Origin of the sequence: Arthrobacter sp. YAF16 (assembly GCF_052113385.1) — a bacterium.
Lineage (GTDB): Bacteria > Actinomycetota > Actinomycetes > Actinomycetales > Micrococcaceae > Arthrobacter.
The window spans coordinates 1-111925 of the sequence record NZ_JBFRDC010000005.1; the positions used below are offsets into that span (position 1 = coordinate 1).

General features: G+C 68.3%; 111 protein-coding genes (1 of these 111 cut by a window edge). 53 read left to right on the forward strand and 58 right to left on the reverse strand.

All coding sequences use genetic code 11. From position 1 onward, the window contains the following. Positions 1 to 161: 161 nt before the first annotated feature. From AB4Y91_RS11320 to AB4Y91_RS11355, 8 genes are all read left to right on the forward strand, one after another. Positions 162 to 389 carry an ANTAR domain-containing protein gene (locus tag AB4Y91_RS11320; protein WP_441418577.1) on the forward strand — a complete coding sequence of 76 codons (228 nt, stop codon included), beginning with the start codon at positions 162 to 164 and terminating at the stop codon, positions 387 to 389. A 98-nt stretch (positions 390 to 487) separates the two neighbouring features. Further along, positions 488 to 745, forward strand: a complete 258-nt coding sequence (locus AB4Y91_RS11325; RefSeq protein ID WP_441418578.1) for a hypothetical protein — start codon at positions 488 to 490, stop codon at positions 743 to 745. Between the two features lie 177 nt (positions 746 to 922). After that, positions 923 to 1225, forward strand: a complete 303-nt coding sequence (locus tag AB4Y91_RS11330) for a DUF4193 domain-containing protein (protein WP_441418579.1) — start codon at positions 923 to 925, stop codon at positions 1223 to 1225. Positions 1226 to 1360: 135 nt separating this feature from the next. Continuing rightward, positions 1361 to 1801: an SRPBCC family protein gene (locus AB4Y91_RS11335; protein WP_441418580.1), complete on the forward strand. Its 441-nt coding sequence runs from the start codon at positions 1361 to 1363 to the stop codon at positions 1799 to 1801. A 163-nt stretch (positions 1802 to 1964) separates the two neighbouring features. Further along, a complete protein-coding gene (locus AB4Y91_RS11340; RefSeq protein WP_441418581.1) occupies positions 1965 to 2570 on the forward strand; it encodes a DUF1326 domain-containing protein in 606 nt (201 codons plus the stop codon). Next, positions 2570 to 3337, forward strand: a complete 768-nt coding sequence (locus tag AB4Y91_RS11345) for a DUF2182 domain-containing protein (RefSeq protein WP_441418582.1) — start codon at positions 2570 to 2572, stop codon at positions 3335 to 3337. The genes AB4Y91_RS11340 and AB4Y91_RS11345 overlap by 1 nt, the downstream gene beginning before the upstream one ends. 209 nt (positions 3338 to 3546) lie before the next feature. Continuing rightward, positions 3547 to 4125: a lytic transglycosylase domain-containing protein gene (locus AB4Y91_RS11350; RefSeq protein ID WP_441418583.1), complete on the forward strand. Its 579-nt coding sequence runs from the start codon at positions 3547 to 3549 to the stop codon at positions 4123 to 4125. A gap of 58 nt (positions 4126 to 4183) precedes the next feature. After that, complete coding sequence (locus AB4Y91_RS11355; protein WP_441418584.1) at positions 4184 to 4843, forward strand: dihydrofolate reductase family protein; 660 nt, start codon at positions 4184 to 4186, stop codon at positions 4841 to 4843. Positions 4844 to 4930: 87 nt separating this feature from the next. On the opposite strand, the gene AB4Y91_RS11360 is transcribed toward AB4Y91_RS11355, so the two are convergent. The 3 genes from AB4Y91_RS11360 to AB4Y91_RS11370 form a co-directional block, all read right to left on the reverse strand. Then, a complete protein-coding gene (locus tag AB4Y91_RS11360) occupies positions 4931 to 5458 on the reverse strand; it encodes a DUF427 domain-containing protein (RefSeq protein WP_441418585.1) in 528 nt (175 codons plus the stop codon). 111 nt (positions 5459 to 5569) lie between these two features. Continuing rightward, positions 5570 to 6283 (reverse strand): GAF and ANTAR domain-containing protein, encoded by a 714-nt coding sequence (locus tag AB4Y91_RS11365; protein WP_441418586.1) that lies wholly within the window; start codon positions 6281 to 6283, stop codon positions 5570 to 5572. Positions 6284 to 6310: 27 nt separating this feature from the next. Beyond that, positions 6311 to 7006: a GAF and ANTAR domain-containing protein gene (locus AB4Y91_RS11370; RefSeq protein ID WP_441418587.1), complete on the reverse strand. Its 696-nt coding sequence runs from the start codon at positions 7004 to 7006 to the stop codon at positions 6311 to 6313. 378 nt (positions 7007 to 7384) lie between these two features. Between AB4Y91_RS11370 and AB4Y91_RS11375 the strand changes: the two genes are divergently transcribed. Further along, the gene (locus AB4Y91_RS11375) at positions 7385 to 7888 is read left to right on the forward strand and encodes a hypothetical protein (RefSeq protein ID WP_441418588.1); all 504 of its coding nucleotides are present in this window, start codon (positions 7385 to 7387) and stop codon (positions 7886 to 7888) included. A gap of 111 nt (positions 7889 to 7999) precedes the next feature. Here AB4Y91_RS11375 and AB4Y91_RS11380 read toward each other — a convergent pair whose 3' ends face one another. Together AB4Y91_RS11380 and AB4Y91_RS11385 are read right to left on the reverse strand one after the other, a co-directional pair. Beyond that, positions 8000 to 9721 carry an ABC1 kinase family protein gene (locus AB4Y91_RS11380; protein ID WP_441418589.1) on the reverse strand — a complete coding sequence of 574 codons (1722 nt, stop codon included), beginning with the start codon at positions 9719 to 9721 and terminating at the stop codon, positions 8000 to 8002. Positions 9722 to 9726: 5 nt separating this feature from the next. Beyond that, the gene (locus AB4Y91_RS11385) at positions 9727 to 10269 is read right to left on the reverse strand and encodes a PadR family transcriptional regulator (protein ID WP_441418590.1); all 543 of its coding nucleotides are present in this window, start codon (positions 10267 to 10269) and stop codon (positions 9727 to 9729) included. A 120-nt stretch (positions 10270 to 10389) separates the two neighbouring features. Between AB4Y91_RS11385 and AB4Y91_RS11390 the strand changes: the two genes are divergently transcribed. From AB4Y91_RS11390 to AB4Y91_RS11400, 3 genes are all read left to right on the forward strand, one after another. After that, a complete protein-coding gene (locus tag AB4Y91_RS11390; protein WP_441418591.1) occupies positions 10390 to 11310 on the forward strand; it encodes a LysR family transcriptional regulator in 921 nt (306 codons plus the stop codon). Positions 11311 to 11465: 155 nt separating this feature from the next. Continuing rightward, positions 11466 to 11717 (forward strand): hypothetical protein, encoded by a 252-nt coding sequence (locus AB4Y91_RS11395; RefSeq protein ID WP_441418592.1) that lies wholly within the window; start codon positions 11466 to 11468, stop codon positions 11715 to 11717. Between the two features lie 33 nt (positions 11718 to 11750). Continuing rightward, entirely contained in the window at positions 11751 to 12653 is a 903-nt protein-coding gene (locus tag AB4Y91_RS11400) for an NAD(P)-dependent oxidoreductase (protein ID WP_441418593.1), read from the forward strand. A gap of 29 nt (positions 12654 to 12682) precedes the next feature. Here the strand turns inward: AB4Y91_RS11400 and AB4Y91_RS11405 are convergent, their stop codons facing one another. Further along, positions 12683 to 13459, reverse strand: a complete 777-nt coding sequence (locus AB4Y91_RS11405; protein WP_441418594.1) for an isocitrate lyase/PEP mutase family protein — start codon at positions 13457 to 13459, stop codon at positions 12683 to 12685. A gap of 215 nt (positions 13460 to 13674) precedes the next feature. Here AB4Y91_RS11405 and AB4Y91_RS11410 point away from each other — a divergent pair, with 215 nt between their 5' ends. Then, complete coding sequence (locus tag AB4Y91_RS11410; RefSeq protein WP_441418595.1) at positions 13675 to 14478, forward strand: chitosanase; 804 nt, start codon at positions 13675 to 13677, stop codon at positions 14476 to 14478. 7 nt (positions 14479 to 14485) lie between these two features. Here AB4Y91_RS11410 and AB4Y91_RS11415 read toward each other — a convergent pair whose 3' ends face one another. Continuing rightward, a complete protein-coding gene (locus AB4Y91_RS11415; protein ID WP_441418596.1) occupies positions 14486 to 14887 on the reverse strand; it encodes a nuclear transport factor 2 family protein in 402 nt (133 codons plus the stop codon). A 179-nt stretch (positions 14888 to 15066) separates the two neighbouring features. Here AB4Y91_RS11415 and AB4Y91_RS11420 point away from each other — a divergent pair, with 179 nt between their 5' ends. Beyond that, positions 15067 to 15273 carry a hypothetical protein gene (locus AB4Y91_RS11420; RefSeq protein ID WP_441418597.1) on the forward strand — a complete coding sequence of 69 codons (207 nt, stop codon included), beginning with the start codon at positions 15067 to 15069 and terminating at the stop codon, positions 15271 to 15273. 32 nt (positions 15274 to 15305) lie between these two features. Here AB4Y91_RS11420 and AB4Y91_RS11425 read toward each other — a convergent pair whose 3' ends face one another. From AB4Y91_RS11425 to arsB, 7 genes are all read right to left on the reverse strand, one after another. Further along, positions 15306 to 16415, reverse strand: coding sequence for a cytochrome P450 (locus tag AB4Y91_RS11425; protein WP_441418598.1), 1110 nt, complete (start codon positions 16413 to 16415; stop codon positions 15306 to 15308). Between the two features lie 197 nt (positions 16416 to 16612). Next, the gene (gene arfB / locus AB4Y91_RS11430; RefSeq protein ID WP_441418599.1) at positions 16613 to 17038 is read right to left on the reverse strand and encodes an alternative ribosome rescue aminoacyl-tRNA hydrolase ArfB; all 426 of its coding nucleotides are present in this window, start codon (positions 17036 to 17038) and stop codon (positions 16613 to 16615) included. Positions 17039 to 17150: 112 nt separating this feature from the next. Next, entirely contained in the window at positions 17151 to 17693 is a 543-nt protein-coding gene (locus AB4Y91_RS11435; RefSeq protein WP_441418600.1) for a DinB family protein, read from the reverse strand. A 129-nt stretch (positions 17694 to 17822) separates the two neighbouring features. Further along, positions 17823 to 19040, reverse strand: a complete 1218-nt coding sequence (locus tag AB4Y91_RS11440; protein ID WP_441418601.1) for an MFS transporter — start codon at positions 19038 to 19040, stop codon at positions 17823 to 17825. Positions 19041 to 19061: 21 nt separating this feature from the next. After that, complete coding sequence (locus AB4Y91_RS11445; RefSeq protein WP_441418602.1) at positions 19062 to 20444, reverse strand: FAD-dependent oxidoreductase; 1383 nt, start codon at positions 20442 to 20444, stop codon at positions 19062 to 19064. Positions 20445 to 20471: 27 nt separating this feature from the next. After that, positions 20472 to 20894, reverse strand: a complete 423-nt coding sequence (locus AB4Y91_RS11450) for an arsenate reductase ArsC (RefSeq protein WP_441418603.1) — start codon at positions 20892 to 20894, stop codon at positions 20472 to 20474. A 24-nt stretch (positions 20895 to 20918) separates the two neighbouring features. Further along, the gene (gene arsB / locus AB4Y91_RS11455) at positions 20919 to 22010 is read right to left on the reverse strand and encodes an ACR3 family arsenite efflux transporter (protein WP_441418746.1); all 1092 of its coding nucleotides are present in this window, start codon (positions 22008 to 22010) and stop codon (positions 20919 to 20921) included. A gap of 167 nt (positions 22011 to 22177) precedes the next feature. Between arsB and AB4Y91_RS11460 the strand changes: the two genes are divergently transcribed. The 3 genes from AB4Y91_RS11460 (at position 22178) to AB4Y91_RS11470 (ending at position 23359) form a co-directional block, all read left to right on the forward strand. After that, positions 22178 to 22528 (forward strand): ArsR/SmtB family transcription factor, encoded by a 351-nt coding sequence (locus tag AB4Y91_RS11460; RefSeq protein ID WP_441418604.1) that lies wholly within the window; start codon positions 22178 to 22180, stop codon positions 22526 to 22528. Positions 22529 to 22563: 35 nt separating this feature from the next. Then, positions 22564 to 23049: a GNAT family N-acetyltransferase gene (locus AB4Y91_RS11465; RefSeq protein WP_441418747.1), complete on the forward strand. Its 486-nt coding sequence runs from the start codon at positions 22564 to 22566 to the stop codon at positions 23047 to 23049. A gap of 76 nt (positions 23050 to 23125) precedes the next feature. Further along, positions 23126 to 23359 (forward strand): hypothetical protein, encoded by a 234-nt coding sequence (locus AB4Y91_RS11470; protein WP_441418605.1) that lies wholly within the window; start codon positions 23126 to 23128, stop codon positions 23357 to 23359. Positions 23360 to 23393: 34 nt separating this feature from the next. Here the strand turns inward: AB4Y91_RS11470 and arsA are convergent, their stop codons facing one another. From arsA to AB4Y91_RS11495, 5 genes are all read right to left on the reverse strand, one after another. Next, positions 23394 to 25157 carry an arsenical pump-driving ATPase gene (arsA, locus tag AB4Y91_RS11475; RefSeq protein WP_441418606.1) on the reverse strand — a complete coding sequence of 588 codons (1764 nt, stop codon included), beginning with the start codon at positions 25155 to 25157 and terminating at the stop codon, positions 23394 to 23396. A 203-nt stretch (positions 25158 to 25360) separates the two neighbouring features. Then, positions 25361 to 26923: a long-chain-fatty-acid--CoA ligase gene (locus tag AB4Y91_RS11480; protein WP_441418607.1), complete on the reverse strand. Its 1563-nt coding sequence runs from the start codon at positions 26921 to 26923 to the stop codon at positions 25361 to 25363. Positions 26924 to 26946: 23 nt separating this feature from the next. Continuing rightward, positions 26947 to 28143 (reverse strand): acetyl-CoA C-acetyltransferase, encoded by a 1197-nt coding sequence (locus tag AB4Y91_RS11485; RefSeq protein ID WP_441418608.1) that lies wholly within the window; start codon positions 28141 to 28143, stop codon positions 26947 to 26949. A 29-nt stretch (positions 28144 to 28172) separates the two neighbouring features. After that, positions 28173 to 29429 carry an acyl-CoA dehydrogenase family protein gene (locus AB4Y91_RS11490; protein ID WP_441418609.1) on the reverse strand — a complete coding sequence of 419 codons (1257 nt, stop codon included), beginning with the start codon at positions 29427 to 29429 and terminating at the stop codon, positions 28173 to 28175. Between the two features lie 130 nt (positions 29430 to 29559). Beyond that, the gene (locus tag AB4Y91_RS11495) at positions 29560 to 30264 is read right to left on the reverse strand and encodes a TetR/AcrR family transcriptional regulator (RefSeq protein WP_441418610.1); all 705 of its coding nucleotides are present in this window, start codon (positions 30262 to 30264) and stop codon (positions 29560 to 29562) included. 326 nt (positions 30265 to 30590) lie between these two features. Here AB4Y91_RS11495 and AB4Y91_RS11500 point away from each other — a divergent pair, with 326 nt between their 5' ends. From AB4Y91_RS11500 to AB4Y91_RS11545, 10 genes are all read left to right on the forward strand, one after another. Continuing rightward, positions 30591 to 31385 (forward strand): IclR family transcriptional regulator, encoded by a 795-nt coding sequence (locus tag AB4Y91_RS11500; protein ID WP_441418611.1) that lies wholly within the window; start codon positions 30591 to 30593, stop codon positions 31383 to 31385. A 328-nt stretch (positions 31386 to 31713) separates the two neighbouring features. Then, on the forward strand, positions 31714 to 32991 hold the full coding sequence (locus AB4Y91_RS11505; protein ID WP_441418612.1) for a cytochrome P450: 1278 nt from the start codon (positions 31714 to 31716) through the stop codon (positions 32989 to 32991). Positions 32992 to 32996: 5 nt separating this feature from the next. Then, positions 32997 to 34076 carry a PEP/pyruvate-binding domain-containing protein gene (locus tag AB4Y91_RS11510; RefSeq protein WP_441418613.1) on the forward strand — a complete coding sequence of 360 codons (1080 nt, stop codon included), beginning with the start codon at positions 32997 to 32999 and terminating at the stop codon, positions 34074 to 34076. A 70-nt stretch (positions 34077 to 34146) separates the two neighbouring features. Continuing rightward, a complete protein-coding gene (locus tag AB4Y91_RS11515; RefSeq protein ID WP_441418614.1) occupies positions 34147 to 36015 on the forward strand; it encodes a PEP-utilizing enzyme in 1869 nt (622 codons plus the stop codon). Positions 36016 to 36022: 7 nt separating this feature from the next. Then, positions 36023 to 36796: an SDR family NAD(P)-dependent oxidoreductase gene (locus AB4Y91_RS11520; RefSeq protein ID WP_441418615.1), complete on the forward strand. Its 774-nt coding sequence runs from the start codon at positions 36023 to 36025 to the stop codon at positions 36794 to 36796. Between the two features lie 46 nt (positions 36797 to 36842). Further along, positions 36843 to 37163, forward strand: a complete 321-nt coding sequence (locus AB4Y91_RS11525; protein ID WP_441418616.1) for a 2Fe-2S iron-sulfur cluster-binding protein — start codon at positions 36843 to 36845, stop codon at positions 37161 to 37163. A gap of 92 nt (positions 37164 to 37255) precedes the next feature. Further along, positions 37256 to 38518, forward strand: a complete 1263-nt coding sequence (locus AB4Y91_RS11530; protein WP_441418748.1) for an NAD(P)/FAD-dependent oxidoreductase — start codon at positions 37256 to 37258, stop codon at positions 38516 to 38518. Positions 38519 to 38551: 33 nt separating this feature from the next. Next, complete coding sequence (locus tag AB4Y91_RS11535) at positions 38552 to 39310, forward strand: HD domain-containing protein (protein ID WP_441418617.1); 759 nt, start codon at positions 38552 to 38554, stop codon at positions 39308 to 39310. Further along, positions 39307 to 40827, forward strand: coding sequence for an aldehyde dehydrogenase family protein (locus AB4Y91_RS11540; RefSeq protein WP_441418618.1), 1521 nt, complete (start codon positions 39307 to 39309; stop codon positions 40825 to 40827). Before AB4Y91_RS11535 ends, AB4Y91_RS11540 begins: the two co-directional genes overlap by 4 nt. A gap of 120 nt (positions 40828 to 40947) precedes the next feature. Beyond that, positions 40948 to 41457, forward strand: a complete 510-nt coding sequence (locus tag AB4Y91_RS11545) for a mycothiol transferase (RefSeq protein WP_441418619.1) — start codon at positions 40948 to 40950, stop codon at positions 41455 to 41457. Here the strand turns inward: AB4Y91_RS11545 and ggt are convergent. The 3 genes from ggt to AB4Y91_RS11560 all read right to left on the reverse strand — a co-directional run bounded on the left by ggt (position 41441) and on the right by AB4Y91_RS11560 (position 44844). Continuing rightward, positions 41441 to 43267: a gamma-glutamyltransferase gene (gene ggt / locus AB4Y91_RS11550; protein WP_441418620.1), complete on the reverse strand. Its 1827-nt coding sequence runs from the start codon at positions 43265 to 43267 to the stop codon at positions 41441 to 41443. The two genes, AB4Y91_RS11545 and ggt, sit on opposite strands and share 17 nt — an antisense overlap. A 109-nt stretch (positions 43268 to 43376) precedes the next feature. Further along, positions 43377 to 43850 (reverse strand): NUDIX domain-containing protein, encoded by a 474-nt coding sequence (locus AB4Y91_RS11555; RefSeq protein WP_441418621.1) that lies wholly within the window; start codon positions 43848 to 43850, stop codon positions 43377 to 43379. Positions 43851 to 43980: 130 nt separating this feature from the next. Continuing rightward, complete coding sequence (locus AB4Y91_RS11560) at positions 43981 to 44844, reverse strand: SDR family oxidoreductase (RefSeq protein WP_441418622.1); 864 nt, start codon at positions 44842 to 44844, stop codon at positions 43981 to 43983. A gap of 101 nt (positions 44845 to 44945) precedes the next feature. Between AB4Y91_RS11560 and AB4Y91_RS11565 the strand changes: the two genes are divergently transcribed. Then, the gene (locus AB4Y91_RS11565) at positions 44946 to 45317 is read left to right on the forward strand and encodes a winged helix-turn-helix transcriptional regulator (protein ID WP_441418623.1); all 372 of its coding nucleotides are present in this window, start codon (positions 44946 to 44948) and stop codon (positions 45315 to 45317) included. Between the two features lie 40 nt (positions 45318 to 45357). Then, positions 45358 to 45489 (forward strand): hypothetical protein, encoded by a 132-nt coding sequence (locus tag AB4Y91_RS11570; protein ID WP_441418624.1) that lies wholly within the window; start codon positions 45358 to 45360, stop codon positions 45487 to 45489. A 91-nt stretch (positions 45490 to 45580) separates the two neighbouring features. Here the strand turns inward: AB4Y91_RS11570 and AB4Y91_RS11575 are convergent, their stop codons facing one another. The 5 genes from AB4Y91_RS11575 to AB4Y91_RS11595 all read right to left on the reverse strand — a co-directional run bounded on the left by AB4Y91_RS11575 (position 45581) and on the right by AB4Y91_RS11595 (position 50214). Beyond that, a complete protein-coding gene (locus tag AB4Y91_RS11575) occupies positions 45581 to 46516 on the reverse strand; it encodes a hypothetical protein (RefSeq protein ID WP_441418625.1) in 936 nt (311 codons plus the stop codon). Positions 46517 to 46585: 69 nt separating this feature from the next. Next, positions 46586 to 47089: a GNAT family N-acetyltransferase gene (locus AB4Y91_RS11580; RefSeq protein ID WP_441418626.1), complete on the reverse strand. Its 504-nt coding sequence runs from the start codon at positions 47087 to 47089 to the stop codon at positions 46586 to 46588. A gap of 154 nt (positions 47090 to 47243) precedes the next feature. Then, complete coding sequence (locus tag AB4Y91_RS11585) at positions 47244 to 48344, reverse strand: class I SAM-dependent methyltransferase (RefSeq protein WP_441418627.1); 1101 nt, start codon at positions 48342 to 48344, stop codon at positions 47244 to 47246. A 230-nt stretch (positions 48345 to 48574) separates the two neighbouring features. Further along, positions 48575 to 49618, reverse strand: coding sequence for an NAD(P)-dependent alcohol dehydrogenase (locus AB4Y91_RS11590; RefSeq protein ID WP_175322614.1), 1044 nt, complete (start codon positions 49616 to 49618; stop codon positions 48575 to 48577). 329 nt (positions 49619 to 49947) lie between these two features. Continuing rightward, complete coding sequence (locus AB4Y91_RS11595; RefSeq protein WP_441418628.1) at positions 49948 to 50214, reverse strand: hypothetical protein; 267 nt, start codon at positions 50212 to 50214, stop codon at positions 49948 to 49950. 154 nt (positions 50215 to 50368) lie between these two features. On the opposite strand from AB4Y91_RS11595, the gene AB4Y91_RS11600 reads away from it, so the two are divergent. After that, entirely contained in the window at positions 50369 to 53053 is a 2685-nt protein-coding gene (locus AB4Y91_RS11600; RefSeq protein WP_441418629.1) for an ATP-dependent RNA helicase, read from the forward strand. Between the two features lie 27 nt (positions 53054 to 53080). On the opposite strand, the gene AB4Y91_RS11605 is transcribed toward AB4Y91_RS11600, so the two are convergent. The 5 genes from AB4Y91_RS11605 to AB4Y91_RS11625 all read right to left on the reverse strand — a co-directional run bounded on the left by AB4Y91_RS11605 (position 53081) and on the right by AB4Y91_RS11625 (position 55595). Next, positions 53081 to 53305, reverse strand: coding sequence for a VOC family protein (locus AB4Y91_RS11605; protein ID WP_441418630.1), 225 nt, complete (start codon positions 53303 to 53305; stop codon positions 53081 to 53083). Positions 53306 to 53346: 41 nt separating this feature from the next. Further along, positions 53347 to 53568: a hypothetical protein gene (locus tag AB4Y91_RS11610; protein ID WP_441418631.1), complete on the reverse strand. Its 222-nt coding sequence runs from the start codon at positions 53566 to 53568 to the stop codon at positions 53347 to 53349. A 65-nt stretch (positions 53569 to 53633) separates the two neighbouring features. Continuing rightward, positions 53634 to 54554: an amidohydrolase family protein gene (locus AB4Y91_RS11615; protein WP_441418632.1), complete on the reverse strand. Its 921-nt coding sequence runs from the start codon at positions 54552 to 54554 to the stop codon at positions 53634 to 53636. Between the two features lie 11 nt (positions 54555 to 54565). Further along, positions 54566 to 55258, reverse strand: a complete 693-nt coding sequence (locus tag AB4Y91_RS11620) for an alpha/beta hydrolase family protein (RefSeq protein WP_441418633.1) — start codon at positions 55256 to 55258, stop codon at positions 54566 to 54568. Beyond that, a complete protein-coding gene (locus AB4Y91_RS11625) occupies positions 55245 to 55595 on the reverse strand; it encodes a hypothetical protein (RefSeq protein ID WP_441418634.1) in 351 nt (116 codons plus the stop codon). The genes AB4Y91_RS11620 and AB4Y91_RS11625 overlap by 14 nt, the downstream gene beginning before the upstream one ends. A gap of 154 nt (positions 55596 to 55749) precedes the next feature. Here AB4Y91_RS11625 and AB4Y91_RS11630 point away from each other — a divergent pair, with 154 nt between their 5' ends. The 3 genes from AB4Y91_RS11630 to ligD are packed head-to-tail and all read left to right on the forward strand — an operon-like array spanning position 55750 to position 60651. Continuing rightward, positions 55750 to 57033 (forward strand): class I SAM-dependent methyltransferase, encoded by a 1284-nt coding sequence (locus AB4Y91_RS11630; protein ID WP_441418635.1) that lies wholly within the window; start codon positions 55750 to 55752, stop codon positions 57031 to 57033. Further along, positions 57033 to 59582, forward strand: a complete 2550-nt coding sequence (locus AB4Y91_RS11635) for a cation-translocating P-type ATPase (RefSeq protein ID WP_441418636.1) — start codon at positions 57033 to 57035, stop codon at positions 59580 to 59582. Before AB4Y91_RS11630 ends, AB4Y91_RS11635 begins: the two co-directional genes overlap by 1 nt. 46 nt (positions 59583 to 59628) lie before the next feature. After that, positions 59629 to 60651, forward strand: coding sequence for a non-homologous end-joining DNA ligase (gene ligD / locus AB4Y91_RS11640; protein WP_441418637.1), 1023 nt, complete (start codon positions 59629 to 59631; stop codon positions 60649 to 60651). A gap of 12 nt (positions 60652 to 60663) precedes the next feature. Here the strand turns inward: ligD and AB4Y91_RS11645 are convergent, their stop codons facing one another. Genes AB4Y91_RS11645 through AB4Y91_RS11660 form a run of 4 tightly spaced genes read right to left on the reverse strand, consistent with a single transcriptional unit; the run spans position 60664 to position 63395 of the window. After that, positions 60664 to 61689 carry an isopenicillin N synthase family dioxygenase gene (locus tag AB4Y91_RS11645; protein ID WP_441418638.1) on the reverse strand — a complete coding sequence of 342 codons (1026 nt, stop codon included), beginning with the start codon at positions 61687 to 61689 and terminating at the stop codon, positions 60664 to 60666. A gap of 23 nt (positions 61690 to 61712) precedes the next feature. After that, positions 61713 to 62462: a CDP-alcohol phosphatidyltransferase family protein gene (locus AB4Y91_RS11650; protein ID WP_441418639.1), complete on the reverse strand. Its 750-nt coding sequence runs from the start codon at positions 62460 to 62462 to the stop codon at positions 61713 to 61715. Between the two features lie 34 nt (positions 62463 to 62496). Continuing rightward, positions 62497 to 62973: a hypothetical protein gene (locus AB4Y91_RS11655; protein WP_441418640.1), complete on the reverse strand. Its 477-nt coding sequence runs from the start codon at positions 62971 to 62973 to the stop codon at positions 62497 to 62499. Further along, positions 62970 to 63395, reverse strand: a complete 426-nt coding sequence (locus AB4Y91_RS11660) for a cupredoxin domain-containing protein (RefSeq protein WP_441418641.1) — start codon at positions 63393 to 63395, stop codon at positions 62970 to 62972. The genes AB4Y91_RS11655 and AB4Y91_RS11660 overlap by 4 nt, the downstream gene beginning before the upstream one ends. Positions 63396 to 63888: 493 nt before the next feature. Here AB4Y91_RS11660 and AB4Y91_RS11665 point away from each other — a divergent pair, with 493 nt between their 5' ends. Then, a complete protein-coding gene (locus tag AB4Y91_RS11665; protein ID WP_441418642.1) occupies positions 63889 to 64746 on the forward strand; it encodes an AfsR/SARP family transcriptional regulator in 858 nt (285 codons plus the stop codon). 106 nt (positions 64747 to 64852) lie between these two features. Here AB4Y91_RS11665 and AB4Y91_RS11670 read toward each other — a convergent pair whose 3' ends face one another. The 4 genes from AB4Y91_RS11670 to AB4Y91_RS11685 form a co-directional block, all read right to left on the reverse strand. Then, entirely contained in the window at positions 64853 to 66142 is a 1290-nt protein-coding gene (locus AB4Y91_RS11670; protein ID WP_441418643.1) for a Y-family DNA polymerase, read from the reverse strand. 18 nt (positions 66143 to 66160) lie between these two features. Continuing rightward, positions 66161 to 66592 (reverse strand): LexA family protein, encoded by a 432-nt coding sequence (locus tag AB4Y91_RS11675; protein ID WP_441418644.1) that lies wholly within the window; start codon positions 66590 to 66592, stop codon positions 66161 to 66163. A gap of 125 nt (positions 66593 to 66717) precedes the next feature. Continuing rightward, on the reverse strand, positions 66718 to 67344 hold the full coding sequence (locus tag AB4Y91_RS11680) for a hypothetical protein (protein WP_441418645.1): 627 nt from the start codon (positions 67342 to 67344) through the stop codon (positions 66718 to 66720). Positions 67345 to 67458: 114 nt separating this feature from the next. Continuing rightward, positions 67459 to 68079: an L-threonylcarbamoyladenylate synthase gene (locus tag AB4Y91_RS11685; protein ID WP_441418646.1), complete on the reverse strand. Its 621-nt coding sequence runs from the start codon at positions 68077 to 68079 to the stop codon at positions 67459 to 67461. Positions 68080 to 68261: 182 nt separating this feature from the next. Here AB4Y91_RS11685 and AB4Y91_RS11690 point away from each other — a divergent pair, with 182 nt between their 5' ends. Together AB4Y91_RS11690 and AB4Y91_RS11695 are read left to right on the forward strand one after the other, a co-directional pair. Continuing rightward, positions 68262 to 69131, forward strand: a complete 870-nt coding sequence (locus AB4Y91_RS11690) for an SDR family NAD(P)-dependent oxidoreductase (protein ID WP_441418647.1) — start codon at positions 68262 to 68264, stop codon at positions 69129 to 69131. Next, positions 69128 to 69673: an NAD(P)H-dependent oxidoreductase gene (locus AB4Y91_RS11695; protein ID WP_441418648.1), complete on the forward strand. Its 546-nt coding sequence runs from the start codon at positions 69128 to 69130 to the stop codon at positions 69671 to 69673. Before AB4Y91_RS11690 ends, AB4Y91_RS11695 begins: the two co-directional genes overlap by 4 nt. Positions 69674 to 69719: 46 nt before the next feature. Here the strand turns inward: AB4Y91_RS11695 and AB4Y91_RS11700 are convergent, their stop codons facing one another. Genes AB4Y91_RS11700 through AB4Y91_RS11740 form a run of 9 tightly spaced genes read right to left on the reverse strand, consistent with a single transcriptional unit; the run spans position 69720 to position 79271 of the window. Beyond that, complete coding sequence (locus AB4Y91_RS11700) at positions 69720 to 70865, reverse strand: XdhC family protein (RefSeq protein ID WP_441418649.1); 1146 nt, start codon at positions 70863 to 70865, stop codon at positions 69720 to 69722. A 10-nt stretch (positions 70866 to 70875) separates the two neighbouring features. Further along, positions 70876 to 71622: an SRPBCC family protein gene (locus AB4Y91_RS11705; RefSeq protein WP_441418650.1), complete on the reverse strand. Its 747-nt coding sequence runs from the start codon at positions 71620 to 71622 to the stop codon at positions 70876 to 70878. Further along, positions 71622 to 72944: a vWA domain-containing protein gene (locus tag AB4Y91_RS11710; RefSeq protein ID WP_441418651.1), complete on the reverse strand. Its 1323-nt coding sequence runs from the start codon at positions 72942 to 72944 to the stop codon at positions 71622 to 71624. The genes AB4Y91_RS11705 and AB4Y91_RS11710 overlap by 1 nt, the downstream gene beginning before the upstream one ends. Beyond that, a complete protein-coding gene (locus tag AB4Y91_RS11715; RefSeq protein WP_441418652.1) occupies positions 72937 to 73860 on the reverse strand; it encodes an AAA family ATPase in 924 nt (307 codons plus the stop codon). Before AB4Y91_RS11715 ends, AB4Y91_RS11710 begins: the two co-directional genes overlap by 8 nt. Continuing rightward, positions 73857 to 74486 (reverse strand): nucleotidyltransferase family protein, encoded by a 630-nt coding sequence (locus tag AB4Y91_RS11720; RefSeq protein ID WP_441418653.1) that lies wholly within the window; start codon positions 74484 to 74486, stop codon positions 73857 to 73859. Before AB4Y91_RS11720 ends, AB4Y91_RS11715 begins: the two co-directional genes overlap by 4 nt. Then, the gene (locus tag AB4Y91_RS11725) at positions 74470 to 75408 is read right to left on the reverse strand and encodes an XdhC family protein (protein WP_441418654.1); all 939 of its coding nucleotides are present in this window, start codon (positions 75406 to 75408) and stop codon (positions 74470 to 74472) included. Before AB4Y91_RS11725 ends, AB4Y91_RS11720 begins: the two co-directional genes overlap by 17 nt. 1 nt (position 75409) lies before the next feature. After that, on the reverse strand, positions 75410 to 77803 hold the full coding sequence (locus tag AB4Y91_RS11730; protein ID WP_441418655.1) for an aerobic carbon-monoxide dehydrogenase large subunit: 2394 nt from the start codon (positions 77801 to 77803) through the stop codon (positions 75410 to 75412). After that, positions 77800 to 78363, reverse strand: a complete 564-nt coding sequence (locus AB4Y91_RS11735) for a (2Fe-2S)-binding protein (RefSeq protein WP_441418656.1) — start codon at positions 78361 to 78363, stop codon at positions 77800 to 77802. Before AB4Y91_RS11735 ends, AB4Y91_RS11730 begins: the two co-directional genes overlap by 4 nt. A gap of 5 nt (positions 78364 to 78368) precedes the next feature. Beyond that, positions 78369 to 79271, reverse strand: a complete 903-nt coding sequence (locus AB4Y91_RS11740; RefSeq protein WP_441418657.1) for an FAD binding domain-containing protein — start codon at positions 79269 to 79271, stop codon at positions 78369 to 78371. Positions 79272 to 79389: 118 nt separating this feature from the next. Here AB4Y91_RS11740 and AB4Y91_RS11745 point away from each other — a divergent pair, with 118 nt between their 5' ends. Together AB4Y91_RS11745 and AB4Y91_RS11750 are read left to right on the forward strand one after the other, a co-directional pair. After that, positions 79390 to 80370: a LysR family transcriptional regulator gene (locus tag AB4Y91_RS11745; protein ID WP_441418749.1), complete on the forward strand. Its 981-nt coding sequence runs from the start codon at positions 79390 to 79392 to the stop codon at positions 80368 to 80370. Between the two features lie 123 nt (positions 80371 to 80493). Continuing rightward, positions 80494 to 80811 carry a DUF6457 domain-containing protein gene (locus AB4Y91_RS11750; RefSeq protein ID WP_441418658.1) on the forward strand — a complete coding sequence of 106 codons (318 nt, stop codon included), beginning with the start codon at positions 80494 to 80496 and terminating at the stop codon, positions 80809 to 80811. Between the two features lie 84 nt (positions 80812 to 80895). On the opposite strand, the gene AB4Y91_RS11755 is transcribed toward AB4Y91_RS11750, so the two are convergent. Together AB4Y91_RS11755 and AB4Y91_RS11760 are read right to left on the reverse strand one after the other, a co-directional pair. Then, positions 80896 to 83253, reverse strand: coding sequence for an FdhF/YdeP family oxidoreductase (locus tag AB4Y91_RS11755; protein ID WP_441418659.1), 2358 nt, complete (start codon positions 83251 to 83253; stop codon positions 80896 to 80898). A gap of 326 nt (positions 83254 to 83579) precedes the next feature. Continuing rightward, the gene (locus AB4Y91_RS11760; protein WP_441418660.1) at positions 83580 to 85337 is read right to left on the reverse strand and encodes a long-chain-fatty-acid--CoA ligase; all 1758 of its coding nucleotides are present in this window, start codon (positions 85335 to 85337) and stop codon (positions 83580 to 83582) included. Positions 85338 to 85550: 213 nt separating this feature from the next. Here AB4Y91_RS11760 and AB4Y91_RS11765 point away from each other — a divergent pair, with 213 nt between their 5' ends. The 7 genes from AB4Y91_RS11765 (at position 85551) to AB4Y91_RS11795 (ending at position 92387) form a co-directional block, all read left to right on the forward strand. Then, positions 85551 to 86933 carry an MBL fold metallo-hydrolase gene (locus tag AB4Y91_RS11765; protein WP_441418661.1) on the forward strand — a complete coding sequence of 461 codons (1383 nt, stop codon included), beginning with the start codon at positions 85551 to 85553 and terminating at the stop codon, positions 86931 to 86933. Beyond that, positions 86930 to 88246, forward strand: coding sequence for an erythromycin esterase family protein (locus tag AB4Y91_RS11770; RefSeq protein WP_441418662.1), 1317 nt, complete (start codon positions 86930 to 86932; stop codon positions 88244 to 88246). The genes AB4Y91_RS11765 and AB4Y91_RS11770 overlap by 4 nt, the downstream gene beginning before the upstream one ends. Before the next feature lie 220 nt (positions 88247 to 88466). After that, complete coding sequence (locus AB4Y91_RS11775) at positions 88467 to 89336, forward strand: universal stress protein (RefSeq protein ID WP_441418663.1); 870 nt, start codon at positions 88467 to 88469, stop codon at positions 89334 to 89336. A gap of 84 nt (positions 89337 to 89420) precedes the next feature. Then, positions 89421 to 90104 (forward strand): hypothetical protein, encoded by a 684-nt coding sequence (locus AB4Y91_RS11780; protein ID WP_441418664.1) that lies wholly within the window; start codon positions 89421 to 89423, stop codon positions 90102 to 90104. A gap of 190 nt (positions 90105 to 90294) precedes the next feature. Further along, entirely contained in the window at positions 90295 to 91503 is a 1209-nt protein-coding gene (locus AB4Y91_RS11785; RefSeq protein ID WP_441418665.1) for an anion permease, read from the forward strand. Further along, a complete protein-coding gene (locus tag AB4Y91_RS11790) occupies positions 91503 to 91724 on the forward strand; it encodes a hypothetical protein (RefSeq protein WP_441418666.1) in 222 nt (73 codons plus the stop codon). Before AB4Y91_RS11785 ends, AB4Y91_RS11790 begins: the two co-directional genes overlap by 1 nt. Positions 91725 to 91838: 114 nt before the next feature. Beyond that, positions 91839 to 92387 (forward strand): dihydrofolate reductase family protein, encoded by a 549-nt coding sequence (locus AB4Y91_RS11795; RefSeq protein WP_441418667.1) that lies wholly within the window; start codon positions 91839 to 91841, stop codon positions 92385 to 92387. Positions 92388 to 92420: 33 nt separating this feature from the next. Here the strand turns inward: AB4Y91_RS11795 and AB4Y91_RS11800 are convergent, their stop codons facing one another. Beyond that, entirely contained in the window at positions 92421 to 92885 is a 465-nt protein-coding gene (locus AB4Y91_RS11800; RefSeq protein ID WP_441418668.1) for a hotdog fold thioesterase, read from the reverse strand. On the opposite strand from AB4Y91_RS11800, the gene polA reads away from it, so the two are divergent. The 3 genes from polA (at position 92884) to rpsA (ending at position 98829) form a co-directional block, all read left to right on the forward strand. Continuing rightward, positions 92884 to 95790 carry a DNA polymerase I gene (polA, locus tag AB4Y91_RS11805; RefSeq protein WP_441418669.1) on the forward strand — a complete coding sequence of 969 codons (2907 nt, stop codon included), beginning with the start codon at positions 92884 to 92886 and terminating at the stop codon, positions 95788 to 95790. The two genes, AB4Y91_RS11800 and polA, sit on opposite strands and share 2 nt — an antisense overlap. Before the next feature lie 65 nt (positions 95791 to 95855). Further along, entirely contained in the window at positions 95856 to 97142 is a 1287-nt protein-coding gene (locus AB4Y91_RS11810) for a GNAT family N-acetyltransferase (RefSeq protein ID WP_441418670.1), read from the forward strand. A 211-nt stretch (positions 97143 to 97353) separates the two neighbouring features. Further along, positions 97354 to 98829: a 30S ribosomal protein S1 gene (gene rpsA / locus AB4Y91_RS11815; RefSeq protein WP_175323298.1), complete on the forward strand. Its 1476-nt coding sequence runs from the start codon at positions 97354 to 97356 to the stop codon at positions 98827 to 98829. Positions 98830 to 99182: 353 nt separating this feature from the next. Here rpsA and AB4Y91_RS11820 read toward each other — a convergent pair whose 3' ends face one another. The 3 genes from AB4Y91_RS11820 to AB4Y91_RS11830 all read right to left on the reverse strand — a co-directional run bounded on the left by AB4Y91_RS11820 (position 99183) and on the right by AB4Y91_RS11830 (position 101146). Next, on the reverse strand, positions 99183 to 99620 hold the full coding sequence (locus AB4Y91_RS11820) for a DUF1810 domain-containing protein (protein WP_441418671.1): 438 nt from the start codon (positions 99618 to 99620) through the stop codon (positions 99183 to 99185). A gap of 304 nt (positions 99621 to 99924) precedes the next feature. Next, entirely contained in the window at positions 99925 to 100461 is a 537-nt protein-coding gene (locus AB4Y91_RS11825; RefSeq protein WP_441418672.1) for a GNAT family N-acetyltransferase, read from the reverse strand. Then, complete coding sequence (locus tag AB4Y91_RS11830; RefSeq protein WP_441418673.1) at positions 100445 to 101146, reverse strand: IMPACT family protein; 702 nt, start codon at positions 101144 to 101146, stop codon at positions 100445 to 100447. Before AB4Y91_RS11830 ends, AB4Y91_RS11825 begins: the two co-directional genes overlap by 17 nt. A 22-nt stretch (positions 101147 to 101168) precedes the next feature. On the opposite strand from AB4Y91_RS11830, the gene coaE reads away from it, so the two are divergent. The 4 genes from coaE to AB4Y91_RS11850 all read left to right on the forward strand — a co-directional run bounded on the left by coaE (position 101169) and on the right by AB4Y91_RS11850 (position 107135). Beyond that, entirely contained in the window at positions 101169 to 102386 is a 1218-nt protein-coding gene (coaE, locus tag AB4Y91_RS11835; protein WP_441418674.1) for a dephospho-CoA kinase, read from the forward strand. 64 nt (positions 102387 to 102450) lie between these two features. Further along, positions 102451 to 104532, forward strand: a complete 2082-nt coding sequence (uvrB, locus tag AB4Y91_RS11840) for an excinuclease ABC subunit UvrB (RefSeq protein WP_441418675.1) — start codon at positions 102451 to 102453, stop codon at positions 104530 to 104532. 179 nt (positions 104533 to 104711) lie between these two features. Then, on the forward strand, positions 104712 to 105740 hold the full coding sequence (locus AB4Y91_RS11845) for a TerC family protein (RefSeq protein WP_346958166.1): 1029 nt from the start codon (positions 104712 to 104714) through the stop codon (positions 105738 to 105740). A gap of 111 nt (positions 105741 to 105851) precedes the next feature. After that, positions 105852 to 107135: an MFS transporter gene (locus tag AB4Y91_RS11850; protein ID WP_441418750.1), complete on the forward strand. Its 1284-nt coding sequence runs from the start codon at positions 105852 to 105854 to the stop codon at positions 107133 to 107135. A 28-nt stretch (positions 107136 to 107163) separates the two neighbouring features. Here AB4Y91_RS11850 and AB4Y91_RS11855 read toward each other — a convergent pair whose 3' ends face one another. The 3 genes from AB4Y91_RS11855 to AB4Y91_RS11865 form a co-directional block, all read right to left on the reverse strand. Beyond that, on the reverse strand, positions 107164 to 108429 hold the full coding sequence (locus AB4Y91_RS11855) for an alpha/beta fold hydrolase (RefSeq protein ID WP_441418751.1): 1266 nt from the start codon (positions 108427 to 108429) through the stop codon (positions 107164 to 107166). 64 nt (positions 108430 to 108493) lie between these two features. After that, a complete protein-coding gene (locus tag AB4Y91_RS11860) occupies positions 108494 to 108994 on the reverse strand; it encodes a GNAT family N-acetyltransferase (RefSeq protein WP_441418676.1) in 501 nt (166 codons plus the stop codon). A 20-nt stretch (positions 108995 to 109014) separates the two neighbouring features. Continuing rightward, positions 109015 to 111561 (reverse strand): DEAD/DEAH box helicase, encoded by a 2547-nt coding sequence (locus AB4Y91_RS11865; RefSeq protein WP_441418677.1) that lies wholly within the window; start codon positions 111559 to 111561, stop codon positions 109015 to 109017. A 201-nt stretch (positions 111562 to 111762) separates the two neighbouring features. On the opposite strand from AB4Y91_RS11865, the gene AB4Y91_RS11870 reads away from it, so the two are divergent. Next, positions 111763 to 111925, forward strand: the 5' end (the start) of a protein-coding gene (locus AB4Y91_RS11870; protein WP_441418678.1) for a trans-aconitate 2-methyltransferase. The gene runs 617 nt beyond the window's last position; the window shows 163 of its 780 coding nt (coding positions 1-163); the start codon lies at positions 111763 to 111765; its stop codon lies beyond the right edge, outside the window.

Genomic DNA, 111925 nt, shown 5'->3' on the forward strand with positions numbered 1-111925 from the left:
CGGCATCTGCCGTTCCCCCGGGCGATACAGGAACCCTTAGCCAACCGGTGCGAAAACCGTCCCGCGAGCCCGAGACCCACAACAACGTTCCGTGAACCTGGGGCCACTTTCAATCGCCCCTCTGGGGCCAAAAATACTTGACACAATCAGTCCAAGGCGCAATGGCAACCCGAACGACCATAGCGACCGCGGCCGGTATCCTCATGGGCCGCCTCCGTATCAGTTCCGATGAGGCATTCAAACTCCTGATGACTTACAGCAATAACAGAAACGTCAAACTGGCCGGAGTGGCAGACCGACTGCTGGAACTGGGCGATGACAAAGCCGATGATCGGGCACTGGACAGCTACATCCACGAGATTCTCAACGGCCGCCTGTCCCGGGAGTGACAGCACACCAACAGTTGCGTGCCCTGACCCATCCGATCCCGTTCCCGGTTCCGAATCCCTCCTGAACAAGGAGCTACCCGGGGTTTCGAGGGACGGTCATGCACGAACATGCACAGCAGGAGCTGACAGCCAAGGTTATCCACGAACTGGCGATTGACCCCGTCCGGCTCTGGGTGCACTATCTGGGCGTCGGAGGCAACGACGCGCTGGACCTCGTGCTTGCCTATATCGAGGGGAGCGGAACTCTGCCGTCCAGGGAACGCGACATGCTCTCCTGCGCCGTGAATGACCTCACTGTGGAACCTCCGGGGCAACCCCGGGCGCCGTTTTCATACTCGGACACAGAGTCCGGTTGATCCCGGGCCCGGTCGGCAAAATGCTGGGTCACCCGAGTCGCATCAACCCCGTGACTCCGCCGCGGCCGCGTGAGTCAACGGCAACGACGTCGGCGTACCCCGAGGCGGGGAATTCCGCGGGCATGGTGTACGTTGCACATGCGTCAGACCAGCGCGCGAGAAAAGAGAATAGACAAAGTGGCAACCGATTACGACGAAGTACGTTCCGACGTCAAGGAATCCCAGGACCGCTCCTTGGAAGCGCTGAAGTCCGCCAATGCCCAGGATGCCCGCAGTGTCGTCCGGGAGTTGGATGAGTCAGACGCTCTGGATGATGCCATCACCCCCGGCGGGGAGTTCGTCGCCGAGGAACTCATCGTCGAAGTCATCCCCCAGGCTGAGGACGAGTTCACCTGTTACTCCTGTTTCCTGGTGCGGCATCGCTCCCAGCTTGCGCGCGAGAAGAACGGCCACTCGTACTGCGTCGAGTGTGAAGGGTAGGACAGCCAGGATCAGCACGGTCCTTCGTGGTTGGTATCGCGGGGTGACCGTGCTTCGCCCGGTGCGCCCCGCGGCCGCGGGGACCGACGCTGCAGGTGGTTGCGCTGCCAGGGCGCTTCGGTTCTACAATCGCGCATGGAGAATCTTCGATTCAGCGTCGAGGTCGCCGCTCCCGCGCAGCACGTCTGGAACGTCATGCTCGACCTCGACACCTACCGCGAATGGACGGGAGCCTTTCACGACGGATCGACCTATGAGGGCGGCTGGAACGAGGGCGACGAGATCCGCTTCGTCGGCCCGAACGACGACGGCACGGCGAGCGGTCTCATCGGTACCATCGTGGAGAATCGGCCCCACGAGTTCGTGTCGATCCGCTATATCGGCGATGTCCAGAACGACGTCGAAAGCCACGAAGGCCCCGCTGTCGGGCTGCACGAGAACTACTCGTTCAGCGAGACGGGCGGGGTGACAACTCTCGTCGTCGAACTCGAGGTGCCCGACGAGTGGGCCGACGACATGCGGGGCATGTGGTCGGAGGCGATCGGCTCGATCAAACGGCTGGCGGAGCGCGCCTAGGTCGACGAAATCCCGACCCGGTCAGGGATGGCGGCAGCCCCGACGGCAGCCTTCCAATGGGGCCCGGATGGGCCGCGCTGCAGGAGTCGCCGCGTTCCGTTGACACCGGTCCGGGCCGCGAGGAGACTTTCTTGTGGGGGTGCCTCTTCGAAAGGAGCCCCAAATGCCGTGGCATGTCGAGGGCACGTATTTTGAGAATTGCAACTGCGATATGGCCTGCCCCTGCACCACTTCGGGGCTGACCGCACCGGCGGACAACGAACGCTGCAATGTGGCACTGGCCTTCCACATCGAAACGGGCGACGTGAACGGCGTCGACGTCGGCGGCCTGACCGTCTGCGTCGTAGCCGATACTCCCGCCCTGATGAGTGAGGGCGGCTGGAAACTCGGAGTCCTGATGGATGCCGCCGCCTCGACCGAGCAGGCCGAAGCGCTCGGCGCAGTCTTCGGCGGCCAGCTCGGGGGACCGATGGCGGGCCTCGCCCCCTTGATCGGTGAAATGGCAGGCATGGAGTCCCTCACCATGGCCTACGCCGACGACGGGCGTGTCCACCGCGTCGGGATCGGCAGTGCCGTTGACATGGTGGTCGAGGACTTCGTGTCTCCCTTGGATCCCTCAGGCCTGGGAGTCAAAATCAGCGGGGTCGGATTCCCGGCAGATACCCTGGCAGTCGGTAGGTCGAGCACCGCCCGCGTTGACGTGTTTGGGATGACCTGGGATAACGCCGGCAAGAACTCCTACTCCGCCCCCTTCGCCTGGTCCGCGTAGTGCCGGGCAGGAGCGGCCTGGCTGCCACGCACCATGCCGCAGAGTTGGCCTTGATCGGGGGCGCCGGGCTGGCGTGGTACGTCACGGTCTCAGGCCTGGCCGACATGTCCGCAGGCCCGGGGACCATGGGACTGGGGCTCTGGGGTTTCCTGGGCGTGTGGACACTGATGATGGCTGCCATGATGTTGCCGGCGTTGGCGCCCCTCACTTCGACGTACCTCAGGTCCATCCGTGCCGTCCGCAGCCGCGGGGTCCGGGCCGTCCGGACAACTGCCCTGATTGGCGGTTATCTCTTGACGTGGATCGGATTCGGAATCGTTGCCTACGAGGCCGCGGAGCTCTCCGCGCTGCTGGCTGAGAACGCCGCGGACGTCGCACCCTGGGTGGGGGCTGGAGTGCTCGCGGCGGCCGGCGCCTACCAGCTGACCCCGCTGAAGGATTTCTGTCTCAGGCACTGCCGGTCGCCCATAGCATTCCTATTGCACGTCTCCGGGTATCGGGGCCGGTTGCGTGACGTCCGCGTCGGCATGTACCACGGGGTCTATTGCGTGGGCTGCTGTTGGGGCCTCATGGTGGTGCTGATTGCAGTTGGCGTGATGAACCTGGCATGGATGGCGGTGCTCACGGTCGTTATCTTCCTAGAGAAGACGTCGAAATACGGCCCCGCCCTCAGCCGGATCATTGGAGTCTCACTGATCGTGTTCGCGCTCTTCGTCCCGGCCCACCCGGAGCTGCTGCCCGGGCTCCACATGAATGCGGCCATGTGAAGGAAGGCAATCACGGAGCTGGATGGTTTGATTAGTCCGTGCTCCGTCTAAAACGCCTTTTGGTTTTCAGCCTGCTCGCGGTGTGCGCCATCGCCGCATTCTCGTTCTGGGCAGTCCGGCAGCCCGGCGTCGACGCCCGTGGGGTCCTTGCTCCGCCGCCGCGGGCGGTTGCGAAGCTCGATCCGTTCCCCGCCGGCATCACTACCGCTGTGAACGTAACCAGGAACCCGGATGCACAGTGGCTCCTCCGGGCCGCCGCGCAGACCGGGATCCCTGCCCGCGCTCTTCGGGCCTACGTCGCTGCGGCAACCACGGCCAACGCTGCCGATCCGGCGTGCGGGATCGGCTGGAACACCGTAGCCGCTGTCGGTTTCGTCGAATCCGCGCACGGAACCTACGGCGGCGGCAGCCTTAACTCCGCAGGGGAGGCGAGCGGCCCAATTGTGGGCCCGAGCCTCAACGGATCCGGATTCGCCGCCATCGCCGACACCGACGCCGGTGAACTGGACGGTGACTCCCGCTGGGACCACGCCGTCGGACCCATGCAGTTCATTCCCTCAACCTGGGAGCTGGTTGGGCGGGACGGGAACGGGGACGGAACAGCGGACCCGTTCAATATCGACGACGCCGCCCTCAGCGCGGCGAGCTATCTGTGCGCCCACGGCCGTGACCTCTCAACCGCGCAGGGGTGGACCGACGCCATCTACTCCTACAACCAGTCCGATCCCTACCTGCGCCAGGTGCGGGCCGAAGCCACCGCCTATGCCGCGAAGACGGGCATCTCTTGAGTCGTTGGGTTCGATCACCATAAGGTGACTGCAAACGACAAGCACCTCAGGAGATGACATGTCCCTAGTCCGCGTGCATAACTTCTCGGTCTCACTCGACGGCTTCGGCACCGGCGAGGGGCAGCGACTCGACGCTCCTTTCGGTCACGCTGGCTCACGGCTGATGGAGTGGGCCTTCGAGACGCGCACGTTCCGTGAGATGGGCTTCCACGGGGAATCGGAGGGGTCGTTCGGCGTGGACGAGGCGTTCGCCAGCGCGTGGAAGCCCGGGATCGGCGCGGAGATCATGGGGCGCAACAAGTTCGGCCCGCAACGGGGTCCCTGGCAGGATGAGGAATGGAAGGGGTGGTGGGGTGATAACCCTGTCTTCCACACCCCCGTCGTTGTACTAACACACCATCCCCGGCCGGTACTCGAGATGGAAGGCGGGACAACCTTCCATTTCGTCGACGCCGACCCCGTCTCCGCGCTCAAGCAGGCCCGCGCCTTGGCCGGCGACCTCGACGTCCGGATCGGTGGCGGCGTCAGCACGGTCCGACAGTTCCTCGAGGCCGATCTGATCGACCACATGCACATCGTCCTCGTGCCGATCGTGCTGGGACGTGGCGAGCGGCTCTGGGACGGACTCGAAGACCTTGAGCAACGCTTCGACATCGAAGCGACCCCTTCTCCAGCCGGAGTTGTCCACATGATCTTCACGCGCCGCGCGGCCCGGTAATTCCGGGCGGCCTCCGGCGCGGGGAGGTGGCCCCGGAAGTCCCGGGCAGCGAAGGCCTGCCGTCCTGTCAGCCCGACGGCGGTGTCCTCACCATCCGGCGGTGCCCGGGCCACCCTTGAACGGGCCAACGATCTGCTTGGTGATCCACCCTCCGTAGAAGTCGCCGTCCTGGGAGGTCACCTGTTCGCCGTCGACCTCGCAGGAGTCCATCTGAGCCGGGTAGAGGGCCACCCGGGTGGCGAGCGCCTCGAACCCCGGGGTGGGTTCCGGATAGGTCCACCCGCCACGGCGAACGACGACGCCGCCGGCGACGACATCGAAGTAGTGCGCTTCGCCCTTGAACTCGCAAAAGCTGGTGCCTTCTACCGGGACGAGTACCCCGGCAGGGAAGGAGTTCAATGGCAAGTAGTAGACAGGCGGATGACTCGTCTCCAGGACGCGCACTGCATCGGTGGTATCGGCAATGACCTGGCCCCCAAGACGAACGATGACCCGTTCCGATCGCGGCTCGACCCGTGGCGGCCGCGGGTAATCCCACACCGATTCCTCGCCGTCCTGGGGTTTGATGGGCTGGGGACGCCGGAAGAAGCCGGAAAAACCGTGAACGGGAGTCATGGTTCCATGGTGCCACCTTCACCCTGGGACGCCGTACGCGGCGGAGCTCCCGGTTGGCCCGTATGGCGGCTGGATCAGCTACCGGGGCCTTGGGCCCAACGATGCCGGTGGTTAGAGGGTGACTTTTCGATTGATGATCTTGTCCGCAGTTTCGTAGAGCGTCTGGTTGTGGGCACGGGCATACCCGCGCAAGAGTGCGAACGCCGCGTTCATATCGACATTTGAGGTGTGGGCGATGACGCCCTTGGCTTGCTCGATCAGGATGCGGCTGTTCAGCGCGCGCTGCAACTGTTCGTTGATCAGGGTGGTTTCCCTCGCGGCACGTTCCTGCAGCAGGGTGATGGTTGCCACGTCAGCGAAGGCTTGGGCAATGGCGGCGTCGTCGGCGGGAAGCGGACCGGCCTCGTGGCCGAAGAGGTTCAGGGCGCCGATAGTACGGTTGCGCAGCCGCATCGGGACGGCATGCAGGGACCGGAACCCCTGGGACAAAGCGGAGGACTGGAACAGCGGCCAGCGGTCACCCTGCGTCGCGATATCGTCGATTGCTACGACGGCTCCGGTCCGGTAGCAGTCAACGCACGGGCCAGTACCTGCCTCAAGCTGCAGGACTTCCACGAGTTGGCTTTCCTCGCTCGTCGAAGCCATGACCTGGAGATCGCCGGCTGGATCGACCAGCACCAACCCCGCAGCGGCGGCGTCGAGGATGCCGACCGACTCATCAACGAGGGTGTGGAGCAGATCGAAGACGTCGTAGTCCGCCACAAGTGTGTCCGCAATCTTGACGAAAGCGGCACTTACGCGGCCAGCGCGGCTCATCATCGCCATATCGGAATTCTACTGTATGCGCCCATGTCAGGTGCCCTCCGGCGTGAAGTCCAGGGTCCTGTTGACCACGTCCCGGGCAACCTCCCGCACCGTACGCCCATTGGCGAAGGCATGCGCCCGCATCAGGAGGAGGGCGTCCCGTGCTGTCGTCCCGGCCTGCGCCAGAATCATCCCCGTGGCCTGATGGACCTCGCGGCGGGAGAGGGGAGAGCCATCCGGCGGGTCATCGGCGCCGCCTTCTGGCGCAAGGGTCAGGAGCTGGCGCAGTAGCCGCCACGTTGCGGCGTCGGCGAGTTGCAGGGCCGTGGAGTGCCCTGCCGGGCTCAGCGGACCGGGCTTGGACCTGTAAAGCTCCACCACGCCTATGTCCATGGCGCCAAGTGCGAGGGGGAAGACGAACAGGGCCGCAACATCCAGCTCCAACAGGGACTTTGCAAAGACAGGCCAGGCGGTATGCGGGCCCCTGCGCACGTCCGGCACAAGCACGGGGCTGCGGGTCCGCAGGGCTTCCCAGCGCGGCCCTTCCCCAAGGTCAAACTGCAGCTCTTCGACCCTCGCCGAGACTGCGTTGCTGGCGCACACCATGGTTTCAGGTGCCAGTCCGGCGAATACTGAGACCGCGGCCCCGGAAATGGGCAATGACGTGAGGAACCCCCTGCACAAGCCGGCGTCAAGTCCCGCTGCCATGGAGTCCGTTCCGTCATCCATGGTGGGCGACCGCATCAGTCGAATCCGTAACGGCAAAGTTTTCGGCCGGAGGAGGCGACAGCGGCGCCATCGTTGAGCAAAAAATGCTGGACATGGGTCGCGCCTCCTCGGTCCGGTCTTAGTGCCATCAATTGCGGAAGAACCCCGTCGATGTTTGTTTTAGTTTATGCCCGCGAGACCTTGTGCCGGTGGGCGGCCCGGCCCGGCCGTCTGTTGTCACAGCTGCGTGGTCTTTGCGGGGGCACCTACCGGCTGGACTGAAATTCCGATAAAGTAGTGCTGTTGCCCCGGACCCCGGTAGCGCCATCATTCGGCGTACTAATCGGAGGAGTCCCCCTCATGCTAGGCAACCCCAACTATAGGCCTGGATCAGTACATCCATTCCACCGTTCCTTGACCATCACAGAAGGTCTGTACCCCGGGGGCCCGGAAGACGACGATCAACGGCTCGCCCTAGGGATTGAAGTAGAACAAGTCTGGGAGCCGCCGGCCCCGACTCTTCAGAAGCTGTCGGCCGTTGAGCGTGCCAGTTCTTTGTGGGAGGAGCGGGAAGCGGGCCTTAACGCGCTGACGTCGTCCGCGAGTGGAGGCCCCTGGGCCAGTGATCCACTGACTTCGCGGGAACAACTGCTGGCTAAGATCGAAGACCTCACCCGGGTGCTCAAGGAGAAAGTAGCCCGATACTCCGCGCTTCGGGCGAACCAACCCCACGCCGAAGTCGGGGAAAGGGCTAACGAGACGGCCGTGATGTGGATTCAGGATGCCCTGGAGGATATTGCCGCGACTGCCTTGGGCATTGAAGTCGCCTCCCGTGAGCTGTTCCTCCGTTCGGCTTCGGCAGGGGAGCGGAGTTCGATTAGCGATCTGGGCGGCCAGGAACAAGCCGCCGCGGAGTGACCTCCAAGGGCAACGGCTGACGGTGCCGAGTGCGGGAGCCGGGCCCGCCTGGCCCGGCTGATGCGGACGGGTGTGCCCGAGAAAGGGCGATCATTGCCCGTGGCACTGTACTTAGAGGCCGCGGCGCCCCGTCCACAACCCGTGGAGCAGAGGAACTGCCGACGCAATCATCAAAACGTTGCCGAGCACCGCGTCGTCCGCCCGGACCACGGCACCTGCAATGAGCAGGGCACCGAAGATCAGCGCCGATGCAGCTCGCTGCGCCGTGCGGTCCAGCCGGGCCAGCTGCCGTTCGAGGCGCGGATTGGCCACCGATAGCGAACCGTCCTCGATTAGGCTGATGAGCCCGTCGAGGCGTTTCGGCAGACGCAGGGCGACCCCGGCGGCGTCGAGCGCCTGCTGGGCCACATCCTGGACGATGTTGCCCCGCTCGTCGCGGAGCAGCTGCGCCGCATAGGGCTCGACCGCGTCCCAGAGATTGAACCGGGCGTCCAGCGAGCTGCACACGCCCGAGGTCAGTGACATCGCCCGGATGATGAGCAGGAAATTCTCCGGCAACTGGAACGGCAGCGAGCGAACCAGATCGCGGAATTCCACCGCAAAATCAAGGAACACCCGCTGGTCAACCTCGCGAAGCTCGGCGAAGCCCATCCCGCCAAACCGGGCGAAGAGGTGCGTCATCGCCCGTTCGAGCTCGGCCTTGTCGGCCGAAGGCACCAACACACCCACGTCGCTGATCGCGCCCACCAGGCCCTTGCCGTCACGCGAGGCGGCCGCGATCAGAAGCTTCCGCAGGCCGCTCCGAGTGCTGGGCGGAACCTCGCCCATCATGCCGAAGTCGATGAACGTCAGCTTCCACGGGCGCCCTGCAGAGGGAGCAGCTGAATCGGCAACCGGGGTGACAAAGATGTTGCCGGGGTGCGGATCGGCATGGAAGAACCCGCGGGTGAACAGCTGGTCGAACATGACCGAGGCAAAAATCGGGGCAACCTGCGCCGGATCGATGCCCGCCGCCAAAAGTGCGTCCGCGTCAGTGATCTTGATCGCCGCGACATCTTCCAGCACGAGCACGCGGCGGGTGCTCCACTCCCACGCAACATCGGGCACCCCTACGCGGTCGTCGTCGGCGAAATCAGCCGCAAAGCGCTCTGCATTCGCTGCCTCGTGCAGGTAGTCGATTTCCTCGAGACTAATCTGCGCAAACTCCTCGACCAGGGCCGGCATGTCCGCACGATCGGACACGAGTCGCACGCGGCTGAGCCAGCCGCCCACTTTGCGCAGTGCCGCCAGGTCGACGTCGACAATCGCATCGATACCCGGGCGCTGCACCTTCAACACGACGGTTTTGAGACCGGCGTCGGCGCCATGGGAGGGAAGGAGTTGTGCACGGTGCGCCTGCCCGAGGGACGCCGCGGCAATCGGCGTCTCCTCGACTGAGGCGAAAACCTGTTCCAGCGGCGCGCCCAGCTCCGCCTCGGCCAGTAAACGGATTGCGGAGAACGGCACGGGAGGCACCTCATCCTGAAGTCCCTCGAGTTCCCGGGTGATCTCCGGCGGAAGCACGTCGAGCCTGGAGGAGAGGAACTGACCGACCTTGATCATCAGGCCGCCCAGCTCCACCGCGAGCACGTGGAAGTGCTGCGCGAAGCGCCGCATCCTCCTCGCCCTGGTGCGCTCGGCAATTCTGCCCAGCCCGAGGCGGGGGAGAAACAACTCAAACCACCAGGTCACCGCGAGCTGCCACGCCGCGAAGCGCAGGATGCGACGGTAGCGGGCGCGGGTGTCCCCGAAGCCGGGTGCCGGATCTGCCCGGGTCCGACGAACCGACGTCACCCGCGTCAGTCCTGGGCGAGGATCGAATACAGTCGGCGACGTGCCTCGTCGAGCACCGAAACGGCCTGCTTCACTTGCTCCGGGGAACCGGTGCGACCGACCTGGGCTGCGGCTTGCGCCAGCTCGACGCCGGCCTTGGGCAGTGCCGCGAATCCGGGGCCGGCGGCCGGCCCCGACGACTCCCAGGGCTCCGACGGATCCGCACCCGCTACGACCTCCCGGCCTGCCTCGGTCAGCGAGTAGATCTTGCGGCCGTTGGACTCCTCCGCGCGGATGAGCCCCTCGTCGGACAGCAGCTGCAGCGTGGGGTAGACGGAGCCGGCACTCGGCTTCCAGCTGCCGCTGCTGCGCTCCTCGATTTCACGGATGATCTGATAGCCGTGCATCGGCCGTTCGGCGAGCAGGGCCAGCACCGCGGACCGGACCTCGCCTCGTCCCGCGCGGCTGCCCGAGCGCTTCTCAAACCTTGAACGCAGTTCCTCAACCGCCTGCCACATGCCGTCGATGTTTGGCGTGCCAAATCCGCCGGCCGGGTATGAATTACGCATGCTGGTCTCCTTAGTGGATCGCGAACGATACTCAACGATACATTCCGATATACGCGAAAACCAGAGGTTCCAGAAGCCGGGGTGGTGAATTCGGTGTCTTCGTGCGGTAGACCGGAGGCTATGATCTTCAGCCAACTTGAATACATGGTCGCCTTGGCCCGGGAGCGGCATTTCGCACGGGCGGCCGAGAGTTGCTCGGTTTCCCAACCGGCCTTGTCGGAGGGGATTAGGAAACTTGAAGTTGAGTTGGATGTTCCGCTGATCCGTCGGGGCAATAGGTTCGAGGGACTGACGGCCGAGGGTGAACAGATCGTGGTGTGGGCGCGGCGCATTCTGGCGGACCGTAAGGCTCTGACCGAACAGATCAGTGCCATGCGGTCCGGCGTGACCGGGCAGCTGCGGATTGGCGCGATTCCGACCGCGTCACCAGCCGTGTCCGTGCTGACCGCCGCCTTCTGCGCGGCGCATCCTTTGGCCAATGTGCATGTCGCGTCCGATCTCAGGTCCGAGGACGTCCTGCGGCTGCTGGCAGATTTTGAGATCGACGCCGGGATCACCTACGTAGGCGGCCCGGTACCGGATGGCTTCCGGGTGACCAGGTTGTACTTCGAAAAGCACGTGCTGCTCACAGCGGACGAGCGGGGAGCCTTCGGGGGCAGCACGGTCGGCTGGTCCGACGCGGCAGGACTGCCCCTGTGCCTGTTGGACCGGTCGATGCAGGGACGCCGGCAGGTGGATGATGCTCTCCGGGACGTGGGCCTGACTGCCGCGCCGCGGCTTGAAACGGACTCGGTCGCTTTGCTGCTGGCCCAGATGAAGGCCGGGCAGTGGTCAACGATTGTCCCGGCGGCGTGGTTGCACGTGTTTGAACTCCCGCGTGGCGTGCGCGCCCTCCGTTTGGTGGGGCCGGAGCGGCAGGCGGAAGTAGGCCTTGTCACCCTCTCCCGCGAGCCGGAAACCGTCCTTGCCCGGGCGCTGACCGCGGTGGCCCGTGCGGCCGATCTCACATTCCTGGAGAATCAGCCTGCTGACCAGCTGTAATAAACATCCCCTATTAGACGATGCACTATCCCTCTTTGAAACCTATCGCGAGGCGGCGAAGAGTGGGTGTTAGCCGCGGAGCTCCGGTCAAGCCCGGAGGCGGCAGTCATCGAGCGTGGCTTCTTTGGACGCCCGCCTAACTAATGGAGATTTTCTTGAGTACTTTAACTGTTCCCCAGCCCCTGCGTGATCAGGCCAGGAAGGCCGCTTACACCGACACCAACACGCTTCAGCGCCCTGCGTCGGCGAACAAGCCGTTGCCCGGCAGTTACACCGACGTCGATGTCCTGACCAAAGGGAAGACCGCGCCCGCGGGACGCCCGGGCAGCTACGCCGACGTCCACACCGTGATCGGTAGGATGTCTGCTTGGGGCGGCCAGGGGCGTTACACCGACGCGGATCGCTAAGGCCGCTTGTACAACGATCGAGAGGACCACAGGATGGACACGAAACGCACGGTGGCGGTGCTGGGCACCGGCATCATGGGGGCAGCGATGGCCCGCAACCTGCTGCGGGCCGGGCACGAGGTCCTCGTGTGGAACCGCGACCAGGCCAAGACCGCCCCGCTCGCCGACGCCGGAGCCCAGGTCGCCGTGTCCCCGGCGCAGGCTGTTGCCGGCGCGGACGTTGTGGTGACCATGCTCTTTGACGCTGCAGCCGTGACCGACGTGATCCGACAGGCAGCCGCGGGAGTCCGGCGGGGCACCGCCTGGGTGCAGTCCACGACTGTCGGTGTGCACGACGTCGCAGCCCTTGCGGACCTGGCCAACGAGGCCAGTCTCGACTTGGTCGAAGCGCCCGTTTCCGGCACCCGCGAGCCTGCCGAGGCCGGCCAGCTCCTGGTGATCGCGGCGGGACCGGAAGCTGTGCGCGAGCGCGTGGCACCCGTACTGGACGCCATCGGGGCGCGCACGGTCTGGACTGGTCAGGACCCGGCCGCGGGCTCTGCAACGCGGCTGAAGCTCGTCGTGAACAGCTGGGTCATCGCCGCCTCGAATGCCGCCGGTGAGATCCTTGCCCTGGCCGAGGCGCTCGGGGTCGACCCGCAGCAATTCTTCAACTTGATCGACGGCGGCGGCCTCGATCTGCCCTTCCTGCGCACCAAGGCCGGACTCATTCTCGATGACCGGCTGGAACCGGCGTCTTTTGCGGTCGATACGTCGCTGAAAGACGCCCGCCTCATCATCGACGCCGCCCGCGAACAGGGTCTTCGGCTCGACGGTGTCGAGGCGTCCGCCGCGCGCCTCGAACGGGTCGCGTCCCAGGGCCGCTCCAAGCAGGACATGGCTGCTGCTTACTACGCCGGTACCGGGCAGAAGCCCGGATCGCGCGCCGAGCGATGACCACGGCGGCAATCAGCTGCCCGTCGCCCTCAATCCGTGAGGCGTTGGCTAAATGACACCAGGCGCGATTGCATCTCCCAATAAGGGGTAGCGGGTGGGAGCTTCTTGCCATCGCGCAGGGCGCTGGCCACGTTGACCGCCGCGTCGACCGCTGCGCGGTAGGGCAGGGAGCCGGAACTCACCCGCCGGACCCCCAGCTCGGCAACAGTCAGCGAGGGATGTGCCAGCACGTTGACCGGCAGCGCAATGCCGGCGGTGACGGCCCGGATGTCCTCCGGGACCGCCAGCCCGGGCACGAAGATCCCGTCCGCCCCGGCGTCGGCGTAAAGACCGGCACGGAGCAGCACGGCATCCACTGTGGCTTCTTCGCCGAACCAGATGTTGTCTACCCGGGCGTTGATGAACACGGCCGGGCTGCGTTGTTTGACGGCGGCAACCTTCTCGGCAAAGGCTGCTGGATCGACAAGGTGTCCGGCCGTGCTGTCCTCCAAGTTGACCCCGGCCACGCCATGGGCCGCCAGTTGAGCCACGAATTCGGCAACCTCGGCGGGGTCGTCGGAGTAACCGTCCTCGATGTCCGCCGTGATGTGGACCGGCAGGCGGCACAGTTGGGCAGCCAGGGCGGAGGTTGCCGCCTTGCTGGACCCGCCTCCGTCCGGGAGGCCGGCACTTGCCGCAATGCCAAAGCTGGTGGTGCCGATGGCCGGGAATCCCGCTGTCGCAAAGGCCAAGGCGGATCCGACGTCCCACGCATTGGGCAGCAAGAGCGGCGCCGCGCCGTGGTGAAGTTCCCGAAAAGTAGCCATGTTCACTCCCGTACCCTGCCAACCGAATAGGTGGATCCCGGTTCAGTCTACAAACGCGGCGGACCGCCGCAAGGCGTGGACGATACCCAAATCACGTGCCGCCCGAATGGAACAGCAAAGGCGGGTCTTGGCCACGGTGCACAGGGCCGGACAGGCCCTGTTACGCCGGCTGGCCGGCTGCTAGGCTCGGCGCCAAGACAACTTCGGGAGGTCTGATGTTTGAGCGACTTTGGGGACGAAAAGACCAGCAGGTAAATACCGAGACCCAATCCCGGGCCGATATCGCCAACCCGGTGTACAAGGAGATAGCGCTCCAGCTCACCTCCACCGCCGAGAACTCCACTCCTGACTGGACCACTTCCTTCGGATACATCGAGGACATCGACGACGGACGTGGCTACACCGGTGGGCTGGTGGGCTGGTGCAGTGGCACCGGCGATATGCTCGAGCTGGTCCGTGCCTACGAAAGTGCCGCCCCGGGGAATCCGCTGGCGCGCTACCTGCCGCAGTTGGAGCAGATTATGGAAGCGCCCTACAAGGAACGCCCTGCCTTGAGTCATCGACTACTTGATCCTGGCTTCACGGCCGACTGGAAGAGGGCCGCGAGTGACCCGGCCTTCCAGCTGGCCCAGCAGGCGGAACGGGACCGGGTGTACTGGCAGCCGGCCTTTGAAGAGGCCGTTCGGGACGGCGTCGGGCCGCTGGGGCTTGCGATCTACTACGACGTCTCGGTCAACCATGGTCCCGGGGACGACGACGAGTCTTTCGGCGGCATCCTGGCCGCAGCCCGTAAGGCCGAACGCCCTCCGGCCCAGGGCGGGGACGAGTCCAAGTACCTCGCAGCCGTGGTCAAGGACCGGGTAAAGATCCTGAAAGCCTGGGGCGATTATCAGAAGCACGGGCGCCAGGACATTCACAACGGGCTTTTGGAGGCCGGCAACCTCGATCTCAGGCCACCGATCCGCTGGTCCGTCTACGACGACCCGTACGAGCTGGGATCGTATCCCCAGGCTAGATAGGGCGGGGTTAGTCCCCGCTCACGGTGTCGCCATGCCGATGCGCGACTTTCCACTCGCCATCTTCGCGTCGGTACACCTGGGTGGCCCGCAGGGTGTAGGTCCGTGGCTCACCGTCGACGGAGGCAGAGGTGTGTTCCAAACCGGCGGTGTAGGCCATGTCGCCCACCACGTCATACGCCTGAAGGTCGAAGGCGTAGGACGTGCAGTCGGAAAAGCTCTCCGCGAGCCCCGCGAACAGCTCATCCAGTTGATGCTGCCCGAACGCGTTGCGCCATGCCCCTAGGACGCTCACAGGCTCGTTGCGGGACCAGAGCGCCCGGCGGGGAGCAGAGTCGCCATTGTGGAGCGCCAGTTCCGCTTGGTACAGCGCGGTCTTGACCCAGGCAAGGAAGTCGTCACGCTCACTCATGCCCCCAGTATGCTCCGGCCCAGCAGGGTGCGCATCAGGTGTCGGCGCAGATGTCGAGTGCGTGGATGGGGCGTACTCATGAGCGACAAGCGGAGCCGGGTCGCGTCTATACTTGTCCCTATCCGCCGCCGCCCCTACCAGGGAACGGGTCCGGATTTCGACGTAGAAGTGGAGTGGGCATGGCAGCAGAAGATCTTCACTTGACCCCGGAAGAACCATTTCCGGAGCACTTGGACAAGGTGTCCGACCAGGAACTGCAGATACTGGACAGCCAAATCCAGCGTCAACTGGACCACGAGGTGGTGGCTGAGGGCGAGCCGAACCCGGAGACAGAGTTCCGGGGTTTCGAGATGGACGAGGAGTTCGAAAGCCGGGATAAAGGCTAGGCCTTGCACCCCGGAACTGCACGCCCCTGCGTTCAGGCTGACTGCCAGCTGGCCGGCAGCGCCTTCAGCCCATAGACGATGCTGCTGTCCATCCGTTCAAGGCTCGCTCCCGGGGCCAGCGTCAGCCCGGGCAGCCGGGACAGGATGCCCTCCAGCGCGATCCTTGCCTCCAACCTGGCCAGCGGGGCGCCGAGACAAAAGTGAACGCCGTGGCCGAACGCCAGATGCCGGAGCTGGCCCCGGTCGACGTCGAATTCGGCCGCCCGCTGGAATTGCCGCTCGTCGCGGTTCGCGGAACCGATCCAGGCCACGAGCGGGGCGCCGGCCGGAATCTGAACTTCGCCGAGGGTGGTGTCGGCGACAGCAATCCGGTACATGGACTGCACCGGCGACCGAAAGCGGAGTACCTCTTCTATGGCCTGGGGGAGCAGCGCCGGTTCCTGCAGCAGCCGATCGATGGTGCCGGGCGCTTCAGTGAAGCAGAGCACGGCGTTGCCGATCAGGTTGGTGGTTGTTTCATTGCCGGCGACCAGCAGCAGACTGCAGAAACCCAGCAGTTCGACCACGCTAAGTTTCTGCCCGTCGATCTCGGCGGAGAGCAGGTTGCTGATCAAATCATTGCCGGGCCGGCTGCGACGCTGTTCGATCAGGTCCAGGAAGTACGCCGTCATCTCAAGATTGGTGGCCCGGTGGTCCTCATTCATCGCGCCGGTCCGCGTTTGGCTGACAATAACGTCGGACCACTGCTTGAACCGGTCACGGTCTTCGGCGGGCACGCCCATCAGTTCCGAGATCACGATCACCGGCAGCGGAACCGCCAGTGCCTGGATCAGGTCCGCCGTCCCGAGTGAAGCGATCCCGTCGAGGAGTTCGGTGGTGAGCTGCGTGATGCGGGGTGCAAGCGCGTCCACGGCTTTCGGCGTGAACGCCTGCGCCACCAGGGAGCGCAACTGCCGGTGCCGGGGAGGGTCGGTGGTGATGAGGCTGGACTCGAACAGGTGTCCTGCCTCGGAAGGATCGTCGCCACGCATCCGCGAGGAAAACGTGGCGTGTTCGGAGAGCACCCGCTGCACGTCGTCGTACCGGAAGACATGCCAGCTGCCCGACTGCTCGTCGTGAAAGACGGGCGCTGCTTCCCGCATGCGTTGGTAATAAGGGAAGGGATCCAGAGGATGCTCATTGGCCGGGGCGAAGTCCATGGCTGGCCTCTCTGCTCAGCCCGGCGGGCTTTCGGCCGGGCCGAACCGCCGGGGTCCCGGGTCGATTGACCGGGGACCCTGATTTTAGCCAATGCCCGCCTGCGGCGACAGGGGGCGCCGCGTGCGGACGGCCTGCCGCGCTACTCCGCCGAAGGCCGCCTTCGCTGGCGTTTTGTCGCTGCCCGTTGTTCCTTTGCGGCGAGGCGGCGGCGGTTCGAGCCCCGCGTGGGTTTGGTCGGCCGGCGGGGAGCAGCTTCCGGGGCAAGGCCGGCAGCCACGAGCTCGGACAGCTTCGCCAGCGCGATCTCGCGATTGCGCAACTGGGACCGTTGCTCCGATGCGGTCACGGTGACCACCCCGCCGATGAGGCGCCGTCGTCCGAGCCGTTCGAGCAGCAGCACGCGTTGGTCGTCCGTGAGCGCTGCCGAGGCTTCGATGTTCCAGGAGAGTTCAACGCGGCTGTCCGAAGTGTTGACGTGTTGGCCTCCCGGCCCGGAGGAACGCGAGAACCGCCAGCGGAGTTCGGACGAGGGAATCGTGAGCGCGGGCGACACCTCGAGGTCCATGCAACCAGCGTCGCACACGATGCGGGGGAACGTGGCCTCACGCCTCACGCCTCACGCCTCACGCCTCACGCCTCACGCCTCGGGCCGGGACGGGTTGGGTCGGCCCACGCCGTCAGCGCTTCCCTGCTCTGTCCGGCGGGCGGAGGCTCAGTTGCCTGGCGTGGAAATCGAAGTGAAGGGTGGGGTAGGCGTAGACGTCGTTGAGGGTCATGACCGGCTTGAAGAACGGGTCCCACCGGTCCGGAAACGGCATGGTCCTGGCGAGCGAGGCAGGGTTCTCACGTTCCAGTTGCCGTATCAGCGCGGTGACAGTTTTTTCAAGTTTCCTGGCCATCCGGCGCCTGTTGTAGACGAGGGCGGCGGCGCGCGAGCCCCAGTAGTTCACCACATCGAAGGGTCCCGTGGCGGCGTTCAGTGCTGTGGCGAAGGCAGTGCCTGCCGGCCTGGGGAGCCGGCTGACCACCCGGACGAGGGGAAGCAGGGCACGGACGACCATGTAGCCGAACACCATGTGGAACAGGAGTTCCTCGTTGGTCCACCGGGTGCCGGCGCTCTTCCGGCGAAGTTCCGCGGGCGTGGCGCTCCCCAGCCAGGCGGCGAGGTCGTGGATGGCGTGGCGGTACCCGGTTGTGATCCCGTCTTTCGTCGGATCCATGGTCTGCGCTCCCTTGCCTCAGTTCCCCGGCCCTCCGAGGGGCCCGCGGTCCCGGATCGCGGTACGGAGGGATTCCGGGCCCATGGCCTCAGTATGGCGCCTGAAGGCGGGACCGGACCCCGACGCTTCTCAGCTGATTGCGTGCGGCCGGACTTTGCGCTGGCTCACGACGGCGGCGAGGACGGCTGCCGTGCCGGCCGCACCGGACATGGCGTACGTCATGCCCGTGTACGTGCCCAGTCCGGCCGCCAGTATGGGTCCCGCCGCCGGAGCGATGGCGGTAACTGCTGTCAGCGGGGCCGAGAAGATCCCCTGCAGCGTGCCCAGGCTCCGGGTGCCCCAGCGGTCACCCACGATCGTGGCCTGCAGCAGGGTCTGGCACCCGCGGACCGCGCCGGCGACCATCCCGGCCGCGATCAGTACCGGCACCGGGCCGGGCAGCGCCGCCAGGAGGAGGATGGCACCCGCCGCCGTGCCGGTGATGCCGGGCAGCCGGGCGCCGGCCGGGATGGCGGCGAACAACAGCCGGCCAGCCACCTGCCCGCCGCCCACCAGGCCAAGCCCCAGAGCGGCCGTGGCGTAGTCGGCGCCCTTTTCCAGCAACAGCGGGATGATGTTCAGGGTCACGGTGTAGAGCCCGAGGCACAGGAGGGCCATGAGGGCCTGCAGGCCGAGGAATTCCGGGCTTCGCCGGACATCCCGCGCCAGCGCACGGCGGTCCCCGGCGTTCGTGTTGGCGGCCGCCGGGGACCAGCTGTGGTTGAGGAATCGGGCATGCAGCGGAACCGTGATGATCGCCATGCTCCCGGCGAGGATGACAAAGGCGGCCCGCCAGCCGAATAGGGCGGTCAGGGCGGCGGTGGCAGGGGCGAAGATCGTGGACGCGAATCCGGCCACGAGGGTCAGGACGGTCAGGGGCCTGATGCGTGCGGGTCCGTACCAGCGGCTGATCACCGTGAATGCCGGCTGATACAGCACTGCGGCTTGCGCGGTACCGGCAAGCAGCCACGCGGCAAGAAACACCGGCAGGCTCGGCGCCGCAGCCACGAGAAGCATAGCCACTGTGCCAATCAGGGACCCGCCAACCATCAACGCGCGCGGTCCGGTTCGGTCAAGGATCCTGCCCACAAAGATGCCGGCCACCGCGGAGACCAGCAGTCCTGCGGAAAAGGCTCCCGTGACCGCGGCGGGATCCCAGCCGGTGTCCCCGCTGATGGGCCGGACCGCGGCGATTAGCGCGTAATAGAGCACGCCCCACCCGGTCGTCTGGGTGATGCACAGTGCGGCGAGGCCGCCACGCGGTGCGCCCTCCGCGACGAGGGTCGGGGTGGGAGCGTGCGTTGGCAACGGGAGGTCCCGGTCGGGTGGTCAGTTATCGCCGGAGCGGCCGTGCGCCAGGCCGGTGGGGAACCCGACGAGTACGGGCTCGGGCGCCCCGCAGCAGCCGCCGGAGGTTTCCGCCACGAAACCCGTTGCCGCGGCCGGGACGTCGCAACTGGTGCCGATGTCCGAGGAGCAGACCCCGGTCTCCGGCAGTTCGAGCTGGACGGTGTCGGCGGCTTCACGGTCCCCGGCCAGGGCGGCCGCGACGGAACGGACCTGTTCGTAGCCGGTGGCCAGCAGGAAGGTCGGCGCCCGGCCGTAGGACTTCATGCCCACGATGTAGAAATCTTGCTCCGGGTGGGCCAGCATCTTGGCGCCGTGCGGTTCCACGGTGCCGCAGGAGTGGAACTCGGGGTCGATCAGCGGGCCGAGTTCCCGCGGTGCCTCGACGCCGGGGTCCAGCTCCAGCCGGAGTTCCCGGAGCATGTCGAGGTTCGGGCGGAACCCGGTGGCCGGAACGACGACGTCGGCGACGAGGGTGCGGCCGTCGGCGGCGGTCAGGGTGACGGCGGCGTCGTCGGCGGCGAGGCCGGCGATACCAAAGCCGGTGTGCAGCTCAACGGTGCCGTCCTCCACCAGGGCGCGGAGCCGGCTGCCGAGCTGGCCGCGGGCGGCGAGACCGTCGGCGTCGCCGCCGCCGTAGACCTTGGCTGCCGAAGCGCCGCGGATCGCCCAGACGATCTTCGTCCCGGGCTCCTCGCTTGCGAGCTCGGAGAGGTTGATCAGGGTGTTGGCGGCGGAGTGTCCCGCGCCGACCACGACGGCGGTGCGGCCGGCAAAGGCCCCACGGTGGCGTGCCAGCACGTCCGGCAGGGGAGAGGAGATGTGGCCGGCAGCGGCGGCTTCGCCGACGGCAGGCAATCCCGAGGTTCCGAGCGGGTTGCGGGTGGACCAGGTGCCGGAGGCGTCAATGACAGCGGCGGCCCGGTAGTCGCGGACTTCGCCGTCGGCGTGTTCAACCCGGACCACGAAGGGGGTGGTGTCACGGTTCCGGCTGTGGGTCTTGTCCATTCCCAGACGGGTTACCGCGACGACGTGGGCGCCGGTGTGCAGGCGTGACGCGATCGCCGGGAGTGAAGCCAGCGGGGTGAGGTACCGGTCGATGAGGTCGCCGCCGGTGGGCAGCGCCGTCGGCTCAGGAGCTTCCCAGCCGGTAGCGGCGAGCAGGCGGACGGCGGCGGCGTCGGTGTTGTACTGCCACGGCGAGAACAGCCGGATGTGGCGCCACTGCTCGATGGCGGCGGCCGGGGTCGGGCCGGCCTCAAGAATGAGCGGCTCGAGGCCTCGCTCGAGCAGGTGGGCTGCCGCGGCGAGGCCGATCGGCCCGGCCCCGATGACAGCTACGGGAAGGGTTGTGGTTACAGCCATGGTGTCCTCTGTTTCTTCCGGTTGGGGCTACTTGGCGGCGGGGGTGAGGGAAGCGATGAGGCCCTCGATGCGGGACTTGATTTCGTCGCGGATGGGCCGGACGGCGTCGACGCCCTGGCCCGCCGGATCCTCGAGTTCCCAGTCCTCGTAGCGCTTGCCGGGGAAGATCGGGCAGGTGTCGCCGCAGCCCATGGTGATGACGACGTCGGACTCTTTCACGGCCTCGGTGGTGAGGACCTTGGGGATCTCGGCGGACATGTCGATGCCGAGTTCGGCCATGGCTTCGACGGCGGCGGGGTTCACCTTCTCCGCGGGCTGCGAGCCGGCGGAGCGGACCTCGATCCGGCCTTCGCCGAGGGTGGTGAGGAAGGCGGCGGCCATCTGGGAGCGGCCGGCATTGTGGACGCAAACGAAAAGGACGGAGGGCTTCTTGGCGGTGTCGGTGCTCATGGTGTTCTCCTGAAGTTTGTGGGGTTAGGCGGAAAGGGGGTGGGGGCTAAAGTAGCGCTTGCGGGCCCAGAGGGCCACGTAAACCAGTGCAACGAGGACGGGGACTTCGATCAAGGGCCCGACGACGCCGGCCAGGGCTTGTCCCGAGGTGACGCCGAAGGTACCGATCGCCACGGCGATGGCGAGTTCGAAGTTGTTGCCGGCAGCCGTGAACGCCAACGTGGTGGTCTTCGCGTAGCCGAGGTCCAGCCGCTTGCCGACCAGCATCCCGGCGCCGAACACGACCAGGAAGTACACCAGCAGCGGCAAGGCGATCCGGGCGACGTCCACGGGCCGGGACGTGATGGTCCCGCCCTGCAGGGCGAAGAGCAAGGTGATGGTGAAAAGCAGACCGTACAGCGCCCACGGGCCGAGCCGGGGGAGCAAGGTGCCTTCATACCAGTCGCGGCCCTTGGCTTTCTCGCCGATGGTGCGGGTCAGGAAGCCTGCCAGCAACGGGACCCCCAGGAACACCAGCACGGAGGCGGTGATGGACCAGAAGGAGAAGTCCGCGCTGGTGGTCGGCAGCCCAAGCAAGGACGGCAGGAGCTGAAGGTAGAACCAGCCCAGCGCACCGAAGGCGATGACCTGGAAGACGGAGTTGATGGCTACCAGCACGGCGGCGGCTTCCCGGTCGCCGCAGGCAAGGTCGTTCCAGATCATGACCATCGCGATGCAGCGGGCCAGGCCGACAATGATCAGCCCGGTGCGGTACTCGGGCAGGTCCGGGATGAAGAGCCAGGCCAGGGCGAACATGAACGCCGGGGCCAGCACCCAGTTCAGGACCAGTGAGGTAATCATCAGTTTGCGGTCGCCGATGACGCGGTGCGTCTGGTCGTAGCGGACCTTCGCGAGCACCGGGTACATCATCACCAGCAGGCCGACGGCGATCGGCAGCGATACTTCGCCGACCTTGACCGCCTCCAGCGCCGTGTTCAGGCCCGGGATGAAGCTGCCCAGAAGCAGTCCGAGGACCATGGCGGCAATGATCCACACCGGGAGGAAACGGTCCACGGTGGAGAGTTTGCCGGCGACGGCAGCCTCATCTTCAGGGGCGGGCGACTGGTCGGTCTGGATGCTCACGGAACTCCTATGCTGCGCTGGCGCGGTTCTGCTTGTGGCCCCGCTGGCGCGGCCGTTTTGGTGCAGGGCTATCTGTGCAGCGCTACGATAAATTGATGCTTGTCGATATGAAGTATCGCCAACTATATCGATGAATGTCAATCAATGTGCATAATAGAGGCATGAACTCTCTGCAAACCCTTGAACCGGCCCTTGACGAGGCCTGCTGTGCACCGTCCGGCCAGCCGGTCCTCAGTGCAGAGGATGCCCAGCGAAAGGCCGTCGTCTTCAAGGCCCTGTCGGACCCCAACAGGCTCCGGCTGCTCTCCATCGTCAAGGGCACCGGCGACGGGGAAGCGTGCGTCTGCGATCTCACCGAGCCGCTTGACCTGGGCCAGCCCACCGTGTCGCACCACCTTAAGATTCTGGTCGACGCCGGCCTGCTGCACCGTGAGAAGCGCGGCACCTGGGCTTATTACTCGCTGGTTCCCGGGGCCCTTGAGCAGACGGCCGGCCTGCTGGCTTCCCTGTGAGCGCGGCCGCCGCGCCGGACGTCACTGTCCGGCCGATGCGGGAATCGGACTGGCCCGACGTCCGGCGGATCTACAGCGAAGGAATCGCGACCGGGCAGGCGACGTTCGAGGCCGAGGCGCCGGACTGGTCCCGTTTTGACGGTTCGCGGCTTGCGTCCCACCGCCTGGTGGCGGAGGCGCCCGATGCCGGGATCCTCGGCTGGGCGGCCGTCTCCGCCGTATCCGGCCGCCCGGTTTACTCCGGCGTGGTGGAACATTCCATTTACGTATCCGAGGCGGCACGCGGCAGGCGGATTGGATCCGTCCTCCTCCGGTTCTTGATCGCTTCGACGGAACGGGACGGCATTTGGACCCTCCAGGCGAGCGTCTTCCCTGAAAACGAGCAGAGCCTGAACCTGCACCTTGCCCACGGATTCAGGGTGGTCGGCCGGCGGGAAAAGATTGCCCGGATGGCTTATGGTCCCGCCGCGGGTCAGTGGCAGGACACCGTCCTGATTGAACGGCGCACCCGGGTCTTTTAGTTCTTGTGCTGCCGACGCGCCGACGGGGAAGGTAGTCCCTGGGACCTGCCAACAGGACCAAAGGCAAGGAGGACACATGAAGACCGAGACCCCCAGCACTGAGGACCGCTTGCGCGCGATGCTGGACAACGTCAGGATCGCGACCGCCAACACGCGCCGGGCCATGGATGCACCGGGAGATGAGGACTGGGTACAGGACGGCGAGTCCGATGCCGAGTACCTGCGGTCGATCCAGCGGGACACGATCGCCAGGCTGGATGCCACGGCCCGGGACCTCGAGGCGCTGCTGGACCGCGGCCCGGAGGGCTAGCCGGGCTGCGGCGAAGGCCGGGCCCGGATCCAGCTCAGGCGGGCAGGGAGCTGAGGGCGGTCAGGGCCGATAGTTTGTCTTCGCCGATGGGCTCGTCGGGCAGCAACGGAATGAGGGCTACCCGGCCCGTCAGGGTCCGCACCTTGGAAATCTGTTCGACTTCGCTCGCGGCGCGGGCCTGCAGGAACGGCGTTTCCGGGTGCGCGGCGGCGATCGAGTTGTTGACCACCCAGGCCCAGGGATGAATCCCTGCCCTTTCCAGGTCAGCCTGCAGTTCCTCTGCTTCGAGCACCGGCGTCGGTTCGGCCAGGGTGACGAGAACAACCTTGGTCTGTGCCGGGTCCTGTAACCGCATGAGCGGCGTTACGAACCCCATGGTGTCGCCGACCTGGCGGGCAATTTCGCGGTGGTAGGAGCCCGTGGCGTCCAGGAGCAGCAGGGTGTGGCCGGTGGGCGCGGTGTCGATGACAACAAAGTGCCGGCGGGACTCCTGCACCACCCGGGAGAACTGGCGGAACACGGCCACCTCGTCGGTGCACGGGGACAGCAGGTCCTCGGCCAGCGCCGCACGTCCTTCCTCGTCCAGGGTCCGGCCTTTGGTCGCCATGACGTGGCTGCGGTACTCCTGGATGGCCGCCTCCGGATCGATGCGCGAGACCGTCAGGCCCTTCACGGAACCGTGGAGTGTTTCGGTCAGATGGGCTGCGGGGTCAGTCGTGGTGAGGTGGACCGCATGGCCCCTTTTGGCCAGCGCGACGGCGATGGCGGCAGCGACGGTGGTCTTCCCGACTCCGCCCTTGCCCATGCACAGCACGAGGCCGTGGCCGTCGGATTCCAACTCGTTCACGAGGGCGGCCAGCGGGGCGTCGTGGACTTCCGTCACCCGGGCCGCATCCGCCGTGATTCCGGCGTCGGAAGTGGCTACGAACAGGGACTCAAGTGCCGGAATGCCGACCATGTTGCCCGGCTTCAGCTCCAGGACATCGCGGGGCAGCCCGGCGACGGCGTCCGGTATGGCGGCCAGGGCTGCGGACTCGCGGGCCCTCAGGGCCCGCGCCAGTTCCTCCTCGCCTGCGGCTTCCGGCAGGAGGCCGTTGACGACGACGTAACCGCCCCCGATTCCGATCTGGTTGAGTTCGAGATATGTCCGCTCGATCTCGCTCAGGGACGAAGTCTGCGCACGCGTGACCAGGACAAGCCGGGTCCTCGTCGGATCGGTGAGGGCCCGGACTGCCGTGGCGTACACCTGTTTGTGCTTCTCGAGCCCTGACAGCGGGCCCAGGCAGGACGGGTCGCCCTTGCCGGCCGCCAGGAAATCGGTCCACGAGCCGGGCAGTTGCAGCAGGCGGAGCGTGTGGCCCGTCGGGGCGGTATCGAAGATGATGTGGTCATAATCCCCGTAGGAGCTGTCGTCGGCGAGTAGGTTGGTGAACTCGTCGAAGGAGGCGATCTCCGTGGTGCACGAACCTGAGAGGCTCTCGGTGATGCCGGCCAGTTCCGACTCGGGCAGGAGCCCCCGGACGGGCGCGAGGATCCGTTCCCGGTAGGCCGCGACGGCCTGCTCCGGGTCAATTTCCAAGGCAGAGAGACCCGGCGCGCCCGGGATGGGGGTGACCATGTTCCCGATGCTCAGGCCGAAGACCTGCCCGACGTTGGAGGCCGGGTCGGTGCTGACCAACAAGACCCTCTGGCCGGTCCTCGCGAGGCTTAGCGCTGTTGCGCACGCTATGGACGTTTTCCCTACGCCACCCTTGCCGGTGAAGAAGACGAACCGCGGAGCATTCTCGAGAAATTTCACGCCGGAACCTCACAGCAGCTTGTCGAGCCGCCGCAGCGTCCGGCCGGCTCAAGGCTTCGGGCAGCAGACATGAAGTTCTCCTTGGCTGGCTCACACCGGCACGGTCCCCGGCGGGGGCGCGCCGACTTGAGTAAGACACTTACCGTCAGTATATCGATAAGCGTCAATGCCACCCGGCCTGCCCGCCGTCGCCGCAACCGGCCTCAGGCCCCGGGGGACTCGGCGGCCAGGCTTCGCTTGAGGATCTTCCCGCTGGGGCCGAGCGGGAGTTCCGTGAGCAGCCTGATGACGCGCGGATACTTGTATGCAGCCAGTTGGGCGCTTGCGAAGTCGATCAGCTCGGTCTCGGTGGTGGCGGCCCCCGCATCGAGCACGATCGCGGCCGCAATTTCCTGGCCGTGGACATCGTGCGGGATTCCATAGACGGCGGCGCTGACAACCTGGGGGTGGGAGAGGAGAATTTCCTCGACCTCACGGGGGTAGACGTTGTAGCCGTTCCGGATGATCATGTCCTTCTTGCGGTCCACGATGGTGAGGTAGCCATCCTCGTCCTTGGTGCCAAGATCCCCGGTCCGGAACCAGCCGTCCACGACGGCCTCGGCGGTGGCCTCGGGTCGGTTCAAGTACCCCTTCATCAGCAGGTGGCCGCGGACGACGAGCTCGCCGAGTTCGCCGGTCGGCAGCAGTTCGATGCTTTCGACAGTTTCGGCGCGCGCGATTTCAATGTCGACGCCCCAGATCGGGATCCCGATGGTGCCGGGCCTCGGTGCCGTGCCTACGTGGTTGAACGCGGCGACGGGGGACGTTTCGGTCAGGCCGTACCCTTCATGGATCTCCACCCCAAAGACGTCGCGGAACTTGTCCATCACCGCAAGCGGCAACGACGCCCCGCCGGAGACGCCGTAACGGAGAGCGGCCGGGCGGGCCGCCGTCGTCTTGGCCGCTTCCAGAAGCGCCACGTACATCGTCGGTACCCCGACAAAGATATTGACCTTGTGCCGGTCCAGCAGCGCCAGGGCGCCCTCGCCGCTGAAGCGGGGCATCATCACGATCGTGGCACCCGCGCGGAGACCGGCGTTGAGGACAACCGTCTGGCCGAAGGTGTGGAAGAGCGGCAGGCCGCCGAAGAGAACGTCGCCCTGCTTGAAGTCCATGACGCTGGTCAGGATCACGGACGTCTGTTCCACCAGGGCGAAGTGCGTGCCCAGGGCGCCCTTCGGTTTGCCGGTGGTGCCGGAGGTATAGAGGATGGTGGCGGTGTCCGAGGGACGGCACGGGACGTAGCTGCGGATGGGCTCGGCCGCGGCGGCCTCGGCCTCGAGCCGCGGCAGTCCGTCGTCGTCGGGCGCCATGACCGTCAGGACATCGACGCCGGTGCTGGCGGCGCCGGCGGCACCTTCCTTGAGCAGCGCGGCGGCGCAGATCAACATTCTGGCGCCGCTGTCCTGGAGGACGTATTCGATTTCGCGTGCCTTGAGCAGGGCGTGCACCGGAACCACAATGGCTCCCAGCGACAGGACGGCGTAGTAGACGCGGGCGAAATCCGGGACGTTGGGGATCAGGACGGCGACGGCGTCTCCCGGGCCGACGCCGCGCGCCCGGAGCGCCCCGGCGTAGGCGCGCGTCTCACGCCACAGATCTCCGTAGCTGGTTTCGTCGTCACCGACGATGAGGGCGACGCTGTCCGGCGTCCGCTTGGCGGATTCCGCCAGGATCGCCGCAACGGAAATGGTGGCGAAGCCGTCGCCGGTGGTGGTGTTGGTCATGGCCTGCTTCTTCGTAGGGTTGATTAAGCTTTGAGGATCAGGGCATCGCCCTGGCCGCCGCCGCCGCAGAGGGCGACGACGCCGGTGCCTCCGCCGCGGCGCTTCAGCGCCAGCGCCTGGTGCAGGACCAGGCGGGCGCCCGAAGCCCCCACCGGGTGGCCGAGGGCGATTGCACCGCCGTCGGCGTTGACGACGTCGGTCTCGATGCCGAGGTCGTTGGCTGACTGGATGAGGACCGAGGCGAAGGCTTCGTTGATTTCGACCAGGTCGAGGTCCCCGGCGGTGAGCCCCTCCTGAGACAAGGCGCGTTCAATGGCACGGGCCGGCTGGGAGTGCAGGGATCCGTCCGGTCCCGCGGTCTGGCCGTGGGCGCCGATTTCGGCGATCCAGTCCAGGCCGGCGGCGATGGCCGCGGCCTTGCTGGCAATCACCAGCGCGGCGGCGCCATCGGAAAGCGGCGAGGCCGAACCGGCGGTGATGGTTGCCGCTTCGTCTTTCGAGAAGGCGGGCCGGAGCTGGGCCAGGGATTCGGCGGTGGTCTCCGGCCGGATTCCCTCGTCGTGTTCCAGCGTCAGGGCGGGCCCCTTGCGTTGCGGCACCTGGATGGGCGCAATTTCCTCCGCAAGCACCCCGGCGGCGCGTGCCGCCTCGGCGCGCTGGTGGGAGCGGGCCGCGACGGCGTCCTGCTCGGCCCGGCTGATCCCCCGCTCGGTGTTTCCTGCGTCGGTGGCTTCGCCCATCAGCTTGCCACTGACCGGGTCCTGCAGGCCGTCGTGGTTCAGGGAGTCGAGCATGGGTGCGTCACCGATGACGACACCTGCGCGCAGCCCCGGGACCAGGTGCGGGGCGTTGGTCATGGATTCCTGGCCTGCGGCGACGATGAAGTCGGCCTCCCCGGCCCGGATCATCCTGGCGGCGTCGATGACGGCCGTGAGCCCGGAGAGGCAGAGCTTGTTAATCGTCACGGTGGGCACGTCCCAGCCGATGCCGGCGGCCAGGCTGGCCTGGCGCGCTGGGCCCTGGCCTGCTCCGGCCTGGATGACCTGTCCGACGATGACCGCGCCGACCTGTTCCGGGGAGACACCGGTGCGCTCCAGCGCGGCACGGATGGCGTGGGCGCCCAGCTCGCTGGACGAGAAGGGTGTCAGGCCGCCGCGGAAGCGGCCGAAAGGTGTCCGGGCGCCGCCGAGGATGACGGGGATGTTGGCATTCTGGTTCATGGGAAGTCCTTTCGGAGGAACAACGTTGGTCAGGCGAAGGCTGAGGTGCCGGTGATTCCGCGGCCGATGATGAGCGCCTGCATGGTCTCGGTGCCCTCGTAGGTGTGGATGGCTTCGATGTCGGCCAAATGCCGGGCGACGCGGTTGGCCAGCAGGATGCCGTTGCCGCCGAGGAGATCCCGGGCGTTGGAGGCAATGCCGCGGGCTGTGCGGGTGCAGGTGTATTTGGCCAGTGAGGCTTGCTCGGGGGTGAGCGACCCTTCCTCGTCGAGGCGGGTCATCTGGACGACCATCAGCTGCATGGTGGCCAGTTCGCTGAGCATCCGGGCCAGTCTTTCCTGCACGATCTGGGAAGCAGCCAGCGGCCGGCCGAACTGCACGCGCTGCTTGGCGTACTGAACCGCGGTTTCGTAGCAGGCGGTGGCATGTCCGACGGCGGACCAGGCGACGCCGAGCCGGGTCGCCAGCAGGACGCGGGCCGTGTCCTTGAAGGTCCGCGCCCCCGGCAGCACGTTCTCCTGCGGGACGAAGACGTTTTCGAGCCGGATGTGGGCCTGCCAGATGGCACGCAAGGCCAGCTTGCCTTCGATCCTTGTAGCGGAGTAGCCGGGGGAGTCCTGCGGTACCAGATAGCCGTGAACCTGGCCGTCCTCACCCCTGGCCCACACCACGCTGACGCCGCCGACGGAGCCGTTGCCGATCCATTTCTTTTCGCCGTTGAGAAGGAAGCCGCCCTCCGTGCTGGTGGCCGTGGATTCAAGGGCCACCGAATCCGAGCCGTGGGTCGGTTCCGTCAGCGCAAACGCGGCGTATTCCGTGCCGGCGGCGATCGCCGGCAGCCAGCGTTCCTTCTGCTCGGCAGACCCGCACTCCGCTACGGACCGCAGGGCGAGCCCGCCCTGGACCGCGATCATGGTCGCCACGGAGCCGTCGCCTCGGCTGATCTCCATGTTCACCAGGCCGGCGGCCATGCTGGTCATCGCGGGGAACCCTTCCACGGGGACGCCGTCGCGCAGCAGGTCCAGCTCGCCGAGGCGGCGTAGGAGGTGCAGCGGATACTCGGCGCGCTCCCAGTAACTGTCTATGACTGGAAGTACCTCGGCCTGGACGAAGTTGCGGGCACGTTCCCAGTAGCCGCGGTCCTCGTCGCCGATCGTGGCGAACACGGAGGCGGGATCCGTGCCCAGGGCTTCGGTGAGCACGTAGTCGGGTTCGACCGTGCCGAGCGGAAATTCGTCCGTGGCCGCTGTGGCGGTGAGCCCGGAACCGGGCGACGTCGTCGTCATGGGTAAGTCCTCTGTCTGGGGCGCGGGGTTTCTCCGCCCCGCGTAGTGTGGTTCAGGCCACACCGACTAAGGATGCATTGAAACGGAGTCTCACGTCAAGAAACTCAGTGCCAGAAGTGGCGTGTCGAGCCTAGGGCAGGGCATCGCGGACGGCCTGCACTATCGCGTCCTTGTCTGCGCCTGCCGCGAGGACAGTCACGACGACGGCGGGGGCCGGGTGCGCCGGTCCGGAGCCCAGTAAGACCGGCCGGAAGATCTCGGAGAGGGCCTGAAGCTCGTTCGCGAGCGCCGTTGCCCTGTCCCGGGCGGCCGACTCGGTTTCCTGGGCCGCCCCGCTGCGAAGCCAGCGCCGGAGGAAGGCGTTGTGGACCGCGACGACGGCCGCGGCGAAGGAGACGGCCTTGTACTCGCGGTGCTCGGCGTCGGGCAGCTTGTCCAGCAGGTGCTGGAGGAACGCCCTCTCGTACCGGTGCGAGGTGACCAGCTCCCGGTCCCGCAGCGCGGGGACGGCCTGCATCAGTTCATAACGCGCCCGGGACGTTTCCCCGTTCCGCAAGTGGTGGTTGAAAACCAGCAGCGCCGCGTCCCCGATCGCTGCCAGTGGTTCCTGCATCGTTTCCGCCAGGCTGTCCGTCACCTGCCGCAGGATCCGCTCGTGGTCCGCGAAGACCACATCCTCCTTGGAGCCGAACTTCCGAAAGAAGGTGCTGCGGCTCATGCCCGCGGCGTCCGCAAGGTCTTCTACGGACGTTGCGTCATAGCCCTGCCTCGCCAACAGCCCGATAGCGGCGGCGGCGGGCGCGTCGGCATGGTGGCTTGGCGGGTGCGAGGTCATGGGCCGAAATCTAGCACAACCGCGGCTATCCGATCCGGGCCGGGAGCCGAGGCCGCGCTCCTGCCCGGTTGTTAGCTCCGACGCGCGGAACACTCCGGCGTGTCTCCGACCCGGCGTTGTTGTTTCAGCCGAAAACCGGGCTGGAGCGCGCCGGTCGCCCTGCCGGCCGGTGCGGACGCGGCGGCGGGGTAGCCTGACGGCACTAATCTGGGGAGTAGCAAGCATCCGAGAAGTTCAGAAGCAGATGACCCGCAGGATGTTGCTCGAAAAGGGACTGGAGCTTTTTGAACAGAAGGGCGGGATGAGCCCTCGACAAGGAGGTCAGGATGGCTGGCGGCAGCAGCGAACCCGGCAGGACCGTTACCTCGAAGGTCCTCGCCATCCTGGAAGCCTTCGAAACATCCCGTGGTGCCCTCAGCCTGACCGGGATCGCCGAGAAATCCGGGCTGCCGCTGAGTACTGCCCACCGGCTGGTCACCGAACTCACCGCGTGGGGATTCCTGTCCCGGGAACCGAACGGGCGCTACCAGCTGGGCATCCGGCTGTGGGAGCTGGCGCAGAACACGGGGAGGCAGCTGCGTGACGCGGCCAGGCCCTACGTGCAGGATTTGTTCTCGCTCACGGGGGAAACCGCGCACCTTGCGGTCCGGGCCGGCCACGAGGTGCTCTACATCGACCGCGTTTACGGTTCAAAACGGGTGCCGCGGGCCTCCCGGGTCGGCGGCCGGCTGCCCATGCACGCGACCGCCGTCGGCAAGGTGATCCTGGCTTACGAGCAGGACTGGGTCCGGGACGCGTACCTGAACCGGCAGCTGGAGCGGCACACCGCCCACACCCATGTGGACCCCAAAAAGCTGGCCGCGGAACTGGTCCAGATCCGGGAGCAGGGGTACGCCACCACGCTGGAGGAGGTGCGGCTGGGCTCCTGTTCGATCGCGGTCCCGGTCTTCCATACCGGCAGGATCGGCGCCTCCATCGGCCTGGTGCTTCCCACCAGCCAGGCCGCCACAATGACCCGGCACCTGCCCGTCCTGCGGGGCATCGCAGCCCAGATTGAGCGTGCCACCGCGAGGATCCCGCTGGAGACGCTGCTGGGCAGCCACGTCGCCGGCACGGACTGAGCCGGGCACGCCCCGAGTGCTGTCTGCTCCCGGCGCCGGAGGGTCCGTCCGGGGGCACTTTGACGGCAAGCACTTTGACGGCAATCTTCGACGTCGGCCGCTGTGTTGGCGGCGTGGCCGCGTCGAAGTGCCCCCGCACCCCGGGCCGCACCCCGCACCCCCGGCCCGACGCTGTCCAGGGGGATCGGCCGGGCCCGGCCCTGGAACAAGTCCTTTCCACCCAGTGGAAGCACACGCTATCCGCGGGGAGTGACCGGGGCCACACTGGGAGATAAGAACCCCGGCATGCACTGGCGCTGCCGGCGGGACCGAAAACCTAGGAGCTTAGATGTCACCCTCGACGGAAACGGCCGGCCGCTGTCCCTTTGGACACGGCGCCGAAGCCCCCGCAGGGCACCACGGCTATGAGCCGTTCCAGATGAAGGATCCGTTTCCCGCCTATGCTGAACTCCGGGCCGAGCAGCCCGTGATGTTCGACGAGCGGGTGGGCCTCTACGTCGTCTCCCGCTATGACGACATCAAGGCCGTCTTTGAGGACTGGGAGACCTTCTCCAGCGAAAATGCCCAGGCCCCGGTCCGCGAGCGCGGCGCTGCGGCGAAGAAGATCATGGAAGAGGGCGGGTTCACCGCCTACTCGGGCCTGTCGGCGCGGCGCCCGCCGGAGCACACCCGCATCCGCGCCGTGGTCCAGAAAGCCTTCACGCCGCGCCGCTACAAGGCGCTGGAACCGTTCATCCGGCAGAACGTCGTCGACCTGCTGGAGAAGATGCTGGCCCACCCGGAACACCGCGGCGACATGGTCAAGGATCTCGCCTACGACGTCCCCACCATCACCATCCTCACCCTCATCGGCGCGGATGTCTCCCAGGTGGACACCTTCAAGCGCTGGAGCGATTCCCGCGCGGCGATGACCTGGGGCGACCTCAGCGACGAGGAACAGATCCCGCACGCCCACAACCTGGTGGAGTACTGGCAGGAATGCCTCCGCCTGGTCAAGGTGGCCCATGAGGAGGGCGGCGACAACCTCACCGCGGACCTGGTAAAGGCGCAGCAGGAGGGTGCCGAGATCTCCGACCATGAGATCGCCTCGGTCCTGTACAGCCTGCTTTTCGCCGGCCACGAGACCACCACCACGCTGATCTCCAACGCCCTCCGCGAGCTCCTGGCCCGCCCGGGCCAGTGGAAGCAGCTGGTCGAGGACCCCAAGAAGATCCCCGCCGCAATCGACGAGGTGCTCCGCTACGCCGGCTCGATCGTCGGCTGGCGGCGCAAGGCGCTCACAGACACCGAAGTCGGCGGCGTCCCCATCGAGGAAGGCGCGCAGCTGCTGCTCCTGATGGGCTCTGCCAACCGTGACGAGAACAAGTTCGACGCCGGCGAGGTCTTCGACATCAGCCGTCCCAACGCCCGCGAGCACCTCTCCTTCGGGTTCGGCATCCACTACTGCCTGGGCAACATGCTCGCCAAGCTCCAGGCCAAGATTGCCCTTGAGGAAGTGGCCCGGCTCGCCCCGGAACTGCAGCTGGAGAACCCGGAAGCCATCACCTTCCGCGAAAACCTGTCCTTCCGCGTCCCCGAGACCGTCCCCGTCAGCTGGAAGGCCTAAGGAAAATGCAAAGCAACGAGTACATCCAGTTCTTCGACGGCGGCATCGAACCGAAGCTCGACAACCTTGGCGGCAAGGGCGCGTCCCTGGTCACCATGACTTCCGCCGGCATGCCCGTCCCGCCAGGCTTCGTGGTCACCACCGCGCAGTTTGACGCCTTTATGCAGGAAGCCGGCATCACCCGGCATATTCACCAGCTCCTGGCCGATCTCGACCCCGAGGACATGGGCCAGGTGGATAAGGTCTCGGCCGCCATCCGCGAGGACATCTGCTCCCGCCCGGTGCCGCAAGCGCTGCGCGAGCTCACCGTCGGCGCCTACGAGGCCCTGATGTCACGCTTCGAGGCGCCCGTGCCGGTGGCCGTGCGCTCCAGCGCCACCGCCGAGGACCTCCCGGACGCCTCCTTCGCCGGCCAGCAGGACACCTATCTCTGGCTGCACGGCGTCAAGGCCGTCACCGATCACATCCGGCAGTGCTGGGCATCGCTGTTCACCTCCCGCGCCATCATTTACCGGCTGAAGAACAGCATCCCCAACGAGGGCCTCTCGATGGCCGTCGTGGTGCAGAAGATGGTCAACGCCCGCGTCTCCGGCGTCGCGATCACCATGGACCCCACCAACGGCGACCGCTCCAAGATCACCATCGACTCCTCTTACGGCGTCGGCGAGATGGTGGTCTCAGGCCAGGTCACCCCGGACAACATCATGCTGGACAAAGTCACCTTGGCCGTCATCTCCGAACACCTCGGCGACAAGCACGCCGAACTCGTCCCGGACGCCGTTGCCGGCCGCCTGGTGGAGCGGGAAGTCGACGCCGAACGCCGCGGCCGGCGCAGCCTCAGCGACGCTGAACTCAGCGCCGTGGCGCTGATGGCCAAGCGCGCGGAGAAACACTACAAGTGCCCGCAGGACATCGAGTGGGCCCTTGACACGGACCTGCCGGACGGCGCGAACCTGCTCCTGCTGCAGTCCCGCCCGGAAACCGTCCACTCCTCCAAGCCCGCCGTCGTCACGGCCCCGCAACCGGTGGTCGCTGGAGGCTTCTTCAGCGGATTCAGCGCCGGGACGCCCAAGGCGTCCGCCTAGTACCCGCTGTTGCCCCCCGTTCCGCCCTCCCACCACGGCTCAACGATGAGCCCGCCTTGAAAGGACCGCCATGTCCCTGAAGTCCTTCCCCAAACCCTCCGAGCTCGCGGTCCCCGCCGGCGCCGAGGGCTGGGAAAAGATCTACCCGTATTACCTGGTCTTCCAGGACAAGCTCAAGGAGCAGGAGGACGCCAAGTTCTGGTTCTGCGACAGCCAGCACTGGCCCACAGTCTTCAAGCCCTTCGAGACCATCGGCGGCGAATTCGCGGTCAAGTGCCTGGGCCAGTACAACGCCCGGCATCTGATGATCCCGAACGCCAACGGCATCGAATTCAGGGTGCACCTGGGCTACCTGTACATGTCGCCCATCCCGGTCCCCGAGGACCAGATCGCCGCGCGGGTCCCCCTGTTCGAGCAGCGCGTGGGCCACTACTTCCAGAACTGGGACCAGCTCCTCAAGCAGTGGCATGTCAAGGTCAAGGGCACCATCGACGAGATGGAAACCATCTCCTTCCCCAAGCTCCCGGACGTGGTCCCGATGGAGGATATCCTCTCCGGCAAGGGCAAGGACGGCTCCGAGAAGCTGCTGGAAAGCTACGACCGGCTCATCCAGCTGGCCTACCAGAACTGGCAATACCACTTCGAGTTCCTCAACCTCGGCTACATCGCCTACCTGGACTTCTTCAACTTCTGCAAGCAGGTCTTCCCCAACATCCCGGACCAGTCGATCGCCACCATGGTGCAGGGCGTGGACATGGAGCTGTTCCGTCCGGATGACGAGCTCAAGCAGCTCGCCAAGCTCGCCGTCGAACTCGGGCTGCAATCCCGCTTCGGCAACCCCGACGACGTCGAGGCCACCCTCGCTGCGATCGCGGCCGCCCCCGGCGGGGACCGCTGGATTGCCCAGTATGAGGCCGCCAAGGACCCGTGGTTCAACTTCACCGTGGGCAATGGCTTCTACGGCCACGACAAGTACTGGAACGAACACCAGGAAATCCCGCTCGGCTACATCGCGGACTACGTCCGGCGGGTGGACGAGGGCCAGGAAATCATGCGCCCGGTCGAGGCCCTGATCCTCGAACGCGACCGCATCATCGAGGAATACCGGGAGCTGCTGGAAGGCGAAAACCAGGCACTGTTCGACGCCAAGCGCGGGCTCGCCGCGACCGCCTACCCGTACGTGGAGAACCACAACTTCTACATCGAGCACTGGACCATGGGCGTCTTCTGGCGCAAAATCCGCGAGCTCAGCCGCATGATGCAGGGCGAAGGCTTCTGGACCGAGCCGGACGACCTGCTCTACCTGGGCCGCAACGAGGTCCGCGACGCGCTCTTCGACCTCGTCACCGGCTGGGGCGTCGGCGCGAAGCCGATCGGCCCGGACTACTGGCCGGAGGAGATCGAACGCCGCCGCGGGATCGTGGACGCACTGAAGACGGCGCGGCCGGCGCCCGCGCTGAACACCCCGCCGGAAATCATCACCGAACCGTTCACCCGGATGCTCTGGGGCATCACCACCGAGCAGGTCCAGCAGTGGCTGGGTGCCGGCGAAGCGGTGGAGGGCGGCGGCCTGCGCGGCATGGCGGCCTCACCCGGCGTCGTCGAAGGCCTGGCCCGCGTCGTCACCGACGCCGACCAGCTCTCCGAAGTGCAGCAGGGCGAAATCCTGGTCGCGACCGTCACGGCACCGTCCTGGGGCCCGATCTTCGGCAAGATCAAGGCAACGGTCACGGACATCGGCGGCATGATGAGCCACGCGGCGATCGTCTGCCGGGAATACGGGCTCCCGGCCGTGACCGGGACCGGCTCCGCGTCCACCACGATCAAGACCGGACAGCGGCTGCGGGTGGACGGCACCAAGGGGACCGTGCAGATCCTCGACGCCGAAGACGAACTGGCGGTCACCGGACCCGGAGCGCACAGCCACAGCCATGTCTGATGCGACGATGAACCCCGCAGAAGACGGGCGCACGGACCAGCCGGCCCGCACCGTCCTGATCACCGGTGCCGCCGGCGGGCTGGGCCGGGCGTTCGCGCTCGGCTTCGCCCGCCGCGGCTACCGCGTGGCGGTGGCGGACGTGAACCTGGCGGGCGCTGAGGAAACAGCCAAACTGGTCCTGGATACCGGGGCCGAGGCGGCCGCCTTCTACGCCGACGTCACCAGCGTCGACTCCACCGAGGCCCTCGCAAAAGACTGCGCGGACTTCGGTAGCGGAAGCATCGACGTCGTGCTCAACAACGCGGCGGTGTACGCCGGGGTGACCCGCAGCCCGTTCGAGGACATTGACCCGGCCGAATGGGACCTGGTGATGAACGTCAACCTCAAGGGCCCCTGGCTCGTCACCCGGGCGGCGAGCCCGTTCCTGCCCGAGGGCGGGCGCGTCATCAACCTCTCCAGCGCCACGATCTTCAGCGGCTCGGAGCAGTGGCTGCACTACGTCGCCTCGAAAGGCGGTGTGGTGGCCCTGACCCGGGTGCTGGCCAAGGAACTGGGCCGGCGGGGGATTACCGTCAACGCGATCGCCCCCGGCTTCACCCTCACCGAAGCCAGCTATGGGCTGATGGAGAACGCCGAGAACTACGGCGTGGACCGGGGTGCCATCAAGCGGGCCAGCCAGCCGGAAGACATCGTGGGTGCGGCGCTTTTCCTGGCCGGCCCGGACAGTTCCTACTACACCGGCCAGACCATGGTGGTCGACGGCGGCCGCCAGTTCATCTGAGCGCCGGCTCCAAATTTCCAAGCGACTTTCTACCCAAGGAGGACCAATGCCAACGGTTCATTTCACCGACGCCGATGGCGCCGTCCGCGACGTGCAGGGCAACCCCGGGGATTCCGTCATGGAGACCGCGGTGCGCAACGGCGTCCCCGGCATCGTGGCCGAATGCGGCGGCTCGCTGTCCTGCGCCACCTGCCACGTCTTTGTCCGCGAGGACTGCCTCGCGGAGCTTCCACCGATGGAGGACATGGAGGACGAGATGCTCTACGGCACGGCCGTGGACCGCGAGGACAACTCGCGGCTGTCCTGCCAGCTGCGCCTGACGGACGAGATCGAACTGTTCGTCACCACCCCGGAAACCCAGGTGTAGCCGTGGAAACCCACGTTGCCGCGGCGCAGCAGACGTCCGCCGAAACGGCCGGCGCAGCCGGTCCCGAAACTGCAAGCCCCACCCGCACCGGCCTGCTGATCATCGGCGCCAGCCAGTCCGGCGTCCAGCTCGCGGTGTCGCTGCGGGCGCTCGGCTTCGACGAGCACATCACCCTGCTTGGCGACGAGGACCACCGGCCCTACCAGCGCCCGGCCCTGTCCAAGGAGTTCCTGCAGGGCACGGTGGAGAGCGAATCCCTGATCTTCCGCTCCAACGAGTACTGGGCCGAGCACAACGTGGAGCTGGTCAAGGGCGAATACATCGTCCGGATCGAGAAGGAAGCCGACGGGTCCGGGGTGGCGCATTCCTCCTCCGGGCGGCAGTTCCCCTTCACGCGGCTCGCCCTCACCGTGGGCGCCCGCGCCCGAAAACTGGAGATTGAGGGCGGGGACCTCGACGGCGTCCTCTACCTGCGCAACGCCGACGACGCCCTGGCGCTCAAGGCCCGGGTGGAGGATGCCACCGACGTGGTGGTGATCGGCGGCGGATTCATCGGCCTCGAAGCCGCGTCCAGCCTGCAAAAGATGGGCAAGAACGTCACCGTGCTCGAATTCGGTCCGCGGCTGGTGGGCCGCGCCGTCGGCGAGGAAACCGCCGAGTACTTCCTGCAGGCCCACCGTGCCCGGGGCTTGGACATCCGGCTGAACACGAGCGCCAAGCGCTTCACCGCAGCCGGCGCCGGTGACAACGCCCCGGGCGACGGCCGCAGGGTCGCCGGCGTCGAACTCCAGGACGGCACGGTGCTGCCCGCGCAGATCGTGCTGGTCGGCATCGGCGTCATCCCGAACACCCAGCTGGCCGAACAGCTTGGCCTGGCCGTGGACAACGGGATCGTCGTGGACCGCTTCGCGCTGGCCTCGGACGGGACCACGGTGGCCATCGGCGACTGTGCCAACATGCCCAACCCGGTCCCCGGCTCGGAACCGGGGGAGCGGATCCGGCTCGAGAGTGTCAACAACGCGATCGAGCACGCCAAGGTGGCCGCCTATTCGCTCACCGGGCGGCGCGAGGAATATGCCGGCATCCCGTGGTTCTGGTCCAACCAGGCCGACCTCAAGCTCCAGATCGCCGGACTCTGCAGCGGCTACGACCAGACGGTGCTGCGGCAGGACCAGGAACGGGGCAAGTTCAGCGTCCTCTACTACCGGCAGGGCCGCATCATCGCCGCGGACTGCGTCAACGCGCCGCTGGACTTCATGGCGGTCAAGAACGCCCTCGCCAAAGGCCAGAACATCCCCGCCGACGCCGCCGCGGACCCGGCTACACCCCTCAAGACGATCACCACGGACAGCTAGCCGCCTCCGGCCAGCCCCACCCGAAGGAGCACTATGACCACCCCCAAGACGCCGGTTGCCGACGCCGGCACTGCCACAGCCGGGACTACTGCTGTCGCCCCTGCCCACCCCGCGGCCGCGGACTTCGCCGCCGCTTATCCGGTCCGGCCGATTCCGGCGCCGGGACCGGTGGACACGGCCCCGATCGCCACTACCCCCGCGGCCCTAGGAGAACTGGACGGGCTCTGGCGGGCAGTAGTGCACGAGACCCGCACCCGAGGCAACGACATTCACCTGCCTATCTCGCTCGCCTACGCGGAGCGGCTCTGCCGGGCCTATCCGGATGCCGACGCCGAATTGGTCCGGGTGGCCACGGTGCTGCACGACACCGGCTGGGCCCACGTGGACGAATCCCGGATCATCTCCGAGGGCTTCGCCGGGGACTGGCGCAAGGCCGCCATCCGGTATGAACACGAAAAGCAAGGCTGCGACGTCGCCCGCCGGGTGCTCCCGGACCTGGGCTACGACGCCGAATTCATCGAGCGCGTCTGCGCGATCATTGACGGGCATGACACCCGCCCCGTGGCCTATTCGCTGGAGGACGCACTGATGCGCGACGCCGACCGGCTGTGGCGCTTCGACCAGGCTGGGATCGCCCTGGCCTCCTCCTGGTTCAAGATGGACCCGGCGACCTACACCGAGCGGCTGACCTCGGAAATCGTGCCCGAGCTCATCACCCAGGCCGCGTTCGACATGGCCATCGCGGACCTGGACCGCTCCACCGCCCTGCTCAAGACGGCGGTCATCCGATGACCGCCGCCACGCACGAGGCCCCCGCCGTGGCCGCCCGCGCCGCGCTCAAACTGCCCTACACCCACGTCGACGACCTCTTCATCGACGGCGCCTGGATCCCGGCACGCGGTACCGGCCGCAACCCGGTCACGGACCCCGCCACCGGCGAAGCCTGGGGCTCCGTGCCGGACGGCACCGCCGAAGACGTCGACGCCGCCGTCGTCTCCGCACGCCGGGCTTTCGACGCCGGCGAGTGGCCGCGGCTGGCGCCGTCGGTCCGCGCCGCGTACCTGCTGCGCATCGCCGAGGAAGTGGAGAAGCGGGCCGGGGAGCTGTCCCTGACGAACACCCGCGAGAACGGCTCGCCGGTATCCGAATCCGCCGGGGCCGCCGCCAACGCCGCGGGGATCCTCCGCTACTTCGCCACCCTGGCCGAGTACCTGGAGCGTGAGGACGTACGGGCCTTCCCGAAGGGCAGCGGGGAATCTGTTGTCCGGCGCGATCCGGTGGGCGTGTGCGCCCTGATCGCACCGTGGAACTTTCCGATCAACCTCGTGGTCATCAAGCTGGCCCCGGCGCTGTTGGCCGGATGCACCGTGGTGATCAAGCCGGCGTCTCCCACCCCGTTGTCCCTCCGGGTGGTCATTGACGCGGTGGCCGCGGCCGGTGTCCCGGCCGGCGTCGTCAACCTTGTCACCGGATCCGGCCGGCTGGGGGATCAGCTCGTGAAGCACCCCGGCGTGGACAAGGTGGCGTTCACGGGTTCCACGCCGGTGGGCCGAAAGATCGCGGCGGCATGCGGCGAACTGTTGCGCCCTGTCACCCTCGAACTCGGCGGAAAATCCAGTGCGGTTGTGCTGCCGGACGCGGACTTGGACGCCATGTCCAAGGTGCTGATCCGCTCCTGCCTGCGCAACACCGGGCAGACCTGCTACATCTCGACCCGGATCCTGGCACCCGCCAGCAGGTACGAGGAGGTGGTGGACATGGTCACCGCCACGATCGCGGCAGCCAAGCAGGGCGACCCGCTGGAGCCTGACACCGTGTTTGGCCCGTGCGCCACGGAGTCCCAGTACCGGACCGTTCTGGAATACGTGGAGTCCGGCCTGGCCGAAGGCGCCCGTGCCACGACCGGCGGCCGCGCCGCGTCGCTGGGCGGCGGGCTCGAAGGCGGCTACTTTGTCGAGCCGACCGTGTTCGCCGACGTCACCCCCGCCATGCGGATCTCGCGCGAGGAGATCTTTGGACCGGTCATCTGCATCCTGAAGTACGACGACGCGGGAGGCAGCGCCGATGCAGCGGTCGCGTTGGCCAACAACACCGAGTTCGGCCTGGGCGGGCTGGTGTTCGGCTCCGACCCCGGGACGGCGATGGCGGTGGCGGAACGGATGGACACCGGTTCGGTGGGCATCAACTTCTTCGCCTCCAACCATGCGGCGCCCTTTGGCGGCCGGCACGATTCCGGCCTCGGCACCGAATATGGCGTCGAGGGCCTCAACGCCTACCTCAGCTACAAGTCGATCCACCGGAAGGTGTAGGGGATGCTCTTTCCCTTATGGTCCCTCTGCCGCACCCGGAACAACCAAAAGTGATAGCGCAACCGGTTCCGGCCGTGCCAGCATGGGGGCTCAGCGAAAGCGCGCCGGGAGGGGACTGCAATGAAGGCCAACGAACTGCTGCTTGACGGGTTTGGCAGGATCCACGAGATCGTGGCCGCCACCCTCGAAGACATAGACCCGGAGCTGCTGGTCCGGCGGGTGGCGGACCAGGCAAACCCGATTGCGTGGCTGGTCTGGCACCTCAGCCGTGGGGAGGATGCCCAAATCGCCCCCGCCGCCGGCTTGGAGCAGGTGTGGACGTCGCAGGGCTTCGCCGGACGGTTTGGCCTGTCACTGCCCGTCCAGGACACCGGCTACGGGCACACGTCCGAGCAGGTCGACGCGGTTCAGGCCCCGCCTGAGTTGCTGCGGGACTATTACGACGCCGTCCACCGGCAGAGTGTCGGGTTCCTGGAATCCCTCAGCGACGAGGAGCTCGACCGCGTCGTGGACACCCGCTGGAAGCCGCCGGTCACGCTCGGGGTGCGGCTGGTCAGCATTCTCGCCGATTGCCTCCAGCACGCGGGACAGGCCGCGTACGTGAAAGGCGCCGTTACCGAGACCGGTTGAGCACCATCGCCGAACCGCCGCCGCGCCGGACCGGCTCGGCGGCCGCGACCAGGCGCCCGCCCGGACCGAACTCGATCGCGGTTGCCGCGCCGATCTCCGCCGCCGAGGTGAACGCATCCCCGGACGGTGTGAACTGATGGCCGTACGGCGCGAGCCCGGTGCCGTACGCGGCGATGAACGACGGCTCGGCCGTGACCTTGGCCGTGTTCCGCTGTGACGCACGCGGTGCCGCAATCGCCTCGGAGATCGTCATGCCCAGATCCACCCGGTTCAGGATGGTCTGCAGCACTGTCGTAATGATGGTCGATCCGCCGGGGGAGCCGAGCGCGAGGAACGGCGCCCCGTCCTTCAGGATGATGGTCGGCGCCATCGAGGAGCGCGGACGCTTCCCCGGCTCGATCCGGTTCGGATCCTTGGGGTCGTACACGGTGGAGAAGTCGGTCATTTCGTTGTTGAGCAGGAACCCGCGGCCGGGCACCACCATGCCGGATCCGCCGGTCTGCTCGATCGTGAGGGTGTACTCCGCCACGTTGCCCCACTTGTCCGCGACCGTCAGATTCGTCGTCGAGATGTTCTCGGTGTCCTTCTCGTCGGCGGGTGCCACTGCGGCGGCCGGGCACACGCCGTCGTACGCTGACACATTTCCCGGTGCGACCGGCTTGGCCGCGGCATGCTGCGGGTCGATCCGGCAGGCGCGTTCCTTGCCGAAGAGCGGGTCGGTGAGAGCGGCCGTTGGCACGTCGACCTGCGCCGGATCGCCGACGTACTTGCCGCGGTCGGCGAACGCCAGGGCACTGGCTTCCAGGTAGTGGTGCAGGGCGCCGGCCCGGGACATCCCGGAGAGATTGGACGGGTCCAGGATGTTCAGCGCCTCGCCGACCGTGGTGCCGCCGCTGCTGGAGGGCGCCATGCCGTAGACGTCCAGGCCGCGGTAGTCCACGTGGGTGGGATCCTGGTCCAGCGCACGGTAGGCGGCGAGATCCGCCGTTGTCATGAATCCGGCCGGGACGGGCAGCTTGGTGCCGGCGGCCTTCGCTGGAGCCTGGACGGTGGCCGCGATTTCCGCAGCGAGCGGCCCGCTGTAGAAGCCGCGCGTGCCGTGCTTCGCGAGGAGCCGGTAAGTCGCGGCCAGGTCGTGGTTTTGGAAAATGCTGCCGACGGCGGGAGCGTCCCCGCCGGGCAGGTAGAGGCTGCTGGTCGCGGGGAATGCGGCGAAGCGGGCCTTGTTGTCGAGGGTCTGCTGCCGGAACGTTCCGTCCACGACGAAGCCTCGGGTGGCCACCTTGATGGCCGGTTTGAGGGCCTCGCCAAGGCCCAGGCTGCCCCAGCGCTCGAGTGCCCGTTCCCAGGTCGCGGGGGTGCCAGGGACGCCGACGGCGACGCCGCTGGTGACGAGCTCGGGGGTGAAGCGGTAGGGCTGGCCCGTCGCCGGGTCAATGAACGCATCGTGCGGCATCCCGGCCGGAGCAGTCTCGCGTCCGTCGACTGTGCCGACCTTGCCGGTCTTTGCGTCGTAGTAGACGAAGTAGCCGCCGCCGCCGATGCCGGCGCTGTACGGCTCGGTCACGCCCAGGGTCGCGGCTGCGGCGACGGCGGCGTCTGCCGCGTTGCCGCCCTTGCGGAGCACCTCGATCGCGGCGGCCGAGGCCTCCGGGTCCACCGTGCTCACCGCGCCGCCGTAGCCGATGGCCGTCGCGGTCTTTTCAGTCTCGCGCGGTGCCGCGGAGGCGGGGCCGGCGACGGCGCCGCCCGCCACGCTCAGGGCCAGTGCCGCGGTGACGGCGGACAGTCGACGTCCTACATGTTGCATGGCTGCTCCCGGGCTAGCGTCGTGTGAACTGACAGTTTCTGTCACACTACCCGCGCCCGTTGTGACATTCAATGCAGCATCCTGTCACACCGGTGGCTGGCGGCCGCGGCTAGCCTGCCTCCCGCAGGTGCGCCAGGAGCGCGTCCAGGACCGGAAGCTGGCCGCGCACCAGCTTCGTGCGGGCCTCGGACTCGCTGAACCACGCGGCGTCGTCGATCTCCGGGTAGCTGCGGACGATGCCCGATCCCCTTGGCCACTCCAGCGAAAAGGTGTTGCTCACGCTCCTTTCCGGCCGGAAGTCACATTCGGCGGCGAAGACGGTGACAAACTTGCCCGAAGCCTGCCGGAAGCTGCCCAGCGGGAAGTAATCGACGTCGGGCGGGGCGGTGCCGATTTCCTCCGCGAACTCGCGGCGCGCGGCCGCCAGTGCGTCTTCGTCTTCGGTGTATTCGCCCTTGGGGATGGACCAGGCCGCGGCATCCTTCCGCGCCCAGAACGGCCCGCCCATGTGTCCGATCCAGACTTCCAGCCGCGACTGCGGACCCCGCCGGTACAGCAGCAGGCCGGCACTCAGAACGCTCATGCGGCCTCCAGTCCACGGGCGGGTTCCGGACTATCTTCGGACGCGCGCGGTGCGAAGGCAAGCGCGGTCGGGCCCGGAACCGTGGAGGCATGGCTGCCGCGGCCCGGTTGCCAGGGGAGGTTGGAGCCCCCTAAAGCGCGGATACCGCCGACCGGACCGCCTCGGACATGGGTGTTGTGGGCCGGCCGATCAACGTGCGTAGCTGAGTCGTAGTGACGTGAAGGTCTCCTCGAGCGATCCCCAGGTCGGAGTCCGCAAGGATATCGGCGAAGTCCAACGGCACGCCGAATCCTGCCAGCATGGCGGCGTAGTCGGCCGCGGGCAGGTCCTGATATGCGATCGGCTGCCCGCTGGCCTCGGCGATCTCGCCGGCCAGTTCCGCCATAGAGAAGGCCTCGTCGCCGCCGAGTTCGTAGACTTTCCCGGCCTGGTCCTCGGCCATCAGGGCCGCAGCCGCTGCCTCGGCATAGTCGGCGCGCGCCGCGGCGCTAACCTTGCCGTCGCCGGCGCTTCCGGCGAACACGCCCTGTGCGAGCGTCCCCTGAAGCTGCTCGGTGTAGTTCTCCAGGTACCAGCCGTTGCGCAGGAGCACGTAGGGGAGTCCGGATTGCGCGAGCAGGGCCTCCGTCGCCTGGTGCTCGGCGGCCAGCTTCATGCCCGTGCTGTCCGCATTGGCGATGCTGGTGTAGGCGATCAGTCCGACGCTCTCGGCGACGGCGGCATCGATCACAGCGCGGTGCTGTCTCACCCGCCGGCCGACTTCACTCCCGGAAATCAGCAGCACCTTCGTGGCGCCCTTAAGGGCGTCGGTGACCGTGGCGGCGTCGTCGTAGTCCATGGCCCTAACCTGGAGGCCGCGGCCGGCGAACTCCGCCAGCCGTTCGACGGCACGTCCGGTGGCGACGATCTGCCCTGCGGGGACGCCGCGCTGCAGCAGGGATTCGATTACAAGGCGGCCAAGTTGTCCGGTGGCGCCGGTGACGACGATGCTCATGGGAAATTCCTTTCACGTGTTTGCTCTTCCGGGGTGGACAACCGGCCCGCAGCGGCAAAACTTCCCGGAAGAGAGTACGCACTTTCAGGTAAGGTACATACGTGACGGTTAGTTATGAATCATCCCGGTCCCCGCAGCCTCCGGAGAGCCCCGTATTTCCTGCCGGTTGCGCAAGCCGGACCCTGCTCGACCACGTGACGAGCAAGTGGGGGGTGCTGATTCTGATCGCATTGGCCGACGGGCAGCAGCGCTGGAGCGAATTGCGCCGCCGGGCCGAGGGCATCAGCGAAAAGATGCTGGCGCAGACGCTGAAGACGCTGGAGCGCGACGGCCTGGTGTACCGCGAGGCCCGGCCGACCATTCCGCCGCGGGTGGACTACAGCCTGACGCCGCGGGGCCGTGAACTCACCGACCACCTGCTGCCGCTCTTTGGCTGGGTGCAGGAGAACGCCGAGGAAATCATCGGCCAGTAGTGGGGCCCTGGCGCCCTGCTACCAGTTCTGTGGATCGTTCATGCTGCAGCCCTGGCTGCTGCACTGCCTCGCGCTGACCTGCCAGTCCGGCTGGCGCGCCGCCACGGGACGTACGTCTTTCCAGATCGGAACCACCCGTGAACCGCACGCCGGGCAGGGCGGCTCCATATGAGCGCGTCGTTGCGCCTTGTTCATGCTTCCCCCAAAAAACTCCGATGCCTACACCCAAATTTAGCCATAATTCCATCGAAGTTACAAACACCTTAGGAGCGTTCGGCCCAGTCCAGGACCCGCATGGCCCGCAGGGTGTTCCAGCGGCTCGGGCGGCCGTCACCCTCGTCCAGCGGGAAGTGGATCCGCCCCGGATGGCTGTTCTCAAGGTGCCAGGTCCCGTCGGGCTGCCGCTTGGACCGCACCACGCCCACTGCCTCGGCCGTCCGCTCATCCACGGCAGCCCCGGCGGCCCGGAGGTAGTCCAGGCCGCGGAGCACGTCGTAGTGCCAACGGACCGGGTGGGAGAATTGCAGCCACGCCGGGTCGATCAACCCGCCGGTGCTCTTGCGGCGGAGGAGGCCGCGTTCGAGCAGGTATTCCTCGCCGCGCCGCCGCGCCGCGGTGACCTCGGGAGTGCCGCCGGTTGCATGCCCGTACTCCAGCAGCCCTTCCAGGACGTTGATGGTGGTGTCGAAGGAGGATCGCGTGGACCCGCGTTCCGCCTCACAGTTCCAGCCACCGTCGTCGAGCTGTTCCCCCAGCAACCGCGTCACGACGCCATCGACGTCCTCGCCAAAGTAGGCACCGAGCGCGACGGTCATCCCATTGATGCAGGGCTCCACTTCGCCCTCGAAGAACGGCTGGCCGGCTTCCTCCCAGCGGCTGTTCTGCCGGACACGCGCGACGGCGTTGCGCGCTGCCTCGCTGCCGGGGTCGAGCCCGAACTCGCGGAGCAGCAGCAGGCTGTAGGTCGTCGCGGTCCAGGGCTGGCCCGGCTCGGATTCATCGAATGGCGCCGGGAAGTACGTGCCGCCGTCCCACTGCCCGTCGTCGGCCTGCAGCCCGAGCAGGCGGGCGCCCCACCCCTGCGCAGCGACGCGGGCCCGCTCGGCGGACAGTTCGTCCGCGCCCGCGCCCGTCAAGTCGCGCAGGGCCTGCCAGCGGATGGCGGGGTCGGAATCGAGCAGCCAGTCGAGGACGTCCATCCGGACAAGCTAGCACCACCTTCATCCGGCGGGGAAGGAACCCGGCGGGGGAGGAACCCGGCGGGGCCCTCAGTCGCCGTCGTCGTTGGACAGCCGGCGGAAATCCCTGGACAGGTAGAGCGCCAGCGCCGCCGAATTTCCGCTGTCCACCGTGACCGCCACCCGGGTGCGGCCCAAGGCATGCAGGGTGTGCAGGCAGTGGCCAAGCAGTTCCTCCGCCAGACCCTGCCGGCGATGGTCGGGGTGGGTAAAGAGTTCGGCGATCTCGCTGTCCCAGTCGCCCTCGCTGCCCGGGGCCGGCTCGGTGACGATGATGGCGGCCGCAAGTTGTCCGTCGGGGGCTGCTTTGACCGCGGATGCCTCCGGAACGTGCCGGCCGTGGGCTCCACCGAGCAGGGCGTCGATCCAGCCGACGGCGCGGTCCTCGGGCTGCGGCAGGCCGTCCGCATAGGAGTCCCGGTACATTACGGACAGCTCAGGGAGGTCGGCTGCCTGGATGGGCCGTATCGCGGTGCCCGGGCGGGCGCCCTCGCGTGGGCCGGTGGCCGCGGTCAGGATGATTAGGGGATTCACGGCAGCCCTGCTCTCTCTAGCAACCTCTTATAACGAGACACCCTTTGGGAGTCCCCTCCAGCTTGCACCCGCTTTATTGCGGCGGCGTTTCCGGATGGTGATATCCGGACGACGGGAAGGCCGTCGAAAGGTGAACAGTTCCTTTCCGGCCGGGTTACCCTGCTTGGCCGACGACGGCGGTGACGAAACCGGCCGGCGCGCCCCGCCGTCGGGTCTCTTTGCCGAAATTTCGGTGTTCCTCCATGGCAAGGCCGAAGGGCCGGAGGAACTCCACGGCGCGATCCCGTGCCGGGGGAGTGCTGTCGATTCCGAAGTCGAGGGGCTCGCCGGCAAAGGCTGCGGCGGCGCGGCCGTAGCGCATGTAGGGCGAGCGGGACGCAAGGGTCTGGGCGGCGAAATAGTCGAAACTGACCACACTGCCGGCGGCTCCACCGCCGATCCGGCGGAGCGTCGCCTCGACGGAAGCGCGGTCCAGGTACATGGTCACAGCCTCCCAGAGGAAGAACGCCGGCCGGTCGGGGTCGAAACCGGCGGCCAGGAGCTTGCTCCACCAATCCTGCGCCCGGAGGTCGGCGGCGACGTAGCTCGCCAGCTGTGTGGACAGTCCGGCACGCTTCAGCATGCCGAGCTTGAAGGCCTGGGTCAGGGGCTTGTCCACCTCGAAGCAGCGCACGTGGTCGGCTCCGGAGAACCGGAAGGCGCGGGTGTCGAAGCCCGCCCCGAGGATGACCAGCTGGCCCACGCCGGGAAGATGGCGCTGGAGGGCAGCATCAAAAAAGCTCGTCCGTGCCGAATCCTGGTGCCTCAACGGCGCTTCGCCCTCGTAGGGGTAGCGGTAGACCCTGGGAACGTAGCCGGTCGCACCGTGGGCGGCGATCGTTGGGGCCGCGACCAGGCTGAAACCCGTCCGGGAAACGTTGGGCATGACCATCATGAGCCGCTCGGCCGGCTCATCATCCCTGGTGCCCAGCCGGTGCTGCATGAACCGCGTGTGGAGAGAAGCCAGCAGGGTGGCCGAGACTCCGGTCCGCCGGCTGTAGACCAGCAGCTTGGGCAGTGCCCAGAGGTAGCCCGCTGTCCCTGCCGGGAGCAGCGCCAGCTGGATCACCCGGAACAGGGCCGCCGCCGCAGGTCCCTGTGCCGGTCGCCGAGGCGGGGCCGGGTGCGGGCCGTTGGGCGCTCCCTGCCGGACCCTCAGACGTAGGTGCCGGCCGAGGGTGTCGCGGAGTGTCTCAAACTTGCCAAGCTGGATCATGGCGGGCCTCCCTGATGTGCCCGACATCTTCCTCCCACGGGCCGTAACCGGCAAGGGGTGGCGGTTCCGGGGCGTGCAGCGGGTGATGGCTGAACCGCTGCCGGGGCGGGTTTCCGCGGCGGAAACCGCCTGGTGATACGGAAACGGTCCGGCGCCACGGGAATCCCCATAGCGCCGGACCGTTTGCGCGTCGTACGTCCGGAACCGCAGCGCGGAAAAGCTCCCCGGAACTAGACCAGGGTCGCGGTGTCGATCACGAAGCGGTAGCGCACGTCGGAAGCCAGCACGCGCTCGTAGGCCTCGTTGATCTTCTCGGCCGGGATGACCTCGATCTCGGCGCCGAGGTGGTGTTCGGCGCAGAAGTCCAGCATTTCCTGGGTCTGGCGGATGCCGCCGATCATCGAGCCGGCGAAGGAGCGACGGCCGCCGATCAGGGCGAACGCGTTGACCGGCAGCGGCTCGGCCGGGGCGCCCACGTTGACCATGGTGCCGTCGAGGCGCAGCAACTGCAGGTAGGAGCTGATGTCGATCGAGGCGCTCACGGTGTTGATGATCAGGTCAAAGGTGCCGGCGAGCTCGGTGAAGGTATTCTCGTCGCTCGTGGCGAAGTAGTGGTCCGCGCCGAGGCGCAAGCCGTCTTCCTGCTTCTTGAGGGACTGCGAGAGGACCGTGACCTCGGCGCCCATGGCGTGGGCGATCTTGACAGCCATGTGTCCAAGCCCGCCGAGCCCGACGACGGCGACCTTCTTGCCGGGGCCGGCGTTCCAGTGGCGCAGCGGCGAGTAGGTGGTTATGCCGGCGCACAGCAGGGGAGCGGCGACGTCGAGCTCGATGCCCTCGGGGATCCTCACCACGAAGTCTTCGGTCACGACGACGTGGGTGGAATAGCCGCCCTGGGTGATCGTGCCGTCGCGGTCCACGGCGCCGTAGGTGCCGGTGTTGCCCTTGAGGCAGTACTGTTCCTCGCCGGCCTGGCAGTTGGCGCACTCGCCGCAGGAGTTCACCATGCAGCCGACGCCGACGCGGTCACCGACGGCGTGCTTGGTGACGGCCGAGCCGACCTCGGTCACGATGCCGGCGATCTCATGGCCGGGAGCGAGCGGGTAGGACTGCGGTCCCCAGTCGCCGCGGACCGTGTGGATGTCCGAGTGGCAGATCCCGGCGAACTTGATCTCGATCAGGACGTCGTGCGGGCCGACGTCGCGGCGCTCGATGGTGGTGGGGACGAGGTCCTCCGTGGCGGACGGGGCGGCGTAAGCGTTTACAGTAAGCATTCTTCTCCAGTAAGAGTCGGTTCGAAAGTCGCGGTCGTGGGGGAGAGGAGTAGGTCCAGGGGCTTGGGGGGCGCCTCTGAACCTGCCGGCCCACGATGGCGCTGTGGCCGGACGGCATGCCGTCCGGGGCCACAGTATGAGCCAACACCCTGCCGGGGTGGATTGTTCCGAAGCGGGACACTTTTTCTGGTCCAGCTTTTGTCGCAGCTCCGGAAAGGGACTGCTCCAGCGGCGAGGCGCTGGCTCACGGTTCCATTCAACTGCCTGCCGCGGCGGCGGGGGAGTCCCTGCTGGTACAGGTACTGGCAGGGCCTCCCTCCCCGGCGCTGCTAGCCGGCCATGCCGGGGTGCACGCGGACGAATTCGATCTTGTTGCCCGGATCGACTCTCTTCTTGGGCGCACGGGAAAAGCCCTTGGCGTCCAAGTGGTTCTGCGCGCGGTACTCGGCGAGTGCGTCGTCGTAGGCCGCGTTCAGCTGCCGGCCGGCGACTTCTTCGGTGGAGCCGTCGGCGAAGGTGATGGTGATGGGCGTGCTGGCGGGGAAGTGCCGGTTCATCCGGATGAAGCCCTCGGCGTCCTGCTGGAGATTAATCAATGGGGTGCCACCTTTGTGATTGAGAAGTCCCAGTCTTCCGTAGTTTCCCCTCCCGCCGCGCCGCAGCCTAGGCGTTGAAGCGATACAGGGCGGGCCGGGCAGGCAGGATGGGCCCGCAGAACTGCCGCCAGGCGCGGCGGGGGACAATGGAGGAGTGACTCCAACGCCCACTGCTCCCAACCCGGCGGACAAGCCCTTCGATCTCGGCTCCATTGGAACCGGTCTGGTCTTTGCCGCTTCCCTGGGCAAGCTCGCGGAGGCCCTGCAGGCGGGATCCCCGGCGGGCACGGCGGTGGTCGAGGCGCCCCCGGGTACGGGCAAGACCACCCTGGTCCCGCCGCTGCTGGCCAACCTTGCCCACGGCGCCGGTGTGCGCGCCCCGCGCATCGTGGTGACCCAGCCGCGCCGCGTCGCCGCGCGTTCCGCGGCCCGGCGCCTCGCCGCTTTGGACGGCAGCCCGCTGGGCGGGCGCGTCGGCTACACGGTCCGCGGCGACCGCCAGGCCGGCCCCGGCACCTGGATCGAGTTCGTCACTCCCGGCATCCTGCTGCGCCGCCTCCTCGCCGATCCCGGGCTGGAGGGCACCGATGCGGTGGTGCTCGACGAGGTCCACGAACGGGGACTGGAGACCGACCTGCTGCTCGGCATGCTCGCCGAGGTCCGGCAGCTGCGCGGGGACCTCACGCTCGTCGCCATGTCAGCCACCCTGGACGCGCCGCGCTTCGCCGCCCTGCTGGGGGACACGACGCCGCCGTCGGACACCTTGCCGGAGGGGCGCGGCGCAGGGGCCGGCGGGCACGACGGCGGCGGCGCGGCTCCCGTTGTGGGCTGTCCTTCCGCGCTGTACCCGCTCGAGGTCCAGTGGACGCCCGCCCCGGCCGCCCGCCTGGACGCCCGGGGAGTGACGCGCGCGTTCCTGGACCATGTGGCGGATACGGCCGCTGACGCCCACGCCGCGGCGCTCGCCGCCGGAGAGGACATCGATGCCCTGGTCTTCGTCCCGGGTGCGCGGGAGGTCTCCCACGTCGCCGCCCGGCTGCGCGGCCGGGTGACGGCAGAGGTGCTGGAGCTGCACGGCCAGGTGGGCCCGGCCACTCAGGACCGGGCCGTATCCGGCCGCAGCCCCGGCGAACCCGCTCGGATCATCGTCTCCACCGCGCTCGCCGAGTCCTCCCTGACGGTGCCGGGCGTACGCCTGGTGGTCGATTCCGGCCTCTCCCGCGAACCGCGGCGGGACGCGGGGCGCGGCATGACGGGCCTGGTGACCGTGTCCTGTTCCCGGGCCTCCGCCGAACAGCGCGCCGGACGGGCCGCCCGGCTGGGCCCCGGACGCGTGGTCCGCTGCTATGACCAGAAGAGCTACGGAGCCGCCCCTGCCCATCAGACCCCGGAGATTGCCGTCGCCGACCTGACGGGCGCAGCCCTGGTGCTGGCCTGCTGGGGCTCGCCGGGCGGCAGCGGGCTGGCACTCCCGGACGCCCCGCCCAGGGCCGCGATGGACGAGGCCGTCGAAGTGCTGCGCGAACTCGGCGCGGTGGGACCCGCGGGCCTGGCCACGGAGCTCGGCAAGACGCTGGCCCGGATTCCGGCGGATCCGCGGCTCGCCCGCGCCCTGCTGGACGGCGCCGCCGCCGTGGGGCACCGCACCGCGGCGGAGGCCGTCGCCGTCGTCGCCGGCGGACAACGCGCCCCCGGCGCCGACCTGCCCGGACTACTGAGCGCCCTGCGCTCCGGCAACGACCCGGGGTCCCGTCGCTGGGCGGACGACGTCCGGCGGATGGAGGCCATTGCCCGCCAGCCGCAGTCCGGCAGCGTGGCGTCGCTGCCGACGGCGCCCGCAGCCGGCACGGACGGCACCGGATTCGTCGTCGCCCTCGCGTTCCCGGACCGGGTGGCGCGCCGGGTCCCGGGACCGGACGAGCGCTACTTGCTGTCCTCCGGAACCCGTGCCGGGCTCCCGGGCGGCAGCCGCCTGGCCGGCCACGAGTGGCTCGCCGTTGCCGAGGTTTCGCGCGCCGACGGGAAAGACGCGGCCGGAACCGGCGCGGTCATCCGGTCCGCCGCGCCGCTGACGGCGGAGGCCGCGGAGGCCGCCGCGCGGCATTTGCTCAGCGACACCGTGGAGGCAGGATTCGGCCAGGGCCGGGTCACCGCCCGCCGGGAACGCCGCCTGGGCGCGATCGTGCTCTCCTCGACGCCGGTGCGTCCGTCCGCGGCGGAAGGCCGCGCCGCGGTGGCCCGCGCCTTGGCGCAGGCAGGGCTGCAGACGATCGGCTGGTCGGCGGCGGCGGACGCCTTGCGCCGGCGCCTGGCCCTGCTGCACCGCGAACTGGGCGAACCCTGGCCGGACATGTCAGAGCCCGCCCTGCTGGCCCGGCTGGACGAGTGGCTGGCGCCGGAGCTCGAGGCCCTGGCCGCCGGTGCCGCAACGAGCGGCATCGGCCTGGCCGAACCGTTGCGGCGGCTGCTGCCCTGGCCCGAAGCGGGACGGCTGGGGGAGTTGGCTCCGGAGGCGCTGGAGGTACCCAGCGGCTCGCGGGTGCGGATCGATTACCCCGAGGCGGATGACGACGGCGGCCGGCCGGTGGTCGCGGTCAAGCTGCAGGAGTGCTTCGGCTGGGATCAGACGCCGCGGCTGGTGGATGGCCGCGTGCCGGTGTTGTTCCACCTGCTCTCGCCCGCCAGACGGCCGCTCGCGGTGACCGACGATCTGGCATCCTTCTGGTCCGGGCCCTACGCGCAGGTCCGGGCGGAGATGCGCGGCCGCTACCCGAAGCATCCCTGGCCTGAGGATCCCTGGACGGCACCCGCGACGGCCAGGGTCAAGAGCAGGATGTGACGGCCGGGGCCGACCCCCGCAGCTCCGTCAAGCCCCGGAAAGACCGGGTTCATACGTCCCGGCGTTCCACTCCTGTCCTTGCGGGTCCAGCACCCGTGCCAGCACTGCACCGCCGAGGCGGACTTCCGCATGGACGACCCGGCCCCCGGCCCCGTCCTCGCGGCGGACGACCTCAAACCCGACCCGCTCCATCCAGTCCAGCGCGGCAGGGGCATCCTGGTAGCTGAGGTAGGCGAAAAGCTTCGTCATCATGAGCGGATGCTAGTCCCGGGGCCCGCCGGTGGGTACCCGCGCTACCCGGCCTCGGCGCCCTCCCAGGCAACGTGGACCCAGCGCTGGCCTTCGCCGTCCCAGGATTCCGAATGGCCCAGCAGGGCCAGGTCCTGGAAGCTGACCTCGATCCCGTCGCGCTGAAGTTCGTCGCGGAGTTCGTGGGTGGCCTCACGGACCGCTGTTGCCACTGCCTCGGGATTGCTGGATTCGACGCGCCGGGACGCTTCATATGGTTTGCTCATGGGCACCATCATTCAGCCTCGGAGCCGTTATGGGAACCATTGCCCGCAACCGGAACAACTGGGGATCAGCTGCCGATCAGCCGTTCGCCGTTGAACCAGCACACCGCCCGCAGCCAGCCGTCGTCGAGCCGTGGCTCCTTGTCGCGGAGCCGTTCGAGTGCCTCAAGCTGGTGCGCGTAGGGGTACGGGATGTTCGGGAAGTCGCTGCCGAGCACGATCCGGTCCGCAAATTCCGATAGCCTCGGCAGCAGCCTGGCCGGGAACGGGGCCACCTCTTCAAAAAAGTCGGTAAACGCCATCGTGGTGTCGAGGTGGACGCGCGGGAACTTTTCGGCCAGGGCAAGGAATTCCCCGTATTCCGGCGTGCCCAGATGCGCGACGACGGCGGTGAGCCCGGGATGCCGGCGCAGCACGCCCTCAAGCTTGTCCGGGCCGGTGAACCCGGCCCTCGGCACCGGGCCGCTGCCCACATGCACCACCACGGGAACGGCCGCGTCCGCGAGGAGTCCCCAGACCGGGTCCAGGACCGGCTCGCGCAGGTCGAAACCGCCCACCTGGGCGTGGATCTTGAAGACGCGCGCGCCGCGGTGGAGGGCAGACTCGACCTGCCCCAGCACGCCGTCCTCCGGGTAGAACGTGGCGCTGGGCACGCAGTCCGGCTCAGCCGAGGCGAGGTCCAGGGCAAAGTCCGTGAGGTCCGCCGCCATCCCGGGCCGGTGCGCGTAGGTAAGGGCGGTGAAGCGTCGGACCCCCAATTGCCGGAGCCGGGCCAACCTGCTGTCCTGGTCCGTGCGGTAGGTGATCGGCCAGGGCCTGCCCACCAGCGGTCCGGCCTCATCGAAATGCGCCCAGACCCGCCGCAGCATCCGCTCGGGGAGGAAATGCGTGTGGATGTCGATCAGCCCCGGCAACCCCAGCCGCTGCCACCACGCGGGGACGTCGCCGTCGCCCAGTGATCCCGGCCGGCCGGTGCGGGTGCCCGGCACCTCCGTCCCTTTCACCGGGCGCCCTCGGAGGCCGGGTCGGCGCTGTGCAGCCGGATGAAATCCGCCACCGCGGCCGCAAGGCCCGCCCCGATCTCTTCCGGCGACCGCTTCGCCCCGGCCACGGCGAAGGTATGGTCCCCGCCCTCACGCCACTGCAGCGTCGCGGCCGGGCCGAGGCGCTCCACCACGGACTCCAGCAGCCCGCGGGTGGCGAAGGTGTCCCTGGTGCCCTGGAGGAACAGCATCGGCACGGTGAGCCCGTAGAGGTGTCCGTCACGCAGTTTCTCCGGTTTGCCCGGCGGATGCAGCGGATAGCCGAGGTACACCAGACCGGCCGCGGGCATGCCCTCCGCGACCGCCATCGACGCCATCCGGCCGCCGAAGGACTTCCCGGCGGCCCAGAGCGGTTCGCCCTCGGAACGGGCAGCGGCCGCGGCCATCGCCGCCCGCCAGGCCGCGATGGCCACCGGCGGCCGGTCCGGGAACTTCCGGCCCGCCTCGCGGTACGGGAAGTTGAACCGCAGCGTTGCGACGCCGTCGTCGTTCAAGGTCGCGGTGAAACCCCGAAGGAACGGGTGCTCCATCCCGGCCCCTGCGCCGTGGGCGACGACAAGAGTCGCGGCGGGTCTCGGCGGCCTGGCGTAGATCCCGGATACTGCCGTGCCGTCGACGTCGATGGTCAGCGCGAGTTCAGCGGCGGCCATGCAGGAGTCCCCGCAGTGACACAGCCCGCAGCATCAAACCAACAGCGCAGACCACCGGTGCCAGGCCGAGCAGCACCGCGACCGGGTTGGGCCGGAACACGACGCGGCCGCCCCGGCTGCGGGCATAAACGCCAAGCGGCAGGACGAAGCCGCCGCCCCCGCCGCCGGACCCCGCGGGAGCGTCCTCGGAGGCCGGGGCGCTCCCGCCGCCGAACCCGAACGACACCAGCGCCACGGGGATCAGTTCCTCGCCGTCGAGCTGCACGGGAGCGCCGTACGCCCGGGACACCCCCACGTTCTTGAACGCGTCCACGAGGGACGAAAATGCCTCAGCCATGTCTGCCACCCTAATCACCGGCCGCGGCGAGCACCAGAGCGGCCCGCCGACCGTTGCCGAAGCGCGCGATTCCGGGACGTCCGGCCCCTGTTCGGGCGTCCCGGTTGCCAATAGATTGGGGCTGGGGCAAGCCACCGGCTGAGAGGAAAGAACCATGTCGACTACTGCTGGAGCCGCGTCGCGGCTGGCCGCTGCGCTGGCCATCGTGCTCGGTACCACGGACATTCCGCTCCGGCTGCGCGCCTGGGACGGTTCGGAAGCCGGACCGGAGGGCGCCCCGCTGCTGGTGTTCCACTCACGCCGGGCGCTGCGGCGGATCCTCTTCTCGCCCGGCCAGCTGGGCCTGAGCCGGGCCTACGTCGCCGGCGAGATTGAGGCGCCCGGCGACATCTTTGCCAGTTTCGCCGCCCTCAGCTCGGCGGGGAAATTCGCCGAGCCCGGGCCGTTCCGGCGCCCCACCGTCCGGGAACTGGGGACCCTGGCCGCGGCCGCGGTGCGGCTCGGCGCGCTGGGACCGAACCCGGCCCCGCCCCCCGAGGAGGCCCGCGTGGCGCGCAAGGGCCGGCGGCATTCCCGCAGGCGCGACGCCGCCGCCATCTCGCACCACTACGACGTCGGGAACAGCTTCTACGCCCTCGTGCTTGGCCCGTCCCTGGTTTACTCCTGCGCGGTCTGGGACACTCCCGGGACGGGCCTGGACGCGGCGCAGGAAGCAAAACTTGATCTGGTCTGCCGCAAGCTCGGACTCCGGCCAGGCATGCGGGTGCTGGACGTTGGCTGCGGCTGGGGCAGCTTCGCCATCCACGCCGCTGAACGCTACGGGGCCGACGTCGTCGGCGTCACCCTGTCCGCCGAGCAGGCGGAACTGGCACGGAAACGGGTGGCGGAAGCAGGGCTGACGGACCGGGTCGAGATCCGGATCCAGGACTACCGCGACGTGTCGGACGGACCGTTCGATGCGATCAGCTCCATCGGCATGTCCGAGCATGTGGGCCGCGAACAGATCGGCCACTACGCCTCCCGGCTGCACGGGTTGCTCCGCCCCGGCGGCCGGCTGCTGAACCACGCCATCTCCTGGAACGCCGGACCGACCGACCCCGATCCGAACTCCTTCATCCCGCGTTACGTCTTCCCGGACGGCGAGATGCTCAGCCTCACCGAGATGATCGGCGCCCTGGAGGCCAGCGGCCTGGAAGTGCTCGACGTCGAGGCGTTGCGCCCGCACTACGCGCTGACCCTGCGGGCATGGGTGCAGAACCTGGAACGCCACTGGGACGAGGCCGTTCGGGCCAGCAGTCCGGGCCGGGCCCGGGTCTGGCGGCTCTATATGGCCGCCAGTGCGCTGGGATTCGAGGCCGGAACCACGGGAGTGAACCAAGTCCTGGTGCAGCGCGCCGGTGGCGCCGAACCCCCGCTGCGCCGGACCGCCTGGCTCTGATGACACCCGGACCGGCCGCCGCCGTCGCGGAGGGGCTCTCCGCAGCGGAGGCAGCCCGGCGGCTGGCGGCCGAGGGGCCGAACGAGCTTCCGACAGCGAAGCCGCGCAATCTCCTGCAGCAGAGCTGGGCCGTGATCCGCCAGCCCATGTTGCTCCTGCTGCTGGTCGCCGGGACCGTGAACTTCCTGCTGGCCGAACTGCTCGACGGCGTGCTGCTGATGTCCTTCGTCGTGGTGGTGATCGGTATTTCCATCTATCAGGAGCGCAAGACCGAGAACGCCCTCGCAGCCCTCCGGGATTTGTCCTCCCCGCGCGCACTCGTGGTCCGCGACGGGGAGCAGATACGCATCCCCGGGCGCGAGGTGGTGCGCGGGGACCTCGCCGTGCTCGCCGAAGGGGACCGGGTGCCGGCCGACGCGGTGCTGCTGGAGGCCCGCAACTTCGCGGCGGACGAATCCGCCCTGACCGGGGAGTCGGTCCCGGTCCGCAAGGTACCGGACGCGGCCCTTGCCGCGGCGGAGGCGCTGGGCCGGCCAGGCGGGGACGCGACGCCCTGGATCTTCTCCGGCACCCTGGTGGTGAAGGGCCACGGCCTGGCGCTGGTCAAGGCGACGGGAGCGGGCACCGAACTGGGCCGCATCGGCTCGGCCCTGCGCTCCATCGAACAGGAACCCACCCCGCTGCAACGGGAAATCGACCGGCTGGTCCGGTATGTGGCCGTGTTCGGCCTGGCGGCCGCCGCCGTCGTCGTGGTCGTGTACGGGCTGACCCGGGGGAACTGGCTGGAAGGACTGCTGGCCGGCATCGCGACCGCGATGGCGATGCTGCCCGAGGAGTTCCCGGTGGTGCTGACCGTGTTCCTGGCCCTCGGCGCGTGGCGGATGTCGCAAAAGCATGTGCTGACCCGGCGCTCGCCGGTGATCGAGGCCCTGGGTGCGGCGACCGTCATCTGCGTAGACAAGACCGGTACCCTGACCCTGAACAGCATGACCGTGCGCCAGCTGGTGGTCGGGGGACAGAGCTTCACCGTCGACGACCGGCCGCTGCCGGAGGCCTTCCACGCGATCGCGGAGTTCGGTGTGCTCGCCTCCCCGGTGGATCCTTTCGATCCGATGGACAAGGCCTTCAAAGCGGTGGGCGCGAAGTACCTCGCCGACAGCGAACACCTGCACGCCGACTGGGAACTGGTGCGGGAGTACCCGCTCTCCGAAGGCCTGCTGGCCCTCTCGCACGTCTGGCGCGCGCCCGACGGAAACCGCTACGTCGTGGCCGCCAAGGGTGCCCCGGAAGCGATTGCCAGGCTGTGCCGCCTGAACCCGGCCCAGCTTGCGGTCCTCACCTCCGAAGTCGAGACGGCCACCGCCGGCGGCCAACGGGTCCTCGCCGTGGCGCGCGCCGTGTTCGACCGGGCCGGGAGCCTGCCGGAATTCCAGCGTGATTTCGACTTTGAGTACCTCGGCCTCGTGGGCCTGAACGACCCGTTGCGGCCTGGCGCGGCCGACGCCGTCGCGGCCTGCGCGCGGGCGGGGGTCCGGACCGTGATGATCACCGGGGACTATCCCGGAACGGCTTTGGCGATCGCCCGCGAGATCGGCCTGGACCACGGCGCGGGCGTCATCACAGGCCCCGAGCTCGAGGCCATGGCGGATGATGAACTGGCCCGGCGCATCCGGACCGTCAGCGTGTTCGCACGGATGGTGCCGGAGCAGAAACTCCGGCTGATCCGTGCCCTCAAGGTCAACGGCGAGGTGGTCGGCATGACCGGCGACGGCGTCAACGACGCCCCGGCCCTGCGCGCGGCGGACATTGGCATCGCCATGGGCGCGCGCGGCACCGATGTGGCCCGCGAATCCGCGGACCTGGTCATCACCGACGACGATTTCAGTTCCATCGCGGGCGGCATCCGCCAGGGCCGCGGGATCTTCGACAACCTGCGCAAGGCGCTGGCGTACACCATCGCCGTCCACGTCCCGATCGTCGGCATGTCCCTGCTGCCGGTTTTCGTCAGCGAGTGGCCGCTGGTGCTGCTGCCGGTCCAGATCGCGTTCCTGGAACTCATCATCGACCCGGCGTGCTCCGTGGTCTTCGAAGCCGAGGAGATCGACCCGGCGATCATGGACCAGCCGCCGCGCAAGGCCGGCCAGGGCATCTTCGGCCGCCGGGTCCTGGTCATCGCCGCCTGCCAGGGGCTCGCCGTGCTGGCGGCCGTCGTCGGCGTCTACCTCTGGAGCATCGGCAGCGGGAAGGCGGACGACGTCGTCCGTTCGGTCTCCTTCGCCACCCTGGTCATCGGCAACCTGTCGCTGATCCTGGTGAACCGGTCCTGGCGGTTGCCGGTCTGGCGGACGTTCCGCGAGCGCCGGAACCGGACGTTGAAGTGGGTGGTCGGCGGTGCGGCGCTGTTCCTGGTGGTGCTGCTGAGCGTCCCGGGGCTGCGCGGCGCCTTCGACCTGGGGCCGCTGGGGCCGGGGGACTGGCTGCTGGCGCTCGTGGCCGGGGCCGCCGGGGTGGTCTGGTTCGAAATCTACAAGACCGTCCGCCGGCCCTGACGCTGCCTCCTTTCCTTGGACAGCGCCCCGGGGTAGCTTGATCCTCATGGCGCGGGAAGAAACGACGGTCTCCGTTGCGGGACCAGACGGCAGCAGGGAAGTCAGGATCTCCAGTCCCAGCAGGCTGCTGTGGCCCGAAGCGGGCCTGAGCAAGCTGGACCTGGCCCACTACATGGTCGCCGTCGGGGACGCATTCCTGGCTGCTAATGGCGGCCGCCCCATCACGTTGCAGCGGTTCTCCGGCGACGTCGACGGCGAGCAGTTCTTCTCGAAGAACCCGCCCAAGGGGGCCCCGGACTTCGTGCGGGCCGTGGACGTGGTCTATCCGAGCCGCCGGTCGCATCCCCAGCTGGTGATCGATGAGATAGCCGCCGCGGTGTGGGCGGTGCAGATGAACACGGTGGTCTTCCACCCGTGGGCGTCGCGGGCTGCGAACCCGGACAACCCGGACCAGCTGCGGATCGACCTTGACCCGCAGCCGGGCACCAGCTTCCGGGACGCCGTGCCGGCGGCCCAGGAACTGCGCAAGGTGCTGGCCGAAGCGGGGCTGACGGCCTTCATCAAGACCTCCGGCAACCGCGGGCTCCACGTCTTCGCACCGATCGAGCCCGCGCATGAGTTCCTCGAGGTGCGGCACGCCGTCATCGCCGCCGCGCGCGAACTCGAGCGCCGGATGCCGGAGAAGGTCACCACAGCGTGGTGGAAGGAGGAACGCGGCACGCGGGTGTTCATCGACTTCAACCAGGCCAACCGTGACCGCACCATGGCCGGGGCCTACAGCCCGCGGGCGCTGCCCGACGCCACCGTATCCTGCCCGCTGGAGTGGGACGAGCTGGACGGCGCGGACCCCAAGGACTTCACCGTCGCCACCGTTCCCGCCCGGCTCAAGGCCACCGGGGATCCGTGGGCGGACATGCATGCCAGCCCAGGCTCCATCGAGGCCCTGCTCGGGTGGTGGGAACGGGACGTGGCCGCGGGTCTCGGCGAGCTTCCCTTCCCGCCCGACTTCCCGAAAATGCCCGGCGAGCCGCCGCGGGTGCAGCCCAGCCGGGCCCGGAGCAAGGACTAGAAACGGACCCTCTTACTGGACCAGTTCGGGGTGGTGCAGCCTGGCGACCTCGGGGTGGGCGCGGAGCCAGCCCTTGAGCACGTTCGCCCCGTAGGAGGCGAGCATCGGGTTGTCCGGATCGTCCGAAAGCCCGCGGGACTGCGCCGCCAGGGCCGGCGGCAGCGGGACCGGATCGATGACGGCGTCCAGCCGCGGCGACCAGAAGAACGGAACCGTATAGCGGTCGACGCCGGGCGGCGGCGCCTGCACCCGGTGGATCGTCGCCGAGAGGTACCCCTGGGTCGCAACCTCCAGCATTTCGCCCAGGTTCACCACCAGAGCCCCTTCGAGCGGCGCCACCGGAATCCAGTCGTCGCTGCCGTGCGGCCGCACCTCCAGGCCGCCCACCCGGTCCTGCAGCAGGAGGGTGACGAAGCCGTAGTCGGCGTGCGCACCGACGCCCTGGGTTCCGGCCGCCGGGACCACGCCGCCGACGTAGTGCGTGAGCTTGGCCATCCACGCGGGTGTCCCCTCGAAGGCGGCGGCGAAGTGGTCTTCCGGAAGTTCCAGCGAGACCGCGATCGCGCGCAGCAGTTCCGCGCCCACCACGCACATTCGGTCGGCCCAGGCCATGGCGACGGTGCGTAGCTCCGGGAGGGCCTTATCCGGCCAGAGGTTGGGCCCCTGGATCAGCCAGTACGGCTGCTCGGCCGGGTAGTCGCGCAGGGCGGGGCGCTCGGGACCGAAGTCCAGCTGTTCCCGTGCGTCCGGCCGTCCCTGCGTCACTTCGTGGCCGAGCCGCGTGTAGCCGCGGAAATGCGGCGACTTGCGGTTGTCCAGCGCCAGCCGGTCCGCTTCCGGAAGATTGAAAAACCGGCGCGTGACGTCGAAGAGCTCATCGACTTGCGCGCCGGTGGCGCCATAGCCGATCAACTGGAAGAAGCCCACCCGGTGGCTGGCGTCGCGGAGGTCGGCAACAAAGGCGGGGTTGAATGAACCGTCGTCGTTTCTCGCCGCACCCAGGTCCAACACCGGGATTGATTCGGTTCGAGTGTCCATCACTGCAAGGTAGCACCGGTACTTCAGCTATTGAAGGTGCCCGGAGTGGCGGCAGCAACGGGGCCGGAGCGGTGCAGCCGCTCCAGCGCGGCGGTGTCACGGCCAAACGAGAAGAGTAGGAGCGCAAGCGCCACGAGGAGCGCCGTCGTGCCCGCCGCGGACGGGACACCCGGCGTCAGGGCCAGCAGCAGGGCAAAGGGCTGAAGTGCACCGATGGCCTTGCGGAGGGGCGACGGGGGAAGAGTCTTCTGCAGGCCCGGACGGAACCTGCCCGCGACGGCAAACGCGTAGTACATGAGTCCGATCAGGAGGACCCACGCCCCGGTGGACACCGCGGCGGCGCAGGACAGCACCAGGGTGAGCGCCGCATCGGTCTCGGTGTCCAGGCGCGCTCCCGCCGCGGACGCGGTCCCGGTCCGCCTCGCCACAGGACCGTCCAGGGCGTCGAGCGCGAAGGCTGCGGCGCCCAGGAAGACGAGGACCGCGGCGGGCGGTTGCCGGCCAAGGATGCCGGCGACCGTGAGGGCAGCGCAACACGCCACCAGCACGGCGCGGACCAGGGTGACGCGGTCGGCCGGCGTGCACACGCGGGGCTCCCGCAGCAGGATGGACCCGGCCGTACGGACGAGCACGGCGGCGCCGGCGCCGACGGCCAGGACACCGGCTGTAACGCCGGGGGAGCCAAGGCATGCGAGCCAGCTGCCGGCGCCGAGGTAGGCAGCCACGGCGGCGGTCACGTCGGCCGCCGCACGGCGCGGGAATCTGTGGGGCATGGTCACCTCGCCCCCAATGCTAACAACGCACTTCTCAGCTCGGGGGTCGGTCAGGGCGGCGGCGGACTGGCGGGCCGGTCGGCGAGGGCTGGCCGGCGTGCCGGGTCCAAGCCAGGCCGATGCCCGCCAGCGCAACTCCGGCACCCTCCGCAATGGCGCTGACCGTCTTCTCCGGGTACCAGACGGGCTCGTACATGGCCGGAAACGGGCCGAATGCGGGCAGGTCCACGTAGCGGTAGAACACGACGGCAGCGAAGGCGCTCAACGCCACGAGCAAGGCGAACGCATAGGCGGTCCTGCTGCCGCGCAGGAGGACCGCCAGGGCGGCGAGCGCCGCCGCCGCGGATTCGAGCAGGAAGAGGGTGCCCTGGCCGATACCCTGCGGGGATCCGGCCTGGTAGCCGGGTGCGAGATGGAGGTGGACCCCGGCGTCGATCAGCAGGGCCACGGCCGTCAGCGACCGCAGGGCCAGGTCCCGTCCCCGCGTCCCACTGCGGATCGGGACGTTCACTTGACCGTCAGCGTTCCGTGCATGCCGGGGTGGAAGGTGCAGTGATAGGCGTACGTTCCCGGCTTTGACGGCGCGGTGAAGGTGGCGGTGCCGCCGCTGCCCTTGACGTCGACGTCGAACGCCGGGCCGTCGTCCGCGGTGACCGTGTGCTCGGCGCTGTCCATGTTCGTCACGGTGACCTGCGCCCCGGCGGCGACGACCAGCGGCGTGCCGTACGCAAAGTCGCGCACGGTGATCGCCGCCGTCGACGCCGCCGCGGACGAACTGCCGGGCGGGCCGCCGGAGGCTCCGGAGCCCATCTGCATGCCCTCTTTCGCGGATGCGCTCGCCGGAGCCGTGTTCCCGCCTCCCGGTGCGCATCCCGCGGCACCCAGCAGGACCGCCGCGAGCAGCAGCGTGACGCGAACATTCCCGGTGTTCATAGCGCACCCTCTTAGACCTTGACGCGGCTGTGGACGTGAAGTTGCCTGCTTCAATTCTGCTCCCGTTACGGGCACATGGCGCCGGTGCGCCGGCGGGGTCTTCAGCCGAAATTCCCGGGCGCTCCGAGGGGGGCGTGGAGCGAACGACGGCCCGGCGCGACAGACCCGGGTGAGGGTGCAGCTACTTGAAGGAGCCCTGCTTGCCCCCGGAAGCTACTTGGCCAGGCTGCCGGCTACCTGTATTTCCTCGGGGGTGCGTACTCAACGCACGGATGCCCCTACCCGACTTTTGGCCTCCCGAAAATCGGGTAGTTTCCTACGCTTGCTGCCTCCGGGCCACCGTGTCACGGTGGCTCCGGGAGGCGGCATGTCTTTGACCAACGCGATTGCAACGGGGCCCGGGAAATCGGAGAACATCATGCACAACTTGCCGGCAACAGCACCAGCCATATCGGTTCAGCTTTTTGGATCACTGGAAGTCCGCCGTGAGGGTGTGGCACTCACGGCCGCGGATCTGGGCGGCTGCAAGCCGCGGCACATTCTGGAAATTCTCCTGCTGAACCTGGGCACGCCTGTCTCCAAGACCCGGCTGATCGAAATCCTCTGGGGGCCAAGTGCCAGCGACGGGGCCGTGGCCACGCTGGAGAGCTATGTCAGCGGCATCCGCCGGGCAATCCAGCCGGGACAGACCAAAACGGGACCACTCCGGACCGCGAACAGCGGATACGTGCTCGATCCCGGCCTCGTGGACCTGGACCTCTCGCGCTTCCGCTGCCTGCTCAGCGCAGCTGACCTTGCCGCGCCGGCGAGGGCCTATCGGTTCCTAGTCGAAGCGCTGGAACTCTCCGCCAAGCCTCTCCTCGGTTTTGAACTCGTCGCCGACTGGGCCGACGAAGCCCGTACTCGTCACGCCGCCGAACGCGTGGCGGCCATGATCTCCGCCGCCGAGGCGGCAACGCTCCTGGGTCGTCACGACGACGGGATCCGCTGGGCGCAGTCGGCCGTCCGGCTGGAGCCGCTGAATGAACGGGCCTGGCTGGCCCTGGTGGCGGCGTATGAAATCGCGGGCCTCCCGGTCGAGGGCCTGTCCGCCTATGACCGTTGCCGCCGCCTCTTCAGCCGCGACCTGGCCTGCTCTCCGGGACCGGCCCTGCAGGCGGCGCACCTCCGGCTGCTGCGGCGGCGCGCGGAGGCGGATACGGGGCTCTCCGAGGTGCTGGCGGCCCTCCTGTTGCTGTGGGATCGGCTGCACGTGGCGGGACCGCAGAGTCCGGCGGTCGATGACCGGCTAGGTGAGAACGCCGGACGGATCCTGGATTCCTTCCTGCAGCGGGTCCGGACCACGGCCTGATCGATCAGGGCGGCGCTGCGCGCCGGAGTCCGGGCGGCATGGCGCACTGCGGTGCCCCGGTGCCACAGTGCCACGGTGCCCCGGTCCTACCTTCGTGCCGGCGCCGTCAGGCGGCCTTGACCAAGGGGAGTTCGTCCCAGTGGGTTGTGTAGCGCGGGGAGAGCATGTCGCGCTTCATCGTCCAGTCGGGGCCGCCGCGGATTCCGGCGTGGCCCAGACCAATGGAGCCCCGGCCGTACTTCCGGCTGACCTCCTCCAGCAGCGGGCCGATGCCGCGCTCCTCATGCGGGTTCTCGAACACGGCCAGCGGGGCCTGGTTGGCTGTCGGGCGCAGGTCGGTCACCATGATGCCGGCCCGCGCATACTTGACGCCGTCGTCGATCCGGGGGAGCAGGGCGTAGGCAGCCCTGGCCAGCAGCACCGGGTCCGCGGTGGGCATCGGCAGCGAAACGCACACCGAGGGGTGCGAACTGTCCCGGGGGTTGTAGTGGGATGTGGCGGCAAAAGCAGTCAGGACTTTGGCCTGCAGGCCGTGCCGGGCGAGCCGGGCGCTGGCCTGTTGCGCGTAGATCCCGACGACCTGGCGCATTCCGGCCGGTGTGCTGATCGGCGTCGCGAACGACCTGCTGAAGATCAGCTGGTCGCGGCCGATGCGTTCCTCTTCGAGCGGGATGCAGGGCGTCCCCCGCAGTTCCAAGACCGTGCGCATAAGCACCACCGAGAAACGGTCCCTGATCCGGACCGGGTCCGCCCTGGCAAGGTCAAGCACGGTATGGATCCCCAGCGCGTTCAACCGTTTGGTCAGGCGCGTGGAAACGCCCCAGAGCTCGATCACGGACAGGCCGGCCATGAGACGTTCCTGCCGGTCGGCGGGAACGGAATCCCAGTGGCAGACGCCGTCGAACGCCGGGTTGTGTTTGGCCCACTTGTTGGCCAGTTTCGCCAGGGTCTTGGTCCCGGCAATGCCGACGCACACCGGAACACCGACGTTCCGCCGGACCGCCGTCTTCATGGCCTGCCCCAGCAGCAGCAGTTCCTCCGGGTTTCCGCGCACGCCCAGGAAGGCCTCGTCAATGCTGTAGACCTCCAGCCAGGCCGAATACCGGCCCAGGAGTTCCATCACCCGCGCGCTGATGTCGCCATAGAGCTCGTAATTGCTGGACTTGGCCACGAGCCCCCACTCCTTGGCCCGCGGGGCGAGTTTGAACCACGGTTCCCCGAGCGGGATGCCGAGGGCCTTTGCCTCGGGCGAACGGGTGACGGCGCAACCATCGTTGTTGGACAGCACGACCACCGGTCTGCCCTCCAGTGAGGGATCAAACGCGCGTTCGGCGCTGGCATAGAAGCAGTTCACATCCACGAGGGCAATACTGCCGCCGGGCCGGGCCTCAGGCATGGGGCTCAGACATTGGTCTCAGACATGGTGCAGGCACCGGGTGGCGACGCCCCAGATGACCAGGTCGGAGAGGGCGGGGACCCGGATGTCGGGGTAGCGCGGGTTGTCCGCCTGCAGGACCACGCCTGACGGGGTGACGCGGAGGCGCTTGACGGTGAGTTCGCCGTCGAGGACGGCGACGACGACGCACCCGTCGCGCGGCTCGAGCGCCCGGTTGACGATCAACTCGTCCCCGTCGCTGATGCCGGCGCCCTCCATCGAGTCCCCTGACACCCGCACGACGTAGGTGCTGGTGATGTCCTTGATCAGGTGCTCGTTGAGGTCGATCCTGCCGTCAAAGTAGTCCTGCGCCGGCGACGGATAGCCGGCGGCGACCGCCACCGGCGAGACCAGGACCGACAGCAGGGAAGTGCCCGCATCTATCACGCGCGGCCCGATGATTACGCCCACAACACACCCTTTTTCGAATATATGTTCGAATTAAAGTGTAGCCCCGGGGGCTGACATTTGACCGACCCTGCTGAAGGTTCCGGCCGGACGTGCGGGCACGGGCCCGGGAGGAGGGGTCTGGGGGATCAGGCGGCCTCGTACGGGGTGCCGAACAGCGTGACTCCCCATTCCGGGTTGTGCAGCACAATGCCGCTTTCCCGGCGCGCAAACTGAAGCGGAGCCTGAAGGTAGCGCTTCATCCGTGCTTGTTCCTGGTCCCACGGGAAGTTGCACGTGCCCACAAAGCTTTCCAGTGTCCGCGGGTCCGGTGTGATTGTTTCGCCGGCAATGCCGACCCTGACCACGTACGAAGCGCAGCGGATCCGCACTGTCATCAGTGCGTGGCCACCCACGCTGCTGAACCTTACGGCGTAGTCGCCGGAACTCAGTCCCGGACCCCGGGGCACAGAGGCCGGCATCATCGAGCCTGAAGTGAAGTACTGGCACTCAAGGGGCCCGTTGGCCGCGGCGACCCCGGCATGCTGCGGCAGGCATTCATCTGCACCGTGCCGGGCGGGGGCTGGCGGAACGGGCGGCGCCGGCGCCAGGGTCATGCCCGGCGACAGTCCGGCTCCCGTCCCGGCCGCGGCCGAGGCTGCCGGCAGCTTGGTCAGTGCTGGCTCGCCGGCCGGCTCCGCCGGCGGAGCCGAACCGCAGCCCGCCGTCACCGCCCCAATGACGAGGCACGCCACGGACAGCAGCGTCGGCGTCATGCGTTGTCGACAGCGTGCGTTTCCCCCGGGCGCGGCCATGATCCGAACACTAGGGGGCCGGGGGCGTCGCGGCAAGTACCCGCCGGGCCAAGCCGGCGGTCGCTGTTCCCGGCGTTATTCGAACCTCGACGGATCGCCCATGCCGTGGCGGACGACCTCGGCGACGCCGCTGGAGAAATCAATGACGGTTGTCGGCTCGGCTCCGCAGTCCCCGGAGTCAATGACGGCGTCCACCACATGGTCCAGCCTCTCCTTGATTTCCCAGCCCTGGGTCAGCGGCTCTTCCTCGTCCGGGAGCAGCAGCGTGCTGGAGAGCAATGGCTCGCCGAGTTCGGCCAGCAGCGCCTGGACCACCTTGTTGTCCGGGATGCGCACACCGACCGTCTTTTTCTTGGGGTGCAGCAGCCGCTTCGGCACTTCCTTGGTAGCGGGCAGGATGAAGGTGTAGCTGCCCGGCGTCACGGCCTTGATGCTGCGGAACACGTCGTTGTCGATCTGGACAAACTGGCCGAGCTGGGCAAAGTCCTTGCAGACCAGAGTGAAGTGGTGCTTATCGTCCAGGTGCCGGATGGCGCGGATCCTGTCCAGCGCGTCCCGGTTTCCCAGCTGTGCGCCGAGGGCGTAGCAGGAGTCGGTCGGGTAGGCGATCAGGCCGCCGGACTTGACCATCTCCACCACCTGCGTGATGGATCGCGGCTGCGGGTTGTCGGGGTGCACATCGAAATATCTCGCCATGGCACGAGCTTACGCCCGCGGCTGGCCCGCGCGGCGCGGCAGCTCCGGCCGTCGACGGCCCCGGCTTGTGCACAGACAATTCTGTCTGGTAGCTTCGTTCGGCATAGACAGTCCTGTCTAGGTCCGCAGGCGGAAGCGTGGACCGGCGAACCAGCAGCGAGAGCGAGCCCCGAATGCGATCCATGGCAGGCAAGACGGTCCTGATCACCGGTGGCACCGGCGGAATCGGGAAGGCCACAGCGCTGGGTCTGGCGGCCCGGGGCGCCCGGGTGGCCATCACGGGACGCGACGCTGACCGGGCGGCGCGGGCAGCGGAGGAGATCCGCACGGTAGCGTCGGCCCCCGTCGAGGTGTTCATCGCAGATTTGTCGTCCCAGCAGGAGGTCCGCCGCCTGGCCGACGAGGTGCTGCAGGCCCTGGACCGCCTCGATGTCCTGGTCAACAATGTGGGCGGATTCTGGAACAGCCGCCGCACCACCGTTGACGGACTCGAACACACCTTCGCGCTCAACCACCTCGCGCCTTTCCTGCTCACCAACCTGCTCCTGGAGCGGTTGCAGGAGAGCGGGCCGGCACGGGTCGTGACAGTCTCCTCAGGGGCCCAGGCCATGGGCCGCATGGACTTCGCGGATCTGCAGGGCGAACACTCCTACTCGGGCCAGCGCGCGTACAACCAATCGAAACTGGCGAATGTCCTGTTCACCTACGGCCTTGCCGCCCGGCTCGCCGGCACCAGGGTGACGGCAAACGCGCTGCACCCCGGGGTGGTGGCGACAGCGTTCGGCGCGGAAGATCCGGGCCGGGTGCAGGCGTTCCTGACGCCGCTGATCCAGCGCTGGATGAAGACTCCGGAGCAAGGCGCCCGGACCTCCATACACCTCGCCTCGGCGCCCGAGCTTGACAATGTCACGGGCCAGTACTTTGCCAACAGCACAGCCAGGAAATCATCAAAACGCAGTTACAACCAGGCCGATGCCGACCTCCTCTGGCGGCTCAGCAGCGCGCTGGTAGGCCTCGAACCCGATTCTGAAAGAAGCACAAACTTTCCATGACCGCACACCGCACGCTCGTCGTCGTCGCCCACCCTGACCTGGCGGCGTCCCGGATCACCGCGCAGCTCGCCGCCGCCATCAGGGACCTCGACGGCGTGACCGTCCGGGAACTCGCCTCCGCGTACCCGGACCGGCGCGTCGACGCCGCCCGGGAGCAGGAACTCCTGCGCGGGCATGACACCATCGTCCTGCAGTTCCCGTGGCACTGGTACTCCGTTCCAGGTGTGCTGAAGGAGTGGATGGACCAGGTGCTCACCTACGGTTTCGCCTACGGCGCCGGCGGGGACGCCCTGCACGGCAAGCGGCTGCAGCTGGTCATCTCCACCGGCGGCCCCGAATCCTCATATACGCCGACGGGGCACAACCGCTTCACCATGGCCGAGCTGCTGCGTCCCCTAGAGGCCACCGCGCACCTCTGCGGCTTGGAAATGGCAGACCCGCTGGTCCTGCATGCGGCCCCGAGGGTGACGGCGGAGGAACTGACCGCGCACGCCGCGCGCTACCGGGAGCTGCTCTCGGCCGTCCCCGCCGCCGCGCGCTGAGCGGTGAGCTTCCTGGGCTGCGGGCAGCCCTGTAGCCGGGCAGCCGCTAGGCCTGCTGCTGCTCGCGGTTCTGTTCCTCGTGGTGGATCCGCTCGTCCAGCTGCCGCAGCGGTTCGCCGCTGCCGCTCCACTGCTTGGCGATGATTTCCGCGGCGATGGACACCGCCGTCTCCTCCGGGGTCCGTGCGCCGAGGTCCAGGCCCACGGGGCTGTGCAGCCGGGCCAGTTCCGCCCCGCCCAGCCCCGCCTCTCGCAGGCGCCTCATTCTGTCCTCGTGGGTACGCCGCGAGCCCATGGCACCGACGAAGGCCACCGGCCGTCCGCGCAGGGCCACCTCCAAGAGCGGAATGTCGAATTTCGGGTCGTGCGTGAGCACGCAGATGACGGTCCGTTCATCCACCAGTCCCTGCTCCTGTTGCCGGGAAAGGTAGCGGTGCGGCCATTCGTTGACCACCTCGGCGGCCTCGGGAAACCTGGCCGGCGTGGCGAATACGGCGCGGGCGTCGCAAACCGTCACCCGGTAGCCCAGGAAGGTCCCGAGCCGCGCGAGTGCCGAGGCGAAGTCAATGGCCCCGAAAACGAGCATCCGCGGCGGCGGGGCGTAACTGGTGAAGAAGACCCGCATCCCGCTGTCCAGCCGCTCCCCGTCGGGACCGTAGCTCAGGATGCCGGTACGCCCCGCAGCCAGGTAACCCTGGCAGTCGTCGCCGACGGCGAGGTTGGCCCGCTCGGAGCCCAGGTTCCCCTCGAAGCCGCCCGGTCGCACTACCAGGTGCCGTCCCAGCCAGCTGCTGTCCGGGTGCTCGATCACCGTGGCAACGCCCACCCGCCTTTCATCCTCAATGTCCTGCCGTACGCCGTCGAGCTCGGCGAAGCGCTGCTGCGAGACCGGCTCGACGAAGATGTCGATTATGCCGCCGCAGGTGAGGCCGACGGCGAACGCGTCGTCGTCGCTGATCCCGTACCGCACCAGCACCGGGACGCCGTCGTCCTTGACCTGGGTGGCCAGCTCGTACACGGCGCCCTCGACGCAGCCGCCGGAAACCGATCCCACGGCGGCACCGCCGGCGGTGACCAGCATCGACGCGCCGGGAAGCCGCGGGGCGGACTTGAACGTGTTCACGACGGTGGCCAGGCCGGCAGTCCTGCCCTGCCGCCAGTCCGGCAGGATGGCCTCCAGCACGTCCCGCATGGGCTTCTCCCTAGAGCCTTCCGCAGAGCCGGAGCATCCGGAGGGCCGAGCGCCGGCCGGCCCAGTAAGCCACGCAGGCCACTGCGGCGACCAGGCCGAGGACTTTGCCGGGGCTGGAGAGCTGGTCGGCAGCGATGCCCTTCGCGAGGCTGAAGGCGTCAAGGCTGCCCGACGACGGCCCTGGTGTTTTGGGCCCCGCCGGTGCGGTGCCTGCGGTTGCGGCAGCGGGAGCCGCCGGCGGAGCGGTGCCCGGCCCTGCGGGAGCGGCAGCGGTCGACGCTGCCGCTACGGTCGGGGACTCTCCGACAGTCGGTTCGGCGAGCATGGCCTGCAGGTTGGCCGCGAAGAGCCCCATCATTTGCTCGGTGACGCTGCCGATCACGCTCTTGCCCATCGCCGCGGCCTTGCCGGAGAGCGCCAGATCGGCACTGACCGTCCCGCGCGTCGTGGTCCCCTCTTCCGCCAGGGCCAGCGTGACCTTGGCTTCCGCGGTGCCCTGGCCGCGGGTTTCCTGCGCCTTGCCGCCGAGTACGGCCCGATGCTCGGCGGCGTTCCGCTCCAGGACGTTGAGCAGGCCCCTGTACTGCATGTTCACCGGGCCCAGCTTCACCGTCATGCCCACCTGGTAGGCGTCGTCGGATAGCTTGTTCAGGATCTGCGCGCCAGGGAGGCAACCGGCCACCCGCTCGAAATCCATCAGCGTGTCCCAGACCTTGCCGATCGGTGCAACCACCGAGAAACTGCTGTCAATCTGCATTAGCTGCTCCCTTGACTTGCGATCACTTGTCTTCCACCTATGCGGCCTGCCGGCACGGGCGGGTCGTCGCCCCGGATTGCCGCCGCCAACTCCGCCAGGGCCGTGAAGCTGTGTCCACTGACGAACGCGTCGCAGTAGGGCAGCGCGGCGGCGATCCCGCCGGCCAACGGCTGATAGTTCGGTGCTGCCTTCCGCGGATTCACCCAGACCACCCGGTGCGCGAGCCTGCGCAGCCGGGCCATCTGGGCCCCGACCTGCGCCGGGTCCTCCTGCGCCCAGCCGTCGGAGAAGACCACCACCACGGCACCCCGGGCCAGGCCGCGGCGGCCGTGCTCGTCCACGAATCTCCGGAGGCTCTCGGCGATCCTGGTGCCGCTGGCCCAGTCGGGTGCGGTGGCGGCCGCCTGCGCAAGGGCCAGGTCCGGGTCGCGCTGGGCCAGTTGCCGGGTCAGGCGCGTCAGCCTGGTGGAGAACACGAAGGCCTCCGCCCCGGCCTTCGCGACGGCGCCCTGCAGCAGCGAGAGGAAAATCCGGGAGTACGGTTCCATCGAGCCGGAGACATCGCAGAGCAGCACCAGCTTGCGGCGTTGCTCGCGGCGCCGGGCGTACAGGAGCTTGGGGGAGTCGTAGCCGGAGCGGCGGGCTGCCCGCACGGTGGCCCGGATGTCCAGGCGTGCGCTGCTGTGCGGCGACTTGCGCGTGCGCCGGCTCAGGCGCACGGGTGTTGCCAGCAGGATCCGGGTGGCCAGCCGGCGGATCTCGGCAGCTTCCGCCTCGGTGAGTTCGGCAAAGTTCATCCCGTGCAGGTGTTCTTCCGTGGACGCCATCGCGAGGACGGCCTCGCGCTCCGGTCCCTGCCGGTCTCCGGCGTCGTCCCGGCCCGCGGCTACCGCGGGGTGCGGCGGCCGGGCGGCGCGGCCCGGCTCGGTCTCTCGACCGGTGTCGGCGGCGGCCCGGGTGTGCGAACCGTCCGCGGGAGGCGGCGCTGCCGGGACCGGGACCGGTTCGCCGGCGTGGCGGTCCAGCGCGGCGGCGGGATCGAAGCCGCCCCGGAAGACGGCGCCAAACACGGCGTCGAACACCGGCAACTGCTCACGGCTGGAGACCAGCACCACCCGCAGCGTCCAGTACAACCGCTCCAGGTTCGTCGGCGGGACCAGCCGGAGTGCCACCGCCAGCCGGGCCGCCCGGTCCGGCGAGCACGTGACGCCCGCGCCCCGCAGGGCCGTGATGAAGGCCGCAGCCAGGGAGGCGGCCTCGACGAACGGCGGGCCGGCGGCCGGCGTCGTGCGCATCGGGAGGGGCTGCCTCGGTTCAGCCATCGGTGCCGTCCACCAGCCAGGCCGCGCCGCGGGAGCCGACGAGCTCCAAGTCGTCGCGGTTTTTCACGATCGAACCCCAGGTCTGTTCGGCCGTCGCGGCGTCGATCCGTTCGATGCCCAGCACCGCGAGCGCCGAGACCCAGTCGATGGCCTCGGAAATCCCGGGCGGCTTGGCCAGGTCCAGGGTCCGCAGCCGCGTGATCACCGCCGCGGCCTGCAGCGCCAGCGGGCCGCTGCTGGCGGGCACCCGGCGGCGCACAATCTCGGCAATCCGGGCCGGTCCGGGGTAGTCGATCCAGTGGTAGAGACAGCGGCGGGTCAGCGCGTCGTGCAGGTCCCGGGTGCGGTTGGAGGTCAGCACCACGATGGGCGGATGCGTGGCGCGGATGGTGCCCAGCTCCGGGATGGTGACCGAGGCCTCCGCGAGCAGCTCAAAGGTGAACGCCTCGAACTCGGCGTCGGCGCGGTCGATCTCATCCAGCAGCAGCACGGCCGGCCGCGGCCCCGGGTGTTCGATGGCCTGCAGCAGCGGCCGGCGCAGCAGGTACTGGGGGCCGAACAGCTCGGCTTCGCTGACCTCGGCGTCGCGCGCCTCGGCCAGCCGGATGCCCAGCAGCTGGCGCTGGTGGTTCCACTCGTAGAGTGCCTCGCCCGCGTCGATCCCCTCGTAGCACTGCAGCCGGTACAGCGGGGTGTCCAGCAGCAGCGCCAGCGTCTTCGCGGCCTCCGTCTTGCCCACGCCGGCCTCTCCCTCGAGCAGGATGGGTTGGGGGAGCCGCACCGCGAGGAACAGTGCGGTGGCGAGCCCGGTGTCGGCCAGGTAGTCGTGCTTGTCCAGGGCCGCCATCAGCGAGGCGACGTCGGGGATCCGCCGCTGAACTTCCGCCTCCGCCCCGGTCCGGGCCGCCGTGTTCACCCGGCCCCCTGCAGCTCGGCCAGCACCCGCCGGTAGTCCTCCTCGGTGTCGACGTCGAGCGGGATGCTGCCCGGCGTGGGAACCTCGACGACGACGTCCGCGCGCTGCTCCAGCAGCTTCCACACGGCCTTGTCGCCATGCAGCGACGCCAGCTCAGGCAGCAGCCGCCGGCCGAAGGCAAGGGGATGGCCGACGCCGTCGTCGTAGCGGCACACCGCCGCTCCGGGACCGTCGGGCCGGGCCAGTGCCTGCAGCAACGGGGGCACGCTCTCCACCCGGATGCCGGGCTGGTCGCCGAGCAGCAGCACCACCGCCTCGGTGCCAGGCCGCAGCACGGCCATCGCCGCGGCAATCGAAGACGAACATCCCTGGCCGTAGTCCGGGTTGAGCGCCACCTCGCAGCCCGTGGTGTCCACGGCCCCGAGGACCTGCTCGGCCGCTCCGCCCAGTGCCAGCACGGTCTGGCCGAACCCGCAGCGCCGGGCGGTCGCAAGCACGGCGTCCAGCAGCACGCCGTCGCCGTAGGGCAGCAGCTGTTTGGGCCGGCCCAGGCGCGCCGACGCCCCGGCCGCGAGGATGACGGCCGCGGTGCCGGCCATGCGGGGTGCTTCAGCTGCTGAGGGCATAGCGCTCCGGATCCTTGCGGAAGGCCGCGCGGCAGCCGGGGGAACAGAAGTACACGGTGGCGCCGTTGTGCTCGAGCTGCAGCGACGATTCGACGGCTGGCACGGACATGCCGCAGACGGGGTCGACCGCGGTTTCCGGTTGCGGGGTGGACGGCGCCGGAACCCCGCCGGCCTGCGCGCTGTGCTGAGCGCCGTCCCGTGCCGCGGCCCGCTCCTGGACCAGCTGGGCGAGGATGGACAGGGCGATTTCGCCGGGGGTGCGGGCGCCCAGTTGAAGGCCGGCCGGGGTGTACACCCGGGAGCGCAGCGCATCGTCCACGTCGAGCGAGTCCAGCACGGCGGCGCCGCGTGATGCGCTCGCCACCAGGGCGACGTAGGGCACGCCGGCGCGCAGCGCGGCTTCGAGGGCACCCTCCTCGGCCTTGCCGTGCGAAGCGACGATCAGGGCGGCGTCGTCCGGGCGGGGTTCGGCCGCCCCGCCGTCGGCGAGCTCAACGTCGAAACCCACCCGGGACCCCAGCGCGGCCAAGGCCTGCGCCACCGGCGCGGCCCCGACCACCACAACCCGGGGCGCAGGGAGGCGCGGCTGGAGGAAGATCTCGATCGCACCGCCGCTCAGGCACGGGTTGGACACCTCGACGGCGCCTTCCTCGGCCCGGCGGGACAGCTCCCCGGGCAGGACGCGCAGCAACAGGGGTTCCCCGGAGGAGAGCACCTGCAGGCCGTACTCCCGGACCGAGGACTCTACGCAGTTCCCGCCGACGAAGCCCTGGATCTCGCCGCCGGGCAGCACCAGGGCGGTGTCCCCGGCGCGGGCGCTGGTGGGATGCTGGGCGCGGACCACCGTGGCGTGCACGAACGGCTCCCGGCGGGCGGTGAGTTCGGCGGCCCGGGCGGCAAGGGATTCTGCGGCGGTGGTCATCTCAGATCGGCGGCCTTGCCCGGCCCTGCATGGCTGCCCAGACCCTGGCCGGTGTGCACGGCATGTCCATGTGGGTGACCCCGAATGGCGCCAACGCGTCGACCACCGCGTTCACGATCGCCGGCGGCGAGCCGACCGTGGCGGACTCGCCGATGCCTTTCGCGCCGATGGGGTGGTGCGGGGAGGGCGTGACCGTGAACCCGGTCTCCCAGTCCGGCACTTCCATGGCCGTGGGGATCAGGTAGTCCATGAAGGAGCCGCCCAGGTTGTTGCCGTCCGCGTCGAACTCGATGATCTCCATCAGGGCCATCCCGACGCCGTCGGTCAGGCCGCCGTGGACCTGGCCTTCGATGATCATCGGGTTGATCCGGGTCCCGCAGTCGTCCACCGCGATGAAGCGCCGCACCACGACGCGCCCGGTGCCCGGGTCGACGTCGACGACGCAGATGTAGGCGCCGAAGGGGAAGGTCAGGTTGGGCGGGTCGTAGGTGACTTCCGCGTCGAGGTTGCCGTCGACGCCTTCAGGCAGCGTCATGGTCCCGTGGGCCGCCATCGCGATGTCCTCGATGGTCTTCCCGGCGGTGGGATCGCCCTTCACGAACCAGCGGCCCTTTTCCCATTCGAGGTCCTCCGGGCGGGTCTCCAGCATGGCCGCGGCAATCAGCTTCGCCTTCTCGCGCACCTTGCGCGCCACGAGCGCCACCGCGCCGCCGCTGACCGGCGTCGAGCGGCTCCCGTAGGTTCCCAGCCCGAACGGCGTCTGATCGGTGTCGCCGTGGACGACGTCGATGTTCTCCGGCGGGATGCCGAGTTCCTCCGCGACGATCTGGGCAAAGGTGGTTTCGTGGCCTTGGCCCTGGCTTTGCACCGACAGCCGCACGACGGCCTTGCCGGTGGGGTGCACCCGCAGCTCGGCGCCGTCGGCCATGCCCAGGCCGACGATGTCGAAGTGCTTGCGCGGCCCGGCGCCAACGACTTCGGTGAAGAAGGAGAGTCCGATGCCCATCAGCTCGCCTCTGGCCCGCTTCTCACGTTGTTCGCGTCGAAGGTCCTCGTAGCCGGCCAGCTGCATGGACAGCCGCATGGCCGCCTCGTAGTTGCCCGAGTCGTAGACCCAACCGGTCTTGTTCGCGTAGGGGAACTGCTCGGGTTTGATGAAGTTCTTCAGCCGCAGCTCCGCGGGGTCCATCTCCAGCTTCCGGGCGAGGATGTCGACCATCCGCTCCACGAGGTACACGGCCTCGGTGACGCGGAAGGAGCAGGCGTAGGCAACCCCGCCTGGCGCCTTGTTGGTGTAGACGCCGGTCACCTTGCAGTGGGCGGCCTGCAGGTCGTAGCTGCCGGTAAAGATGGAGAAGAAGCCGGCCGGGTTCTTGGTGGGCTGGGCGGTGGCGTTGAACGCGCCGTGGTCGGCCAGCACGTTGGTGCGCAGGGCCAGGATCTTCCCGTCCTTGGTCGCGGCGATTTCGCCCGTCATGATGTAGTCGCGGGCGAAGGAGGTGGACATCAGGTTCTCGGAGCGGTCCTCCACCCACTTCACCGGCCGCCCGGTGACGATGGACCCGACGACGGCGAGGATGTAGCCCGGGTAGATGCCGACCTTGTTGCCGAAGCCGCCGCCGATGTCCGGGGACACGATCCGGATCTTGTGCTCCGGGATGCCGGCCACGATCGCGAAGAGCGTGCGGTGCGCGTGCGGAGCCTGGGTGGTCTCGTAGAGGGTCAGTTTGCCGTCCACGGGGTCGAAGTCGGCGACGGCGCCGCAGGTCTCCATCGGGGCCGGGTGCACGCGGGGGTACACCATCTCCTGGCTCACGACGACGTCGGCGCTTGCGAACACGGCGTCGGTCTCGGCAGCGCTGCCCATCTCCCAGTCGAAGATCTTGTTGTCCGTCTGGCCGGCAATTTCGTCCCGGATGAGCGGGGCGTCGGCGTCGAGGGCCTTGCGCGCGTCGACCAGGGGCGGCAGCACATCGTATTCGACGTCGATCAGTTCCAGCGCGTCGCGGGCGGCATACCGGTCTTCGGCCACCACGAACGCGACCTCCTGGCCCTGGAACCGGACCTTATCCGTGACCAGCACGGCTTGGACGTCGGCGGAGAGGGTCGGCGCCCAGGCGAGCTTGAGGCCCTCCAGGTCCTTGCCGGTGATGACGGCGAGCACCTTGGGGTGGGCCAGGGCGTTGGTGGTGTCGATCGACACGAGCCGTGCGTGGGCCACGGGGGCGCGCAGGATGGCGCCATGCAGCATTCCGGGCAGCACGAGGTCGTCGATGTAGTGGCCCTTGCCGCGGACGAAGCGGGGGTCCTCCTTGCGCTGGATGCGGCCGTAGCCGATTGGCCGGTCCGCGTCGCCGGCAGCGGGGTTGGTCTCCCGCTCATGGATGACGGTCATGCCTTCACCTCTGAGTCTTCGGTTTCCGTGGCGACGTCCGCCACCACGGTGTCGGTCCCGTCGAGGACCTCGTCGGCCCCTTCGCCGCCGCCGGCGGCGGGCGCCGGATGGGCCGCCGCCCACTGCACCGAGCGGACGATCGTCGCATAGCCGGTGCACCGGCAAATCTGACCGGAGATGGCCTGCCGGATCTCGCCGTCGTCCGGGTGCGGGTTCTTATCCAGCAGGGCGCGCGCGGTGAGCATCATGCCCGGGGTGCAGAAGCCGCACTGCAGCCCGTGTTCCTCCATGAAGCCCTGCTGCACGGGGTCGAGCGTGGTCCCGGCGGCGAGACCCTCGACGGTGCGGATGTCGTGCCCGGCGGCCATCGCGGCGAGGACGGTGCAGGACTTCACCGGCTGGCCGTCCATCAGGACCACGCAGGTCCCGCAGTTGCTCGTGTCGCAGCCCCAGTGGGTACCGGTCAGTCCGAGCACCTCGCGGATGTAGTGGACCAGGAGCACGCGGGGTTCGATGTCGGAGGTAACTTCGTTGCCGTTCACGGTCATGCTGATCTGCATGCGCTTCAGCCTTCCTGTGTCTTGGGGGCCGTCTGGCCGGCGTTCTGGCCGGCGCGGGCGCAGGCCTGCCGCAGGACGCGCCGGGTGAGTTCGTCGGCCAGGTGCCGTTTGTAGTCGACCGGTCCGCGCTGGTCCGCCACCGGGTCGCAGGCCGCCGCGGCCAGCCCGCCGGCGTCGGCGAACAGCTCTTCCGAGGGGCGCTTGCCGCGCAGCAGTCCGGCGGCGTCGGCGATGGTGTGGTCCAGGCCCAGTGCGGTCAGCCCGATGGCGGCATCGGCGATGCTGCCGTCCTCCGCGAGGGTCACGGATGCTCCCGCGGCCCCGACGGCCCAGTCGCCCACGCGCCGCTCCACCTTCTCGTAGGCGCTGCCGGAACGGGCCTTGATGGGGATGCGGACCTCGCACAGCAGCTCGTCCTGGCCGACGGCGGTCTGGTACGGGCCGCGGTGGAAGTCCTGCATGGCCAGGCTGCGCTCGCCGCCGGGGCCGCGGACCACGGCGACGGCGCCGAGGACGTCGCACACCGTGGAGAGATCCTCGGCGGGGTCGGCTTGGCACAGTGAGCCGCCGATGGTGCCCCGGTTGCGGACCACCGGGTCCGCGATCACCAGCTCCGCGTCCCGGACGATCGGGAAGAGCCGGGCGATCTCGTCCGATTCCAGCAGCGTGGTGTGGCGGGTCAGCGCGCCGATGCGTAGTTCCGCGCCGTCGCGCAGGATGAAGTCGAGTTCGAAGAGGTCGTTGATGTCGATCAGCCATTCAGGCCGGGAAAGCCGGAGCTTCATCATCGGGAGCAGGCTGTGGCCGCCGGCGATGACCCGCGACTCGGGACCGTGGCGTGCCAGAAGCTCGAGTGCGTCCTCCACCGTGGTGGCCCGAACGTAGTCGAATGGAGCCGGAATCTGCATAGTCCCACCTCACTCCAAGGCGCGGGCAACGCCGCCCGGCGCCGATTAACGCAAGTCTTGCCCCGCCCCGATGAGGGTGTCAACATCGTCATAAGCGAAAGGTTATGAAGCCGTGTCGATGACGTTGAGCCAGCTGCGGACGTTCGCGCTGGTCGCACGCCTGGGCTCCCTCCACGCCGCCGCAGCCGCCCTCGGGGTCAGCGAGCCGGCCGTGTCCGCGGCCCTCGCGGCGCTTCGGCAGGACCTGGGCGACCCCTTGTTTGTCCGGGCCTCGGGCGGGATCACCCTGACGCCCGGCGGGCGGGCCCTGGCGGACTATGCCCAGGACATCGTCGGGCTCGCGGACCAGGCCCGCTGGGAGGTCGGCAATGCCAAGAACGACGCCGGCCGGCTGAAGATCGCCGCCACCGCGCCGTTTGCCGAGCACGCTGCCGGCCGGCTGCTGGACCTGTTCACCAAGCGGGTACCGGGTGCCTCGGTGGACGTCGTCGCCGAAGCCGCCGAGGACCTGGCCGGGCTGCTGCTGGAGCGCGCCTACGACATCGCCCTGGGCGCCAGGCCGCCCGCGCCCGCCGGCAGCCCCGCGTCCGTCCCGGGCCTGGTGTCCGTCCCGTTCCTCCGCTACCAGCGGGCCTTCGTGGCGGCCCCGGCCGATCCGCTGGGGCGGGTGCACGGCCCGCTCGCGGTGGAACGGTTGCTGGGCAGGCCCTGGTTCGCCGGTCCCGCGGGAATCCTGGAAAGTTCGGAGGAAGGCCGCTGGCTCGCGTCGCTGGGCATCGCCCCGGAGATCATCAGGCTCAGCAGCGAGACCGAGGCCCTTGCGGCCGTGCGCGCGGGGGAGGGAACCATGCTGGCCCTGGGGCACATCGTCCACGCCGAAGTCGCCAACGGGACGCTGGTGCGGCTGCCCGTCGTCGGAACCCCGGTGGCCGGCCTGTGGTGGGCCAGCACGCTGGACCAGCACAGGACCACCACCATGGCCCAGACCCTGCAGCGCTTCGTCGGCACGGCCGACGCCACCGCGGCGATGGTCGCCCATGGCGGCTCGCGCGGGCTGGAGCGCCGCGGCTCGAAATTTCATGTCGCCCTGTGGAGTTGACGGCCGGGGGAGCCGGCGACTTGGCGGTGAGCGGCTGTGTCGCGTTGCACATTGGCCGGAATCGGTGCTACCCCTTGAGGGACACCCGCTTGACCCCAAGCACCCCACGATGAGGAGTAGCACATGACTTTGCCCCGAGATGAAGACAGCTCGCTGCGGCACTGGAGCGCCCGACTGATCCAGGCCCTGCAGATCCTGGATCTGGAAGTCGACCACGACAAGATCGTCGAAGTCGCGGACGAGTCACTGAAGGCGGTCGGGCCGCACGCGGACGCCATCAGCGCTTTCATCGTCGGTTACGCCGCCGGGACGGCGTCCACCAACGGCCGCAAGAGCACCCAGGAGGCGGTACACGCCGCGTCCAACAAGGTCATCGAGCTGTGCGAAAACGGTGAGGCCGGCGGCCCGGACGAGGAGGGCTGGGCCAAGCGGGCCCAGTAACACCGGAGCAGTAGCGCAAAGAGAGCAGGCCGCGTCCCCACCGGGGGCGCGGCCTGCCTGCGTTTGGCGGAGGTGCCGGCGGGCCTAGGCCGGCACGGTGACTCCCGGGGCTGCATGAAGCCGGGCCGGGCTGTCCGGCGACTGGTCCAGGCTCGGCTCAAGGCGCACGATGACGGCCTTCGAGATCGGCGTGTTGCTGCCCTCTGCCGTGTGGTTCAGTGGCACCAGCACGTTGGCTTCGGGGTAGTACGCGGCGGCGCAGCCCCGGGCCGTCGGGTAGGAGACCACGCGGAACTTGCGCAGCACACGCTCGACGCCGTCCTGGTACTGGCCGTGGATGTCCACAAACAGCCCGTCGGCCAGGCCCAGCTCGGTCAGGTCCTCCGGATTCACGAACACCACGTGGCGGCCCTTCTTGATGCCCCGGTAGCGGTCGTTGTGGCCGTAGATGGTGGTGTTGAACTGGTCGTGCGAGCGCATGCTCTGCAGGATCAGGGTGCCCTCCGGCCGCTCCACGTGTTCGAGTTCGTTCACCGTGAGCACGGCCTTGCCGGTCGGCGTCGGGAAGGTGCGCGAGTCCCGGGGTCCGTTCTCAAGGATGAAGCCGCCTTCCTGGCGGATCCTGGTGTTGTAGTCCTCGCAGCCGCCTACGACCCGCGAAATGTGGTCGCGGATCAGGTCGTAGTTCTTCTCGTAACCATCCCAGTCCGCCTTGATCTTGTCGCCGACGAGGGCTTTGCCGAGCCGGCTGAGGATGGCCGGTTCGGAGAGCAGGTGGTGTGAAACGGGCTCCACGCTGCCCCATGAGGGGTGGACCGCGCAGACCGTGTCCTCGACCGAGACGAACTGCTCGCCGGATTCCTGGATGTCGATCTCGCTCCGGCCCATGGTGGGCAGGATCAGGGCCTCGGCGCCCGTCACCACATGCGAGCGGTTGAGCTTGGTGGAGACCTGGATGGACATTTCCGTCCCGGCCATCGCGGCCTCGGCCGCGTTGGTGTCGGAAATGGCGCCGACGAAGTTGCCGCCGACGGCCATGAAGACCTTGATCTCGCCGTCCTGCATCTTGTTGATGGTCTCGACCGCGTCCACGCCGTGCTCGCGGGGCGGTTCGAAGTCGAATTCCTCGCCGAGGGCTTCCATGAAGGACTGCGGCATCTGTTCCCAGATGCCCATCGTGCGGTCGCCCTGCACGTTGCTGTGGCCGCGGATGGGTGAGGCGCCCGCGCCGGGCTTGCCCATGTTGCCGCGCAGCAGGAGCAGGTTGATGATTTCCTTGATCGTGGCCACGCCCTTCTTCTGCTGCGTGATCCCCATGGCCCAGGTGATGATGACCTTCTCGGCCGTCAGGTAGCGGGTGGCAAGCTCGTCGATCTCCTCGGTGCGCAGCCCGGTCGCTTCCAGCACCGCCTGCTCGTCCAGCAGGGCCAGGTGTTCCTTGAGCTCCTCGAGCCCTTCGCAGTGCTCGGCGAGGAAAGCGTGGTCCAGGACCGTGCCGGGGTTCTTCGCTTCGGCGTCGAGCACCCGCTTGGAGACGGCCTGCAGCAGGGCCATGTCCCCGCCGATCCGGATGTGCAGGAACTGGTCGGCGATGGACGTGCCGCGGCCGATGATGCCCTTGACCTTCTGCGGGTTCTTGTAGCGGTGCAGCCCGGCCTCGGGGAGCGGGTTGACAGCGACAATTTCGCCGCCGTTCTCCTTGCAGTTCTCCAGCTCGGTGAGCATGCGCGGATGGTTGGTGCCCGGGTTCTGGCCCATGATGATGATCAGGTCCGCGTCGGCGTAATCGTCGAAGTTGACCGTGGCCTTGCCGATGCCGATGGTCTGGCCCATCGCCCAGCCGGAGGACTCGTGGCACATGTTGGAGCAGTCCGGCAGGTTGTTGGTGCCGTAGCCACGGACCAGCAGCTGGTACAGGAAGGCAGCTTCGTTGGAGGTGCGGCCGCTGGTGTAGAAGGAGGCCTCATCCGGGGAGTCCAGGCCCTTGAGCTTCTCCGTGATGATCCGGATGGCGTCGTCCCAGCTGATCGGCTTGTAGTGGTCCTCGCCGCTGGGCTTATAGACCGGCTCGGTCAGCCGGCCCTGCATGCCCAGCCAGTAGTCCGAGCGGTCGCGGAGTTCACTCACCGAGTGCTCCGCCCAGAACGACGTCGGGATGACCACCGGAGTCGCTTCCCAGGTGACAGCCTTCGCGCCGTTCTCGCAGAATTCGAAGGCCTTCCGGTGATGCGGGTCCGGCCAGGCGCAGCTCGGGCAGTCGAAGCCGTCCTTCTGGTTCATCTTCATGACCGTCTTGCGCGTGCGGTTCAGCCCCATCTGCTCAATGGCAGGCTTCATGGAGTGGTAGACGCCCGGGACGCCGGCGGCCCAGTGCTTCGGCCCGTCGCCGACCTCCAGGTCCTTTTCGTTCTCTTCTTCAACGCGCGGAGTCTTACGAGTCACGACAACTTCCCTTCTGCAGACGCCGCCGGTAGCCCGGCGGCCGGCACAACTACCTCTAGGCACCCTACCTGCCCTCTTGTGACAGGCCTATCAGCTTGCCCGGAGCGCCGCAAGGAAATGGGCAGGCGCCGACGGCGGCCGGACTCCAGATTTTCCCAAGGTCCGTCCCCGATGCTGGCACCACCATCAGCGTCCGCAGGCAGAAGCGCGGCATCCGACCGCGGACGTCCAGCCGCGGCAGAACTGCCAGGGGCCGGGTCCGGGACGCTTGAGATGGGACCGCCGGCTGCCGGGTTCCCAGCGACCCGGCAGCCGGCCCGCCTCCGTCAGCGGCCGGCCACCAGCATGTCCCGGATCTCGCGGCGCAGGACCTTGCCGATCAGCGAGCGCGGCAGCAAGTCCAGGACCGCGACGCGGCGGGGAACCTTATAAGCCGCCAGCTGCCCGCGCGCGAAATCCAGCAGGGCGCCGGTATCGAGGGTGCCCCCCGGGGCGGGTACGACGGCGGCCACGACATCTTCGCCGCCGCCGGGCCGGGGCAGGCCTACCACGGAGACCTCGGCGACGCCGGGGTATTCGGCGAGGACGTCCTCCACCTCGGTCGGTGAGACGTTAAACCCTCCGGTGATGATCAGTTCCTTGATCCGGTCCCGGATGGTGACGAAGTAGTCCTTGTCCACCGAGACGATGTCGCCGGTGCGGAACCAGCCGCCCTCCAGCAGGGCCTCCTCGGTTTCCTCCGGCCGGTTCCAGTAGCCGGCGAAGACCTGGGGTCCGCGGATCAGCAGCTCGCCCGCCTCGCCCGGGGCGCGGTCGATTTTCACGTTCTGCGGGTCCACGACGCGGATGTCGGTGAGCGGGAACGGGACACCCACCGTGCCCGGTTTGCGGCTCGGGCCGAACGGGTTGCCGACCGAGATGGGTGAGGTCTCGGTGAGCCCGTAGCCTTCGATCAGGTACCCGCCGGTTGCTTTCTCCCAGGTTTCCACGGTCGCGGCCGGCAGGTTCATGGCCCCGGAAATGGAGAACCGGATGCCCTTGAGGCTGATGCCCCGCAGGGCCGCCGCGGCGGCGATCCGGTCGTAGATCGGAGGGACCGCCGGCAGGAACGTCGCCGGAGACTTCCGGTACGCCTTGAGCACCAGGTCGACGTCGAACTTGGGGAAAAGCACCAGCCGCGCGCCAATGCTGAGGGCGAAGGTCATGCAGAGCGTCAGGCCGTAGGCGTGGAACATGGGCAGCACCGCGTACACAGTTTCGCGCCCGTCCTTGAGCCCCGGAACCCATGCCCGCCCCTGGGCGGCGTTGGCCTGCAGGTTCGCGTGCGTGAGCATGGCGCCCTTCGGCGCCCCGGTGGTGCCGCTGGTGTACTGCAGCACCGCCAGGTCCTCCGGCGCCGGGCGCGGGTGCCGTTTCTTCAGTTCGCCCGCCTTAAGAAGGTCGTGCCACGGCAGGACCGTGCGAGGTGCACCCCCCGTGTGGGCCCGGGGGGCGGGCTTCCCGGCGGCCAGCGCGGCCCGCGCCTTCCGGGCCGCCGGCAGCGGCAGCCGCAGTGCGAGCCGCTTGGCCAGCGGCATCGCGGGGATCAGCCCGACCGAGACGATACTCCGGAGCCCGACGTCGGCCGGCAGCTGCAGCACCCGGTCCACCGCCTTGTCCCAGACGATCGCGACGGCGGCCCCGTGGTCCTCGAACTGATGGCGCAGTTCCCGGTCCGTGTACAGCGGGTTGTGCTCCACCACGACCGCACCGAGCCGCAGCGCCGCGTAGAAGGCGATCACATGCTGGGGGCAGTTCGGCAGCACCAGGGCGACCCGGTCACCGGCTTTCACGCCCAGTTTCTTCAGGCCGGCGGCCGCCCGGCTGATCAGCGTCCCGAGTTCCCGGTAGCTGGTCGTAGCCCCGAAGAACTCGAGTGCCGTCTTACTTCCGAAGCGCCGGACGGAGGAATCCACCAGGTCCACGAGGGAACCCGTGGGCAGCTTGAGGTCGGCAGGGACGCCCTGGCTGTAATGCTTCGTCCACGGACGGTCCGCCCAGGGGAGGCCGGAAACCGGGGCGCCTGGGCGTGATTTCTTGTTCATGCGTAGTCCTTGCCACTGGGAATGGCGGCGTCCGGTTTCCCTTCCCGCCCGAAGGCCTGCCCGGAGAGCCTGCCGGAAAAAGCCTACCGGTGCGGGCCCCGCCGCTCTGCCCGTACCCTGCCTGCTGCCGGCCGCCGCCCGTGACTTTTGGCCCTAGGTGGGGGCCGGGATTGCGCGGAAGGTGGGGTTGACGGACTCGGGAACGGAAGCACCATGAAACACGAGCAGCCGACCCTCCGGTTCTTCGGCGCAACGGACACCGTGACCGGCTCCCGCTACTTGCTCGAAGCCGGCGGACGCCGGGTGCTGGTCGACTGCGGCCTGTTCCAGGGCTACAAACGCAGCCGCGAGCGCAACCGTATGCCCTTCCCCGTGCCGCCCCGCTCGCTCGACGCCGTCGTCCTCACCCATGCGCACCTGGACCACACCGGCTACGTCCCGGCGCTGGTCCGGGACGGCTTCGCCGGGCCGGTCTACGCCACCGACGGGACCACCGAGCTGTGCAAGCTGATCCTGCCGGACAGCGGCTACCTGCAGGAAGAAGAGGCCCGCTACGCCACGCACCGCGGATCCACCCGGCACAGCCCGGCGCTGCCGCTCTACACCGCCGCGGACGCCGTCAAGTCGCTGAACAGCTTCAAGATCCGCGACTTCGACGACCCGTTGGATCTTGGCGGCGGAATGGAAATGACTTTCGTTCCGGCCGGCCACATCCTGGGGGCCGCGCAGGTGCACGTCCGGTTCGGCTCCCAGTCGGTGCACTTCACCGGCGACCTTGGCCGCTCCGACGATCCGTTCATGTTCCCGCCCCGGCCGCTGGGCGCCGTGGACGTGCTTGTCACGGAGTCCACCTACGGCAACCGCAAGCACTCCACCCTGGATCCCGAACAGCAGCTCGGGGAAATCATCACACGGGTCGCCAAGCGCGGCGGGGTGGTGATGTTCGCCGCCTTCGCCGTCGGACGGGCCGAGACGCTCATGCTCTACCTCTCCCGGCTCCGCCGCAAGAACGCCATCCCGGACATTCCGGTGTACCTCAACAGCCCGATGGCCATCGACGCCTCGGACATGTACCAGCGTCATCCGGAGGAGCACCGGCTCAAACGGGACGAATACGAGCACATGTACAGCCTCGCCAAGCTCACCCGCAGCGTGGACGACTCCAAGCTGCTGAACCTGCGCGGCGGGCCAATGATCATCATTTCCGCCAGCGGCATGCTCACCGGCGGCAGGATCCTGCACCACCTCGCCGCCTACGGCCCCGACCCCAAAAACGCCCTCATCCTCAGCGGCTACCAGGCCGGCGGCACCCGCGGCGCTTCACTCGCCGCGGGTGAGCGTGAGGTCCGGATCTACGGCGAAGACGTCAAGATCCGGGCCGAGGTCATCCAGATGGAAAACCTGTCCGCGCACGCGGACACTGACGGCCTGATCAACTGGATGAAGGCCGCACCGGAGGCGCCGCGGATGACCTACATCACGCACGGCGAGCCGGAATCCTCTGACGCGCTGCGGGTGAGGATCAAGCGTGAACTGGGCTGGCGGGCCAGGGTCCCGGAGCACCTGGAGCGGATCGACATCGGGGACCCGCGGTGAACCCGGGCAACGTCACCAAGGCATCCGTCCTGGGCGAGATCCATTCCCTCGCGCGGCCGCTCCGCACCGAACGCGATCTGGACGGACTGGTCCGGCGCGCCGCGGAGTGCCGCTTCACGGCGATCGGGGAGGCCTCGCACGGCACCCACGAGTTCTACACCTGGCGGGCCACGCTCAGCCGCCGGCTGATCGAGGAACAGGGCTACACCTGGATCGGCGTGGAGGGGGACTGGCCCGACTGCTGGCGGCTCAACCAGTGGGTCCGGGGCCAAACCGGGCAGGACCAGGGCGTCCATGCGCTGCTCGCCGGGTTCCAGCGCTGGCCCACCTGGATGTGGGCGAACGAGGAAGTGGCCGGCTTCCTGGACTGGCTGCGCACCTGGAACTCCCGCCGGCCGCTGCCGGAACGGGTCGGCTTCTACGGCCTGGACGTCTATTCGCTCTGGGACTCGCTGCGCGAGATCATCGCCTGGCTCGAGGAACACGTGCCCGACGCCGTGCCCGCCGCGATGCGCGCCTGGCAGTGCTTCCTGCCGCACCACGAGGACCCGCACCAGTACGCCTGGAGCACGCGGCTGGTCCCGAACTCCTGCGAGGCCGACGTCGTGGCCCTGCTCAGCGAAGTGCGGAGCCGTGTGTTCACCCCGGGCGACCACGACGAGGAAGCGTTCGACGCCGTCCAGAACGCCGAGGTCGCGGCCAACGCCGAGCACTACTACCGGATCATGGTCCGCGGCGACCGGCAGTCCTGGAACGTCCGGGACCATCACATGGCGGACACGATCGACCGGCTGAGCCGCCACCTGGGCGCAGCATCCAAGGGCATCATCTGGGAGCACAACACCCACGTAGGGGACGCGCGTGCCACCGACATGGCGCGGGACGGCCTGGTCAACGTCGGCCAGCTGCTGCGGGAGCGGCACGCGCTCGACGGCGTCATGCTGGTCGGCTTCGCCGCCCACCGCGGCGCGGTCATCGCCGCCGACTCCTGGGGGACACCGGAGCGGATCCTGCCCGTGCCCGCGGCGCGGCCCGGCAGCCACGAGGATTTCCTGCACGAAGCCCTGGGCGTCCCGGCGGTGCTGGAGTTCGGCGACGACCGGACCGGGCCGTGGCTCTCGACCTGGCTCGGCCACCGGGCGATCGGGGTGGTCTACCACCCGGAGCGGGAGCAGGGGAACTACGTCCCGACCCGGATGGGGGAGCGTTACGACGCCCTGATCTGGCTCGAGGACACGGCCGCGCTCCGCCCGGTGCACCATGAGGGCCCGCCCCGGGAGCCCGAATTCGAGACCGAACCGACCGGCTTCTGAGCCGGTTGTGCGGGGCTTAAGGCCCTAACCCGCCACCGGGGGCCGGGGCACACTGAAGTGTCGGCAGAGCCTCGGAGCTGCCGGAGAGTCATGCCGGAGTGCAGCGGCCGCCAGCAACGGTCTCCGCCGCGGTCTTAGCAGTGGTCACAGAACGGTGCGCTGCCGGGATCCCGTCGAGGTCACGTACACCTTCACGCTATGGAAAAGAGCAGGATTCAGCATGAGTAAACCAATCGTCGTCGGCATCAACGGTTCGGCGGGCAGCGAAGCCGCGCTGGCGTGGGCACTCGACCGCGCTGCCCGGCAGAAACTTCCGGTCATATGCGTCCACGCCGTGGACGACCGCTGGATGTCGCCGGACTTCCAGTACCACGAGCTGATCCGCGAATCCGGGATGGAACTGCTGGAGAAGGCCAAGGCCAACGCGAAGAACCAGGCCCCCGACGTGGACGTAGACGTCCAGTTGCGGCACGGAAGCCCGGGTTCGGCGCTCCGGGAAGCATCCAAGGATGCGTCCATGGTCGTCGTCGGCGGCCACGACAAACATTGGATGGACGGCGGGCCAATGACGGACCGCGCCCTCCAGATCGTGAGCGCCTCGGACAGCCCGGTCACGGTCGTCCCGGTCCAGCGCGGCACGGGCAACCACGGCGTGGTGGTCGGTGTGGACGGATCGGAGGAGTCGCTCCAGGCCGTGGCTTTCGCGGCCGCCGAAGCCGACCGCGGCGGCGACGAACTGACCGTGGTCCTGGCTTTCCGCAGCCCGGCCCGCTGGGTGGAACACCAGCTGCCCGAAAGCGGGCTCGCGGAGACGATCGTTGAGGAGGACCGGATTGTGCTGGCCGAATCGGTGGCCGGCCTCGGGGACAAGTACCCGGACCTGGTAGTCCACCAGCGCCTCGAAACCGACACGGAGCCGGCGAAGGCCCTTGTTGACCTTGCCCGGGAGGCGCGGCTGCTGGTGGTCGGCAGCCGCGGCCGCGGCGGCTTCTCCAGGCTGGTGCTCGGGTCCACGGCCCATGCCGTGTTGCTGAACGTACCGTGCCCCACAGTGGTGACCCGGCTGCACAAGGTCAAGCACGAGGACTGACCCGGTAGCTGGCGGGTTTTGCCACGAAGGCCCCCTTCACGGAGGGGGCTTTCCGCTGCCCGGGTCCGGTGGGAGGATGTTGCCGTGGATTCCCTGTTCAATTTTATCGGCCACAACTGGTGGCTGGTGTTCCCCTTGAGCGCGCTGCTCGCCAACTGGGCCCGTTCCTGGGGCAAGGCCGCCGAACGCCGGCACCGCCGAAAGGTGGAGCTGTACCGGCTGAAGAACCACCAGGCCGAGGTGGAACAGGCCGGCCGCGACGAGGTACAGGCCCTCATCGACGCCCACGACGCCGTCAACCGGCGCTGGCTGGACTACGAACTGGACGTCGGCAAACTGATTGACTTCCCCGTGATGACCGATGTGCGGGAGCCCCTCACCGTGGCCTTCCTGCGCGCCAAACGCGAAGCCGACGGCCTGCGCCCGGCGGACCCCGGACAGCTCACGACGTCGGCCCGGCTGACGGAATACCGCGCCGCCGTGCGCGGCTATGAACTGGCCTTCGACGTCGCCGAGCGCGAGGCCCGCCGGCTCAAGGACAGCAACTTCACCGGACCGGAACGCGAGCGGCTCGCCACGGCCCGGAAACTGCTGCGGATCGCTTCCGACGGCGCCGCCACCTCGGCCGAGCGGCAGACGGCGTACAAGCGGGCACGGCGGGAGCTGGACGGCCTGATCGTGCTGCCGGAGGCAACGGTGGCCTCCCTGGAGGAGAAGATTGCCGGCATGCTCGACGCCGGTCCGGCGCTGGGGAAACCGCAGGGCTGACCGCCGCCGGCTCCGCGGCCGGGCACGTTGTTTTGCCCTGCACCCATTGGCACGTACGATCTATAGGGTTTCAGGACAGCTTTGGTGAACTGCGCGGGTGCACGCCGCTTAACAGCGGGTGAACAGTGAGAAGCAAGGCCGCCACGGGGAATGAAACTGCTGACCGTCGACTCTGCAGATTGGGCAACAGGTGGAAATCACCGTAATGGTGGCGCTGGTTATTGCGCTGGCGCTTTTCTTTGACTTCACGAATGGATTTCACGACACCGCGAACGCGATGGCGACACCCATCGCGACCGGTGCCATCAAGCCCAAGACCGCCGTCGCCCTCGCGGCAGTGCTGAACCTGGTGGGGGCGTTTCTTTCCACCGAGGTGGCCAAGACGGTGTCCGGCGGCATCATCCGGGAAGGGTCCGACGGCGTCCAGATCACCCCGGACATCATCTTCGCCGGCCTGATGGGCGCCATTCTGTGGAACATGATCACCTGGCTGAAGGGCCTGCCCTCCAGCTCCTCGCACGCCCTCTTCGGTGGCCTGATCGGTGCGGCCATCGCCGGCATCGGCCTGCACTCGGTGAACTTCACCTCGGTGCTCCAGAAGGTCCTCCTGCCCGCAGTTTTCGCCCCCGTCATCGCCGCCGCCGTGGCCTACGTGTGCACCCGGCTGGCCTACGCGCTGACGGCCCGCCATGACCCCGAGACCGGCAGCAAGCTGACGCAGAAGCGCGGCGGGTTCCGCACCGGACAGATCTTCACCTCCAGCCTGGTGGCCCTCGCGCACGGCACCAATGACGCGCAGAAGACCATGGGCATCATCACCCTGGTGCTCATCTCGGCCGGAAGCCAGGCTCCCGGCTCGGGACCGCAGCTTTGGGTCATTGCGGCCTGCGCCCTGGCCATCGCGATCGGCACGTACTCCGGCGGCTGGCGGATCATCCGGACCATGGGTTCGGGCCTCACCGACGTCAAACCCGCCCAGGGCTTCGCCGCGGAGACCAGCACCGCGGCCGCCATCCTCGCGTCCTCCCACCTCGGCTTCGCCCTCTCCACCACGCACGTGGCCTCGGGCTCGGTGATCGGCTCTGGGATGGGCCGCCGCGGCACCACCGTGCGCTGGGGGACCGCGGGGAAGATCGTCGTCGGCTGGCTCTTCACCCTCCCGGCCGCCGGGATCGTCGGTGCCCTCACCGCCATGCTGGTGCACACCGGCACGGTCGGATTCGTCATCGCCGCAGTCGCCGGCACGGCAGCCGTGGTCTACATGTTCGTTGCGTCCCGGAAGTCCCACGTCGGCCACCACAACGCCGTCGAGGTCGAAGAGGCCGGCCAGGCCATCCGGTTCGCCAAGAAGAAGGCGGCTGCGGTCAGCCGCAACAACAACTCCAAGGGTGGCCGGTAATGAAGTGGCTTGAACTCGTCCTGGTAGCGGGGGCCACCCTCGTTTCCGCAGTGACCGTCGTCGTTCTCTACGCCCTGGGCGTGCGTCTCACCGCCATCGCCGGGGACGTCCGGACCAGCCAGCCGGGCTGGATCCGGCCGCTTTCCTACGTCTGCTTCGGCCTCTGCGGCATCGCGGTGCTCTTCGGGCTGTACCTGATCATTCCGTACTTCAGCAAGTAGCCGACGGCGGCGGCGCCGGCCGGGCACCCCGCTCCGGAAGCGGTGCTCCCGGGAGCGGGTGCTCTGCGAGCGGGTGCTCTGGGAAAAGGCCCCGGCGGTGGCTACGCTATGCACATGCCCGGCTTCCAGTACTTCGTAGCGGCCTCCCTGGACGGCTTCATCGCCACCGCGGACGACGACCTCGACTGGCTGCTCCAGTTCGACGGCTTCGCCGGCGGCAAGGAGAGCTACGAGACCTTCATGGCTGACGTCGGCTGCATCGTGATGGGCGGGGAAACCTACGCCTGGCTTACCGAGCACGAGCCCGGCAACTGGCCCTACCCGGGAACCCCGTGCTGGATCTTCACGCACCACGAACTGGCGGCCCCGAAAGGCACGGACATCACCTTTGTCCGCGGACCCGTGGCCGAATTCGCCGAGGACCTGATGGACGCCGCCGCGGGCAAGAACGTCTGGGTGGTGGGCGGGGGTGTCCTCGCCGCGCAATTCGCCGACGCCGGACTGCTGGCGGAACTGATCATCTCGATCATCCCGCTCGTCCTGGGCAGCGGGAAGCCGCTGCTTCCGCTGGCCCGCCCGACGGCGCCGCTGGATCTGCTCTCGTCGCAGACCATGGGCCGCGGCATCGTCGAGCTCCGCTACCGCCTCCCGGGCGGCTCCTGACGCGGGACTGAAACCCGGCTTACCGCGGAAACGCTACTCGGTCACATCCCGCAGCAGGTTGGTGATCCGCGCAGTGGACAGCCGGCGGCCCTGCTCGTCGGTCATCACGATTTCATGCGTCGTGAGCGTGCGGCCCAGGTGGATGGCGGTGCAGGTCCCGGTCACGGTGCCGGAGGAGATCGCGCGGTGGTGCGTCGCGCCGACGTCGATCCCCAGGGCCTGTCGCCCCGGACCGGCGTGCATGCCGGCGGCGAAGGACCCCAGCGTTTCGGCCAGCACCACGTGCGCGCCGCCGTGCAGGATTCCAGCCACCTGGGTGTTGCCCTCCACGGGCATGGTGGCGACGGTGCGTTCAGGGCTCAACTCGAGGAAGTGGATTCCCATCTTCACCACGAGGGCGCCCACCCCCATCCGGCCCAGCCAGTCGTGCAGTTCCGCGGGAACGCCGGCGGCTTCCAGTTCGGCGGCGAACGGGGCGGGCGTGAAATTGTCGATCATGGCAACTAGGCTGGCACCTGTGAGCGAAACTACCAAACCGGCCCCTTCCCCTTCTGCCGCAGGCACTGCAACGGCTGCCGCAGGCAGCACAACATCCGCCGCCACCGACGCGCTGGCGGATGCCGTTGCGGCGTCCGGCGGTTCCCTGCTCGTGGCTGAGGCGGCGAAGAAGCCCCGGCGCAGCAGGCCCGAGGTTTCCGCCACCGAAGCGCCGGTCATTCCCATCACGGACCAGCCCCGCCTCCTGGTACTGGACGGACACTCCATGGCGTTCCGGGCATTCTTCGCCCTGCCCGCGGACAAGTTCTCCACCTCGACCGGGCAGCACACCAACGCCGTGCATGGCTTTACGTCGATGCTGATCAACCTGATCAAGGCGCAAAAGCCTACCCACGTGGCCGTGGCTTTCGACGTCTCCGATGACACCACCCACCGCAAGGCCGAGTACGACGGCTACAAGGGCGGACGCAATGAGACCCCGCGGGAAATGAGCGGCCAGATCGACCTGATCGATAAGGTCATGGGCGCGTGGGGCATCAAGACCATCAAGATGCCCGGCTGGGAGGCAGACGACATCCTGGCCACGCTCGCCGCGATGGGGGAGAAGGCGGGCTACGAGGTGCTGCTGGTCTCGGGCGACCGGGATGCCTTCCAGCTCATTACGGACAACGTGTTCGTGCTCTACCCCAAGAAGGGTGTCAGCGACATTCCCCGGATGGACGCGGACGCCATCCAGGAGAAGTACTTCGTCAGCCCGGCCCAGTACTCGGACCTCGCCGCCCTGGTGGGCGAGAGCGCGGACAACCTCCCCGGCGTTCCCGGCGTCGGGCCCAAAACGGCGGCCAAATGGATCAACCTCTACGGCGGCCTTGAGGGCGTCCTGGAGAACCTTGACGCGATCGGCGGAAAGGTGGGGGACGCCCTCCGCGAAAACGTCGAGGAGGTCAAGCGGAACCGGCGGCTCAACCGGCTCCGCACCGATCTGGAGCTGCCCGTCACCCTGGACGAGCTCGCCGACCCGCGGCCGGACCAGGCCGCCCTTGAGGAGCTGTTCGACGCCCTCGAATTCAAGACCATCCGGACGCGGCTCTTTGCCCTGTACGGCAGTGACGTGACGGAAGCCGAGCGGGAAAGCATCGAAACCCCGGACTTCACGGTCCCCTCGGACGCCGCCGAGCTGGGCGCCTTCCTCGCGGGCGGCGCCGGGAAGCGGTCCGCCATGGCGGTCGACCTCGTGCCCGGCCGGATCGGCGAGGACGCCGCCGCGCTGGCGATCGTACGTGACGACGCCGCCGTGTACATCGACCTGGCCCGGCAGGACGCCGACGCCGAAAACGTCCTGGCCGCCTGGCTGCGTGACCCCCAGGCAGCCAAGGTGATGCACGGGTTCAAGGCCGCACTGAAGGCGCTGACTGCCCGCGGCCTGGAACTTGAGGGCGTGGTGGATGACACGTCCATCTCCGGCTACCTCATCCAGCCCGACCGCCGCAGCTACGAGCTCGCCGAGCTGGCGCAGCACCACCTCAACGTTGCGGTTTCGCAGGAAGCCGCGAAGGAAGGCCAGCTTGAGCTGGCGTTCGACGGCGACGACGCTGCCGCCGCCGGTGCGCTGGTGCACGTCGCCGCCGTCGTCCAGGCCCTGAGCCGCTACTTCGAATCAGAGCTCAAAGAGCGCAAAGCGCAGGACCTGCTGACCACCCTTGAACTGCCCGTCAGCCGGGTCCTCGCCGACATGGAACTGGCAGGAATCGCCATCGACATGCCGCGCATGGATGAGCAGCTGGCGGACCTCGCCAAGGTGATCGACAACGCGCAGGAGCAGGCCTTCGCGGCCATCGGCCATGAGGTGAACCTCGGTTCGCCCAAGCAGCTCCAGACCGTCCTGTTCGACGAGTTGGGCCTGCCCAAGACTAAGAAGATCAAGTCCGGCTACACCACCGACGCCGCCTCGCTCAAGAACCTGCTGGAAAAGACCGGGCACGAATTCCTGGTCCAGCTGATGGCACACCGCGAATCCTCAAAGCTGCGCCAGATGCTGGAGTCGCTGAAGAAGTCCGTCGCGGAAGACGGCCGGATCCACACCACCTACGCGCAGAACGTCGCAGCCACGGGGCGGATCTCGTCCAACAATCCGAACCTGCAGAACATCCCGATCCGCAGCGAGGAAGGTCGCCGCGTGCGCGGCATCTTTGTGGTCAGCGACGGCTACGAGTGCCTGCTCTCCGCGGACTATTCGCAGATCGAAATGCGCATCATGGCCCACCTCTCGGGAGACGCCGGACTGATCCAGGCGTACAAGGACGGCGAGGACCTGCACCGGTTCGTGGGGTCCAACATCTTCCATGTGCCCACTGACCAGGTAACCAGTGCGATGCGTTCCAAGGTCAAGGCGATGTCCTATGGGCTGGCCTACGGCCTGACCTCGTTCGGCCTGTCCAAGCAGCTGGAGATTTCCGTTGACGAGGCCCGGACGTTGATGAAGGACTACTTCGACCGGTTCGGCGCCGTCCGCGACTACCTGCGCGGCGTCGTCGACCAGGCCAGGATCGACGGGTACACCGCCACCATCGAGGGCCGCCGCCGGTACCTCCCGGACCTGACCAGCACCGACCGGCAGCTGCGCGAAAACGCCGAACGGATCGCGCTCAACTCGCCGATCCAGGGCTCCGCGGCCGACATCATCAAGCGGGCGATGCTGGGCGTGTCCGGCGCGCTGGCCGAGCAGGGGCTGAAATCACGGATGCTGCTGCAGGTCCATGATGAACTGGTCCTCGAAGTCGCCGAGGGCGAACGCGAGGCCGTCGAGAAGCTCGTGACGGAACAGATGGGGGCCGCGGCGCAGCTCTCGGTTCCGCTGGAAGTCCAGATCGGCATCGGCTCCAGCTGGTTCGAGGCAGGGCACTAGGCCCGGCCCCGGAGCCGGGCGTTCAGTTCTTTCAAAGTTGCAGGAATTTCCAGGGGGAGAAGCACGTGGCAGAGCAGTATGACATCAGGCGTTTCCAACCGGCGGCCAAGGACGACGCGGCATACCCGGAGTCGGTCGCCTGGATGCGGGCCGTAGCCTTCGGCTTCCACGACGCCCGCCGAAGCGACGAACGGGTCGACAGAGGCCTTGAGATGCAGCGCGCGGACGGGCGGGTATTGACCGGTGCCTACCAGACCGGTCCGGTGGCCGAGCATGCCCTCGGCACCGATGTACCGGTGGCAACGTTCGGCACGATGACCAAGACGCTGAACATTGGCTACGGCCGGCTCCTGGACACGCGGCTCGTGACTGCCGTCACCGTGCGGACCTCGCACCGCCGCCGCGGCCTGTTGCGCCGCATGATGGCGGAGGAGCTGGGGCTGGCACGGCAGGAGGGGCTGGCGATGGCGGCACTGACGGCCTCCGAAGCGTCCATTTACGGCCGGTTCGGCTTCGGCGTTGCGACCTCGGAACAGTCGATCAAGGTCGACACGAGTGCCCGCTTCGTCCTGAACCACACGCCCGTTGGGAGCGTTGAGGTGGCTGATCCCAAGGTGCTCCTTGAGTTGGCGCCGGTGATCTTCGAACGCTTGCACCGCCAGACGCCGGGTTCGGTGGACCGGCACGAGTTTTACCGGCAATTCGCTTCCGGTTCCATCAGCCGGGAAGACGGTGAGGACCCGAAAGTCAAGGTCGCGCTGCACTACGACGCCGACGGCGCCGTGGACGGCTACGTGTCCTACAAGTTCGGCGGCTGGTCCAGCACCCCGTACACGATGGACGTCGTCGATCTGGTGGCCGCCACCCGCACCGCCTACCTGGAGCTGTGGCAATACCTCGGCGCCATCGACCTCGTCGAACGCGTGACCTGGGACGAGGCGCCCGTTGACGATCCGCTGCCGTGGGCGCTCACGGACCCGCGCTGTGTTGATGCCTCGGACGCCCGGGACATGCTCTGGCTGCGGATACTGGACGTGGAGAAGGCGCTGGCCGCCCGGCGCTATTCCGCCGACGGAGCCCTCGTGTTGCGCGTCACCGACAGCCTCGGCTTCGCGGCCGGGACGTTCGCCCTGCAGGTCGACGGGGGAGAGGCGACGGTTACGCCGGCCCCCGACGCCGAACCGGTGCTGACGCTGGATGTCGCGGACCTCGGGTCCATCTACCTGGGCGCCGTCTGCCCGGTGACCCTGCAGGCGGCCGGCCGGCTTACCGAACACACCCCGGGGGCCGCGCTGACTGCGCGGCTGATGTTCGCCGTCGAACGCGCACCGCACTGCCTCACGCACTTCTAGGAGGGCGCCGGCGGGCTCCGTTGCGCTTTGACCGGCGTTGACGTATACGACTAGACTAAACGGGCGTGTACTACGTGTGCGCAATCTAATCCACAAAATCAGGATGACCCGGCGGATCGCCTTTGATTTGCCGTGTTCTTCACCCGCGTCGCCGACGAGGGTGGGACGGTTTGCCTGACCGACTAACTATCCACAACGGAGCCCCTACTACATGACCATCACCTCAACCGAGAAGTCCGGTACCCCCGTAGTCGCGATTAACGACATCGGTACCGCCGAGGACTTCCTCGCAGCAGTCGACGCCACCATCAAGTACTTCAACGACGGAGACCTCGTCGAAGGTACCGTCGTCAAGGTCGACCGCGACGAAGTCCTGCTCGACATCGGTTACAAGACCGAAGGTGTCATTCCCTCCCGCGAGCTTTCCATCAAGCACGACGTTGACCCCGGAGACGTCGTCTCCGTTGGCGATCAGGTCGAAGCCCTGGTGCTCACCAAGGAAGACAAAGAAGGCCGTCTGATCCTCTCCAAGAAGCGCGCTCAGTACGAGCGTGCCTGGGGCGACATCGAGAAGGTCAAGGAAGAAGACGGCGTCGTCACCGGTACCGTCATCGAGGTTGTCAAGGGTGGTCTTATCCTCGACATCGGCCTGCGCGGCTTCCTGCCCGCATCCCTGGTCGAGATGCGCCGTGTGCGCGACCTTGCTCCGTACATCGGTCAGCAGATCGAAGCCAAGATCATCGAGCTGGACAAGAACCGCAACAACGTTGTGCTGTCCCGCCGTGCCTGGCTCGAGCAGACCCAGTCCGAGGTCCGCTCCACGTTCCTCAACAAGCTGGAAAAGGGCCAGGTTCGTCCCGGCGTCGTTTCCTCCATCGTCAACTTCGGTGCCTTCGTGGACCTGGGCGGCGTAGACGGCCTGGTCCACGTTTCCGAGCTGTCCTGGAAGCACATCGACCACCCGTCCGAGGTTGTCGAAGTTGGCCAGGAAGTCACCGTCGAGGTTCTCGAGGTCGACCTGGACCGCGAGCGCGTCTCCCTGTCGCTCAAGGCTACGCAGGAAGATCCGTGGCAGACCTTCGCCCGCACCCACGCCCTCGGCCAGGTTGTTCCGGGTAAGGTCACCAAGCTGGTTCCGTTCGGCGCGTTCGTTCGCGTTGAAGACGGCATCGAAGGCCTGGTCCACATCTCCGAGCTCGCCGTGCGCCACGTTGAGCTGGCCGAGCAGGTTGTCTCCGTTGGCGACGAGCTCTTCGTCAAGGTCATCGACATCGACCTCGAACGCCGCCGCATCTCGCTGTCCCTCAAGCAGGCCAACGAGGGCGTCGACGCCGAGTCCACCGAATTCGATCCGGCTCTCTACGGCATGGCCGCTGAGTACGACGAAGAAGGCAACTACAAGTACCCGGAGGGCTTCGATCCGGAGTCCAACGAGTGGCTTGAAGGCTACGAGACGCAGCGCGCCGCCTGGGAGCAGCAGTACGCTGACGCCCAGACCCGCTGGGAAGCCCACAAGAAGCAGGTTGCCCAGCACGCTGCCGACGACGCTGCCGCTGCAACGTCCGGCGAGAGCGACTCCGGCACCACCAGCTACTCCTCCGAGCCGGCCGCAGCCGAGACCGGTGCAGGCACGCTTGCATCGGACGAAGCCCTCGCCGCTCTGCGCGAGAAGCTGACCGGCAACTAATTGCCACCGGCCCGGGTCGCCCCGGGCCAAGCAAAGCGGGTCCCTGCCACGTGCAGGGGCCCGCTTTGGGTTAAGCTGCGGGTTCCCGCGGGGCCCCGCGGGCTTGGGGACGTGCCCAGTCCTCGGCCCGGGGAATGGACACAGTACGAATATGTCCAGTGGCCCGGGCGGGCGCCGGGCATGTTCCTTGCACTGAGGGAGGCACGGGATGCCGCGCGGGCTTGGGGACATGCCCAGTCCTCGGCCCGGGGAATGGACATAGTACGAATATGTCCAGTGGCCCGGGCGGGCGCCGGGCATGTTCCTTGAATCTCGCGGGCCCCACGGGGAGTCGGGGCGGGTGCCGCGACTGTTCAGGACGCGGAGCTGAGGATCCGGTCCGTGGCCTCGTCGGGGACTCCGCCGAAGTACTTGTCCAGGATCTGCTGGAACACTGCTTCGTCGGGCGCGGCCCGGAGGAACAGGGTCGACGACGAGTGCAGTTTCCGGGCGTCGATGCCTCCCAAAATCTGCTGCGCGCTTCGGCCGTCGACGGCGAGGATTGCCCGGGCGCAGTCCAGCAGGCGGCCACCCAGGACCGGGTGGTCCAGGAAAGCACGGGCTTCGTCCAAAGATGAGACGGCATATTTGCGTGAGGTCGGGCTCTGTCCCAGCCCGGCTATTTGCGGAAAGATGAACCACATCCAGTGGCCGTGCTTGGATCCGGCCCGGAGTTCCGACAGCGCACCCTCATAGGTTCCCGCAGAGTCCTGGGCTTCCACGAAGCGTGAGAGGTCGAAGGGGTCGTTCACGTAGATTCTCCTAATTCGCTGTTTCACAGCCCGGTAGCTGCGCCGGCGCCGGAACGGTCTTTTGCGCCGGAACATGGCCTTTCCCTCATCCAACCACTCTTCCGGCGTCCCGGGGGAGGGCATGTCCGTTCCTGGGCACGGGCGGTGGGCATAATGGCATTATGCCCATTGCCCGGTGTGGGCGCTGGGCATGTCCCTCGGCGGGGGCAGAACCCGGGCACGTCCCCTCCCCGTGGCGGAGCAAGGTTTCTGGGGGAGCATGTCCATTCTTGGGGCCGGGCACTGGGCATGTCCACACCCGCGGCTACCCCAGCTTGAAACGCGCGCTGACCCGCCGCCCGTCGGCTGCGAGCTCGGCACCCGCGGAACGCAGCAAGGCCTGGGCCGCGACATTCCCGGGGGTCGTTTCCGCCTCCAGCAGGTCCGCCCCGGCCGCCGCGGCCTCGGCCTTGACCAGGCGCAATGCCTCCCGGCCGATGCCGCGCCCGCGGAAGCTCCGGCCTAGCCAGATCCCGGTCTCCAATGCGCCGCCGTCCTGCGGGAACGTCCCGGGCCGGGCAGCCGGAACCCGCAGCAGCCGGATGGAACCGGCCAGCTCGCCGTCGGCCGTGATTGCCCAGGTTTTCTGCCGCGCCGGGCCGTCGAGCCCTGCCGCGGCGGCGTGGTGGTAGTCGCGGAACCAGCTGATCCGTTCGGTGTTCCAACCCTCGGCGGTCCCCAGCGGCGGGGTGACCTCGTCGGCGTCGGCGTCGTGCAGCGCCACCGCCAATAGCCGCTCCAGCACCGGGTCCGTCACGTCCACGAGCGCCACCACGGGCACCGGTTCAGTTGATGGCAACATCGACCCACTCCGTTTCTCCGGGCAGCAGCACGGCGCTTCCGGCCGAGAGGGCCGCGAGGCGATCAGCGGCCTGCGCCAGCGCAACGGGTTCGTCCGGCAGGGCCAGCCGAAGAACCGTCGTCTGCGCATCATAGCTGGTGCCGGCCATCACATACCCGGCCGCGCGCAACTCATTCTCGAGCCGGCCGGCGGAGGCGTGTGGCACCGGCACGGCGCAGATCCGCAGCCGCTGGCGCCGCACCAGCGGCGCGAGCTCCAGCGCGGCGGACACCGATTCGGAGTAGGCCCGGACCAGTCCGCCCGCGCCGAGCAGGATCCCGCCGAAATAGCGGACGACGACGGCGGTCACGTCGCTGAGGTCCGTCATGCCGGGCCCGGTTTCGCGTTTCAGCAGTGCCTCCAGCATCGGGATGCCGGCCGTGCCGGAGGGTTCGCCGTCGTCGTTGGAGCGCTGCACCGCGCGGTCCGGGCCAAGGATGAAGGCCGAGCAGTGGTGCCGGGCGTCGTGGAATTCCCGGCGCAGGCCAGTGACCAGGGCGCGGGCGCTTTCCTCGTCGGCGGTGCGCTGGAGCACGGTGATGAAGCGGGACCGTTTGATCTCCAGCTCGTGGCGGAAGCCGACGCCGGCCGCCAGTGTGGTGTAAACGGTGGCTCTGCTTTCCGGAGAAACCGCGTCGACTGGCACTGCTTCAGTTTAGTCTGGTGGAGTGCTGAAGATCGGTTTGACGGGCGGCATCGCCTCAGGGAAGTCAGTGGTCGCGTCGCGGCTGCGCGAGCTGGGTGCCGTGCTGGTCGACGCCGACGCGCTGGCCCGCGAGGTGGTCGAGCCGGGGACGCCCGGGCTGGCGCGGGTGGTGGAAGCCTTCAGTTCCTCCATCCTGGCCCCCGACGGCGCCCTCGACCGTGCCCGCCTGGGCGCCCTCGTCTTCGGCAACCCCGAACGCCTGGCAGTGCTCAACGGCATCATCCACCCCCTCGTCAGGGAGCGCGCCGCCGCCCTCGCCGCCGGCGCCCCGAAAGGCGCAGTCGTGGTCCAGGACATCCCGCTCCTGGTCGAGACCGGCCAGGGCGCCAACTTCCATCTCGTGGTGGTCGTGGACGCCCCGGAGGACGTCCGGGTGCGGCGCATGGTTGAACACCGGAAGATGACGGTCGAAGAGGCCCGCTCCCGAATGGCCGCCCAGGCCACGCGGGAGGCCCGGTTGGCGGCTGCCGACGTCGTCCTGGACAACTCGGGCTCGAAGGAGGAACTCCGGGACGCGGTGGACCGGCTCTGGGAGCGCCGGCTGCTCCCGTTCGCGGAGAACCTGACTAAGCACCGGATGGCCCCGCGCTCCGGCGGCCCGGTGCTCAGCCCCGCCAATCCGGACTGGCCGGCCCAGGCCTCCCGGATCGCCGCCCGTCTGCGCGCCGTTGCCCCACAGGACATCTTCGCCGTGGACCACATCGGTTCCACCGCGGTCCCGGGCCTCGAGGCCAAGGACGTGCTGGACCTGCAGCTCACCGTCCGGGACCTGGCGACGGCGGACCGACTGGAGCCGCTGCTGGCCGCGGCGGGCTACCCGCGCTGGCCGGGCATCGGCCCGGACAACCCCAAGCCCGCCCACCCCGACCCGGCCGACTGGGACAAGCGCGTGCACGGCAGCGCGGACCCCGGCCGGCCCGTGAACCTGCACATCCGGGCCGCGGGATCGCCCGGCTGGCGGTACGCTCTATGCTTCCGCGATTGGCTGCGCGACGACGCCGGGGCGCGCGCCGACTACCTTGCGGAGAAGCGCCGCGCGGCCCGGCGGCACGGCGTGGACAAGTCCACCGCGGCCTACGCCGCGGACAAGGAGGAGTGGTTCACCGCCTACGCCGCCCCGCGGATGGAAGAGTGGGCCCGGCGCACCGGCTGGCTGCCGCCGTCGTACGACGCACCCTGACCGGCGGGTACAGCCCAAAGCTGAATCAGGGCTTCCTGTCGGAGGGCGGCGGTAGATTAGTAACATGAGCCTTGCCCAGGAAATCAACCGTGTCGTGGCGCCCTTCGAGGTCATCAGCGAGTTCAAGCCCGCCGGGGACCAGCCCGCCGCGATCGCCGAACTGACCGAGCGCATCCAGAACGGCGAGAAGGATGTGGTGCTCCTCGGCGCCACCGGTACCGGTAAAAGCGCGACGACGGCGTGGCTGATCGAACAGGTGCAGCGGCCCACCCTGGTGATGGTGCAGAACAAGACCCTCGCCGCCCAGCTGGCCAACGAATTCCGCGAACTGCTGCCGAACAACGCGGTGGAGTACTTCGTTTCCTACTACGACTACTACCAGCCGGAAGCCTACGTGGCCCAGACGGACACCTTCATCGAGAAGGACTCCTCCGTCAACGAGGAAGTCGAACGGCTCCGGCACTCCGCCACGAATGCGCTGCTGACCCGGCGCGACGTGATTGTGGTTGCCACCGTTTCCTGTATCTACGGCCTCGGCACCCCGGAAGAATACATCGCCGGCATGGTGACCCTGCGCAAGGGCGCCCAGATGAACCGCGACGACCTGCTCCGGAAATTCGTCTCCATGCAGTACACCCGCAATGACATGGACTTCCACCGCGGCACGTTCCGGGTCCGGGGCGACACCGTGGAAATCATCCCGATGTACGAGGAACTCGCGATCCGGATCGAGTTCTTCGGCGACGAGATCGAGAACATCTACACCCTGCATCCGCTGACCGGAGAAGTGCTCCGGGACGAGACCGAAATGTACGTCTTCCCCGCCTCGCACTACGTCGCGGGACCGGAACGGATGGCCCGGGCGATCAAGCGGATCGAGGACGAACTCGCCGACCGCCTCAAGGTCCTGGAGAGCCAGAACAAGCTGGTCGAGGCCCAGCGGTTGCGAATGCGCACCACCTATGACCTGGAAATGATGCAGCAGATGGGATTCTGCAACGGCATCGAGAACTATTCCTCGCACATCGACGGCCGCGCCCGCGGAACCGCGCCACACTGCCTTATCGACTACTTCCCGGACGACTTCCTGCTGGTCATCGACGAATCCCACGTCACCGTGCCGCAGATCGGCGCCATGTATGAGGGCGACATGTCCCGCAAGCGAAACCTTGTGGACCACGGCTTCCGGCTGCCCTCGGCGATGGACAACCGCCCGCTCAAGTGGGACGAGTTCCAGGACCGCGTGGGCCAGACCGTCTACCTGTCCGCAACCCCGGGCAAGTACGAGCTCGGCAAGGCAGACGGCTTCGTGCAGCAAATCATCCGACCCACCGGCCTGATCGACCCCGAGGTCATCGTCAAGCCCACCAAGGGCCAGATCGATGACCTGCTGGGCGAAATCCGCACCCGCACCGCGAAGAACGAACGCGTCCTCGTCACCACGCTGACCAAACGGATGGCCGAGGACCTCACCGACTACCTGCTGGGCCACGGCGTGAAGGTCGAGTACCTGCACTCCGACGTCGACACGCTGCGCCGCGTGGAGCTGCTCCGTGAACTGCGGATGGGCGTCTTCGACGTCCTGGTCGGCATCAACCTGCTCCGGGAGGGCCTGGACTTGCCCGAAGTGTCGCTGGTGAGCATCCTGGACGCGGACAAGGAAGGCTTCCTGCGCTCGGCGACCTCGCTGATCCAGACCATCGGCCGTGCCGCACGTAACGTGTCCGGCCAGGTCCACATGTACGCGGACCGGATTACCGATTCGATGGCGCAGGCCATCGACGAGACCAACCGCCGCCGCGCCATCCAGGTGGCCTACAACACGGAAAAGGGCATCGACCCGCAGCCGCTGCGCAAGAAGATCGCCGATATCACCGACCAGCTGGCCAAGGAGGACGCGGACACCCGCGAACTGCTGGCCAGCGCGGGCAAGGCGCGCGGCAAGGGCAAGGGCGGCTCCAAGGTCCGCGCCGACGGCCTTGCGGCCGCCCCGGCCGAGGACCTGGTGGGCCTGATCGAACAGCTGACCGAGCAGATGCACGCCGCCGCCGGCGAGCTGCAGTTTGAGCTCGCCGCCAGGCTGCGCGACGAGGTCGGGGATCTCAAGAAGGAGCTGCGCCAGATGCAGTCGGCCGGGCACGCCTAGGGTAAAGTGGATCAGACGTAGGGGAGTATCCCAAGCGCTACGATCGTCAACACGCACGGCACAGATGCCCTGCCGGGCGTAGCGGGCAGCGAATCGGCACCTGATGGCGACAGCCACGGTGCGGCAGCTTAGCCGGAGAGACTTACACCGCTTAGTTGTACCCTGCGAAAGGTATCTTCGTGCCCGAACTTCCCGTCTGGTTCGAGATCGGCTCCTTCGTCGTTCTCGGAATCATCCTTGCCATCGATCTACTCCTGGTGCTGAAGCGGCCGCATGAACCCTCCATGAAGGAAGCCGGCCTGTGGGTCTCCTTCTACATTGCGCTGGCCCTGGTCTTCGCCGGAGCCATGTTCCTCTTCACCGGCCCGGAGTATGGCGGCCAGTTCATCGCCGGCTGGGTGACGGAGTACAGCCTCAGCATCGACAACCTGTTTGTCTTCATCATCATCATGGCGCGCTTCTCGGTACCCCGTAAGTACCAGCAGGAAGTGCTCATGGTCGGCATCATCATCGCCCTGATCCTGCGCGGCATCTTCATCCTGCTCGGCGCGATCGTGATCGAGCAGTTCAGCTGGGTCTTCTACATCTTCGGCGCCTTCCTGCTGTGGACCGCCTGGAAGCAGGCCCAGGACGAAGGCGAGGACGAGGAAGATAAGGAAAACCCGCTGATCGCCCGGATCCGCCGGATCCTGCCGATGTCCGAGAAGTTCGACGGCGGCAAGCTGCGCACCGAAGTCGACGGCAAGAAGGTCTTCACTCCGATGCTGATCGTCTTCGTGACCATCGGCATGACCGACCTGCTCTTCGCGGTGGACTCCATCCCGGCCATCTTCGGCCTCACCCAGAGCGCGTTCATCGTCTTCACCGCCAACATCTTCGCCCTGATGGGTCTGCGCCAGCTCTACTTCCTGCTCGGCGGCCTGATGAACCGGCTCATCTACCTCAAGCACGCGCTCTCGGTCATCCTCGCCTTCATCGGCGTCAAACTGGTGCTGCACGCCATGCACGTCAACGAACTTCCCTTCATCAACGGCGGCAAGCACATCGAATGGGCCCCGGAAATCCCGACCTACGTTTCGCTCGGGGTGATCATCGGCACCATCATCATCGCGGTCGTCGCCAGCCTGGTCAGCTCCAAGGCGTCGAAGGCCAAGCTGGATGCCCGGCTCGAAGAGGACTCGCGCAAGAGCCTCACCGACGCCGAGTAGCGCCCCCGGCGGCCCTGCACGGGCTAAGCTCGGAGCGTGAAAAGCTTTGACGCCGCGACGGCGGCCGGTACGGCGCTGCACCCGCAACGGGTGCAGCGCCGTACCGTTGTGATGCTCAGTGCCGCCCAGTTGCTCAGCGGCGTCGGCGGCGGCGCCAGCCTTTCCGTCGGCTCGCTGCTGGCCGTCCAGCTCTCCGGCTCGAACGCCTGGGCGGGCTCGGTCACCACCACCATGACGCTCGCCGCCGCGCTGACCGCGCTGCCGCTTGCCGGGCTGGCCGGCCGGCGGGGACGCCGGGCAGCCCTCGTGACCGGGCTCCTGTCCGCCATGAGCGGCGCTGTGCTGGTGATCCTGGCGACCGTCACCGCCTTCTTCCCGTTGCTGCTGCTGGGCGCCGCCATGCTGGGCCTCGGCACGGCGGCCAACCTGCAGGCCCGCTTCGCCGCCGTCGACCTCGCAGAGCCGGAACACCGCGGACGGTCCCTCGCGATCGTGGTGTGGGCCGTGACCGTCGGCGCCGTGGCCGGGCCGAACCTCATCCAGCCCGGCGCGATGGTGGGGCAGGCCCTCGGCCTGCCGCCGATTTCCGGGCCGTTCGTGTTCTCGACCGCCGGACTGGCCCTCGCCGCCTTGCTGCTGTTCATCGGGCTGCGCCCGGATCCGCTGCTGCTGGCTGCCCGGATCCGCACAGTGGACGAGGAGCCGGCGAAAGGGACAGCGGCAACCCGGGGCAAGCATGCCTTGCGCAACGGACTGCGCGCGGTCCGTTCCTCCCCGCGCGCCCGGCTGGCGCTGCTCGCCGTCGTCGCGGCGCACGGCTGCATGGCCGCCGTGATGTCCATGACGCCGCTGCATCTGCAACTGCTCACCGAGGGCCCGATGGCCGGTCACGCCGCGGAGCACGCCCACACCGCCGGCACGGACGTCTTCGTGCTGATCGGCTTCACGATCTCGCTGCATATCGCCGGCATGTACGCCCTCTCACCGGTGATGGGCTGGCTCACCGACCGGGTCGGCCGGCTCCCGGTGATCCTGCTGGGCCACGGGCTGATCCTGCTCGCCGTCTGCGTCGCGGGCTTCGGCCAGACGCAGCCGGCCCTGGTCACCGTCGGACTGGTGCTGCTGGGGCTGGGCTGGTCGGCGGCCACCATCGCCGGTTCCACCCTGCTCGCGGAGAGTGTCGCGGTCGGCGAGCGGGTCCTCGTGCAGGGCGTGTCGGACACCCTGATGGGCGTCGCGGGCGCTGTTGGCTCGGGCTTCGCCGGTCTCGTGATGAGCGGAATCGGCTACCAGGGATTGAACCTCGTGGCGGCCGTCGTGGCTGCCGCGGTCCTGGCCGTGGTCTTCCAGGCGGCGGCGCGGTCACGCCGCAACCCGGAGCCTGCCGGGGCCTGAACCCCCGGCCGGGTAGCCGCGGACGCCGTCAGGCGCGCGTCGCGCGGGCCATGCCGAGCAGCCGGCCGAAGATCGCCTCGCCGTCGTCGGCGATGCCGTCGTGGTGGAACTCAGCGGACTCCCACACCTGCAGGCCGCGCACGGCGGCTGCAGTCTCCAGCGACAGGTCCCGGTCCACGTAGATGTCGTCCGTGTACACGGCGGCGGCCACCGGAATGTTGTTCAGGGCCAGCCGCTCGGGGTCGTAGAGCGGTTTCCAGTCGTCCTTCTCGGCGAGCAGCTGCGCCACGGTGCGGAGCGGACGGAGGGCCGGATCCTGTTCGAAGTACCAGGGATAGACCATCTCGCCGGTTAGCAGCGGGGCGGCGGCGTCCGGGCGGAACTCCGGGAAGTCCTGGAGCACCCGCAGTGCAGCCCAGTCGGTGGCCTCGCCCTGGCCGTAGATGGATTCGTGCATGAGGGCGTACAGCGGGTTCGACGCGCGGGAGACAAGCCCGCGGACCTGCTCCAGGAAGCCGTCGGAGAGCCGGTCGCCGTCGGGGGTGCTGACGAAGGCATCCTCCAGCAGGTGGTGCAGCCCGTCCACCCGGGTGTTGCCGCCCAGGTAGGAACCCACCATCTGGAAGCGCTCCACGGTGAGCCTGCTGCCGTCGGGCAGGTACTCCTCGAAGTCGCGGAGGTGCCGGGCGATGCGGCTGACCAACTCCCGGTCCTGCGGGTACCAGCCGAAGTATTCGGCGTTGCGCGCTGCCACGCGGCGGAAGGTTGCCTGGTAGACCCGGTCCGCGGGGCCGGTCAGGGGCGCGAGGCCGCCGGTGATCAGCGCCTCGCGCAGCCCCTCGGGGGCGAAGGACAGGTAGCTCAGCGCGCAGAAGCCGCCGTAGCTCTGCCCGTAGATAGTCCAGGGCGCGGCGCCGAGGGTCCGCCGGATCGCCTCCGCGTCCGCCACAATCGAGTCGGCGCGGAAGTGCTCGAGGTACTGCGCCTGGTCCCGGTCGCTCCCCCGCAGCGGGAGGGTCTTGCGGTCGATGGGGGAGGAGAGCCCGGTGCCGCGCTGGTCCAGCATCAGGATGCGGAAGTCCTTCGCCGCGGCCTTGCTCCAGCCGCCCAGCGCGGGGAAGCGGTTGCCGCGGCCGCCGGGACCGCCCTGCAGGTACAGCAGCCACGGCAGTTCCGCGGCGGCCTCCTCGCTGTGGTCCGCGGAGACGTATTCCCGGGCGAAGACGGTGATCGTTTCGCCGTCGGCGCCGAAGTGGTCCAGCGGTACTTCAAAGTAATGCTCCGCGGTGCGCATGCCGCGGTAGTCGTGCCTGGCCTTGACGATGTGCGGGACGGAGGCCGTCTGAGTCGACGTTGTGTCAACCACGGGCGTTAGCCGTCCGGGCGCCGGCGAATGCGTCCAAGGCGTCGCCGGTGAGCCGGAAGGTGGACCATTCGTCCATCGGGGCCGCGCCGAGGTTCTTGTAGAAGGCGATCGAGGGCTCGTTCCAGTCCAGCACGCTCCACTCCACCCGGGCGTAGCCGCGCTCCACGGCGGTGGCGGCCAGGTGCTGCAGCAGTGCCTTGCCGTGGCCGGCGCCGCGGGCTTCCGGCATGACGTAGAGATCCTCGAGGTAGATCCCGTGCACGCCTTCCCAGGTGGAGTAGTTCAGGAACCACAAAGCGAAGCCCTGGACGTCGCCGGCCTCATTCTCGGCCATGGTCGCGTACACGCGTGGGTTCTCGCCGAACAGTACCTGCGTGAGCATCTCGGGGGTGTTCCGGACGGCGTCCGGCTCCTTTTCGTAGATGGCCAGGTCATGGATCATCTGCAGGATGGCGGGAACGTCGGGGGCGGTGGCCGGGCGGATTACACTCATGGTCGCCAGTTTACTAGCGGCTACAGGCGGTTCACGTCGATCACGCGCACGACGGCGGTGCCGGTCTCGTCCGAGGCGGCCAGGTCCACCTCGGCGGAGATGCCCCAGTCATGGTTGCGGGCCGGGTCGTCGAAGATCTGCCGGACCTTCCAGACGCCCGGCTCCTCGGTGATGATCAGCAGGCCCGGACCGCGTGCGTCCGGGCCGGTGCCGATGTCCTCGTGCTCCTCGAAGTAGTCGTCCAGCGCGTCCTCCCAGCGCTCCGCATCCCAGCCGGAGCCGGCGTCGAGTTCGCCCAGCGCGGTGGCGGCCTCGTCCGCGAACAGTTCCACCCGGCGGAACATTTCGTTGCGGACCATCACCCGGAAGGCGCGGATATTGGAGGTCAGCGACGGCGGCGGGGGCGGCGGGGCATCGTGCCGGGTCGGGGCGGCGCCGGAGGTGAGTTCCTCCCATTCGTCCAGCAGGCTTGAGTCCACCTGGCGGACCAGCTCGCCGAGCCACGCGATCAGGTCCTCAAGGTCCTCGCGCAGCGCGTCCTGCGGCACCGTCTGCCGGAGTGCCTTGAAGCCGTCAGCCAGGTAGCGCAGCACAATGCCCTCGGAACGGGCCAGGCCGTAGAACTGCACGAATTCGCCGAAGTTCATTGCCCGTTCGTACATGTCCCGGATCACGGACTTGGGGGCGAGTTCGAAGTCGCCGATCCACGGCGCCGCCTTGCGGTACACGTCGAACGCCTCGCCGAGGATCTCCGCGAGCGGCTGCGGGTAGGTAACCTCCTCGAGCATGGCCATGCGCTGGTCGTACTCGATCCCGTCGGCCTTCATCGCGGCAATCGCCTCCCCGCGGGCCTTCTTCTGCTGCGCGGACAGGATCTGCCGCGGCTTCTCCAGCGTCGACTCGATCACCGAGACGACGTCGAGGGCATACGACGGCGACTCCGGATCCAGCAGCTCCAGGGCCGCCAGGGCGAAGGGGGAGAGCGGCTGGTTCAGGGCGAAGTTCGCCTGCAGGTGGACCGTGAGCCGGACGCTGCGGCCGTCCGGGCCTTGTTCCGCGGGCGGGATGCGTTCGACGACGCCGGCGGCCAGCAGCTCGCGGTAGATGCCCAGCGCTCTTTTCATCAGCTGCAGCTGCGCGGCGCGCGTCTCGTGGTTTTCGGTCAACAGGCGGCGCGCGGCCTTGAACGGGTCGCCGGGGCGTTCCATCAGGTTCATCAGCATCGCGTGGGTGACGGTGAAGCTGGAGCCCAGCGGGTCCGGCACGGAATCCACCAGCCGCTTATAGGTGGGTTCGCCCCAGGACACAAACCCCTCCGGCGGCTTCTTCTTGACGACCTGGCGCAGCTTCTTCTGGTCGTCGCCGAACTTCGCCGTGGCCTTGGCCATCGCCTTGACGTTCTCGATCACATGCTCGGGCGCCTGGACCACCACCGTCCCGGCGGTGTCATAGCCGGCCCGGCCCGCCCGGCCCGCGATCTGGTGGAACTCACGCGAATTCAGCAGGCGGGTGCGGACGCCGTCGTACTTGCTCAGCGCGGTCAGGAGCACGGTGCGGATGGGAACGTTGATGCCGACGCCCAGAGTGTCCGTGCCGCAGATGACCTTGAGCAGACCGGCCTGGGCCAGCTGTTCGACGAGCCGGCGGTACTTGGGCAGCATGCCGGCGTGGTGCACGCCGATGCCGTGCCGGACCAGCCGGTGGAGGGTCTTGCCGAAGCCCGCGGCGAAGCGGAAGCCGGCGATCAGCTCGGCGATCTTGTCCTTTTCCTCGCGGGTGCAGACGTTGATGCTCATCAGGTTCTGGGCCCGGTCGATCGCCTCGAGCTGGCTGAAGTGCACCACGTAAACCGGCACCTGCTTGGTGGAGAGCAGCTCCTCCAAGGTCTCGTGCACGGGGGTCTGCTGGTAGTAGAAGTGCAGCGGAATGGGCCGTTCCGCGGAGCTGACGGTCGTCGTCTGGCGTCCGGTCAGCTCGGTGATGCCCTCCTCGAAACGGCTCACGTCGCCGAGCGTGGCGGACATCAGCAGGAACTGGGCCTGCGGGAGTTCCAGCAGCGGCACCTGCCAGGCCCAGCCGCGCTGCGGATCGGAGTAGAAGTGGAACTCGTCCATGATCACCGCGCCAAGCTCCGCGGCGGATCCCTCGCGCAGGGCGATGTTCGCCAGGATTTCCGCGGTGCAGCAGATGATGGGCGCGTCCTGGTTGACGCCGGAATCGCCGGTGATCATGCCGACGTTTTCGGCGCCGAAGATCTCGCACAGGGCGAAGAATTTCTCCGAGACGAGGGCCTTGATCGGTGCGGTGTAATAGCTGCGCGCCCCGCGGGCCATGGCCTGGAAGTGCGCCGCGATCGCCACCAGCGACTTGCCCGAACCGGTGGGGGTCGCCAGGATGACGTTGGCGCCTGCGGCCAGCTCCATGATGGCCTCGTCCTGGGCGGTGTAAAGGGCCAGGCCGCGGCTCTCCGTCCATTCGACGAACCGGGTGTAGAGCTCATCCGGATCGAGCCCGCTCCTGCCGGGAACTCGGGCGGCCGGGGCGGGGAGCTGATCAACAAGTTTCATTGCTTTCCAGCTTAGTGGCCCGCGGCGCGGCCGGCTGCCTGCCTCCGGGGTGGCATCCCGCGGCCAGACACCCGGGCCGGAAACCCGGGCCGACACCCGGCCCGACACCCGGGCCGGCATCCCGCGGTGCGGCGGCGGCGCCCCGGGGCCGCTGCCGGGTTAGGCTTCGGCTGACGGCCCGAGCGGTGAAGCGAGGAATGCATGAAGTGGGATCCAGCCAAGTACGTGCAGTTCGGCGACTATCGGGACCGGCCGTTCTTCGACTTGACCGCCCGCATCCACGCCGAGGCTCCGCGGCATGTCGTCGACCTTGGCTGCGGACCGGGAAGCCTGACCGCCACGCTGGCGGCGCGCTGGCCCGGCG

Coding starts and splice junctions, on each gene's coding strand:
- AB4Y91_RS11320 (WP_441418577.1), top strand. CDS start 162: ATGGCAACCCGAACGACCATAGCGACCGCGGCCGGTATCCTCATGGGC.
- AB4Y91_RS11325 (WP_441418578.1), top strand. CDS start 488: ATGCACGAACATGCACAGCAGGAGCTGACAGCCAAGGTTATCCACGAA.
- AB4Y91_RS11335 (WP_441418580.1), top strand. CDS start 1,361: ATGGAGAATCTTCGATTCAGCGTCGAGGTCGCCGCTCCCGCGCAGCAC.
- AB4Y91_RS11340 (WP_441418581.1), top strand. CDS start 1,965: ATGCCGTGGCATGTCGAGGGCACGTATTTTGAGAATTGCAACTGCGAT.
- AB4Y91_RS11355 (WP_441418584.1), top strand. CDS start 4,184: ATGTCCCTAGTCCGCGTGCATAACTTCTCGGTCTCACTCGACGGCTTC.
- AB4Y91_RS11360 (WP_441418585.1), bottom strand. CDS start 5,458: ATGACTCCCGTTCACGGTTTTTCCGGCTTCTTCCGGCGTCCCCAGCCC.
- AB4Y91_RS11365 (WP_441418586.1), bottom strand. CDS start 6,283: ATGGCGATGATGAGCCGCGCTGGCCGCGTAAGTGCCGCTTTCGTCAAG.
- AB4Y91_RS11370 (WP_441418587.1), bottom strand. CDS start 7,006: ATGCGGTCGCCCACCATGGATGACGGAACGGACTCCATGGCAGCGGGA.
- AB4Y91_RS11385 (WP_441418590.1), bottom strand. CDS start 10,269: ATGCGTAATTCATACCCGGCCGGCGGATTTGGCACGCCAAACATCGAC.
- AB4Y91_RS11390 (WP_441418591.1), top strand. CDS start 10,390: ATGATCTTCAGCCAACTTGAATACATGGTCGCCTTGGCCCGGGAGCGG.
- AB4Y91_RS11400 (WP_441418593.1), top strand. CDS start 11,751: ATGGACACGAAACGCACGGTGGCGGTGCTGGGCACCGGCATCATGGGG.
- AB4Y91_RS11405 (WP_441418594.1), bottom strand. CDS start 13,459: ATGGCTACTTTTCGGGAACTTCACCACGGCGCGGCGCCGCTCTTGCTG.
- AB4Y91_RS11410 (WP_441418595.1), top strand. CDS start 13,675: ATGTTTGAGCGACTTTGGGGACGAAAAGACCAGCAGGTAAATACCGAG.
- AB4Y91_RS11415 (WP_441418596.1), bottom strand. CDS start 14,887: ATGAGTGAGCGTGACGACTTCCTTGCCTGGGTCAAGACCGCGCTGTAC.
- AB4Y91_RS11420 (WP_441418597.1), top strand. CDS start 15,067: ATGGCAGCAGAAGATCTTCACTTGACCCCGGAAGAACCATTTCCGGAG.
- AB4Y91_RS11425 (WP_441418598.1), bottom strand. CDS start 16,415: ATGCGGGAAGCAGCGCCCGTCTTTCACGACGAGCAGTCGGGCAGCTGG.
- arfB (WP_441418599.1), bottom strand. CDS start 17,038: ATGGACCTCGAGGTGTCGCCCGCGCTCACGATTCCCTCGTCCGAACTC.
- AB4Y91_RS11435 (WP_441418600.1), bottom strand. CDS start 17,693: ATGGATCCGACGAAAGACGGGATCACAACCGGGTACCGCCACGCCATC.
- AB4Y91_RS11445 (WP_441418602.1), bottom strand. CDS start 20,444: ATGGCTGTAACCACAACCCTTCCCGTAGCTGTCATCGGGGCCGGGCCG.
- AB4Y91_RS11450 (WP_441418603.1), bottom strand. CDS start 20,894: ATGAGCACCGACACCGCCAAGAAGCCCTCCGTCCTTTTCGTTTGCGTC.
- AB4Y91_RS11460 (WP_441418604.1), top strand. CDS start 22,178: ATGAACTCTCTGCAAACCCTTGAACCGGCCCTTGACGAGGCCTGCTGT.
- AB4Y91_RS11465 (WP_441418747.1), top strand. CDS start 22,564: ATGCGGGAATCGGACTGGCCCGACGTCCGGCGGATCTACAGCGAAGGA.
- AB4Y91_RS11470 (WP_441418605.1), top strand. CDS start 23,126: ATGAAGACCGAGACCCCCAGCACTGAGGACCGCTTGCGCGCGATGCTG.
- AB4Y91_RS11480 (WP_441418607.1), bottom strand. CDS start 26,923: ATGACCAACACCACCACCGGCGACGGCTTCGCCACCATTTCCGTTGCG.
- AB4Y91_RS11485 (WP_441418608.1), bottom strand. CDS start 28,143: ATGAACCAGAATGCCAACATCCCCGTCATCCTCGGCGGCGCCCGGACA.
- AB4Y91_RS11490 (WP_441418609.1), bottom strand. CDS start 29,429: ATGACGACGACGTCGCCCGGTTCCGGGCTCACCGCCACAGCGGCCACG.
- AB4Y91_RS11495 (WP_441418610.1), bottom strand. CDS start 30,264: ATGACCTCGCACCCGCCAAGCCACCATGCCGACGCGCCCGCCGCCGCC.
- AB4Y91_RS11500 (WP_441418611.1), top strand. CDS start 30,591: ATGGCTGGCGGCAGCAGCGAACCCGGCAGGACCGTTACCTCGAAGGTC.
- AB4Y91_RS11505 (WP_441418612.1), top strand. CDS start 31,714: ATGTCACCCTCGACGGAAACGGCCGGCCGCTGTCCCTTTGGACACGGC.
- AB4Y91_RS11510 (WP_441418613.1), top strand. CDS start 32,997: ATGCAAAGCAACGAGTACATCCAGTTCTTCGACGGCGGCATCGAACCG.
- AB4Y91_RS11515 (WP_441418614.1), top strand. CDS start 34,147: ATGTCCCTGAAGTCCTTCCCCAAACCCTCCGAGCTCGCGGTCCCCGCC.
- AB4Y91_RS11520 (WP_441418615.1), top strand. CDS start 36,023: ATGAACCCCGCAGAAGACGGGCGCACGGACCAGCCGGCCCGCACCGTC.
- AB4Y91_RS11525 (WP_441418616.1), top strand. CDS start 36,843: ATGCCAACGGTTCATTTCACCGACGCCGATGGCGCCGTCCGCGACGTG.
- AB4Y91_RS11535 (WP_441418617.1), top strand. CDS start 38,552: ATGACCACCCCCAAGACGCCGGTTGCCGACGCCGGCACTGCCACAGCC.
- AB4Y91_RS11540 (WP_441418618.1), top strand. CDS start 39,307: ATGACCGCCGCCACGCACGAGGCCCCCGCCGTGGCCGCCCGCGCCGCG.
- AB4Y91_RS11545 (WP_441418619.1), top strand. CDS start 40,948: ATGAAGGCCAACGAACTGCTGCTTGACGGGTTTGGCAGGATCCACGAG.
- ggt (WP_441418620.1), bottom strand. CDS start 43,267: ATGCAACATGTAGGACGTCGACTGTCCGCCGTCACCGCGGCACTGGCC.
- AB4Y91_RS11555 (WP_441418621.1), bottom strand. CDS start 43,850: ATGAGCGTTCTGAGTGCCGGCCTGCTGCTGTACCGGCGGGGTCCGCAG.
- AB4Y91_RS11560 (WP_441418622.1), bottom strand. CDS start 44,844: ATGAGCATCGTCGTCACCGGCGCCACCGGACAACTTGGCCGCCTTGTA.
- AB4Y91_RS11570 (WP_441418624.1), top strand. CDS start 45,358: ATGCTGCAGCCCTGGCTGCTGCACTGCCTCGCGCTGACCTGCCAGTCC.
- AB4Y91_RS11575 (WP_441418625.1), bottom strand. CDS start 46,516: ATGGACGTCCTCGACTGGCTGCTCGATTCCGACCCCGCCATCCGCTGG.
- AB4Y91_RS11585 (WP_441418627.1), bottom strand. CDS start 48,344: ATGATCCAGCTTGGCAAGTTTGAGACACTCCGCGACACCCTCGGCCGG.
- AB4Y91_RS11590 (WP_175322614.1), bottom strand. CDS start 49,618: ATGCTTACTGTAAACGCTTACGCCGCCCCGTCCGCCACGGAGGACCTC.
- AB4Y91_RS11605 (WP_441418630.1), bottom strand. CDS start 53,305: ATGATGACGAAGCTTTTCGCCTACCTCAGCTACCAGGATGCCCCTGCC.
- AB4Y91_RS11610 (WP_441418631.1), bottom strand. CDS start 53,568: ATGAGCAAACCATATGAAGCGTCCCGGCGCGTCGAATCCAGCAATCCC.
- AB4Y91_RS11620 (WP_441418633.1), bottom strand. CDS start 55,258: ATGGCCGCCGCTGAACTCGCGCTGACCATCGACGTCGACGGCACGGCA.
- AB4Y91_RS11625 (WP_441418634.1), bottom strand. CDS start 55,595: ATGGCTGAGGCATTTTCGTCCCTCGTGGACGCGTTCAAGAACGTGGGG.
- AB4Y91_RS11630 (WP_441418635.1), top strand. CDS start 55,750: ATGTCGACTACTGCTGGAGCCGCGTCGCGGCTGGCCGCTGCGCTGGCC.
- AB4Y91_RS11635 (WP_441418636.1), top strand. CDS start 57,033: ATGACACCCGGACCGGCCGCCGCCGTCGCGGAGGGGCTCTCCGCAGCG.
- ligD (WP_441418637.1), top strand. CDS start 59,629: ATGGCGCGGGAAGAAACGACGGTCTCCGTTGCGGGACCAGACGGCAGC.
- AB4Y91_RS11645 (WP_441418638.1), bottom strand. CDS start 61,689: ATGGACACTCGAACCGAATCAATCCCGGTGTTGGACCTGGGTGCGGCG.
- AB4Y91_RS11650 (WP_441418639.1), bottom strand. CDS start 62,462: ATGCCCCACAGATTCCCGCGCCGTGCGGCGGCCGACGTGACCGCCGCC.
- AB4Y91_RS11660 (WP_441418641.1), bottom strand. CDS start 63,395: ATGAACACCGGGAATGTTCGCGTCACGCTGCTGCTCGCGGCGGTCCTG.
- AB4Y91_RS11670 (WP_441418643.1), bottom strand. CDS start 66,142: ATGCCTGAGGCCCGGCCCGGCGGCAGTATTGCCCTCGTGGATGTGAAC.
- AB4Y91_RS11680 (WP_441418645.1), bottom strand. CDS start 67,344: ATGACGCCGACGCTGCTGTCCGTGGCGTGCCTCGTCATTGGGGCGGTG.
- AB4Y91_RS11685 (WP_441418646.1), bottom strand. CDS start 68,079: ATGGCGAGATATTTCGATGTGCACCCCGACAACCCGCAGCCGCGATCC.
- AB4Y91_RS11690 (WP_441418647.1), top strand. CDS start 68,262: ATGGCAGGCAAGACGGTCCTGATCACCGGTGGCACCGGCGGAATCGGG.
- AB4Y91_RS11695 (WP_441418648.1), top strand. CDS start 69,128: ATGACCGCACACCGCACGCTCGTCGTCGTCGCCCACCCTGACCTGGCG.
- AB4Y91_RS11700 (WP_441418649.1), bottom strand. CDS start 70,865: ATGCGGGACGTGCTGGAGGCCATCCTGCCGGACTGGCGGCAGGGCAGG.
- AB4Y91_RS11705 (WP_441418650.1), bottom strand. CDS start 71,622: ATGCAGATTGACAGCAGTTTCTCGGTGGTTGCACCGATCGGCAAGGTC.
- AB4Y91_RS11710 (WP_441418651.1), bottom strand. CDS start 72,944: ATGGCTGAACCGAGGCAGCCCCTCCCGATGCGCACGACGCCGGCCGCC.
- AB4Y91_RS11720 (WP_441418653.1), bottom strand. CDS start 74,486: ATGCCCTCAGCAGCTGAAGCACCCCGCATGGCCGGCACCGCGGCCGTC.
- AB4Y91_RS11725 (WP_441418654.1), bottom strand. CDS start 75,408: ATGACCACCGCCGCAGAATCCCTTGCCGCCCGGGCCGCCGAACTCACC.
- AB4Y91_RS11730 (WP_441418655.1), bottom strand. CDS start 77,803: ATGACCGTCATCCATGAGCGGGAGACCAACCCCGCTGCCGGCGACGCG.
- AB4Y91_RS11735 (WP_441418656.1), bottom strand. CDS start 78,363: ATGCAGATCAGCATGACCGTGAACGGCAACGAAGTTACCTCCGACATC.
- AB4Y91_RS11740 (WP_441418657.1), bottom strand. CDS start 79,271: ATGCAGATTCCGGCTCCATTCGACTACGTTCGGGCCACCACGGTGGAG.
- AB4Y91_RS11745 (WP_441418749.1), top strand. CDS start 79,390: ATGACGTTGAGCCAGCTGCGGACGTTCGCGCTGGTCGCACGCCTGGGC.
- AB4Y91_RS11750 (WP_441418658.1), top strand. CDS start 80,494: ATGACTTTGCCCCGAGATGAAGACAGCTCGCTGCGGCACTGGAGCGCC.
- AB4Y91_RS11760 (WP_441418660.1), bottom strand. CDS start 85,337: ATGAACAAGAAATCACGCCCAGGCGCCCCGGTTTCCGGCCTCCCCTGG.
- AB4Y91_RS11765 (WP_441418661.1), top strand. CDS start 85,551: ATGAAACACGAGCAGCCGACCCTCCGGTTCTTCGGCGCAACGGACACC.
- AB4Y91_RS11775 (WP_441418663.1), top strand. CDS start 88,467: ATGAGTAAACCAATCGTCGTCGGCATCAACGGTTCGGCGGGCAGCGAA.
- AB4Y91_RS11790 (WP_441418666.1), top strand. CDS start 91,503: ATGAAGTGGCTTGAACTCGTCCTGGTAGCGGGGGCCACCCTCGTTTCC.
- AB4Y91_RS11795 (WP_441418667.1), top strand. CDS start 91,839: ATGCCCGGCTTCCAGTACTTCGTAGCGGCCTCCCTGGACGGCTTCATC.
- polA (WP_441418669.1), top strand. CDS start 92,884: ATGGCAACTAGGCTGGCACCTGTGAGCGAAACTACCAAACCGGCCCCT.
- AB4Y91_RS11800 (WP_441418668.1), bottom strand. CDS start 92,885: ATGATCGACAATTTCACGCCCGCCCCGTTCGCCGCCGAACTGGAAGCC.
- rpsA (WP_175323298.1), top strand. CDS start 97,354: ATGACCATCACCTCAACCGAGAAGTCCGGTACCCCCGTAGTCGCGATT.
- AB4Y91_RS11825 (WP_441418672.1), bottom strand. CDS start 100,461: ATGTTGCCATCAACTGAACCGGTGCCCGTGGTGGCGCTCGTGGACGTG.
- uvrB (WP_441418675.1), top strand. CDS start 102,451: ATGAGCCTTGCCCAGGAAATCAACCGTGTCGTGGCGCCCTTCGAGGTC.
- AB4Y91_RS11850 (WP_441418750.1), top strand. CDS start 105,852: ATGCTCAGTGCCGCCCAGTTGCTCAGCGGCGTCGGCGGCGGCGCCAGC.
- AB4Y91_RS11855 (WP_441418751.1), bottom strand. CDS start 108,429: ATGCGCACCGCGGAGCATTACTTTGAAGTACCGCTGGACCACTTCGGC.
- AB4Y91_RS11860 (WP_441418676.1), bottom strand. CDS start 108,994: ATGAGTGTAATCCGCCCGGCCACCGCCCCCGACGTTCCCGCCATCCTG.
- AB4Y91_RS11865 (WP_441418677.1), bottom strand. CDS start 111,561: ATGAAACTTGTTGATCAGCTCCCCGCCCCGGCCGCCCGAGTTCCCGGC.